Annotated in this window: 122 protein-coding genes and 9 tRNA genes (2 of these 131 only partly in view); 48 read left to right on the top strand and 83 right to left on the bottom strand. The window is 42.6% G+C overall.

Annotated features, from left to right (window positions below; translation table 11 throughout):
- Positions 1-272, top strand: partial view of a methylmalonyl Co-A mutase-associated GTPase MeaB gene (gene meaB / locus HMPREF1536_RS13840; RefSeq protein WP_028729628.1) — the 3' end only. It extends 826 nt beyond the left edge of the window; only the last 272 of its 1098 coding nucleotides appear in the window; its start codon lies beyond the left edge, outside the window; it ends in the stop codon at positions 270-272.
- A 73-nt stretch (positions 273-345) separates the two neighbouring features.
- Here the strand turns inward: meaB and pfkA are convergent, their stop codons facing one another.
- The 4 genes from pfkA to porQ all read right to left on the bottom strand — a co-directional run bounded on the left by pfkA (position 346) and on the right by porQ (position 4018).
- Positions 346-1326, bottom strand: a complete 981-nt coding sequence (gene pfkA, locus HMPREF1536_RS13835) for a 6-phosphofructokinase (RefSeq protein WP_028729629.1) — start codon at positions 1324-1326, stop codon at positions 346-348.
- A gap of 96 nt (positions 1327-1422) precedes the next feature.
- Entirely contained in the window at positions 1423-2295 is an 873-nt protein-coding gene (locus tag HMPREF1536_RS13830; RefSeq protein WP_028729630.1) for a 4-hydroxy-3-methylbut-2-enyl diphosphate reductase, read from the bottom strand.
- Between the two features lie 12 nt (positions 2296-2307).
- On the bottom strand, positions 2308-2997 hold the full coding sequence (gene cmk, locus HMPREF1536_RS13825; RefSeq protein WP_028729631.1) for a (d)CMP kinase: 690 nt from the start codon (positions 2995-2997) through the stop codon (positions 2308-2310).
- A 19-nt stretch (positions 2998-3016) separates the two neighbouring features.
- Positions 3017-4018 carry a type IX secretion system protein PorQ gene (gene porQ / locus HMPREF1536_RS13820; protein WP_028729632.1) on the bottom strand — a complete coding sequence of 334 codons (1002 nt, stop codon included), beginning with the start codon at positions 4016-4018 and terminating at the stop codon, positions 3017-3019.
- 220 nt (positions 4019-4238) lie between these two features.
- On the opposite strand from porQ, the gene HMPREF1536_RS13815 reads away from it, so the two are divergent.
- The 8 genes from HMPREF1536_RS13815 to HMPREF1536_RS13780 all read left to right on the top strand — a co-directional run bounded on the left by HMPREF1536_RS13815 (position 4239) and on the right by HMPREF1536_RS13780 (position 9409).
- Positions 4239-4928 carry an energy transducer TonB gene (locus HMPREF1536_RS13815; RefSeq protein WP_028729633.1) on the top strand — a complete coding sequence of 230 codons (690 nt, stop codon included), beginning with the start codon at positions 4239-4241 and terminating at the stop codon, positions 4926-4928.
- A 79-nt stretch (positions 4929-5007) separates the two neighbouring features.
- A complete protein-coding gene (locus tag HMPREF1536_RS13810; protein WP_028729634.1) occupies positions 5008-5982 on the top strand; it encodes a polyprenyl synthetase family protein in 975 nt (324 codons plus the stop codon).
- A 4-nt stretch (positions 5983-5986) separates the two neighbouring features.
- A complete protein-coding gene (locus HMPREF1536_RS13805) occupies positions 5987-6772 on the top strand; it encodes a TatD family hydrolase (RefSeq protein ID WP_028729635.1) in 786 nt (261 codons plus the stop codon).
- Positions 6773-6922: 150 nt separating this feature from the next.
- A tRNA-Ser gene (locus tag HMPREF1536_RS13800) sits at positions 6923-7010 on the top strand.
- Positions 7011-7091: 81 nt separating this feature from the next.
- On the top strand, positions 7092-7829 hold the full coding sequence (locus HMPREF1536_RS13795) for a MotA/TolQ/ExbB proton channel family protein (RefSeq protein WP_028729636.1): 738 nt from the start codon (positions 7092-7094) through the stop codon (positions 7827-7829).
- A gap of 9 nt (positions 7830-7838) precedes the next feature.
- Positions 7839-8312 carry a hypothetical protein gene (locus tag HMPREF1536_RS13790; RefSeq protein ID WP_028729637.1) on the top strand — a complete coding sequence of 158 codons (474 nt, stop codon included), beginning with the start codon at positions 7839-7841 and terminating at the stop codon, positions 8310-8312.
- Between the two features lie 36 nt (positions 8313-8348).
- On the top strand, positions 8349-8942 hold the full coding sequence (locus HMPREF1536_RS13785) for a biopolymer transporter ExbD (RefSeq protein ID WP_028729638.1): 594 nt from the start codon (positions 8349-8351) through the stop codon (positions 8940-8942).
- Positions 8942-9409 (top strand): ExbD/TolR family protein, encoded by a 468-nt coding sequence (locus HMPREF1536_RS13780; RefSeq protein WP_028729639.1) that lies wholly within the window; start codon positions 8942-8944, stop codon positions 9407-9409. The genes HMPREF1536_RS13785 and HMPREF1536_RS13780 overlap by 1 nt, the downstream gene beginning before the upstream one ends.
- A gap of 72 nt (positions 9410-9481) precedes the next feature.
- On the opposite strand, the gene HMPREF1536_RS13775 is transcribed toward HMPREF1536_RS13780, so the two are convergent.
- Positions 9482-10030: a GNAT family N-acetyltransferase gene (locus HMPREF1536_RS13775; protein WP_028729640.1), complete on the bottom strand. Its 549-nt coding sequence runs from the start codon at positions 10028-10030 to the stop codon at positions 9482-9484.
- 146 nt (positions 10031-10176) lie between these two features.
- Between HMPREF1536_RS13775 and HMPREF1536_RS13770 the strand changes: the two genes are divergently transcribed.
- On the top strand, positions 10177-10647 hold the full coding sequence (locus HMPREF1536_RS13770) for an Lrp/AsnC family transcriptional regulator (protein WP_007654892.1): 471 nt from the start codon (positions 10177-10179) through the stop codon (positions 10645-10647).
- An 80-nt stretch (positions 10648-10727) separates the two neighbouring features.
- Here HMPREF1536_RS13770 and asnS read toward each other — a convergent pair whose 3' ends face one another.
- From asnS to purB, 3 genes are all read right to left on the bottom strand, one after another.
- Positions 10728-12134, bottom strand: a complete 1407-nt coding sequence (asnS, locus tag HMPREF1536_RS13765; RefSeq protein ID WP_028729641.1) for an asparagine--tRNA ligase — start codon at positions 12132-12134, stop codon at positions 10728-10730.
- A gap of 67 nt (positions 12135-12201) precedes the next feature.
- Positions 12202-13728, bottom strand: a complete 1527-nt coding sequence (locus tag HMPREF1536_RS13760; RefSeq protein WP_028729642.1) for a pseudouridine synthase — start codon at positions 13726-13728, stop codon at positions 12202-12204.
- A gap of 61 nt (positions 13729-13789) precedes the next feature.
- Positions 13790-15133, bottom strand: a complete 1344-nt coding sequence (gene purB / locus HMPREF1536_RS13755) for an adenylosuccinate lyase (RefSeq protein ID WP_028729643.1) — start codon at positions 15131-15133, stop codon at positions 13790-13792.
- A 238-nt stretch (positions 15134-15371) separates the two neighbouring features.
- Between purB and HMPREF1536_RS13750 the strand changes: the two genes are divergently transcribed.
- From HMPREF1536_RS13750 to HMPREF1536_RS13740, 3 genes are all read left to right on the top strand, one after another.
- Positions 15372-15446: transfer RNA gene (locus tag HMPREF1536_RS13750), tRNA-Val, on the top strand.
- 27 nt (positions 15447-15473) lie between these two features.
- Positions 15474-15548, top strand: a tRNA-Val gene (locus HMPREF1536_RS13745).
- A gap of 28 nt (positions 15549-15576) precedes the next feature.
- A tRNA-Val gene (locus HMPREF1536_RS13740) sits at positions 15577-15651 on the top strand.
- 62 nt (positions 15652-15713) lie between these two features.
- Here HMPREF1536_RS13740 and HMPREF1536_RS13735 read toward each other — a convergent pair.
- Complete coding sequence (locus tag HMPREF1536_RS13735) at positions 15714-16151, bottom strand: DoxX family protein (protein WP_028729644.1); 438 nt, start codon at positions 16149-16151, stop codon at positions 15714-15716.
- 310 nt (positions 16152-16461) lie between these two features.
- On the opposite strand from HMPREF1536_RS13735, the gene HMPREF1536_RS28165 reads away from it, so the two are divergent.
- Entirely contained in the window at positions 16462-17778 is a 1317-nt protein-coding gene (locus tag HMPREF1536_RS28165; protein ID WP_028729645.1) for a tyrosine-type recombinase/integrase, read from the top strand.
- 134 nt (positions 17779-17912) lie between these two features.
- Here HMPREF1536_RS28165 and HMPREF1536_RS13725 read toward each other — a convergent pair whose 3' ends face one another.
- From HMPREF1536_RS13725 to HMPREF1536_RS28160, 25 genes are all read right to left on the bottom strand, one after another.
- Positions 17913-18362: a hypothetical protein gene (locus HMPREF1536_RS13725; protein ID WP_028729646.1), complete on the bottom strand. Its 450-nt coding sequence runs from the start codon at positions 18360-18362 to the stop codon at positions 17913-17915.
- Positions 18363-19529 carry a hypothetical protein gene (locus tag HMPREF1536_RS13720; RefSeq protein ID WP_028729647.1) on the bottom strand — a complete coding sequence of 389 codons (1167 nt, stop codon included), beginning with the start codon at positions 19527-19529 and terminating at the stop codon, positions 18363-18365.
- The gene (locus HMPREF1536_RS13715) at positions 19526-20338 is read right to left on the bottom strand and encodes a serine/threonine protein kinase (RefSeq protein ID WP_052349911.1); all 813 of its coding nucleotides are present in this window, start codon (positions 20336-20338) and stop codon (positions 19526-19528) included. The genes HMPREF1536_RS13720 and HMPREF1536_RS13715 overlap by 4 nt, the downstream gene beginning before the upstream one ends.
- A 236-nt stretch (positions 20339-20574) precedes the next feature.
- Positions 20575-20955, bottom strand: coding sequence for a hypothetical protein (locus HMPREF1536_RS13710; RefSeq protein ID WP_028729648.1), 381 nt, complete (start codon positions 20953-20955; stop codon positions 20575-20577).
- Positions 20956-21038: 83 nt separating this feature from the next.
- Positions 21039-21515, bottom strand: coding sequence for an N-acetylmuramoyl-L-alanine amidase (locus HMPREF1536_RS13705; protein ID WP_028729649.1), 477 nt, complete (start codon positions 21513-21515; stop codon positions 21039-21041).
- The gene (locus HMPREF1536_RS13700; RefSeq protein ID WP_044193321.1) at positions 21499-21924 is read right to left on the bottom strand and encodes a phage holin family protein; all 426 of its coding nucleotides are present in this window, start codon (positions 21922-21924) and stop codon (positions 21499-21501) included. The genes HMPREF1536_RS13705 and HMPREF1536_RS13700 overlap by 17 nt, the downstream gene beginning before the upstream one ends.
- A complete protein-coding gene (locus tag HMPREF1536_RS13695) occupies positions 21924-22478 on the bottom strand; it encodes a DUF6712 family protein (RefSeq protein WP_028729651.1) in 555 nt (184 codons plus the stop codon). Before HMPREF1536_RS13695 ends, HMPREF1536_RS13700 begins: the two co-directional genes overlap by 1 nt.
- Positions 22459-23628 carry a hypothetical protein gene (locus HMPREF1536_RS13690; protein WP_028729652.1) on the bottom strand — a complete coding sequence of 390 codons (1170 nt, stop codon included), beginning with the start codon at positions 23626-23628 and terminating at the stop codon, positions 22459-22461. Before HMPREF1536_RS13690 ends, HMPREF1536_RS13695 begins: the two co-directional genes overlap by 20 nt.
- A gap of 23 nt (positions 23629-23651) precedes the next feature.
- The gene (locus tag HMPREF1536_RS27665; protein ID WP_150115626.1) at positions 23652-24341 is read right to left on the bottom strand and encodes a hypothetical protein; all 690 of its coding nucleotides are present in this window, start codon (positions 24339-24341) and stop codon (positions 23652-23654) included.
- Between the two features lie 12 nt (positions 24342-24353).
- Positions 24354-24944 (bottom strand): hypothetical protein, encoded by a 591-nt coding sequence (locus HMPREF1536_RS13680; protein WP_028729654.1) that lies wholly within the window; start codon positions 24942-24944, stop codon positions 24354-24356.
- A 45-nt stretch (positions 24945-24989) separates the two neighbouring features.
- Positions 24990-26057, bottom strand: coding sequence for a hypothetical protein (locus HMPREF1536_RS13675; RefSeq protein WP_028729655.1), 1068 nt, complete (start codon positions 26055-26057; stop codon positions 24990-24992).
- Between the two features lie 11 nt (positions 26058-26068).
- Positions 26069-27220, bottom strand: coding sequence for a Clp protease ClpP (locus HMPREF1536_RS13670; protein WP_028729656.1), 1152 nt, complete (start codon positions 27218-27220; stop codon positions 26069-26071).
- A gap of 145 nt (positions 27221-27365) precedes the next feature.
- The gene (locus tag HMPREF1536_RS13665; RefSeq protein ID WP_028729657.1) at positions 27366-27593 is read right to left on the bottom strand and encodes a hypothetical protein; all 228 of its coding nucleotides are present in this window, start codon (positions 27591-27593) and stop codon (positions 27366-27368) included.
- Complete coding sequence (locus HMPREF1536_RS13660; RefSeq protein WP_028729658.1) at positions 27590-30349, bottom strand: hypothetical protein; 2760 nt, start codon at positions 30347-30349, stop codon at positions 27590-27592. The genes HMPREF1536_RS13665 and HMPREF1536_RS13660 overlap by 4 nt, the downstream gene beginning before the upstream one ends.
- Before the next feature lie 54 nt (positions 30350-30403).
- Positions 30404-31744, bottom strand: coding sequence for a glycine-rich domain-containing protein (locus HMPREF1536_RS13655; RefSeq protein ID WP_150115625.1), 1341 nt, complete (start codon positions 31742-31744; stop codon positions 30404-30406).
- On the bottom strand, positions 31744-34002 hold the full coding sequence (locus HMPREF1536_RS26660) for a hypothetical protein (protein WP_052349912.1): 2259 nt from the start codon (positions 34000-34002) through the stop codon (positions 31744-31746). The genes HMPREF1536_RS13655 and HMPREF1536_RS26660 overlap by 1 nt, the downstream gene beginning before the upstream one ends.
- 1 nt (position 34003) lies before the next feature.
- Entirely contained in the window at positions 34004-38758 is a 4755-nt protein-coding gene (locus HMPREF1536_RS26655) for a hypothetical protein (protein WP_028729660.1), read from the bottom strand.
- Entirely contained in the window at positions 38748-39398 is a 651-nt protein-coding gene (locus HMPREF1536_RS13640) for a hypothetical protein (RefSeq protein WP_028729661.1), read from the bottom strand. Before HMPREF1536_RS13640 ends, HMPREF1536_RS26655 begins: the two co-directional genes overlap by 11 nt.
- 1 nt (position 39399) lies before the next feature.
- Complete coding sequence (locus HMPREF1536_RS13635; RefSeq protein WP_028729662.1) at positions 39400-39852, bottom strand: hypothetical protein; 453 nt, start codon at positions 39850-39852, stop codon at positions 39400-39402.
- Entirely contained in the window at positions 39849-40277 is a 429-nt protein-coding gene (locus HMPREF1536_RS13630; RefSeq protein WP_028729663.1) for a hypothetical protein, read from the bottom strand. Before HMPREF1536_RS13630 ends, HMPREF1536_RS13635 begins: the two co-directional genes overlap by 4 nt.
- A complete protein-coding gene (locus tag HMPREF1536_RS13625; RefSeq protein WP_028729664.1) occupies positions 40274-40789 on the bottom strand; it encodes a hypothetical protein in 516 nt (171 codons plus the stop codon). The genes HMPREF1536_RS13630 and HMPREF1536_RS13625 overlap by 4 nt, the downstream gene beginning before the upstream one ends.
- Complete coding sequence (locus HMPREF1536_RS13620) at positions 40789-42087, bottom strand: phage terminase large subunit (RefSeq protein WP_044193324.1); 1299 nt, start codon at positions 42085-42087, stop codon at positions 40789-40791. The genes HMPREF1536_RS13625 and HMPREF1536_RS13620 overlap by 1 nt, the downstream gene beginning before the upstream one ends.
- Complete coding sequence (locus tag HMPREF1536_RS13615) at positions 42084-42653, bottom strand: hypothetical protein (RefSeq protein WP_028729665.1); 570 nt, start codon at positions 42651-42653, stop codon at positions 42084-42086. Before HMPREF1536_RS13615 ends, HMPREF1536_RS13620 begins: the two co-directional genes overlap by 4 nt.
- 17 nt (positions 42654-42670) lie before the next feature.
- A complete protein-coding gene (locus tag HMPREF1536_RS13610; protein WP_044193327.1) occupies positions 42671-43276 on the bottom strand; it encodes a Mom family adenine methylcarbamoylation protein in 606 nt (201 codons plus the stop codon).
- Positions 43273-43836: a ParB N-terminal domain-containing protein gene (locus HMPREF1536_RS28160; protein ID WP_225607934.1), complete on the bottom strand. Its 564-nt coding sequence runs from the start codon at positions 43834-43836 to the stop codon at positions 43273-43275. Before HMPREF1536_RS28160 ends, HMPREF1536_RS13610 begins: the two co-directional genes overlap by 4 nt.
- A gap of 183 nt (positions 43837-44019) precedes the next feature.
- On the opposite strand from HMPREF1536_RS28160, the gene HMPREF1536_RS13600 reads away from it, so the two are divergent.
- The 3 genes from HMPREF1536_RS13600 to HMPREF1536_RS13590 all read left to right on the top strand — a co-directional run bounded on the left by HMPREF1536_RS13600 (position 44020) and on the right by HMPREF1536_RS13590 (position 46093).
- Positions 44020-44571, top strand: coding sequence for a hypothetical protein (locus tag HMPREF1536_RS13600; protein ID WP_028729667.1), 552 nt, complete (start codon positions 44020-44022; stop codon positions 44569-44571).
- Positions 44572-44872: 301 nt separating this feature from the next.
- Positions 44873-45775 carry a hypothetical protein gene (locus HMPREF1536_RS26650; protein ID WP_052349913.1) on the top strand — a complete coding sequence of 301 codons (903 nt, stop codon included), beginning with the start codon at positions 44873-44875 and terminating at the stop codon, positions 45773-45775.
- 243 nt (positions 45776-46018) lie between these two features.
- Positions 46019-46093, top strand: a tRNA-Val gene (locus HMPREF1536_RS13590).
- 318 nt (positions 46094-46411) lie between these two features.
- On the opposite strand, the gene HMPREF1536_RS13585 is transcribed toward HMPREF1536_RS13590, so the two are convergent.
- The 18 genes from HMPREF1536_RS13585 to HMPREF1536_RS28355 form a co-directional block, all read right to left on the bottom strand.
- Positions 46412-46720, bottom strand: a complete 309-nt coding sequence (locus tag HMPREF1536_RS13585; RefSeq protein WP_081693410.1) for a DUF551 domain-containing protein — start codon at positions 46718-46720, stop codon at positions 46412-46414.
- Positions 46686-47042, bottom strand: coding sequence for a putative quorum-sensing-regulated virulence factor (locus tag HMPREF1536_RS13580; RefSeq protein WP_028729669.1), 357 nt, complete (start codon positions 47040-47042; stop codon positions 46686-46688). The genes HMPREF1536_RS13585 and HMPREF1536_RS13580 overlap by 35 nt, the downstream gene beginning before the upstream one ends.
- A 13-nt stretch (positions 47043-47055) precedes the next feature.
- A complete protein-coding gene (locus HMPREF1536_RS13575) occupies positions 47056-48381 on the bottom strand; it encodes a PcfJ domain-containing protein (protein WP_028729670.1) in 1326 nt (441 codons plus the stop codon).
- A 3-nt stretch (positions 48382-48384) separates the two neighbouring features.
- Positions 48385-48783: a PcfK-like family protein gene (locus tag HMPREF1536_RS27105; protein ID WP_028729671.1), complete on the bottom strand. Its 399-nt coding sequence runs from the start codon at positions 48781-48783 to the stop codon at positions 48385-48387.
- A gap of 22 nt (positions 48784-48805) precedes the next feature.
- Positions 48806-49453: a P-loop NTPase family protein gene (locus HMPREF1536_RS13565; protein ID WP_052349914.1), complete on the bottom strand. Its 648-nt coding sequence runs from the start codon at positions 49451-49453 to the stop codon at positions 48806-48808.
- Positions 49389-50099 (bottom strand): hypothetical protein, encoded by a 711-nt coding sequence (locus HMPREF1536_RS13560; RefSeq protein WP_052349915.1) that lies wholly within the window; start codon positions 50097-50099, stop codon positions 49389-49391. Before HMPREF1536_RS13560 ends, HMPREF1536_RS13565 begins: the two co-directional genes overlap by 65 nt.
- Entirely contained in the window at positions 50096-50449 is a 354-nt protein-coding gene (locus HMPREF1536_RS13555; protein ID WP_028729673.1) for a VRR-NUC domain-containing protein, read from the bottom strand. Before HMPREF1536_RS13555 ends, HMPREF1536_RS13560 begins: the two co-directional genes overlap by 4 nt.
- Positions 50446-52197, bottom strand: a complete 1752-nt coding sequence (locus tag HMPREF1536_RS13550) for a DEAD/DEAH box helicase (protein WP_081693411.1) — start codon at positions 52195-52197, stop codon at positions 50446-50448. The genes HMPREF1536_RS13555 and HMPREF1536_RS13550 overlap by 4 nt, the downstream gene beginning before the upstream one ends.
- Complete coding sequence (locus HMPREF1536_RS13545; protein WP_028729674.1) at positions 52191-52853, bottom strand: hypothetical protein; 663 nt, start codon at positions 52851-52853, stop codon at positions 52191-52193. The genes HMPREF1536_RS13550 and HMPREF1536_RS13545 overlap by 7 nt, the downstream gene beginning before the upstream one ends.
- Positions 52854-52857: 4 nt before the next feature.
- Positions 52858-53049, bottom strand: coding sequence for a hypothetical protein (locus HMPREF1536_RS13540; RefSeq protein ID WP_028729675.1), 192 nt, complete (start codon positions 53047-53049; stop codon positions 52858-52860).
- A 1-nt stretch (position 53050) separates the two neighbouring features.
- Positions 53051-53476 (bottom strand): NinB/YbcN family protein, encoded by a 426-nt coding sequence (locus HMPREF1536_RS13535; RefSeq protein ID WP_028729676.1) that lies wholly within the window; start codon positions 53474-53476, stop codon positions 53051-53053.
- Positions 53473-54192: an HNH endonuclease gene (locus tag HMPREF1536_RS13530; protein ID WP_150115624.1), complete on the bottom strand. Its 720-nt coding sequence runs from the start codon at positions 54190-54192 to the stop codon at positions 53473-53475. Before HMPREF1536_RS13530 ends, HMPREF1536_RS13535 begins: the two co-directional genes overlap by 4 nt.
- Before the next feature lie 49 nt (positions 54193-54241).
- Positions 54242-55192, bottom strand: coding sequence for an ATP-binding protein (locus tag HMPREF1536_RS13525; protein WP_028729678.1), 951 nt, complete (start codon positions 55190-55192; stop codon positions 54242-54244).
- Positions 55193-55386: 194 nt separating this feature from the next.
- Positions 55387-55689: a MerR family transcriptional regulator gene (locus HMPREF1536_RS13520; RefSeq protein WP_028729679.1), complete on the bottom strand. Its 303-nt coding sequence runs from the start codon at positions 55687-55689 to the stop codon at positions 55387-55389.
- Positions 55689-56027 carry a helix-turn-helix transcriptional regulator gene (locus tag HMPREF1536_RS13515; protein WP_028729680.1) on the bottom strand — a complete coding sequence of 113 codons (339 nt, stop codon included), beginning with the start codon at positions 56025-56027 and terminating at the stop codon, positions 55689-55691. Before HMPREF1536_RS13515 ends, HMPREF1536_RS13520 begins: the two co-directional genes overlap by 1 nt.
- Positions 56024-56278, bottom strand: coding sequence for a hypothetical protein (locus HMPREF1536_RS13510; RefSeq protein WP_028729681.1), 255 nt, complete (start codon positions 56276-56278; stop codon positions 56024-56026). The genes HMPREF1536_RS13515 and HMPREF1536_RS13510 overlap by 4 nt, the downstream gene beginning before the upstream one ends.
- A 372-nt stretch (positions 56279-56650) precedes the next feature.
- Positions 56651-56950, bottom strand: a complete 300-nt coding sequence (locus HMPREF1536_RS13505; RefSeq protein ID WP_028729682.1) for a hypothetical protein — start codon at positions 56948-56950, stop codon at positions 56651-56653.
- 13 nt (positions 56951-56963) lie between these two features.
- Entirely contained in the window at positions 56964-57098 is a 135-nt protein-coding gene (locus HMPREF1536_RS28355; protein WP_255419288.1) for a hypothetical protein, read from the bottom strand.
- 184 nt (positions 57099-57282) lie between these two features.
- Here HMPREF1536_RS28355 and HMPREF1536_RS13500 point away from each other — a divergent pair, with 184 nt between their 5' ends.
- The 5 genes from HMPREF1536_RS13500 (at position 57283) to HMPREF1536_RS13480 (ending at position 59610) form a co-directional block, all read left to right on the top strand.
- Complete coding sequence (locus tag HMPREF1536_RS13500) at positions 57283-58014, top strand: S24 family peptidase (protein ID WP_052349916.1); 732 nt, start codon at positions 57283-57285, stop codon at positions 58012-58014.
- Between the two features lie 67 nt (positions 58015-58081).
- Positions 58082-58489, top strand: a complete 408-nt coding sequence (locus HMPREF1536_RS13495) for a hypothetical protein (RefSeq protein WP_028729683.1) — start codon at positions 58082-58084, stop codon at positions 58487-58489.
- A gap of 4 nt (positions 58490-58493) precedes the next feature.
- On the top strand, positions 58494-58865 hold the full coding sequence (locus HMPREF1536_RS13490) for a hypothetical protein (protein WP_028729684.1): 372 nt from the start codon (positions 58494-58496) through the stop codon (positions 58863-58865).
- Positions 58866-58907: 42 nt separating this feature from the next.
- On the top strand, positions 58908-59171 hold the full coding sequence (locus HMPREF1536_RS13485) for a hypothetical protein (RefSeq protein WP_044193335.1): 264 nt from the start codon (positions 58908-58910) through the stop codon (positions 59169-59171).
- A complete protein-coding gene (locus HMPREF1536_RS13480) occupies positions 59164-59610 on the top strand; it encodes a hypothetical protein (protein WP_028729686.1) in 447 nt (148 codons plus the stop codon). The genes HMPREF1536_RS13485 and HMPREF1536_RS13480 overlap by 8 nt, the downstream gene beginning before the upstream one ends.
- Positions 59611-59722: 112 nt before the next feature.
- Here the strand turns inward: HMPREF1536_RS13480 and HMPREF1536_RS13475 are convergent.
- Positions 59723-59795 (bottom strand) — tRNA-Arg (locus HMPREF1536_RS13475).
- Between the two features lie 227 nt (positions 59796-60022).
- Here HMPREF1536_RS13475 and asnA point away from each other — a divergent pair.
- Together asnA and ung are read left to right on the top strand one after the other, a co-directional pair.
- Entirely contained in the window at positions 60023-61060 is a 1038-nt protein-coding gene (gene asnA, locus HMPREF1536_RS13470) for an aspartate--ammonia ligase (RefSeq protein ID WP_028729687.1), read from the top strand.
- Between the two features lie 9 nt (positions 61061-61069).
- Complete coding sequence (gene ung, locus HMPREF1536_RS13465; protein WP_028729688.1) at positions 61070-61732, top strand: uracil-DNA glycosylase; 663 nt, start codon at positions 61070-61072, stop codon at positions 61730-61732.
- 74 nt (positions 61733-61806) lie between these two features.
- On the opposite strand, the gene HMPREF1536_RS13460 is transcribed toward ung, so the two are convergent.
- The 3 genes from HMPREF1536_RS13460 to HMPREF1536_RS13450 all read right to left on the bottom strand — a co-directional run bounded on the left by HMPREF1536_RS13460 (position 61807) and on the right by HMPREF1536_RS13450 (position 65525).
- The gene (locus HMPREF1536_RS13460; protein ID WP_028729689.1) at positions 61807-64542 is read right to left on the bottom strand and encodes a putative LPS assembly protein LptD; all 2736 of its coding nucleotides are present in this window, start codon (positions 64540-64542) and stop codon (positions 61807-61809) included.
- A gap of 85 nt (positions 64543-64627) precedes the next feature.
- Positions 64628-65170: an HDIG domain-containing metalloprotein gene (locus HMPREF1536_RS13455; protein WP_028729690.1), complete on the bottom strand. Its 543-nt coding sequence runs from the start codon at positions 65168-65170 to the stop codon at positions 64628-64630.
- A 172-nt stretch (positions 65171-65342) separates the two neighbouring features.
- Positions 65343-65525, bottom strand: a complete 183-nt coding sequence (locus HMPREF1536_RS13450) for a hypothetical protein (RefSeq protein WP_044193338.1) — start codon at positions 65523-65525, stop codon at positions 65343-65345.
- A 156-nt stretch (positions 65526-65681) separates the two neighbouring features.
- On the opposite strand from HMPREF1536_RS13450, the gene HMPREF1536_RS13445 reads away from it, so the two are divergent.
- The 3 genes from HMPREF1536_RS13445 to HMPREF1536_RS26635 all read left to right on the top strand — a co-directional run bounded on the left by HMPREF1536_RS13445 (position 65682) and on the right by HMPREF1536_RS26635 (position 69254).
- The gene (locus HMPREF1536_RS13445; protein ID WP_028729691.1) at positions 65682-66881 is read left to right on the top strand and encodes an exo-beta-N-acetylmuramidase NamZ family protein; all 1200 of its coding nucleotides are present in this window, start codon (positions 65682-65684) and stop codon (positions 66879-66881) included.
- A gap of 110 nt (positions 66882-66991) precedes the next feature.
- A complete protein-coding gene (locus tag HMPREF1536_RS26640) occupies positions 66992-68017 on the top strand; it encodes a hypothetical protein (protein WP_052349917.1) in 1026 nt (341 codons plus the stop codon).
- A gap of 43 nt (positions 68018-68060) precedes the next feature.
- Positions 68061-69254 (top strand): sensor histidine kinase, encoded by a 1194-nt coding sequence (locus HMPREF1536_RS26635; protein WP_233426407.1) that lies wholly within the window; start codon positions 68061-68063, stop codon positions 69252-69254.
- Positions 69255-69308: 54 nt separating this feature from the next.
- On the opposite strand, the gene HMPREF1536_RS13435 is transcribed toward HMPREF1536_RS26635, so the two are convergent.
- Positions 69309-69752, bottom strand: coding sequence for an META domain-containing protein (locus HMPREF1536_RS13435; RefSeq protein ID WP_028729692.1), 444 nt, complete (start codon positions 69750-69752; stop codon positions 69309-69311).
- 6 nt (positions 69753-69758) lie between these two features.
- Positions 69759-70184 (bottom strand): META domain-containing protein, encoded by a 426-nt coding sequence (locus HMPREF1536_RS13430; RefSeq protein ID WP_028729693.1) that lies wholly within the window; start codon positions 70182-70184, stop codon positions 69759-69761.
- A 187-nt stretch (positions 70185-70371) separates the two neighbouring features.
- On the opposite strand from HMPREF1536_RS13430, the gene HMPREF1536_RS13425 reads away from it, so the two are divergent.
- Positions 70372-71646 carry a M23 family metallopeptidase gene (locus HMPREF1536_RS13425; RefSeq protein WP_028729694.1) on the top strand — a complete coding sequence of 425 codons (1275 nt, stop codon included), beginning with the start codon at positions 70372-70374 and terminating at the stop codon, positions 71644-71646.
- Between the two features lie 133 nt (positions 71647-71779).
- A complete protein-coding gene (locus HMPREF1536_RS13420) occupies positions 71780-72148 on the top strand; it encodes a YccF domain-containing protein (protein WP_028729695.1) in 369 nt (122 codons plus the stop codon).
- Here HMPREF1536_RS13420 and HMPREF1536_RS13415 read toward each other — a convergent pair.
- The 9 genes from HMPREF1536_RS13415 to ribD form a co-directional block, all read right to left on the bottom strand.
- Positions 72145-72813, bottom strand: a complete 669-nt coding sequence (locus tag HMPREF1536_RS13415; RefSeq protein WP_028729696.1) for a M15 family metallopeptidase — start codon at positions 72811-72813, stop codon at positions 72145-72147. The two genes, HMPREF1536_RS13420 and HMPREF1536_RS13415, sit on opposite strands and share 4 nt — an antisense overlap.
- A gap of 6 nt (positions 72814-72819) precedes the next feature.
- Positions 72820-73653: a glutamate racemase gene (gene murI / locus HMPREF1536_RS13410; RefSeq protein ID WP_028729697.1), complete on the bottom strand. Its 834-nt coding sequence runs from the start codon at positions 73651-73653 to the stop codon at positions 72820-72822.
- Positions 73654-73734: 81 nt separating this feature from the next.
- Positions 73735-74238: an OmpH/Skp family outer membrane protein gene (locus HMPREF1536_RS13405; RefSeq protein WP_028729698.1), complete on the bottom strand. Its 504-nt coding sequence runs from the start codon at positions 74236-74238 to the stop codon at positions 73735-73737.
- A gap of 69 nt (positions 74239-74307) precedes the next feature.
- A complete protein-coding gene (locus tag HMPREF1536_RS13400) occupies positions 74308-74823 on the bottom strand; it encodes an OmpH/Skp family outer membrane protein (RefSeq protein ID WP_028729699.1) in 516 nt (171 codons plus the stop codon).
- Between the two features lie 124 nt (positions 74824-74947).
- Positions 74948-77626 (bottom strand): outer membrane protein assembly factor BamA, encoded by a 2679-nt coding sequence (gene bamA / locus HMPREF1536_RS13395; RefSeq protein ID WP_028729700.1) that lies wholly within the window; start codon positions 77624-77626, stop codon positions 74948-74950.
- 14 nt (positions 77627-77640) lie between these two features.
- The gene (locus HMPREF1536_RS13390; RefSeq protein ID WP_028729701.1) at positions 77641-78384 is read right to left on the bottom strand and encodes an undecaprenyl pyrophosphate synthase; all 744 of its coding nucleotides are present in this window, start codon (positions 78382-78384) and stop codon (positions 77641-77643) included.
- 7 nt (positions 78385-78391) lie between these two features.
- Positions 78392-79111, bottom strand: coding sequence for a type IX secretion system protein PorG (gene porG, locus HMPREF1536_RS13385; protein ID WP_028729702.1), 720 nt, complete (start codon positions 79109-79111; stop codon positions 78392-78394).
- A 76-nt stretch (positions 79112-79187) separates the two neighbouring features.
- Positions 79188-80567 carry a BamI family beta-barrel-assembly machinery protein gene (locus tag HMPREF1536_RS13380; protein ID WP_220445723.1) on the bottom strand — a complete coding sequence of 460 codons (1380 nt, stop codon included), beginning with the start codon at positions 80565-80567 and terminating at the stop codon, positions 79188-79190.
- A 109-nt stretch (positions 80568-80676) separates the two neighbouring features.
- Positions 80677-81738 carry a bifunctional diaminohydroxyphosphoribosylaminopyrimidine deaminase/5-amino-6-(5-phosphoribosylamino)uracil reductase RibD gene (ribD, locus tag HMPREF1536_RS13375; RefSeq protein ID WP_028729704.1) on the bottom strand — a complete coding sequence of 354 codons (1062 nt, stop codon included), beginning with the start codon at positions 81736-81738 and terminating at the stop codon, positions 80677-80679.
- A gap of 54 nt (positions 81739-81792) precedes the next feature.
- On the opposite strand from ribD, the gene prmC reads away from it, so the two are divergent.
- Genes prmC through HMPREF1536_RS13345 form a run of 6 tightly spaced genes read left to right on the top strand, consistent with a single transcriptional unit; the run spans position 81793 to position 84903 of the window.
- Positions 81793-82653, top strand: a complete 861-nt coding sequence (gene prmC, locus HMPREF1536_RS13370) for a peptide chain release factor N(5)-glutamine methyltransferase (RefSeq protein WP_028729705.1) — start codon at positions 81793-81795, stop codon at positions 82651-82653.
- Entirely contained in the window at positions 82641-83132 is a 492-nt protein-coding gene (locus tag HMPREF1536_RS13365; protein WP_028729706.1) for a regulatory protein RecX, read from the top strand. Before prmC ends, HMPREF1536_RS13365 begins: the two co-directional genes overlap by 13 nt.
- Positions 83113-83799 (top strand): ComF family protein, encoded by a 687-nt coding sequence (locus tag HMPREF1536_RS13360; protein WP_028729707.1) that lies wholly within the window; start codon positions 83113-83115, stop codon positions 83797-83799. Before HMPREF1536_RS13365 ends, HMPREF1536_RS13360 begins: the two co-directional genes overlap by 20 nt.
- A 55-nt stretch (positions 83800-83854) precedes the next feature.
- Entirely contained in the window at positions 83855-84148 is a 294-nt protein-coding gene (locus tag HMPREF1536_RS13355) for a nucleotidyltransferase family protein (RefSeq protein WP_028729708.1), read from the top strand.
- Complete coding sequence (locus tag HMPREF1536_RS13350) at positions 84141-84518, top strand: HepT-like ribonuclease domain-containing protein (protein ID WP_028729709.1); 378 nt, start codon at positions 84141-84143, stop codon at positions 84516-84518. The genes HMPREF1536_RS13355 and HMPREF1536_RS13350 overlap by 8 nt, the downstream gene beginning before the upstream one ends.
- 4 nt (positions 84519-84522) lie before the next feature.
- A complete protein-coding gene (locus HMPREF1536_RS13345) occupies positions 84523-84903 on the top strand; it encodes a hypothetical protein (protein ID WP_028729710.1) in 381 nt (126 codons plus the stop codon).
- Here the strand turns inward: HMPREF1536_RS13345 and HMPREF1536_RS13340 are convergent.
- The 5 genes from HMPREF1536_RS13340 to HMPREF1536_RS13325 all read right to left on the bottom strand — a co-directional run bounded on the left by HMPREF1536_RS13340 (position 84893) and on the right by HMPREF1536_RS13325 (position 92495).
- Positions 84893-85429 carry a GNAT family N-acetyltransferase gene (locus HMPREF1536_RS13340; RefSeq protein ID WP_028729711.1) on the bottom strand — a complete coding sequence of 179 codons (537 nt, stop codon included), beginning with the start codon at positions 85427-85429 and terminating at the stop codon, positions 84893-84895. The genes HMPREF1536_RS13345 and HMPREF1536_RS13340 overlap by 11 nt on opposite strands.
- A 3-nt stretch (positions 85430-85432) precedes the next feature.
- Positions 85433-85591 carry a hypothetical protein gene (locus tag HMPREF1536_RS27890; protein ID WP_167331520.1) on the bottom strand — a complete coding sequence of 53 codons (159 nt, stop codon included), beginning with the start codon at positions 85589-85591 and terminating at the stop codon, positions 85433-85435.
- A gap of 290 nt (positions 85592-85881) precedes the next feature.
- Entirely contained in the window at positions 85882-89370 is a 3489-nt protein-coding gene (locus tag HMPREF1536_RS13335) for a DUF6383 domain-containing protein (protein ID WP_028729712.1), read from the bottom strand.
- Positions 89371-89874: 504 nt separating this feature from the next.
- The gene (locus HMPREF1536_RS13330; protein WP_028729713.1) at positions 89875-92232 is read right to left on the bottom strand and encodes a DUF3987 domain-containing protein; all 2358 of its coding nucleotides are present in this window, start codon (positions 92230-92232) and stop codon (positions 89875-89877) included.
- Positions 92233-92258: 26 nt separating this feature from the next.
- The gene (locus HMPREF1536_RS13325; protein ID WP_028729714.1) at positions 92259-92495 is read right to left on the bottom strand and encodes a DUF4248 domain-containing protein; all 237 of its coding nucleotides are present in this window, start codon (positions 92493-92495) and stop codon (positions 92259-92261) included.
- Positions 92496-92707: 212 nt separating this feature from the next.
- Between HMPREF1536_RS13325 and HMPREF1536_RS13320 the strand changes: the two genes are divergently transcribed.
- From HMPREF1536_RS13320 to HMPREF1536_RS28430, 12 genes are all read left to right on the top strand, one after another.
- A complete protein-coding gene (locus HMPREF1536_RS13320) occupies positions 92708-93151 on the top strand; it encodes an HU family DNA-binding protein (RefSeq protein ID WP_028729715.1) in 444 nt (147 codons plus the stop codon).
- Between the two features lie 82 nt (positions 93152-93233).
- The gene (locus HMPREF1536_RS27885) at positions 93234-93404 is read left to right on the top strand and encodes a hypothetical protein (protein WP_167331521.1); all 171 of its coding nucleotides are present in this window, start codon (positions 93234-93236) and stop codon (positions 93402-93404) included.
- 222 nt (positions 93405-93626) lie between these two features.
- On the top strand, positions 93627-94265 hold the full coding sequence (pyrE, locus tag HMPREF1536_RS13315) for an orotate phosphoribosyltransferase (protein WP_028729716.1): 639 nt from the start codon (positions 93627-93629) through the stop codon (positions 94263-94265).
- Between the two features lie 15 nt (positions 94266-94280).
- Positions 94281-94691 carry an SRPBCC family protein gene (locus HMPREF1536_RS13310; protein ID WP_028729717.1) on the top strand — a complete coding sequence of 137 codons (411 nt, stop codon included), beginning with the start codon at positions 94281-94283 and terminating at the stop codon, positions 94689-94691.
- Positions 94692-94700: 9 nt separating this feature from the next.
- Complete coding sequence (gene argH / locus HMPREF1536_RS13305; protein ID WP_028729718.1) at positions 94701-96038, top strand: argininosuccinate lyase; 1338 nt, start codon at positions 94701-94703, stop codon at positions 96036-96038.
- A gap of 4 nt (positions 96039-96042) precedes the next feature.
- A complete protein-coding gene (locus HMPREF1536_RS13300) occupies positions 96043-96498 on the top strand; it encodes a Rieske (2Fe-2S) protein (RefSeq protein WP_028729719.1) in 456 nt (151 codons plus the stop codon).
- Between the two features lie 89 nt (positions 96499-96587).
- Positions 96588-96660: transfer RNA gene (locus tag HMPREF1536_RS13295), tRNA-Gly, on the top strand.
- 21 nt (positions 96661-96681) lie between these two features.
- Positions 96682-96765: transfer RNA gene (locus HMPREF1536_RS13290), tRNA-Leu, on the top strand.
- Between the two features lie 37 nt (positions 96766-96802).
- Positions 96803-96875: transfer RNA gene (locus HMPREF1536_RS13285), tRNA-Gly, on the top strand.
- Between the two features lie 118 nt (positions 96876-96993).
- Positions 96994-97293 carry a nucleotidyltransferase family protein gene (locus HMPREF1536_RS13280; RefSeq protein ID WP_028729720.1) on the top strand — a complete coding sequence of 100 codons (300 nt, stop codon included), beginning with the start codon at positions 96994-96996 and terminating at the stop codon, positions 97291-97293.
- Complete coding sequence (locus HMPREF1536_RS28155) at positions 97286-97489, top strand: HepT-like ribonuclease domain-containing protein (RefSeq protein WP_233426406.1); 204 nt, start codon at positions 97286-97288, stop codon at positions 97487-97489. The genes HMPREF1536_RS13280 and HMPREF1536_RS28155 overlap by 8 nt, the downstream gene beginning before the upstream one ends.
- Entirely contained in the window at positions 97482-97631 is a 150-nt protein-coding gene (locus HMPREF1536_RS28430) for a HepT-like ribonuclease domain-containing protein (protein WP_262496397.1), read from the top strand. The genes HMPREF1536_RS28155 and HMPREF1536_RS28430 overlap by 8 nt, the downstream gene beginning before the upstream one ends.
- A 265-nt stretch (positions 97632-97896) precedes the next feature.
- On the opposite strand, the gene gltA is transcribed toward HMPREF1536_RS28430, so the two are convergent.
- From gltA to HMPREF1536_RS13220, 11 genes are all read right to left on the bottom strand, one after another.
- A complete protein-coding gene (gltA, locus tag HMPREF1536_RS13270; protein ID WP_028729721.1) occupies positions 97897-99369 on the bottom strand; it encodes an NADPH-dependent glutamate synthase in 1473 nt (490 codons plus the stop codon).
- Between the two features lie 13 nt (positions 99370-99382).
- On the bottom strand, positions 99383-100180 hold the full coding sequence (locus HMPREF1536_RS13265; protein ID WP_028729722.1) for a sulfide/dihydroorotate dehydrogenase-like FAD/NAD-binding protein: 798 nt from the start codon (positions 100178-100180) through the stop codon (positions 99383-99385).
- A gap of 95 nt (positions 100181-100275) precedes the next feature.
- Positions 100276-100656: a co-chaperone GroES gene (locus tag HMPREF1536_RS13260; RefSeq protein WP_028729723.1), complete on the bottom strand. Its 381-nt coding sequence runs from the start codon at positions 100654-100656 to the stop codon at positions 100276-100278.
- A gap of 94 nt (positions 100657-100750) precedes the next feature.
- Positions 100751-101329: a DUF4251 domain-containing protein gene (locus HMPREF1536_RS13255; protein ID WP_028729724.1), complete on the bottom strand. Its 579-nt coding sequence runs from the start codon at positions 101327-101329 to the stop codon at positions 100751-100753.
- A gap of 71 nt (positions 101330-101400) precedes the next feature.
- Positions 101401-102753 carry an MATE family efflux transporter gene (locus tag HMPREF1536_RS13250; protein WP_028729725.1) on the bottom strand — a complete coding sequence of 451 codons (1353 nt, stop codon included), beginning with the start codon at positions 102751-102753 and terminating at the stop codon, positions 101401-101403.
- Between the two features lie 193 nt (positions 102754-102946).
- Positions 102947-103969, bottom strand: a complete 1023-nt coding sequence (locus HMPREF1536_RS13245; RefSeq protein ID WP_028729726.1) for an ABC transporter ATP-binding protein — start codon at positions 103967-103969, stop codon at positions 102947-102949.
- Positions 103969-105003 (bottom strand): iron ABC transporter permease, encoded by a 1035-nt coding sequence (locus HMPREF1536_RS13240; protein WP_028729727.1) that lies wholly within the window; start codon positions 105001-105003, stop codon positions 103969-103971. The genes HMPREF1536_RS13245 and HMPREF1536_RS13240 overlap by 1 nt, the downstream gene beginning before the upstream one ends.
- A 26-nt stretch (positions 105004-105029) precedes the next feature.
- Positions 105030-107030: a fructose-bisphosphatase class III gene (locus HMPREF1536_RS13235; RefSeq protein WP_028729728.1), complete on the bottom strand. Its 2001-nt coding sequence runs from the start codon at positions 107028-107030 to the stop codon at positions 105030-105032.
- Positions 107031-107097: 67 nt separating this feature from the next.
- Positions 107098-108522, bottom strand: coding sequence for an MFS transporter (locus HMPREF1536_RS13230; RefSeq protein ID WP_028729729.1), 1425 nt, complete (start codon positions 108520-108522; stop codon positions 107098-107100).
- A 275-nt stretch (positions 108523-108797) separates the two neighbouring features.
- Positions 108798-111923 (bottom strand): DUF6383 domain-containing protein, encoded by a 3126-nt coding sequence (locus HMPREF1536_RS13225; RefSeq protein WP_147337507.1) that lies wholly within the window; start codon positions 111921-111923, stop codon positions 108798-108800.
- 651 nt (positions 111924-112574) lie between these two features.
- On the bottom strand, positions 112575-113015 hold the full coding sequence (locus HMPREF1536_RS13220; RefSeq protein ID WP_028729731.1) for a DUF6078 family protein: 441 nt from the start codon (positions 113013-113015) through the stop codon (positions 112575-112577).
- A gap of 115 nt (positions 113016-113130) precedes the next feature.
- Between HMPREF1536_RS13220 and HMPREF1536_RS13215 the strand changes: the two genes are divergently transcribed.
- Positions 113131-115343, top strand: the 5' portion of a protein-coding gene (locus HMPREF1536_RS13215; RefSeq protein ID WP_028729732.1) for a hybrid sensor histidine kinase/response regulator transcription factor. It continues 1813 nt past the right edge of the window; the window shows 2213 of its 4026 coding nt (coding positions 1-2213); it begins with the start codon at positions 113131-113133; its stop codon lies off the right edge, out of view.

The raw sequence follows: 115343 nt of genomic DNA, 5'->3' as shown, positions 1-115343 counted from the left end.
ATCTAAGGATCAAAGAGATCTGGGACATGGTCGGTGAATACATGGAGTTTACCAAAAAGAACGGTTATTTCAATTTCAAACGAAATGAACAAGCCAAGTACTGGATGTATGAAAGCATCAACGATACATTGCGTGAAACATTCTATCATAATCCGGCCGTAGAAGGTATGCTGGCACGGACAGAACAGCAGGTGCTGAACAACGAGATCAGCTCGTTCGTTGCGGCCAAACGGATGATGGATTTGTTCCTGGAAAATTTATCAAAGAAATAAGGTTTACCCTAAAACGAATAAACCCCGCCGGATCATTTCCTGCGGGGTTTATTTATGTCTGACAACCGGATGTTTAAATAGAAGACACGCGAAGTGTATTCAGTAAATCACGGTTGATCGGTTTATCATTCTTAATGGCTTTCGAGAACGGAACATATACGATCTGGTCGTTCTGTATACCCATCATGACATTACGCTGGTCGTCCAGCAATGCATCGATCGCGGCAACTCCCATACGGGTTGCCAGAATGCGATCCTGAGCCGTAGGCGATCCACCACGCTGCAAGTGTCCCAGAATAGAGACACGGACGTCGAACTGAGGATATTCGTTCTTTACACGTTCGGCAACTCCCATTGCGCCACCGGTCACTTCACTTTCAGCCACCAGAACGATACTACTGTTCTTCGACTTACGGAAACCGTTTTCGATCATTTCGGCCAATTGGTCTTTTTCCATAGATATCTCCGGAATAATAGCCGCTTCAGCTCCGGAAGCAATCGCACCGTTCAATGCCAGGAAACCGGCGTCGCGTCCCATCACCTCGATGAAGAACAGACGGTCGTGCGAAGTGGCTGTATCGCGGATCTTATCCACACACTCCATAATCGTGTTCAAAGCGGTATCGTATCCGATCGTTACATCCGTACCATACAAGTCGTTATCGATCGTTCCGGGAAGACCTACTATAGGATAATTAAACTCCTGTGCGAAAATACGAGCTCCGGTCAATGTACCGTCACCACCGATGGCGATCAGTGCATCGATTCCTTCTTCCATCAGCTTATCGTATGCCTGCTGACGGCCTTCGGGAGTTTTGAACTCCATACAACGAGCTGTTTTCAATATTGTTCCACCACGCTGGATGATGTTACTTACATTCTGAGTCCTGAACTCTTCAATTTCACCTGTAATCAATCCTCTGAAACCTCGGAAAATACCTTTAACCTTTATCCCGTTATAAATAGCGGAACGCGTCACTGCACGGATGGCAGCGTTCATTCCGGGAGCATCACCTCCGGACGTTAAAATGCCAATACATTTAATAGTAGACATAGCGTCTTTATTTTATATTATTCGCGGCAAAAATAGTAATTATTTGCCAACAACCTTTCATTTTCTCTTAAACTTAATGAAATCTTAATCATTCTATCAACGACCTGCATTGAGCTCCTGAATACGAACAGCCACCTCTTCCATCAACCATTTCGGAGTAGAGGTCGCTCCACAAACACCCACCCGGCGCACTCCGGCCGGAAGCGGTTCGGTGATCTCCTTCACTTCCGATATAAAGATGGTATTGGGATTTGCCTTGCGGCATTCTTCCAGCAACATTTTACCGTTCGAACTTTTTTTACCTGCCACGAAATAAATCCAGTCGTGGCTGGATGCAAACGCTTTGATATTGGGGAGACGATTGGCTACCTGACGGCAGATTGTATCATGATATTCAAAACGGGCATTTTCTGCCTTCCGTTGATATATCTCTTCCACGATCTTACGGAATCCGTCCAGCGACTTGGTAGTCTGGGAAAACAGACAAATGTCGCGACCAAAATCCAGGCGATCCAGGTCTTCTATCTTTTCCACCACAATTGCCGTACCTTCAGTCTGTCCCACCAGGCCGTTCACTTCGGCATGTCCTTTCTTTCCGTATATGACCAGCTGGGTATTGTTAATACGGCTTTCCTGATAGCTTTTATGTATTTTACGTTGTAATTGAAGAACTACCGGACAAGTGGCGTCGACTATTGTAATATCGTTCTGCCGGGCAACTTCGTAAGTTGAAGGAGGTTCGCCGTGGGCACGAAGCAAGACCTTTTTTCCCTTTAATGCTGAGAACTCACGATGGTCGATCGTTCGCAGGCCATGTGCCTGTAGCCGTTCAACCTCCAGGCTATTGTGCACGATATCACCTAAACAATACAAAATATCCGTATTGTTCAATTCACGTTCGGCACTTTCAATAGCTGTCACTACCCCGAAGCAGAAGCCGGAGCCTTTATCTATTTCTACTTCAATCATTGTAACTGTTACCTAATTAGAGATAGCTCTATTGTATTGAACAAGCAACCAGGCTTTTTGTTCAGCAATGGTCATGTTCGAGTTATCCAGCACCAGGGCATCATCCGCCTGTCGGAGAGGGCTTTCCTTACGTGTGGAATCTATATGATCGCGGGTCTTGACATTCTCCAGTACTTCTTCATAGGAAGCAGCTTCTCCCTTTGCTTTCAGCTCGTCCAAACGACGTTGTGCACGAACTTCCGGACTGGCGGTTACATAGATCTTCAGTTCGGCATCCGGAAAAACAACTGTTCCGATATCCCTGCCATCCATGATGATCCCTTTTTCTTTCCCCATTTCCTGCTGCATTGCCACCAGGGCACGGCGCACAAATCCTAATGTAGCCACAGGGCTTACCCAGCTTGCCACTTCCATTCCACGGATTTCTTTTTCTACCTTAACGCCGTTCAGATAAGTATCGGGACGTCCTGTCTCCGGATTAAAACGGAGCGAGATATGGATATCACCCATCGCCGCCTGCAATTTTTCCTCATCGATCTGATCTCCTTTGAACAGGTTATGCTGAATACAATATAATGTTACCGCGCGATACATGGCTCCCGTATCTATATAAGTATAGCCAATTTCTTTTGCTAAGTCTTTTGCCATAGTGCTCTTTCCCGTAGAAGAAACACCATCTATTGCAATTACTATCTTTTTCATTCTTGTCTTAATTATATTTTCAAGGTTTAAAATCGGCCAGCGTAGTTGAAACACTAACCATCATCGACATCGCCGAAGGATGGTATTTGGCGAAAGAGACACCAACATCAAACATTTTGATCTTTACACCTGCACCGGCAGAGAAACCGGACAGTCCGCTACCTCCTCCCTGCAGTTTCATATCCATCTTGGTTTTCGGGTTAAAGCCTACGCCGATCCAGAAATTTTCACTGGGTATATAATCTACACCAAATACAAAATGCTTAAACAAGGCCTGAGCGAAATTATCTCCCTTATAGTCGGGATCAGTCTTGTCGATATAATCGAATTTCCAACGGTTCAGATGCATGGCTGTAACAGACAAACGGAAAGGCGCATGATTCATCTTCTTTGAAATTCCCATCTGGATGTCCCAAGGCATCTTCTGACGATCATCGTTATAAGGCTTCAACTGGGCTCCGATATTTTTGAATACAAAACCAAACGAAAATTCCTTTTCCGAATTGTAATAGCTCAAACCGGCATCTACCGCAAGCCCTACTGAAGTATAAATATCATAATTGGAATAAAGGAACTTCATAGAGACACCACCACGCCAGCGCTCCGACAGGTCATAAGAGAAAAAACCGTTCACTGCAATATCGTTCGCAGTAAAATCTGCTGTCGGCTGATTATTCTCATCCATCCCTATAAATTTACCATTATGGAAATAATTAACCCCGACACCCCAGGCTCCGCGTTCACGGAATGCTTTTGTGAAAAGGGCACTTCCCACATTCACATCTGCTATATAATTCATATAGTTCAGGTTTATCATACCGTCCATTTCACCACCCAGTAAAGCCGGATTATGAAAAATAAGGGAAGGGTCTCTTTCTATCAGGGACACGGTATGTCCCCCAAGAGCATTAGCCCTGGCTGATGAAGGATAATTCAAAAACGTAAACACCTGCTCTCCGGTTTGTGCCGCGACAGACTGCAAAAAGAACGAAAGGAACAGTACAGATAATATATTTCTCATATTTTTCAACAAAATGCGTACAAAGATATTAATACGGTTATAACATATACCATAAACAGAAACGGAAAAAACAGGAAAAAGGTATATAATCGCTGTTATTTTTCTTCCGGTTCAAAAAAAAATGAAAATACAGAAGTATTTTTCCCTGTTTTCTATTGATATATAAAATAATTTGTATTTTTGCGTACTGGAAAACACATATTTAAACATTATAAAGAGTATGGAAATTAAGAAATCACCGAAAGCGGACTTAGAAGGGGGCAAAACACTCGGTATCCTGATGGGTATGGTTGTTGGTCTGGCCGTTCTATTCGTTGGGTTCGAATGGGGAACCCGTGATATCCAGATCGTCCAAACAGAAGGCGTAGCAGATATCATCGCTGAAGAAGAAATTGAAATTACAAGACCGGAGGACACACCTCCTCCACCTCCTCCACCACCAGCACCTGCTGCAGTAGAACAACTGAACATTGTGGAAGATGATGTCGAACTGGATCAAGTGGATCTTATCTCATCTGAGGACGACCAGAGCTCAGCACAGGTTGAAGCTTACGTTGCACCCGCAGTTGTAGAAGAAGAAGAAGAATCCGCTCAACAGATCTTCACCGTTGTAGAAACAATGCCGGAATTCCCGGGTGGACAAGGAGAATTATTGAAATACCTTGCAAAATCAATCAAGTATCCGGTTATTGCACAGGAAAATGGTATTCAAGGTCGTGTAACTTGTTCGTTCGTTGTAAACCGTGACGGTTCTATCGTTGACGCAGAAGTTATCCGTGGTGTAGACCCATCTTTGGATAAAGAAGCCTTGCGTGTGATCAACAGTATGCCGAAATGGTCTCCTGGTAAGCAGAGAGGTAAACCCGTACGTGTAAAATATACAGTACCTGTAACCTTCAGATTACAATAATAATTTTTAAACATATTAAAAAGGCTGCTGTAAACTTGCAGCCTTTTTTATTTTGTCTTATCCATAATTCAATATCTATATGTTATCTTTCAACAAGATCCTGCAAAAAATAGAAAACGAAATCTCTCAACTCAGTTTCGAATATCCTCCTAAAAGCTTATATGACCCGATCGAATATATCCTGTCATTGGGGGGGAAAAGGATCCGTCCGGCATTAGCATTAATGGCCTGCAACTTATATAAGGAAAATGTAGACAATGTGATCAATCCGGCATTGGGAATAGAAGTATTCCATAACTTCACCCTGTTGCATGATGATTTGATGGATAAAGCGGATAAAAGAAGAAACAAACCGACAGTTCATAAAGTATGGAACGACAACACAGCGATTCTTTCGGGAGACGCAATGTTAATTGCCGCTTATCAACTGATCGGAAAAACAAAACCGGAACACCTGAAAGAAGTGTTCGACCTGTTCACTGCCACAGCTCTCGAGATCTGTGGAGGTCAGCAATATGATATGGAATTTGAATCACGGGCTGACGTGACCGAACCGGAATATATGGAAATGATCCGGTTAAAAACAGCTGTTCTGCTTGCTTGCAGCTTAAAAACAGGAGCCATCATCGGAGGGGCTTCTAAAGAAGATGCGATCCATCTTTATGAATTCGGAATAAACATCGGCCTGGCTTTCCAGTTACAGGATGATCTGCTGGACGTTTATGGAGACACTGCCACATTCGGTAAAAATATCGGTGGAGACATTATCTGCAACAAAAAGACATTTATGCTGATACATGCCTTTGAACTGGCCTCTGCCGGGCAAAAAGCAATTTTAAACAACTGGATCAGCAAAGATACATTTGTACCTGCTGAAAAAATCGAAGCTGTCACTACTATATATAATGAATTGCTTCTGAAAGATATTGTCACTGCTAAAATGCAGAAATACTACGACAAGGCTATGGAACATCTGGCAGAATTAAATGTACCGGCTGAGAAATTAACGATATTAAAAGAAGTTACTAATCATTTAATGTATCGCCAGTCTTAATCGTATGAAGTTAATTGATACGCATAATCATCTGTACCTGGAGGAATTCGACCCGGAGCAAGAAGCACTGGTTGACGCTGCCCTGAAGTCAGGTATCGACACACTGCTTCTGCCGAATGTAGACCTCACAACAATAGACCGGATGCATAATTTATGCGACCGATTCCCCGGTTTCGCCTATCCTATGATGGGATTACACCCGACAAGTGTGGACGAACACTATGCCGAAGCCCTGAAAAAGACAGAATCATATCTCGGTAAACGGCCTTATTGTGCTATCGGAGAAATAGGGATCGACCTGTATTGGGACAAGACATACCTGAAAGAGCAGAAAATTGTATTCGAAGAACAGTTGAAATGGAGTATTGACCTGGATCTCCCAGTCGCAATCCATACAAGAGACGCTTATCCGGAAGTACTGGAAAGCATCCACAAAGTCGGAGCCGATAAACTAACAGGAGTTTTCCATAGTTTTACCGGTACAATTACAGATCTGGAAGAGATTAAGAAATTGAAAAAATTCAAATTGGGTATTAACGGGGTAATCACCTTTAAAAACTCAAAACTGTCGGACACAATTTTATCTACCGACATTAACAGCATAGTACTCGAAACAGACGCTCCATACCTAGCTCCCGTCCCTTACAGAGGGAAAAGAAATGAGCCTATATATATATGGAAAACGGCAGAAAAGGTAGCGGACACATACGGCCTGACACTGGACGAAACAGTAGAAATAACAAGAAAAAACGCGCTGGATTTATTTAAAATTACTAATAAACATGCATAGTTTGACTTTTTCAGCCGATAGACAAAATTTATTCTGTCAGATATTGTGTATATGTCAAGCAAAAACTTTAGATTTGTGCACTGAAACGTTTGGATATGCGATTTTTTTCGTATTTTGCGCTCGTTTTAGAGGAGGCAGGGGCTGAAAATTGGAGAGATGCTCGAGTGGTTGAAGAGGCACGCCTGGAAAGCGTGTAAACCCCTAAAGGGTTTCGCGGGTTCGAATCCCGCTCTCTCCGCTTTAAATACCATGAGGATATTATTAACAACAAAAATAAAAACAAATAAGAGAATTATTAATCTTAAAAATTAAACACACAATGAAAAAGTATTTTGCAAAAACATTCTTGGGTATTTGCGCCCTTGGAACTTCTACCGTAGCATTCGCTCAGGAAGCTACAGAACAAGTTGTTGAAGGTGGCATGTATCAGGCTTTAAAAACAAAGTTTATTGAAGGTGGCGCCGACTTCATGAGTTTGGTTGCTATCGCTTTGATTTTCGGTTTGGCTTTTTGCCTTGAAAGAATTATTTATCTTAATTTGGCTGAAACTAACGCTAACAAGTTATTGAAAGGTATCGAAGATGCACTTGATAAAGGCGATGTTGAAGGTGCAAAAGCTATTGCTCGCGACACAAGAGGCCCTATCGCTTCTATCGCTTATCAGGGATTAATGAGAATTGATCAGGGTATCGACGTTGTTGAAAAATCAATCGTATCTTACGGTGGTGTACAGGGTGGTCTTTTGGAAAAGAACATGTCTTGGATCACATTGTTTATCGCTATGGCTCCGTCATTAGGATTCTTGGGTACTGTAGTAGGTATGGTTATGGCGTTCGATAAAATCGAACAGGTTGGTGATATCAGCCCGACGGTTGTAGCAGGTGGTATGAAAGTGGCCTTGATCACAACAGTAGGTGGTTTGGTTGTTGCATTGATCCTTCAGGTATTCTATAACTATTTATTAAGTAAGTTGGAAGCTATCTTGAACCAGATGGAAGACGCTTCAATCACATTGCTTGATATGGTTATCAAATACAACCTTAAATTCAAAAAATAATTTAGAATTATGGCAGTTACTAAAATAAGAAAAATATCTAGTTGGACATTGCTACTGATATCTATTATCAGCCTTGTTATACTGGGTATGTTCTACGCGGGAGGAGTTGTAGACGCTTCTGCCGAAATGAAGGAGCCTATATATACAGGTTTATTGATCAATTGGACATCTGTTCTATTCTTTGTTACAGCAATTAGTACAGTATTGTTTGCTCTTTGGCAATTCATTACACTATTGCAGACAAGCCCGAAATCAGCATTAGCTTCACTTGTTGTTGTTGTGCTTTTTGCAGCTGTATTGTTCATCACTTACTCAATGGGAGACGCAACTCCTTTGAAGGGTTTGAATGCTGATTCTCAGGAATACAACGTACCTCTTTGGCTTAAAGTAACAGACATGTGGATTTATTCTACTGTTGTTTTGATGGCTTTAATCATCATTGCTGTTGTTGCAGGATCTGTAAAAAGAATGCTTAATAGATAATATAGTAATAACGAATCCGATAAAACAAAAAGCTATATGGCAAAAAAGAAAAGAAAAGTGCCCGCAATGAATGCGACCTCTTCGGCCGATATTGCTTTCATGTTGCTTATCTTCTTCCTTATTACTACTTCAATGGATACAGATAAAGGTTTGGCAAGACGTTTACCGCCTCCTGTACCCAAAGACCAGAAGAAAAACGAAGAAATGGATATCAAAAAGAGAAATATCATGGTCGTGCTGATCAACAGCAACAACCAGATTCTCTGTAATAACGAATTCATTGATATTAAGCAACTGAAAGACAAGGTTAGAGAATTCATTGAGAATCCTTATAACGACGAGCATAAACCGGAAAAAGTAGAAGTAGACGTACCGTTCTTTGGAAAACAAATGGTAACGAAAAATCACGTTATCTCTTTGCAGAACGACCGTGGTACTGAATACCAAGCTTACATCGACGTTCAGAACGAATTGGCAAGAGCCTATAATGAACTGAGAGACGATGTTTCAAGAAAGAAATTCGGTAAAGCTTTCGCTGACCTGGATGAAGAACAACAAAAGGCTGTGCAGATGATTTATCCTCAGAAGATATCAGAAGCAGAACCTAAAAATTATGGAGACAAAAAGTAATGGGAAAATTTAGCAAAGCGGGCGGAAGAGAAATGCCCGAATTAAATACGTCATCATTACCTGACTTGGTATTTGCCTTCTTGTTCTTTATCATGATGGTAACATCTATGCGTGAAGTAACTTTGAAAGTAGTATTCCAGGCTCCTCAGGCTACAGAGCTTCAGAAGTTGGAAAAGAAATCATTGGTAACATTCATCTATGTAGGTAAACCGACTCAGGAATTGAGAGCTAAAATGGGTTCTGAAACCCGTCTACAGCTGAACGATCAAATCGCAGACGTAGATGAAATCCAGGACTACATCGCTCAGGAAAAGTCAAGTATGAAAGAAGAAGACCAGCCGTTTATGACTGTATCTATCAAGGCGGATAAAGAAACCAAGATGGGTGTTATTACAGACGTAAAACAAGCGCTTCGTGAAGCATACGCATTGAAGATTAGTTACTCAGCAAGACAACATGTTGATTAATCAATTCAATAATAAACAAAAAAGGCAGGACTTTAAGTTCTGCCTTTTTTATTGGAGTAAACCGACCTTGATCTACTTAACACCATATACATACCGGTGAATACAAGATTTCACCTCTTCAAAAGCATCTTGTAAATCAATATTACCATAAGTCATCAGACGCATTTCCAGAAACTCCTCTCCCTGGCGGTAAGGCGGCTGATAGTAGACATGATTATCCAGGACATACCCCAGCCGCTCATAGAAGCCGATTCTGCGCTTACTCATCTCCTCCGCAGGTATTTCCACCTCCAGCACAACCGGAAGATCACATAAGGCCATAAACTGCTTCATTGCCTCTGCCCCTATTCCTCCGTTGCGAGCAGACTCGTCAATGGCAAAATGTTCAACATAAACAAAAGAGTCAAATTGCCACGCAGTAATAAAGCCTGCATAAACCTCATTCCTGAATAATGTGTATACAATAAAACGAGACTCCGCCTTCACCAGCTCTCTTACCAAAGAGAACGCTCGTCGTTCGGCCTCCGGAAAGGAGTCATTATATGTCTTTTCTACTTTATCCAATAAAGGATCGGAAAAATCTTTCACCGGCCTGCATTCGATTACCGTACTTAAACTCATACTCTTATAATATTGATTGATTAATAAAAGAAAACTTACGAAATAAAATAATTGGGCGAATTATATCGCCTAATCATTATAGTTTGACTATATTTGTATCTAATTGTAATTTACATAAAAAACAGAAATACAAATATACAGAAATTATGGCACACCATCAACTTGATGAATTAGATGAAAAAATATTGAAACTGATCATAGGAAATGCCCGAATGCCTTTCCTTGAAGTTGCCAGAGAGTGTAACGTATCAGGAGCAGCCATACACCAGAGAATTCAGAAACTTACTAATCTGGGTGTCATCAAAGGTTCTGAGTTTATTGTTGACAACACAAAAGTCGGATATGAGACTTGCGCTTATATGGGATTATTCCTGAAATCACCGGGACAATTCCCCTCCGTAACAGAAGCATTAAAAAAGATCCCCGAAGTAGTGGAATGCCATTACACCACAGGACAATATGACCTGTTCATCAAAATATACGCTAAGAACAACCAGCATTTGTTAAATATCATACACAATAAACTTCAACCTTTGGGATTGGCCCGAACAGAATCGCTGATATCTTTCAAAGAGGCTTTTAAAAGACAGATCCCTATCGATCTGGATGACGAATAGATAATAAAAAAGGGCTTTTCAAATTGAAAAGCCCTTTTTTATTAGGAAAAACTCCCGACATGAAAGCCGGGAAGTTCTATTTAAAATTCTGCATTGTTCGGAGTTCTCGGGAAAGGTATTACGTCACGAATGTTTGTCATACCTGTTACGAACAGCAACAGACGCTCAAATCCCAGACCAAAGCCCGAGTGAGGCGCTGTACCGAAACGACGGGTATCCATATACCACCAGATATCCTTTTCAGGCACACCCATTTCAGAGGCACGTCTGGCCAACTTTTCATAATCCTCTTCACGCTGAGATCCACCGATGATCTCCCCGATCTTCGGGAACAGTACATCCATAGCACGAACAGTCTTTCCATCCTCATTCTGCTTCATATAGAAAGATTTGATCTCTTTCGGATAATCGGTCAAGATTACAGGACATTTGAAATGTTCTTCCACCAGATAACGTTCGTGTTCTGAAGCAAGGTCGGCCCCCCAGAATATCGGGAATTCGAACTTGTGTCCTTTTGCCACTGCCTCTTCGAGGATCTTAACACCTTCGGTATAAGGCAGACGGATAAAGTTATGTTTCAGGACGAATTGCAGACGCTCGATCAGCTCTTTATCAAACATATTGTTCAGGAACTGGATATCATCCATACAGTTATCCAGAGCCCACTGTATACAATATTTGATAAAGTCTTCAGCCAACTGCATATTCTCTGCAATTTCATTGAAGGCAACTTCCGGTTCGATCATCCAGAACTCGGCCAGATGGCGTGGTGTATTGGAGTTTTCAGCACGAAATGTCGGCCCGAATGTATAAATAGCTCCCAAAGACATGGCTGCCAATTCACCCTCCAACTGACCAGATACTGTCAGGCTGGCCTGCTTTCCGAAGAAATCGTCTTCGTAGACGATAGAGCCGTTTTCATCCTTCTTCAAGTCATACAGATTCATTGTAGTTACCTGGAACATCTGTCCGGCACCTTCACAGTCTGAAGCAGTAATGATCGGAGTATGGAAATAGAAGAACCCTCTCTCATGAAAGAACTTGTGGATAGCGATCGCCATATTATGACGGATACGGAACACAGCACCAAATGTATTGGTACGCGGACGTAAATGAGCTATCTCACGCAGGAATTCCAATGAGTGTCCTTTCTTCTGCAACGGATAAGTAGCAGGATCGGCCGTACCGTAAATCTGAATTTCAGTAGCCTGGATCTCTACATTCTGTCCCTGTCCCTGAGATTTTACCAGTTCGCCGTTCACACTGATACAGGCACCGGTAGTGATGGGTTTCAGATATTCTTCACCCAGTTTTTCCACATCCACAACGATCTGAACATTATTTATTGTAGAGCCGTCATTCAGCGCAATAAAGCTGACCTGTTTACTACCACGACGGGTACGTACCCATCCTTTCACGTTAACGGTTGTACCGTAAGCTTCACTTTTCAGTACATCTACAATTTTTGTTCTAGTAATTGTTTCCATGTTTATATGTTTATTCTTAGATAATCAAAACAAGATAGCCGGTATTGACTACCGGCTAATCTTACTATTATTCAAAAGCCCCCATTCGGAGTGCGTTCACCTCACGTTCGTTCAGGTAACGCCATTTACCTCTTCCCAGGTTTCTTTTTGTAAGTCCGGCAAAGTATACACGATCCAGTTTCGTCACATGATATCCCAGTGATTCGAAGATACGACGTACGATACGGTTGCGGCCCGAGTGGATTTCGATACCCACCTGGCTCTTGTCGTCTTCGCTGGCATAGCTGATTGCATCTGCATGGATTTCGCCGTCTTCCAGCTCCAGTCCGTTAGCAATCTTTTCCATGTCTTCGATAGAGACATTCTTATCCAACCATACGTGGTAGATCTTCTTTTTCTTGAATGACGGGTGAGTCAGCTTGGAAGCCAGGTCACCATCATTAGTAAGAAGCAATACACCGGTTGTGTTACGGTCCAGGCGGCCTACCGGATAGATACGTTCCTGACAAGCATTCTTCACCAGATCCATAACGGTAAGACGTTCCTGAGGATCGTCGGATGTAGTTACGCAGTTTTTCGGTTTATTCAATACGATATATACCTTGCTTTCGATCTGCACTGTTTTTTCGTTGAATTCCACTTTGTCCTGACGAGTAATCTTAGTACCCAGTTCGGTAACTACCACATCATTTACTTTTACATTACCTGCTGTGATAAATTCATCAGCCTCACGACGTGAACAAACACCTGCATTAGACAAGAACTTGTTCAGACGGATCGGTTCGTTAGGGTCAGCCAGTACTTCTTTATACTTCAACTGTTTCTGGAAGTTGTACTTGGCATTCGGGTTGTAATCGTTAGTACGGCGCTGCTGGCCACCCGGACGTCTGTTTCCATATCCGCTGTTGTTGCCATATCCACCGCCACGGTTATTACCGTACGAAGGTCTGCCGCCACCACCGCGATTGTCGCGAGAGTCGTAAGAATTGACACGAGTGTCGCCTACTCTCGGTCTTCTTTTCTTCATGCCGTCGCCTGCAGCATCCCCTTCCGGAGAAGCAGAATAGGCTCTGCCCGGTCTTTCGTCATAGTTAGGACGAGAAGGACGGTTGAAACCACCGCCATAAGAACGATCGTTGTTTCCATAAGAAGAGCGATCATTGTTTCCGTAAGAAGGACGATTGTTGCCATAAGAAGGGCGATTGTATCCGCCCTCACGGTTAGAACTATAGCCTCCTTCACGATTCGAATTATAACCTCCTTCACGGTTATTGCTATAACCACCACGATTATTGTCGCGATTGTTGTAAGAAGGTCTGCTGTTATAACCACCACCTTCACGGTTGTCATACGTACGAGGACGACTCGGACGGTCTCCGTAAGATGAGCGGTTATCCCCATAAGAATTATAACCGCCGCGGTCATCCCGGCTTGGGCGGTTATATGGTCTCCGTTCATAGTTGTTTCCCTCAGGTCTGTTGTAACCTTGATTGTAAGGTTTTCTTTCACCTTCCTGATCTGTGTTTTCCCGTCTGATACTTGGTATCACCTTTCTAGGACGCGGTTGAGATTCATCTCTTTCTTCTGTGCTCATTGTTGTAAATTAATAATAATTAATTAATTGGTAACCTCACGGCTACACTTTCTTTCTCACACTAAATACCTGTATAATTATGCGGCGTAATCGCCTTTAATTCAGCTTTTACTGCATCACTAACCTGCAGCGTTTCAATAAAGTCACTGATTGATTTTTCAGTGATTCCTTCATTCGTACGGGTTAAGGCCTTCAGGGCTTCGTAAGGTTTCGGATATCCTTCGCGACGTAATATCGTTTGAATACCTTCCGCTACCACCGCCCAGCAATGATCTAAATCCCGATATAAAGCGTTCTCATTTAATAACAGTTTACCCAGCCCTTTTGTTAAGCTTTTGAATGCGATTTCGATGTGAGCCAAAGGCACACCAACGTTGCGCAACACGGTAGAGTCTGTTAGATCGCGCTGTAAACGGGAGATAGGCAACTTCGTAGCCAGATGTTCCAGGATCGCATTTGCCATGCCCAGGTTACCTTCTGCATTTTCAAAATCGATCGGGTTTACCTTATGAGGCATTGCAGATGAACCGACTTCACCGGCTTTGATCTTCTGTTTGAAGTATTCCATCGAAATATACTGCCAGAAGTCGCGGTTCAGGTCGATCAATATCGTGTTCACCCGTTTCAAACCATCGAAAATAGCAGCCAGATTATCATAATTTGAAATCTGCGTTGTCCATTCCTCACGGCTCAGACCCAGCACTTCGTTCACAAAGTTATTACCGAAAGCTCTCCAGTCGTAGGCCGGATAAGCTACGTGATGTGCATTGAAGTTGCCGGTTGCACCCCCAAACTTGGCAGATACAGGAATTGATTTCAGCAAAGCCACCTGCTGTTCCAGACGATAAACGAACACCATTATTTCTTTTCCCAAACGAGTAGGAGAAGCCGGTTGCCCGTGTGTCTTAGCCAGCATAGAAACATTGCTCCAGTCTTCGGCATATTTTTTCAGCATGTCGATCACTTCCTGGATGCCCGGATAATACACTTCATTCAAGGCATCTTTGATAGACAAAGGCACAGAAGTATTATTAATATCCTGTGATGTCAACCCGAAATGGATAAATTCTTTGTATTCCTGCAAAGCCAGCAGATCAAATTTTTCTTTGATAAAATACTCAACAGCTTTTACGTCATGGTTGGTTACGCTCTCGATCTCCTTGATACGATTTGCATCTTCTACTGAAAACTCCTGGTAAATTTTACGCAATGCTTCCTTGTTTTCCACTGTAGCCAGGCTATTCAATTGTGGAAGAAACTCAGCAAGAGTAATAAAATACTCTATCTCTACCTGCACTCTATACTTGATAAGTGCATACTCCGAGAAGTAAGCCGCCAGGTTTTCGGCTTTATTTCTATATCGTCCATCCACGGGCGATATGGCAGTTAGTGTCGAAAATATCATATTCATTTAGTTTATACACCGATAACCCTGAGTGTACGGGCGATATGCCAGCCATATCGATTACTTCATGTACATTAATAATATAGAATTGCAAAGTTACTATATTTCTTCATACTAAATGGCAGTAATGAATTTTTTTTCAACTTTTTTGCCGAAATGTTTGGAGGTAATAAAAAAAGCCGTATCTTTGCAGCGCTTTAGAGAGATAAGGCGTACAAAATTTACTGAAGTAATGAAAGGGCGTTTAGCTCAGCTGGTTCAGAGCATCTGCCTTACAAGCAGAGGGTCGGCGGTTCGAATCCGTCAACGCCCACCTTTCATACCAAATTGATTTCAACTTGGGCGTTTAGCTCAGCTGGTTCAGAGCATCTGCCTTACAAGCAGAGGGTCGGCGGTTCGAATCCGTCAACGCCCACTCATTCATACCAAATTGATTTCAATTCGGGCGTTTAGCTCAGCTGGTTCAGAGCATCTGCCTTACAAGCAGAGGGTCGGCGGTTCGAATCCGTCAACGCCCACTAAATAAAAAGTCCGTTAGTCGAAAGATTAACGGACTTTTCTTTTATATCACATTTATACATCACCTTCTTTTCGACAGAGGCACAGAGATAAACCTGTCTATCGAGAATTTACCCGGCCCGGTTATATACATTAATATAAATACGACCAAATAAATAAAGGCAAGCTCTTTTACCGCAAAAGCATCATTACCGTGAATAACGAAAAATGCCATACACATGGTAAAGATCATCGGGATCATAGCCAGGCGGTACAAGGCACCAAAGATAAATCCTATCGAACAAGCCAGTTCCCCAAAGATAGCAAGCCCCAGTGAAACCTGGCTACCAACTCCCAGCGGATCAGGGAATACAGCCGACATTTCCGAATAGTTAGTCCATTTCTGGATACCATGAGTTAATAACAATCCTCCGAAAAGGATACGTAACGCCAATAACAACAGTGAAATAGTTGTTCCGTCCGGCTTAGACGGGAATAAAAATCTGTATATCGCCAACATATTATCTAGTTTTTACATAAGATTAATAACTATATATAAAACAAAGGAAGTAAAGAAATGTTCATTGCTTCCACTCCTTGTAACCTAATAGCTTTCTAACTACAAATGATACACTATAAAATACAAAAAGCGACACCCTGTTAAAGATGTCGCTTTTGTTTACTGCCGTTTAATGTGACCCGGGAGGGATTAAAGCATTTGTTTATCATTAAATTAAACACATGCATTATCACTTTTTTCAGGCATTACTATTTTTTGACTATATTCGCATTCACAACATTTACACAAATCGTTCCAAAATTCGTTCCAAATGGCAAATAAGATAAATCCGTTCCTTGTTGACAAAAGTAAAGAAACAACATCTATACAGTTTATCATTAGAAAAAATGGAGAAAGATATCGTTACACTCCAGGTATATCTATTCGGACCGAACACTGGATCGATAGCCAACGCTGGTGTCGTGAAGGCAAAAAGTATCCTGATGGCTTTCTAAAAAACGAACAGATAAAAAAATATATCAATATCATAGATTCAGTATTTATCGAATTTGACAAGGAATTGATTACTCCAACCCAGCAATCATTCAAAAAGGCCGTTGATAGCAAAATTGCACAAATAAATGAGGGAGCCGGAGGTGTAGTAAAAGATGACTCTCTTTTAACTAATTATATATCGAACTATATCCAGACATGCGATAAAACGACTGGTACATATAGGAACTATCAAAATTTACTCAATCATCTTGTCGCATACGAACAAGAAACAGGTTACAAACTTCGTTTCTCTAACATAAACATGGACTTCTATAATGGGTTCCGTACACATATGCTCACAAAGACATATACCATAAAGAACCAACAACGTCATTATTCCAAAAACTATATAGGAGGACTGTTCAAGATGATAACCAAATTCATGAATGAATCTGCCGGAGAACTACATAACAACACAGCTTATATAGATAAAAGGTTCAAAAAAGAAAAGGAGGAAACTGATTCGATATACCTTACAAAGAAAGAGGTCCAAAAGATTTTCGATCTAAATATTACTGCTGAGATGGTTCAAACTTTCTTTAAAAATGTTCGACCATCCGGTATCACCCGAAAAGTAAAAGCGTTGAACGATGCCCGCCTTATATTTCTTGTTGGTTGCTATACCGGTCTCCGGATATCAGACTATTCACGCATTGAGGACTTCAACATAGATAAAGAACTCATCAAAATACGTACTCAGAAAACAAATAAAATTGTTTCTATACCAATACATAAAAACTTCCGGACCCTATTGAATAAAACAAATGTCATGAGTATTAAAATGTCGGATCAAAGATTGAATGACCATATAAAAGAACTTGGCTTAATTGCCGGTATAACAGATGAAGTGAAAATTTCTAAAACTGAAGGTGGAGTTATCAATACATATACATATAATAAGAACGAATGTATATCTACACATACGGCACGTAGATCATTTGCTACTAACTTATACTTTTCCGGAGCAGACATCTTTGTTATAAAGGATTTATTAGGACATTCTAAAATTGAGACTACAATCAAATACTTAAAAGTGTCTATTGAAGAAAATGCCAGACGGATAGCAGATAATTCCTTTTTTAAAGGAGAATAAAGAAAAAAGGCCTCCAACCCGTGGAAGCCCTTCCGTCTTAAAGACTTTGATTGATTAATTTTGATATTTCCGAATGTTTTAGACCTATATTCTTTAAAGAATTGGCTAAAATTTTATCACCAGTCAATAAAATATCACAAAATAGAATCGATAGTCCGAATAGCTTTTTTCCTAGAAGCTCTAACTTTCTGTACAACCTTCCGACGCATATCTTCATTATAAGGCTTTTGAGTCATAGGCCTATACAAAATAGTAAACTGACTATCGGTAAAAGAGACTAATCCTATGTTATACTGACGAAACATGTTAATATTTTCCAAAGCATTATGAACTGTCTTTTCTGGTAGAACGACATAAGTTCTATCAGAAAAACTTCGATATCTAAAAGCCTGAATAATTGCACATTTCCAATTTGCTAATTTCAATTCAAAAGACACAATACTAATATTATTATTATCTTTTGAAAAACAGACATAATCAGGTATACCAAAAAGCCCCTTAAATTCTTTAAAATAAGTCTTACCAAAATTCTCCCTTAAATAAGACTCAAAATCCTTTGACATTAAAGCTTCTGACCTATACATTTACAATCCCTTTCTAAAAGCTCTTAACACATTAAACCATATTGGTAGATGTGAATCATCACTATCACCATCTAACAAAATATCTCTTTTTATAATCACATAATTATTTAGAGCATTTTCTATTTGTTTTAATAAACAATCTATTCGACTCATTTGTTCATCAGGTAATTTTTTTATCTGATGAACAAAGACTTCAAAGTAATGTTTATATAATTCTGATTTGGCAAAATGCCATTTATATTCTTTTCCTGTTAAGTTAAACATTAATGGCTTATAAACAGAATCATCAAAGTAGTCAATATAATCAGGTATTAAAGACTTCATTGATTGAATATAGTTATATTCCATCCACTGTAATAAATGTGTACTATACAAACGAGGATTAGGACTTCTTTTAGAACCTTCAGATACAACAAAACGAGAAATTTTAAAAGATCGCAAATTCTCATAAGACCCAATCGTTATTGAATCTGGCATAGCTGCACTATAAAGTAAACCTTCTGTATTACAATACCCTACATGCACTTCCATATCATTCATTTTTAATATTTTAATAAAGGTAAGCACATTTAACAGATAATCAAAATCTTTTATTTGTTTACTAGAAAAAGAATTTTCAAAAATAATATAAACTCCACATATACCAGATATACCTGTTATCCAATTTAAAAGTCTATTTCTTTTTTCTGTATCAACTATAAATATCTGTTTAACAATAATAGATAATAAAAATGGCTTTTGAATATTTTTTTCTCTTTTATAATCAAGAAATGGAACAATAAAATTCCGCATAGACAATTCATAAAACCTTGATGGTATTTCATCATAATAACGACTAGGTATGACCACATATTCAAATTCATTATCAACCTGAAAATCGGTACAACTTTCAGCCAATTTTTCAGGCATTGTATCCAAATCCACCGTAGAAAAATCAGCTTTTATATTTGTTGGAAAAAAAGGATAAGTTATATTAGATGCCTTCTCCTTATTCAACAAATAAAGCTGTGGATCTAAAAAAGAATGTTGCTTTATTAAGACCGGTAAACCGGATAGTTTTTTAGCATCCATATTAATTGGTGAAAAGATCAAACCATCACCTATACCTAAATTATAACTGTCAATATTCCAATTGTCCCTAAATCCTAATTGATGATATACTTTCATACTAACGACGTTTCAATAAATTGTTTAAATAACAAATAATTACGAAATCTATTATAAGGCTGTGTCTGAAGAAGACGACGACAAAGAGCACTTATATTAGGATTCTCAGCTTTTGAAGGAGTTGATAAAACATACTTATTTGCAAGAATATTTTCAACAATAGACATAGTTCCTTCATTTAATTGAGGAGAAAAAGGATGTTCCCCTAAGTACATTTCAAGAATCATAATACCCAATGCAAAAAAATCTGTTCGCTGATCTATTATATTCTTTTCATTATTCAGTTGTTCTGGGGACGCATACCCAAGAGAACAAGGTCCATACATTTGTAAAGTGTTTGTTAAAGACTCTTTTTCCAAAAAACGAGCAATACCAAAATCTATAATACAAGGTTTTCCATTTGGACGAATAATAATATTCTCGGGCTTTAAATCTCGATGAACAATATTTTTATCCCAAACGATCGATAAGCCATCTATCAAATTAATAATTAGCGTTTTAATAGAAGACCAATCATTATAATTTTTCATTACATTTCTCAATGGTTCTCCTTCAATATACTCTTCAATAATAGTAAACTTATTATCCGCTATGTCAAAATTTGAACCATAATTTTTAGGGAAAAATTCAGAATCCAATTGACTAAGCAAATTTATTTCACGTCCAATTCTCTCCCAAGAAGACATACTAGCTATTTGAGCTTCTTTGATTAAAACCACAGAATGATCTTTCCTATTTTGAGCTAAATAGACTACTTTCTGCCCTCCTTTAGCCAACAATCTTAATATTTCGAATGCATCTTTATCCATAGGTGACTGTATTAGTTATGCAAAACTATACAAAATATACAAACAAATAATCCATTAAGCTTTATATTTTTCATTTTCTAAAACTAAAATTCATGACATTAAACATATGCCATCTAAATCATAGACTATCAACACCTTAATTCTAAGTAAAAAATTTCCTTCAAAAAAACCACCTTATCTATCTCAGACTAGGTGATCTCCATTACTAACTAAACTATATACTATGAGAAAAAATACTATTTAAAATTCTTAGCTATCCACAAGCCCATGCAACCGAATAGAATAACAATCAGCCCAAATACCCAGCTAGGTAAAACAGACTTCCGATCAATCAACACATCATCTGTAACGAATTCTTTTATACTTTCATCTTTTACCTGGATAGATGTATCAGTTTCCTGCCTATCACAATTCTCTTCTGTTGTCACCGATCGTTTTTGTTCGGAAAGGATATCCATCTGGGTAGTCTTTACAATATATTGATTCCCGATACTGTCCGGCTTGGATAACTCTGTTATAGTTATGATACCGGTTCCTTTATACTCCAGTAACTCCGTAATTGTCCGCTGAACAGATTCCGTGACATGGGAACTATCCTTTTGGCTGCTGATAGCCATACTAACCGTTTCCGATCTGTAACTCTGCTTTTTAGAACCGCACCCGGATAAAAAAAACAGACACCAAAGTATTATCCCCCATTTCATGGTTTCACATTCACATAGGGAAGGAACGAAGTAAATTCACTCTGTACGTCAAAGCAGGGACAAACCTTTAACCATTCAAAAGGTTCAATCACACCATTACCATTAAGATCAGGTGAATAATCTCGATGTCCCTTTACTTCTATAACGTTCGGATACTTCCGGCACAATTCATTCACCAATTCACTGATGGCAGCCTTTTGCGCTTCGGTACGGGTATCTTTGGGATTTCCGGAACCATCTAGCCCACCGACATAACAAATGCCTATACTGTTCGCATTGTGCCCAGAAACGTGCGCCCCGGCTTTTTCTACTGGTCGCCCTTTATGAACTGATCCATCAGCATAAACTACGTAATGATAGCCGATACCGTTCCATCCGCGTGCCCGATGCATTTTATCAATATCCACAACTGTTAGGGGTTGTCCCTCCCGCGATGCAGTACAATGTATTATGATTTTATTTATCTGTCTCATTTTTATCACCTTCTATTTCTATTATATCCATTTTCTTTCCAAAGAAATTCAAGAACTTCACCTTTACATGCTTTCCACGTGCCGCAAAGTAGTTGACATATATACTTTCTAACTCAACACCGTATATAACAAGTAGGATTATAAGCGGTAGCAAGTCGATCCCAAATGGTTGCCCGAAAGCCTGGCCGAACGAATAAGCCATTACAACCCAAATGATATAACTTGTAATCTTATCCATTGTACGCCGGACAGCCCGTGATCGTTTGATCGGGTCTTTCCGGTATCGTGATGCAGCAATACCGAACTTCAGATCACCCAGCGTCAGCACTAAAGCCAGGAAGAAAAGCCATTTCGCCCAAGCGAAAAATTCAATCAGTCCAAAAAGGAATTTATCTGTATAGTTCTCCATCAGTCCCCTATTTTAGAAATTACAGGACCACGAACCGGAGTAATGCTTCCTTTTCTCCATTTAGGGAACTTATCTGAATTATGCTTGATATACCGGAGACAATCATTCATCAGTTCCTCGGCCACAGAAAAAGCATCCTTATATTCTTCCTGCTTTTCTTTTAACTCTGCATGTGAGCTATATTCAACCTGATTCTGCATCAATCCCACCCGTGACAGGTTCCTGTCTCCATGTTTAACCAAACGAGCATAAACAAAGTATTTCAGTGCTTTTTCAAGACCTGAAAATATAAATTCATCATTTCCATTTTTATAGATACCACCATGAAGCAAATTATCATAGGCATCGTTAGCTGGTTCTCCTTCAGATCGATTGACATACCGGAGCAAATCAATGAAAAGGTTATCACCTAAAGCATTTTTGATATCCTGCTGCTGGGATTCATCAATGTAGACAAGTGTTTTTTCAACATCTACATGCGTCGACATGGGGCGAACGGTAGTCTTTACACTATCTACGTCCGTTAATTGCTTATTAAACAGATTGGACTTCATAACTTAAAGGAATTAATGAATAGTCGTTTGTTTGATTAACCGGATATGCAAAATGTGAGAACACAGACCGGAAACTTTGTTCCATCAGGACACGCTCGTCGATCGTCATAGCATTATAAAAGTTAAAGGCATCATTAATAATGTCGTTTGAAAACCCCAGTGCACCGGAACGAATACGGTAAAATACCTCCTGATTGAACGCTGCATGTATTTCCTCCGCTACAGCATCCTTTGTTACAGTAAAGTCTTTATCGAAGTTCTTGGTTGGGAACTCGACAAATTGAGGAACATCGTCTCCATCTTCACGCCCTACACCTAAAATTTTACATGCTTCGGAATCACCTTGAAAATCTTTAAATTTCGCTGCATCAAAACCATTCTGATATTCTGTCCCTTCAACCCAATTTCCATCTTTATCTTCTACCATGACTTTCTGTCCTTTGGGATAAACGAACATACCCATCGGCAAAAAATTACTTCGGACATTACGATAACGAACATTTGCCAAACCTTCATCGGTGCTTATATCAGTAATGGCACTGTCGTAAATGGTAGATGGATAGACCATGAACCCATCTTTTGACACATATAACGTCTGACCTTTATAAGCTTCGATACCTCCAGCTTCCACAATTTGAGATAGTACAACGTCTGGATTGGGATTAAACACATCTGTATAGGCAATGGTACTTTTACTGGGTTTCTTGATCTTTTTCCTACCTTTCGAACAGATCCAATCTGGGTGTATGGCGATTTCGGCTATATATCCAGCATCGTCTTCAATGCCCAGTCGGCAGTCTTCAAAAGGAATATGCTCAACGCTAGTGATCTCACATAGAAGATTGTAATTTATGTGCAAAGCAAATCCACCAAATTTTGCCAAATCATCAGAACAGAGCCTTAGCAAAGTATCACATGTCTGGCCTTTCATATTGACAATAGACTTGTAAAATAAGGAATCTTTGAAACCTGCACCTCTAATAAATTTTGCATACCGGCCAACACAACTTTTTGCATTGCTGGAAGCACCCAACAGTTGCAATATCATCTGAGGATAGTTATTCCCCTTTCCATAACTTTGTATATCCAGGTTGGTTACATCTGCTACAGGAATACGTATTTTCGGTATTTTTACTTCATCAATTGTCATATTTCACAAGTCTATTGTATCAATTAATCTACTTCCGTCTGATCCTGATTTTTTCCGTTCTCCAATGCACCATCTTTACCCGGATCATCTGTTTTCTTCTCACTTTCTGCCTTCAATTGTTCAGATGCCTCTTTCAGTAAAGAATCAATATACTTTTTCGTTACTTTCACATCACCAACCTTATCAAAGGTCACAAAATGCTCCTTTACAGCTCTTTTTGTCATACCTTCAATAAGCATTCTTTTCATATCGGCGATAGCATCCAATTCGGCAGGAGTTAATTCAACAGGAATATGTTCTTTCCCTGACAACTTTTCCAAATATTCTGCAACATCATCCTTCCATCCATCAGGCAGACGTTCAAAATACTTACTGTTTTTTTCATCCAAAGACAAAAATTCGATCGCTAACTCATCCGTACAATTCTGGTACACGATCATACGACTGGAACCAAAGCCAAGAGGCATACACACACCTCTGGCAATCTGATATCTTTTTTCTTTCATACGTTCCTCAAATAATATTCGATTAGTTTTATAAAAGTTGACGAGTTCCATCAACGCATCAAAATAGCAGTTCCTACAAGTGTAGGATATTTTGCGACATAGAGCTTTAGAAGCCAAAGAAACGAGCGTATCCCGTTCTTGCGGTGTTTCTTTCCGAAGACGAAAACGCTCGATCACTTCATTTGTCAATAGTTCATCCACTCTCATACCTATACAGTATTAAGCTGCTGCAATCAAACTATCAAACAAAGCCTTTGTCGTTTCATAATCAGTTTTATGCAGGAACAAACCTGATTTCGGGGCCCGTTCTTCTGTCAACACAGCTTTCCAACCTCCTTCAGTTTCCTCACTGTATTTGTCATTCTCCAATGTCGTTGCAGTCATACCCTGATAAAAACCGGAAACCTGGAATGCAGCATCTTTCGTTGTACCTTTATGTTTATTTTCATAAACGACAACAAACGTCCCATTTGCCAAACCATCAATAATGCTTTCGCTAGTCTCCGGTCCGTTGTCAAGGATCACAATTGCAAACTCATTATTGAATGTATTTACATAGGTTCCAACATTCAGACTTGTTTTAGTCCCGGTAAAGGGTGTTTTGCCCGGCACGAAACATTTATATCCTTTCTTTCCTGTCTTCAAAACAAGAGCCTCAAGAACATTGCTTTTTCCTGTAGCAAACACGCTTTTTGCAAAATCAATATCTGAACGATTAATGATTACTGCATTAGCTTCCAAACCACGAGTAACTGGTGTATCACAGTTGATATCAATATCTTTTTTAATTAAACTTTCGCAATCTGCCATATCTATGAGTATTTGATGGGGTACAGAATACCATACCCCGGATTATTAATAAGCAGCATGAATCAGTTCGTCCTCTTTGATAAGAGTACCGATCTTACCCGTTGAATAGATATAGTTCATACGTTCTTTACGTTCGAACCACACATCAAGTTCTGAAATAGCAGAACTACCCGGATAGCCCATGAGCAACTGACTGGGTGAAGTATATACAGCACGATGCGGTAAATTCAACTTTGTATCATTATCCTGATATTTTTTTGTGAATCGGTCAAACAAAGAGATAGAATAAACTTTCACACCATCCCACTCAGAGACTTTTAGACCATCAAACAGAACCTGCCACGGCATAATCGTATTATAGGTTTGTTTTGCATCCCAGGCTAAAGCATCAGCCAAAGATTTCGTACAGAAAATAGCCGATCCGTCCATTGCCTCAATGCGTCCATCTGCATCCATTCGGATTTTTTCAAACAAAGATGTTGCAACACCTTTTGTCAATAATCCTGATTTCTGGGTTGCATAAGATGCAGTGTCATTCGCTGAGATTGCTGTATATTGATTAGAGTTCCCGGCTGCAATAGCAAAAATACGTTTCCAAAAACCGTCGGCCATCGTAAACAAAGTTGGATCGACACCTGATGTCAACACACCTCCATCAGCATTATTTTTCGCGTCTTTATCACCATACCAGGCAATACGCCACATCATTTTCCGCATAGCATCTTCCAGTTTGGGTAATACAATATAATCCATGTACTCCGTAGATGTCAGATCACCGATTTCAGTACCTGTTTTCAAACAATATTCAGCGATAGTTCCTTCCAAATCCTCATAACAGAGATTAAGAGGTATTTGCCAATCACCAAGTTCCCATTGTTTTTCAGCAGCTGGGATACCTACAGATTTATAGGTGGGATTACATCCTGAACCTTCATTACCTACATCTTCCATTTCACCAATGAAACCAAGGCGTTGGCCATGTACCACTCCCCCCATAGAGGTGAGAACCTGTTCCAGAATCTCATCCTGGAATACAGTCATGTTTAACAAATCACGCAGACTCTTTATAGCATGATTTGTAGGAGTTAATTTCGTAAAATCTAACTTAGGCATATAAACAATTTTTATTTGTTAAACTTCTTTTTATGGGCTTCGCGTTTTTCAGCAAGCTTTTTATCGATCAAAGATACCGGATCACCATTTCCACCCTGAGCACCTTGATTCCCCTGGAAACCTCGCGCATCAGGAACATAGCTACTTGCAATTTTCTTCAAGCCTTCCAAACCTCCCATAGTTTTGACCTTATTCAAAATTACAAGTTCGTCCTGGCTTTTAGCCTGAGCACGCAAAGACGTTAGTTCAGCTTCCAATTCCGCTATTCGCGCATTGGCAGCATCCAATTCGTCATTATTATTTTTCTCTTCCGGATCGCGGATTTCTGTTATTACTCCACCTTCTACGACGATTGTACTTCCATCCGGCATAAGATGTTCTCCGTCCGGGGATGCTGTATCACCGACCTGTGGTTCCCCTTCTTCACGTTCTACTGTTAAAGTACTTCCGTCTGCCGTTGACAGATCAAGACTGACAATCGGAGCTTTAACGACTCCTAATGCTACTCCTAGCATTTGAAAAGCCTGTGCTACTGTTACTTTTTTTTCTTGATTCATATTATTTGTTTTTGAGTGATTCCATTTCTTTGGTTGCTTTTCCTTTGCGGATATAGGAGGCTTCACCTCGGATATAAAGCCTAATTCCTTTGCTTTATCCATATCAACAAATTTATCCTCCGCCATAAGGGCACGCAGTACATCTTCCTCGGAGCCGGTACGATCAACGTATAGATTCACGATCTTTGTCGTTTCGACCTCTAAGTCCTCCGCCATACGTCGTAAATCTTCTGCATCATAAGCATCAGCCAAAGTGTAAGGCGGTATATAAGGATTATGTATCAATAGTGTAGCATTCTGATAGGCATAACGTCGTTCTTTAGGAGCAGCCAACAAAAGGACAGAAGCCATAGATGCACATTTACCTTCAATAATGGCTGTTATTTCTTTACCCGTTGAACGTAACTTATCATAAATGGTCCACCCCTCCATACAATTACCACCACGACAATTCAATCGTAACTCTATATTGTTATCGTCTTCCGGAATACTTTCAATGAAAGCATCGACGGAATCAAAGGAAGTTCCGTCCACTCCGATCCAAAACAAGTTCATTTGCCTTGTCTCTTCATCTACTATATCGCTGTGAATCTTTAATACCGCCATATTTAAATATCTTTTTGTACAAATTTATATCATATTGTACATTAAGAGAGAAGATAAAATGAAAAAGCACTGCACATATTTTGCAGTAATAAAAAAAGGCCATACCGATAAAACGATACTGCCTATGAAATAAAGAATACAGAGTTCAAACAGAGCGTTCCATCTTAGAAATGACCTGATACACTTTTCGTTCACTCATACTATACTGATCGGAAAGGAAAGAAACAATATAAGCCTTTTTCAATCCATCCCTTTTTAGCCGGGCATACTCATTATAAAGATCGACATGTAAAAAATCAGATGTATTCAAACCTGCAGAATAGAGTTTTTCTAATAACTCCTTATTAAAGGCTAATATTTCATGAACTTTCATATAGTAGAATTATTTTGGATCATTTTTACTCGGTTCTGAGCTTCTGTAAACTCAACTACACTAACCACGGGAACCGGCATTTCCTTTAATGCTTCAACAAAGACAGCTTTCAGTTCGGCAGTATCGAACCCGCCACTGGAACCCGACGGGAATATCGGAACATTAGAGAATGGAACACCACCGCCGGCGACATTAACTGCACTGGCAATAGAACGCAGTAAGGGGTTAGACATTGAGTGTTTATTTATAATACCTTCCCCTCCTTCAGCTTCGATCAGAACCCCACCTGAAGCATGCGAAGGACCTGTGATTTCACCACCATCAGCAAATTTCGGATTCTTTTCTTTGTTTACCAACTGTTTTGCTTTTGCGATATTTGCCATAACAGATGCAATAGTTGTAGCAATAGCAGCAATATTACCAGGGAAAGGTACAGACTGAGCAGCAGCAACCCCTTTCGAGATAGCTTCTGCCGTACTCAGACCAATATTAAACAATGCTACAGTTTTTGCAAAAGCGGCCAACGCTTCATTATCTTCTGCAAAACTATCCAACATGGACGAAAAAGCATCCGTGATCGTCGTTACAGCTGCCATCTGGACCAGAACAGCTTCATTCTCTGCATTAATACGCGCTTTTATAGCATTCTGTATATTTTTTTCACCCTGTAACTTTGCATTCTCATAAGCTGCATCCGATTCATACAAAGCAGCTTTGGTAGCAGCATCCATATTTACAAATAAATCATAGTCAGCTTGGGCCTGCTGCACTTTTAAGTCATATTCTTGCAATGTCCCCTCTTTGACCTGCAAAATCTTATTTTCCCATTCCAAGCGGATATATTCAGATTGCTTATCGAACTGTTCTTTCCGGAATGCTTCGTTTTCATCTGCTATCAATTTGTTGTAAGCTGCATTTATATCGGCTTCCGATTGTCGGAGTTCTTCAGCCTGTTGCAAATTAGCGGCAAGTTCAGCCTGGCGATTCTGCTCGATCAGGGAAAGCCGGAGATTATGTTCCCGTGATGTTCCTTCTTTGACAGAGTCAAGTTGTAACTGGATACGTTCAGTTTCTTTTTTTATCTGAGCCTGAATAGAATCATCAGATAGTTTCTTTAAATCTGCATCACGCTTCTGTTCGGCCAGAATTATAGAATCATTCAACGCTTTCTTTGCTGCATCAGTTAAATTCTTTTCAGTACTGAGCTTGCGTTTCAAATCTTCGATCTGTCGATCATACTGAACATTTACCGTTTGTCTCTGTTTTTCTATCCCTTCCTTTACCAAAGATAAAGCAGCATCTTCAGCCTGACGAATTAATTCAAGTTCCTTGGCCTGCTGATCCTTTTTTATCTCCAGGGCCTTTTGTGAACTCTCCTTCCTAATGGAATTTGTCTTATTTTGAAGTTCAATCTGTTTCGTATAACTATCACGTTGTTTGTCTACCACATTTTGAAACAAATCTGAAAACTCTCTCAAATCAGATATTGTACTCTCGGAAAGACCAAGTTTAGATATAGCATCATCGGCTTTCATAGACCCACTAGAAACAGCTTCTAACATATCCCGAACTTCCTGAGTGACTTCTTTCTGACCTAACAAATTAGCCAACTTCTTTTCCCCGAGTTCGATCTGTTGCTTCATATCGGCTTGTTCTATTTCACTAGCCTGTTTTGCTGCTGCAATACGTTCTTTGGTCGATTTTGTTGTATCATCGGAAATCATTTTTAGCCGTTCAATCTCTTTCCGCCCAGCTGCACGCTGCATATTCAACATTACTTCCTGCTTTTCCAGCTGCTGACTGATATCGTTCAACTCATAAGCTAGTTTTATTTCACGCTGTAATTCATCACCAATCCCGGCAAAGGTCGCTTTCATATCTTTAGCTGCCCCTTTAAAGTCACCAGAGAATACTTTAACCAATGCACCTCCAAATTTAGCAACCCGATCAATTATAACATTAATAGCTGCTCCCAATCCGGCCATGACATTACTCAGTAACTCAGTTCCCTTCTGTGTTTTTGTCAAATAAGCGACAAGAGAACCCAGCGCGACAACGATCGCACCGATACCGGTACTGATAAGGGCAATCTTCAAAATTTTCAGTCCCGTAGAAAGCAGATTTGAAGATATGGCAGCCGCTTTTTGGGCTCCGGACATTTGAGTTGTAGCAGCAGAGTTCAATTTGTAATCAGCGGTAAGAGTTTTGATTTCTAACTGAACTTTTTTGTACAAAGCAAGGAATGGAGACATTACTTCGCGAAGAGTACCCTGAATCTTAGAGAATATCCCAGTTTGATTAACAGCCGAATTTATAGCTTCTTCGTATCCTCCTACTGAACGACGATAATCACCCAACTTTTGTTCAGACGTTTTAATTTCCTCGTTGAGAGACTTTATTTTCTTCTGCAAATCACGTCCTTTCGCTGATTCTCTTTCGATTTGACTAAGATTTACATATACCTTATTCAGCCGGGAAAGTTCAGCACGCATAGATTGCAAACTACCTTCCTGGTCCTCTATTGATTTATTATTGTTCCTGATCTCTTGATTCAACAGTACATTATGTTTCCTCAGATTCTTTATTTCATCTTCATACTGTTTATAGGCTTCCTTTCCTTCCAGTGTCGTTTTATTCAACAGGGCTTGTTCTTCCCGAAGTTCCGCAATATCCTGCTTATTCTCCTTGAGCCGTTTCGATGCTGCATCATTTTTAATAACTACTTCTAATATTACTTGTTCTTTATTATCCGCCATACCTCTAATTTTTTATATTTGATACTCCTACTAATTAGATCCTATAATTAGACTTTATTCAAAGGATTTTACATAATATCGGATTATTATTATACCCTGATACCCTCTTCCGGGACGAGAAAACTGCCCGCTAGAGACTCCCATGCCACCGCCACCGGATCCATAGAATGTACCATTTCCGGCATTGCCCTTAATACTGCCACCACCTCCGCCGGTTTTATTTCCTGAATATTCATATAATGTACCATTGCTATATTCAACATAACCACCGGTTGCCGCATATCTTACAGTACCAGTCAAATCCGGGTCTATATGAGATAAGTCTCCAAAAGGACAAAGTGTGCCATCTTTAGTGTAAGGACGTCCACCATTACTTTCTTTTCCCGCTTCTCCTCCTGCTACAGTATATTCTCCAAATGTTGTTGGGTTTCCTTTTTCACCACCATACGATAAAGCAGTCCAATCCCCAACTGATAATTCAAATATTTGATTTTTTGTGAAAGAAATATCTTCTACATATAATACTTCTCCACCTCCGCCACCACTGACCCAGTCTCCATTAGTGTTTACAGAGTTTGAACCGTCACCACCACCTCCGCCACCTACTATAAAGATGTCTATTTTTTTTGTATTGTCAGGCACAGTCCAACAGGTCCGAGATATATCAGTGATTATCTCAAATTTTTCAACAAGGGGTATTTCACTTTCTTTTATCATACGGGTAACTTTCAATATAACAACTCCCTGATAACCATTTCCTCCTTTTCTTATTGCGTTACTAAATGTCCTGTATATAGTTCCACCCCCTCCGGCAGAACCGTAAAAAGAAGCATTATCAGCAGCAGTAGAGCGATTGGCTCCTTTTCCTGCGCCAGTATTCCCTCCTACATTAGCCGTAGTAGTAGTACTCCCATCTCCTCCATTTGCTCCAAATAAATCAGTAGATATGATAGATTCCGATTCTATATCTCCAAATGGACAAGCTGTTCCATCACTCCCGATTGATGGCAATGAATTTGTTCCGGCAATTCCACCATTACCACCCAATGCAATGAGCGTTCCAAAAGATGTATCACCTCCTTTGTTTCCCGCATTATTGGCTGTTGTTGCTGCACTCCCACCTTGTCCGATCACAACATTTATTTCTTCTCCTTTAATGAATGGCATGTTTTCCTGATATACAACTGCACCACCTTCCCCAGCATATCCAGCTGTATAGGAACCATAAGATGTGGATGCTACTGGCAGACCACCTCCACCACCAGCACCAACCAGAAAGACATCGAGTTTTACCGTATTGGCAGGTACTATGTAAATTCCTGATGATTTGATTACCACCAACTGGGCGACCTCTATCATTCCAGAAGCAAAAAGCATTGATCTTCTTCTGTTCATTATTCTACGTATTCATTATAAATAAAAGGTTCAGACGCACGAACAGTATATTTCCAGTCCGCCCATAATATGCTAAGTTCGCACGCTTCTTTACCTGCCAGTTCTGGCAATTCTGATACAATAAGCAGTTTTGAACCTTCTGAACCAGCATTGGCATTTAACTTGATGGTAAAAGTTATTTTAGTGGTTGAACTACTTGTGTTTCTAATTAGCAAAGTAGTAACCGAGTTATGAAGTGGATAAAATCCTGCTGGAACAATTAGCAAATTTTTGCTAATACTCATATCAAACACCACATAACCACCAGTAAAAGGTATATTCTCACCAGAAGTAATGACCGTCTTAGCGTATGTACATGCTGCCCTTACAGTAGCATCCTGCCAACCTTCACCTGCTACACCTCTCAAATCCAATAAATAATGATATATATTGTCAGAATTTGTAACACCTTCGGATATGACAAAAGATAACAAATAATGAACCACCTCCCCATCATATCTTTGCATGATGGAAGTACATCGGGAATAACCTTTCTTGTATGAATGATACGGACCTTCGGATCGGGAATATATAGGTATATTTTCTTGATATGCCCTTTCCATATCCTCTATTGTGTTACCGTTTATAAATGAACCCCAATCCAATTCACTAGTGGTTCGTACTCTATTTATTTGAGTAACATCACCTATTTCGATATATTCACTATTTGAGTTTCCCCATTCAGCTACACCTGGAGCAGTGTTTGTTAAAACCTGTCCCACTGCCCCACCTGCCGGAATAAAATTAAAACCTTCTCCGGTGGGAAGAACATATTTGTTTGCTCCTTCTTCAACACTTTCTAGCTTTGTCCCTTCTGCATCTGTTATAAGACGTTTGCCTGTCTCTCTCAGGACATAACGTTCATTGGCTTCATTCTTTGTATAGTAATCAGACAAATCGACAGAAGTAGAACCTATCAATTCAAATTTACTTGAAGTTTCATCCCAGATATATTCATTGTGAACGTCGTTTCCCGATCCTGTTTTTGGAACTAAATAGATCGTACCTTTAACTCCTGTATCCGGCAGTACCGGGACTGCTTTTATATCGAATTGAACGATACCGGCTATCTGTTCATTTGTGTAAGTCTTGGCTGTAGCCAGGCTGTTTGCAATTTCCGTTCTAAGTTCGGTATCATCATATGCTTCAGGGGCGACATACTCGACAAACGCACCAGATGTACTACCGTCCGATTCCGGGACAAACAAATACTTTTTACCTGTTACAAGCCCGGTGCCATCGGCAGACACATTACCCGATCCGATTCCGGGTTTACCTATCTGGCCTCTGGGAATACTAAAGTTCAGGATATACTTGGGATTTCCTTCAGGAGTTATACCGTTCTCAACAACTTCTACAGAGGCCGGTTCTGTCGGTTCCAATGTTGTCGTCGTTCCCTGTTCAAATATTGCCGGTTGTCCGTCTTTTCCGGCAGGTAATGTAAGATTCAGGATATACTTCGGGTTACCGGATTCATCTGTACCATCAGCGATGAAACTGCCTGAAGGAGTATCTCCGGATTTGGCATTGACTGATTTAAGAACCGGGGTTTTACCGGGACTACCTGTATCTCCTTTCGGGATAGACAAAGAAATTACGTATATTGGGCTACCGTCCGTATCGTACTCTTTGAAGCTTATTTCAGCCGAGGCCGACTGGCCCGGTTCCAGTGTTGATACACTCCCGGCTTCGAACTTCGGAGTTTTTCCCTTTTCTCCGGTTTTACCTGCAGGTAACACAAGGTTTAGTTTATACCTGGGATTACCGGATCCGTCCTCTCCATCAGCAGTCAAGGTAGCAGAGGCCTTTTCGCCATCTAAGACATTACCTATACCGAAAATTGCTGTTTTACCGGCCTTACCAGCCGATCCACGCGGAAGGGTTAGGTTTAGCTTGTATTTAGGCGATCCCTCCGGTGTCTGCCCGTCTGGTATGACCTCAGATGAAGCTCCGGTTCCTTCCTCTCCAGTGATCGTCGTACCACTGTTTAGTACCGGAGTTTCTCCCCGGGCTTTCTCTCCTGTGCTAACACCATTAACAACCCAGTATCCATTTTCATTGATTGAAGGGGCCGCATCATTGGCCACCTGCTTTTTGAAGTTCCCGACAGTTATACCGGCATCCGTACCACCTAAATCGGTCTTTGTTCCCAACAGATAATCATTGTCCGATAAACTGGGAAACTTTGTGAAATCTTTTATATCCTTTATTCCTGCCATATTACTTATAATTTAACGCTATCCATTTTATGTATATTGAACCTTGAACACTTATTGCTCTAACCGCTATAAACTGTAGACAAACTCCATTTACACACAATACCACTGGATCATCTCTGTCTGTGGCAACTACGCTCTGTGACTGGCAACCACCTATTCCATACCCGTTTTGAGTAGTAATATAAAGCCATGAAGCTGATTTTGTATAAGGAGGAAATGTTGATTCACAAATCGTCACGATTTTCCCTTCATATAATATATCTGACGGCAATTGTATAAAAACTTGATAGCTGGTTGCATAATTCCCCGAAAAAAGCTTTATGTTTAAATCTCCAATAAGTCTATATGTTGGATAGATTGTTCCAGAGACTCTTACGGCGTCTGTTTCTGATAATTCTTTAAATGCAACTTGTAAATATCCACCAAACACACCCTTCTCCAAAAAAACAGAACCATCCTCATAAAGTCTAGTAGGGGCACTATCCCGATTTGCGTACGAGGCTCCCAACGCTATACGGGGATGAGTATCGGCATTGCCGTCAATAACCACATTCCTATTTTGACTCTGGATTGTCAGGTCAGAGAACCACCAACCTGCAATATTTGCCTCTTCGATCAATGCCAGTCCCGTCGCTATACTTTCAAATTGACCTTGAAATCTTTCCCAATATGCAGACCCGGCACTCGGATATTTATTACTGAATGAACCGGCAGATGTTTTAGCCATCCAAAATACTTTAGTTCCCGGAGTATCTTCAGTATAAACCGCATCAACATGTTGTTCCGTTCCGGTATAGATTTTTGAAGCATCATATTTTTTTCTGAATGTCAATGAAGGACCGGCTCCTCCATCTTGACCGTCTGTTCCCGATATTCTTACAGGAGCAGACCAAGGCCCCTTTTTAAAACCACTGCTAAAAAATACAGCCTTACTCATCCAGAGCGGAAGGGTACCAGAAGGAGGATCCCGTGCCCAACCAGAAGGAGGCAATTTATCCTCCTCTGGAGTAACCGGTTGCGTCTCTGACCTTCTATAAACTCCATATGTGGAATAACCATCTATACCAGGATCACCATCTTTTCCATCTTCCGCCCATTTTGCGTATATACTAGGATTAGAAAAGTTGCTCCATCGACCATCTTTTTTTACTCTTTGAGACACCCATAATACTTTATACTCTGCGGTAACGCTAAGAGGGGCAGAATACCATTCCATAGGGACATGACCATCTTCCTGGCTATTAGTTATCGCTGGTGGCGCATAATTCTTTGAAAGGGCATAGATGTATTCGGTACTAGTACCATCTTTACCCCATCTGGACCATAGGAATACTTCGGAGAATGATCCCCAAACACCATTCGCTTTTTCACGCTTACAACTCCACTCAAACTGATTCGTTATGTCTGGCCCTACCGGATCATCCGTCCAACCGACAGGAACAAAATCCGCAACATTTTCAGAAACCTTCGGCCGTGCCGGTTTTGCGTCCTCCGTAACAGTACGCTGAAATATCCACTCCACATCTGTACCGTCCATACCATCAATCACACGGACAATAGTAAATTCCTGTTCATAGACAGCAAGTCCCTCACAATTAATCTCCAGTTTTATTTCTGCCTTTTCTTCCGTTACACCATGAACTACTAAAAGACCATCAGTGACCGTATATGTGCATCCTGTACCCACTGAAGTAACCAGATATTTACCTTCTCCAAGAATAGTACTGTACCGTAATGGAGTCGCACCTTTCGACACCTGGATTTTGGTTGATATACGAAAGTTTTGTGCTACAACCTGAGCCGTTCCTGTCACAACATGTTTATCACCGGTAACGATATCGACCTGTTCTGTCAATCCATCTTTCGTATTATATACTGCACTATAAGTTGATAAGGTTACAGAATATGCATCCTGTCCCTTCAAATTGTTATCCAGGCCGGGAACGTTCCAAACGTTTCCTCCGAAATAAACATTGTTCAAATAGATTGATCCTTCGGCTAGGGACTCTCCATTTATGATAAGGTCGGAAAGATCACCCCATTGCGACGAAATATGTTTCCCTGGATTAATCTCCCACGTGCTGACATTACGAAGATATCGCTGATAAATCCTTGTTGAATAAGCGGAATTCTGCCGGTTCTTATCAGTAGGATGACCGTACACGGCAAACTTCATAGCCATGCTGGGATGAATCGTTGTACCGGGTTTCAGTTCATATCTGAAATGAGCATTATCTATGATCTCTACCGGAGTAAAATAAGCAGTCGAGAAACCAACCATTGTCTTAAATCCGGCACTGTCGGTTCCTTCCGTTGTCTCATTTCCGGTCAGGTTATGAAATATGCCACGACAAAAATCATTCACATGTAATCCGGCAAGTTCGCCCTCTTCCAGCTTCAATTTCACGATCTTATTCTCTGTATCGACAGACTCGATCAAACCGAAAGCTATGGCATTCCAAAGTTCACCCGAAACAACGTCGATACGGTTAAACCGTAGTTCAGGTACTTCCAAGAACTCCCATAGTTGAAGGCTACGCATTTCGCCTTCCCCTTTTTCATTTATCTTGGCACCGGAGCCATGAAAGCCGCCTACATAATTGCCAAAGGTAGCGCCTCCTTTAAAGGCGATCGGAAACTCAGTTGAATCCGGCTTGTCTTTACGAAGGAATATTCCTTCACTGTCACTCTGAATATTATCCTTGATAGTTTTTAAAGCAACTCTTTTAGCATCCCCCTCTCCTGTATCCAATGGCAAATACATATCATTTGTCACCGTCCCGGTTTCGTCCAATTCACGAATCAGCTTTCCATCAGTAGATGTTGCAACAGCCAAAGACATTGCCGTATAAAGAGCGACCGTAGTAGGTGAAAATTTCAACGGTGTTGTCGGATTTACCAATATGGCGTTTCTCAAAGAGGTTTCACCTTCCCCCGTTACATCTACCCCATCAATGAGAGCCAGTTCTAAATCAGCTTTACCAACCTCTGTATAGTTATTTACCGATAGCAACATGTAATAATTACCATCTGCATACAATGGTTTACAAAAAGACAGGTTCGGGAAAAAGGTCGGATCAAGTTTTGCCTTTCGATATGAAATTCTCGGTTTATTTGCGTAAACACCTAAATACCCCGTCCAATATCTACGGACCAGGTTGTCATATTTCAAAGGTTCAAAAGTAAATGAACGGAAAGTGACAGTTTTCATATCTGCATCTATCCATTTCCCCCAAACTTCCAGCGCAACGGTCCCATTCTCCAACAATAACCGGCACTTTGACGTTTTATTCAAAGTATATTCTGCTTTCCCTTCTTCAACCTTATAAGTATATAGAGGAATGTTTTTGTCAGTAGCAGCATAAGGAGACTGATATACCGTATTCTCCTGCTTATCGTACGTGTCTGCTGTAAACGTATATGCCCCGAACGATTTATCAACCAAATCATCTTCTGCATATTTCAGCATATTCTTTTTAGTCAATCCATAGGAATATTCCAGCTTATCATCTTTTTTATCGATAAGCATTTTTGAAATATTAATCGCTCCGGATTTATTCAGGATTACATCATCTACATTATAAAATGACAAAACACTTCCCTGCTGTTCAACCATCAAGCCAAACACCCCCATGACAGACTTTATAAAGTCCATCGTCGATATATCCGGAAGATTCTCCCGGATAGGATAATCCAATAAGAATGCCGTCTGGGAATAATCCTTTTCATTCTCCGGAGCAAAAGAGAGAGTCAAATCTATTTCAAAATTCCCAGTCTTAAAAGGATCGTAAATACCAAAACAAATATCACCTGCACCAATGTTTCTATACTCATCAATATCTTTTGATGCACTTTCAAATATATCGAACATAGGAGGCTCACCTTCCTTAAACTCAACAGAAGGAGTGAATATACCGAACTTCCACCCAGTTGCAGCATTATTCGCTTTTACTGTACCTTTTATCCGATATCGTCCACCTAATGGAATTTTAATAAAGGTTACAGGCAATGTGCGATATATAAGGTCATGCAGTTTCTGATGATAAGGAGCATTTTGGTAACTCAAATCAGGTAGAATATCATAACGTTCCCTACCGGAGATCAGATCAGATGTTGTTGTCCCCTTGAGACGGAAAGCCAGATTCTTTGCAACGTCCTCACTCCCATTTGTTGTAGGTAACATCAACCACATTTTTTCGATCACAGATCGATAGGCGTTATTCATAACAAACGACTGCCCAACAATCATATCGAATAATGTAGACACTTTAACTGCTGGCCGTAAATGTTCGGGATGCTGTCTTTGCATTCCGTCTAACTTTGGAACCCATTTTACAAAGTCCGTTTCGGTCACACTATAGTCCCAGGGAATCAAACCACTATCCGGAAAAATATCTTTTAGCTTGTAATCATTGAGACTTGTCAACCGTTTATTCCCTCCGAATTTGATCAGAACTTCAATTGTTTTACTGGCAGATTTAACGACTGCAACACCATCATCAAACAGAGTGATACCATCCCTGATTACTTTTGCTGTGTGTTCTACATGTGGGTAGTCACTTTCTACATTCACCTCCGTTGAGAAACCAAACGTCTGAATGTTATGTGCTGTTTTAGGAAGCTGGATAGTATAAGAATAACCAGACAATATTGTTGACATATCAGCCGGCTTACTCACAGCACGATTCAATACGACACCCGATCCACCTTCCGGTAAATCAACCTCTACATTATCAATGAATAGTTTATCTTTCATTCGGTAACACTATTGTTATATCAAAATCCTGCAATGCGGCTTTTGTTCGTTTATACTCTTTTGCTTCAACCTCTACATTCAACCACCCATCAAGTACAGAGGCCTGTACAATAGCACTTTCCTGAATGGCCGTAAAGTCTTCAAATGTTTCCCTGTCCACCAAAGCTGTGAACAGAGTTATTTTATTAACCTGACTGAATGATAATTTATAAGTCAATCCTCCGATACCAGCTGTCTGAATATTCTCTAATTTCCGGCTGTCCTGATGAATACAGAATTCGTATGAATCTAACTCACCGCTACGGCTAATCCAGCGTAATGTGATATGTGCCCCATCTCCGGAGAAATTGACAACCTTATTGCTTCCATAGACAACTTCAAAGATTCCGGAAGCGAGAGATACACCGGATTGCACCACGGACCAGGCAACATTCTTTCGGACTATCCCACTAGATAATATGTCAAGAGTGAACAAGGACTTCAGCAGTCCTGACGCATCAAACACCGCTGTATTTGCTATTGCAGACACTTTTGTCTTCACCCCTTCAATAGTGATATCATACTCCCCTACTCCTTCCATTATGAAAAGAACCGGATCAAAAACATACTGCGTATCCGTTGGTGCGTTTACTGTTGCCATATTATTTATTCAATTTTATAGATTCAAACTCCAATCTCATCAAGAAGCCGACACGATCCTTTATACGTTCAATTGTTTCCGGAACCTCTGTTGTATATACGTCTGCATCTGATCCCATACGGTAAAGTTGTGTTCCTTCCCTAGCTATTTTGCGAGAAACTAAATAAGCAAAAGAATTGCGCTCAGACTGGCTATCGAAAGATATACCTTTATCTATTACCCACTGCTTTATGATCTGATAAAATCCTGCCGGAACCTTACCCGGCTTACGTCCAGTCTCTAATGTTTCAAAGGCCATACGCCCGAACAATATCCCGCGATTCTCTGAAACATCTGTATGCATGGAGCCAGAAGTACGACCAGAAGCTCTACGACCGGTACTGTCAATATTGGATATTATTCGTTTCCGAAGATCCTCCAATTCTTCAAATATTATGTTCTGTACTTCTTTCATAGATTACGTTCACATATTCCGGTTACTTCTTTTAATGTCACATCAAAGACAATGCCTGATGTCACTGCATTAAGTTTATTATATGCAACCTGGTACTTCATCACTCCACCCAAAAGTTCAAAGTATCCCGTTTCGTTCAACTTCACAATAAATCTCATGGCTAATGATTTCATCCGATCTACAACACTGTCATTGTCCTGGCCATTACCATTCAACTCTACTTTATCTAAGAAAGCCAGCATCCCGTTCTGGTTGTCACGGATATTTCCATTTTTAAAGTCCAGTTCCCCGGAAGCAGGAAGAACATACACGACGGCCGGAAGTGGTGTCCTGTCAATCTCCACATTAGCCAGGGTCCAATCCTCAAAAACGAACGGTACTCCTAGTGATTCAGCAACCTGTTTCAATTTATCCTGTACTGTCATTTCTGTTTACTTATTATTTGGTTCAACCTCCTTTGATACATTCCGTTGTCATAGTCGATCTTCATCATTGCATATATCCGTCTCTCCGGCAAATCGAATACTGCTTCATGAGAAATAGACAGACGTTGAGCAATCCGATCGACAACGCCAAAAACACCGTGATCGATCCCATAAAATCCAGCTTTTACTTCTTCCGCCGTCGGATTATATTTGAATGTTTTTTCGTCACGGACTGTCATACGTTCCAGTTCCTGATAAACAGACAGACCATAGTTGTAGACAGAGATAAAAGGCTTACTCATCACCTCCTTCTCATCTAGTCCTAACAATACTTTTTGAGGAATAAACAGAAGGTCATACCTTGTATTCATGGAGGATAAGTCAATACGTTGACCGTATGTCAGTTCTGGTATTTTCACCGGAATAAATACAGTCTCCAACTGATCCCAAAAGTCAATACCTTTTAGCATCAGAATCACATCTTCAATAGTAGTCTTACTCGTTATCTTCATTACCAGTTATATGTTGAGTTACCCGTACGCGGGGCAACAAGTCTATACATTCCCATTATCAGCATATCTAAATAGTCCGGAGACCGCTTTATTATACCCTTCATTGCTTCCTTGCTGATGATATCCTTTTTCCGGGTATCCTTATCTACATTTGCCGCGATCAACAGCTGTAGTTCTTCAGCAATGTGTTCCGCCTGATCCGGTCGGCAAATGATCTGCAACTGCCGTTTGTTTATCATTTCGGCCAACTTGTATGCACATTCGGCTTTCAGGTTCGCATATTTATTATTGAATGCAGATGCACCATTCTTAAATTCTTTGATCCCGTTTAGATAGCTCTCCAGATAACTTCCTAAACCATCACTGTCTGCAACTGTCTGGGACCTGCCGACACCACGCGTAACCATGAGCTTTCGCAAATCTGTTTCAATCTCCCGACCAGATGATTTGTCTTTATCAATCTCGATTGAAACCCGTAAGCCTTCCCAGTAACCCGCGACAAAGTGATCTCGTCCTTTCATTGCCAGGTCGGCACTTATAGCCTTCCCGCCGATCAATGCACCGGTATTGGTAAAGCAATCCATCACTGCATCGTAATCAACTAGAGAGTTCGGATCACCGTCATACTCCCAGTTACCCAGATAAAGACGTTGATACGTTACTTTGTCCTCTGTCTGACGAAGGGTATCAACATAGTCCTCTGTTACAAACGGGTTATCTTGTACTAATGCCGGTATGAATGCATACGGTGCTTTGATCTTACCGTCTTTCCAAGGCTTATAAAAAGTCTTGTATAACCAGTTCTTTTTCGGGTTACAGGTTATCAGTATTTTCGACGGGATATTATAGACATCATTCAGGTGTCGACCTGTACGAGTTTTCAACACTTCAAAAGCCAGACCGTTGATCTCTCCGGCTTCCTCTATCCATCCCCCGGTAAACTCTTTCGATCCTAACCGTTCATACATTGGGTCTTTATATGGATAATAAGTCAAATCCAGATAAACGATCTCCGAACCGTTATCGAACTTGATTCCGTCGTTTGTGACACGGTAACCGGTAAACCCGTGATATTTTGCAACTTTACTAAACGTTACCGATACTGAAGCCTGTGAGTCCTTTAGATTGTTACGACCAACAAACCAGCGTGTACCAGGCAAATGAAAGGCACATTGCATCAACCATTCACACCCTAACCAAGATTTTCCACCACCTCCCGCACCGCCGTACAGGATGAATTTATGTTCACTATCCGCTAGATAGTTGTAGGCAAGCCGCTGTTTTAAATTTACCTTCATTCATCAGCTTGCTTTATTAGCTGTTCTACGTTCGGTGTTACCGGCAGGAAATTGAAACCGGTAAACTGTATCTTATTACCGCCCGTTGTCACATCAACTTTTTGAGTTCCGTTTATTCCAAGAAGTTTACAACGCATTTCAATACATCGTTCGATACCGGCCAGATAACGCGGATCGCCCATGTTGATAATTTCCTCTCCCAGAACACGGGTAGAAGATTTCTTTTTACCTTTTGCCGGATCACCCTCACAATCATCTTTCTTCTCAACAGACTTCTTTTTCTGGTCCGTCTTTGATTTCTCCCAGGCTTCCCAATACTCGCGTTCCAGCTTGTTGATTTTCCCGAGTTCTATTGTCAATTGATTATTAACAAAATCCTTCCGGGCCTCCTCAGACTCTTTCAGTATCTCCTTAACATCATTGAATACTGTTACATGGGAAATCGTACGGCCAGTAATGGCAGATACAGACTCCGCAATCTCACGGAATGTATACGCTTTAAAGTAAAGAGGGGCAATCAACTGTTTGTCCTGCTCTTTTTCTCTTGCTTTTCTTGTTGCTGCCATTTGTTAAACCTATATTGTTAAACTATTACTCTTTTGGGATAAGGCTTAGATATAGCCCTTATAGATTTGATCATCCTTCGATCAATCGGATAAACATATTTGATCTTCGTTTCACCTTTGATCACTTCTGCATGTGGATCAACATTCTTCTTCAACCATTCTAATGTCGATGTTCCATATTTGGATACAACTGATCTCCGGTGAATCAATTTACCATTCAACATAACACCACGTTCCGAAGAAAACTCACCTAAGTAATACCAGTTTGTTGCTTGATAGATCACGCCGATATGTCCCTGATTCCGATCTGCATAACTGACAATCAACTTGATTAGCGGTGCATCCTGCCTAATTGTTTTCAATGACATAGACAAAGCTTTGGACGTGCATTCCTGTTTTCCGTTCAATGCCACACGGACCAACTCCATGACTTGCCCCTGGACCAGATTAAAGCTCGATGCAATATGTTGATTGGCTCCATTAGAAAATAATATCACTCCACACCACTCATCCGAATCATTGAAGACAGAATAACCAAGTCGAGACTGTGGTACAGCTTTTGCATAATGATATTTCAAACATGCAAATTTAATAGCCTGGTATGAAGCCTTTTCCAGTCTCATAATTCACCACCTCCCACAACATAGGTTATACCTTCAAACTTTTCTATAAGTACCTTCAATCCTACTTCAAATCGCTCAAACTGTTTCACACTTTGAAATGATATCTTCACGAATGGAAGAGCAACTTTTCTTTCTGCAGTCAGTTCATCCGGAATATCTTCATCCTGATTTTCCATATCGATAGTCACTGATGACAAATCAATCTCCCAACGATCCAATTCATCTACGCCAAAATCTTTTACAACAGCATCAAAATCAAAAAATGACGTATCAGATGTGTGGTTGTCCGCTAAAGCTAATGCCTTACGCCGGGCATCTTCTGTCGATAAGTCTTTACGTTTGATCGCAATAAGTTCCGTACCATCACTTTCAATAACACGGACTTTTAAGCCTAACTCCTGGGCCTGCTCATATACGCCATTGCCGGCAATGATACAATCATCATTGTCAAAAAGGATAGAACGACCGGCACCACATTCTTCAAGGCTTTTCCGGATCAGACGTTTGTTCTTTTCATCATGGATACGATAGTTATTTGGATCAATCTTTATATTACTCATACATACAGATTTATATAAAGACAAATATAATAAAAATATCATATTGAATACATAATACACAATATGATGTTTAATATAATAAAAAATATTCATATCTTTCGTGATATGAAACTATATGGTAATATAAAATAATTTATAATTCTTATATTTGCAATCATAGAATTTAATAAAATTATATTATACATGATTGTGAACCTTTATCGGTTGAAACGAAATATAAACAAAGCTCTCGAAGATGAAATCCATCGTTTAGGAGTCCCGTATAAAAGAAAAATAATATATTCAAATGGTCGCTGGATTGATCTTGTTGTTCCGATCTTTAGTGGATATACAATAAATATAGGTTATACGGTTGAAAAATTATGGGATAAGGTACGCTCTTCCACAAAACCTAATTGTAGTCAAAAAACTATTGATAAAAAAGCATATGATTTAGCTATTGATATAAGTTTTTATAAGTTGAGAGAGGAATATCTAAATTCACCCGATAAAATAAAAAGTCAGTTATTAACCTACCAATGGACTGATTCTCAAATACAAAAATTAGAGGGTCCCCCTCGTTGTGAAGGTGTAGAACGAATAACAGCTCATCATTTACCCGAAACTAACATAAATGACAATACGATTAATATGCAATTCGTTTTTTCTACATATCATAAGGCTGGACATTCTGGAGGTTCTCAATGTTGGAATATAAAAAACCTAGAAATATGTGGCACACTTGAAATATCTTAAAAGAAAGTAGATAGTTCATAGGCTTCATTTTAACCTAATGGCTCAGTTCTTGTCATTCAATTTCAATCTATGCTCCTTTTATTGTCCACAACCCAATACTTTAATTTTTCATAATTAGCCATTCGACAAATGTAATTTTAGACAATTTTTCATTCTCTCTATATTTTATCATTATCTATCACTACAATTCATGATAAATATTACATTTCAAATATATTTTTATAAAAGTTCTATTGGTTCTTGTACTTTTATAATTCATTATATTAGTATATTTGTGCCTAAACTAAAAAAACAAACTACCATGATTGTTAACTGGGATGAAGCATATAGCCGATTATATGAAATAATCAATGCAGAAGGAGATTCTTCTAAACCATATTATTATTCAGGTCCTAAATTCATGAATATTTTACGTGAATGCGACTATACTGTTCCTATAGATTATACACAGTATATAAATACAAGAAAAGAAAGAGGACTATCTACCACAAGGATAATATACTACAAAGATCTACTTGATTCGCTTTCTGAAGAAAATAGAGAAAAAGCATATTTATCATTCATAGCCCAATTAACCCCATACAATTTAGAAAAATTAGATGGATTAAAAAAGATGTTCATAAAACAAGGCGATCAAACAATACAAAAAATAGAAGTACCTGACCCTCAATTAGGAGAAGAATGTTATAATGATATTCTTTTGACTATAGATAAAGCTCTAAAAAATCTTGAACAAATGGAAAGAATATATTCTAAGATGGGAGAAGAAGAAATCAGAGATTATCTAATACCGTATCTTGCAACAAGATATAAAGATACTACAGCAACTCGTGAGTCTTTTAATAAATCAGGTAAGACTGACATACTTTTAAAACATACAGATAATTCCAATTTATTTGTAGCTGAGTGTAAAATATGGAAAGGGGCTCAAGGTCTTCATGATGCTATATACCAGCTATTTGATTCATATTTAACATGGAGAGATAGTAAAGTAGCATTATTATTCTTTGTTCATAATGTTAATTTATCCGCTGTCATAAAAACAATAAAATCAGAAGTTCCCAAACACCCTTACTATGATTGCTACATTAAAGATAGTAATGAAACATCATTTTCGTATATATTTCATTTTCCAACTGATACTGATAGAAAAATTCAACTTGAGATTATGGTTTTTCATTTTCCATTAAAAAAAGAAGATTGATATTCAGAATACTATGCCAATAGGACTTCTTGGGTAGATAGTCCTATTGGCTAATTTTGACTATTGTTCCTTCAATTAACAAACAAATTCAAACAGCTCTAAATAAGAGATTTAAAATTACCCAAACAGACAATGGTATAATTTGTAGGAATAATTACCTTGATCAGGTAAGCTTGATCAGAAAAAATTTACTAACATCTTCATGATTCGCTTATTCATAACTTTTCTTATATTTGCCAAACTGAACCGTTAGCTCAGCTGGTTTAGAGCGCTGCCTTGACAGGGCAGAGGTCGCCGGTTCGAATCCGGCACGGTTCACTTTTTAAATATTATATAAGTCACCAACATTATATACTACATGAAGTATTTTTGTAAAGAAGATAATTCAACCAAAGGATTAGAACATTACTCTGCTGACATTCAAAAAATTAAACGAGAACACAACGCTGATCGGAACTCAAAACAGTCACAAAAGTTCTCTTATATTAACATAGCTATTGCAATAGTAACACTTATTGTTTCCGTGATAGCATTAATCCTTCAATAAATACATTTATGTTCTTTTTAATGTCGACTCAATACTTAATTTTCAATTTTTCCGCGTTTGTTCGCCTTGCAAATAAGGTGAGCAAAAGTTCAATTCTCTTCTAATTCCGGTATCGGCATCCAATGCGTTACTACTCCAAAAACCTTATAGGCATTTTCTCCGTAAATTACAAACCCGATATTATTGTCGCAATAATAAGCTGTAGATTTGCTTCCATATTGGCTCCTTACCAAGACGATATTTTGATCACATGGTAACCCTTCCTTAACGCTTATCCAGGGAGACTGTTTGGTACCATCTATAAAACCCTTCGCATATACCTGTCGAAGATACACTTCGATTACGGCTGGTTGGTTTATTCGGTTAGCCAATTGGCTTGCTATATCTTTTAGTTTCATCTTTTTTATCTCCTAATTGCCTGATTTCTTCTTTTAAAGCATCCATGTTATCTTCAATGTACGCCTGGACTTCCGCATTACATTTCTCATTGTTGTATAGCCACATCAAGTATGTAGCCGGAACATTTGCCATTTTCTCACCCTTATATTTTCCCCAAGGCATAAGGGAGTTATCTTCAAGTCTCATATTTATTTCTATTGCTAGTATATACAATTTTAAACCGTCTTCTCTATCGAATGTGCAAATCAAATGAGTTTTGTTATTCAATCTTTTTTGAATATAGCTGTCAATATTTCTACCAAAAACAGGAACATATTTCATAACAACTTAATATTTACGCCGTCAACCTTCGACGGATCAGGTTCATATTCTTTTTCACAAGTTCAAGTATCTGATTATGATACTTTGTATTATTATTTCCATGCCCATAACATTGATTGACCGTCATAGTCGTTAAATTTATTTCGATTGTCTCAATGTGTTTATCTCCAATTCGAGCGGAAAGAACAAGGGAATTAGTCTTTTTATAATACTCATTTGTAAATACACAGTGATTCAAAGCATCCCCTTCTTCTTTAAACTCTTCAACACTACGTAGTACACGTACCACTACAACCCCATCATTGAATTGAACATCAAAGAATTTACCTTTCTGTTCTTGATATTTGAGATTGTCTTCCTTCATCTTTTCAAAAAGTCGTTTCCGTCGTTGTTCTGCATAAATAGCTTTTTCACGATCAAAGGTAGCACGTTCTTTAGCCAATTCGCGATTCCGCTTATTCATATACTCATCATGAGCATTTCTTAAATTAACAGGACAGACATAGTGAGCATTGCGTAAATCCTTTTTGTAGTAACTGAGTAACATCAAATAATCAAGCCACATTTTTGCATCTTTCACCGAATAATGGTTACGCATACATATCTTGATCGATGGCCAGTATCTTTTTATTTCATCATCATATCCTGCACACATTCTACAGAGCAAATCAAACTGACAGGCTTTAAGTAATGTTTCAGCTTGGTTATTTGTACTGATTAGATGAAAGAAGTTAAAAGGATAATAGCCGTACATCTTTCCTTTGAATCCATATTTTCTCCAAACAGAAAGATATTTTCGAACAGGATAACATGCATCGCATCCAACATTGTAGGCATGTTTATCTCTTCCCCTTAATTCCATCTCACTTTCAAAACACCACGCATCACTATAATATTGATGGGTATTAGTAAGTTTTGCAAATGTTTCAAATCTACCATCAGGCAGGAGCCATCGCTGAACAACTTCCGCAATTTTATATTGTGCCTCACAGCCAAATTTGAATTCCTTCTTAATCATAAAATAACGGAATACTTGAAATCCCTGGCATGTTGTTATAATAGAGAAATACTCTGCTTGAAAATCATTCTTTCTCGTACTTGTTTCGATCTTCAACTTACTTCCACAATTGGGACAAAGATCAATTTCTCCATCTTCAAATTTCATTGTATCAGGAAAAACTTCACTACAATGAGTACAAGTAATAATACCTTTTTTCAATCGAAGACCAATACGATCAACGACATTTTCAATAGCCCATTGACGATGTTTCTCAGTAAATTTCGGTAATTGTGCGCTCAGTTTAACTACCAGCTTTTGTAATTTTGTTTTTGGCTTCATGGCTTAATCAAATAAAGATAATTGTAATTTGCTTTCTTCTCTCTTACCTCTCCCCCGCTTAACAGTGGAAAAAACAGGCCGTTCATATTGTATCGACAACTGTTCCACAGTTTGAACCTCAGGAACCTGTTTGCAACTTACAACCCGGCTTTTAACTGAATTACCTATTCTAGCATTCACTTTGATATTTTCCTCTTCGTAATAGTGTATAGCTAAGCCGAACACTTCATTATCAGTCATTACCACCTCATTACCGCGCTTCCGCGCTTCACCTAAAATATACCGGCAACATTCATCAATGCTCTTCTTGGGATTAGTAAACTTCGGAGCGAATAATGTGTCCTCTGCTGCCCGCTGTTTCAAATAATCAGCGATTACTTCATTAAAGCTTTTTGTTCTCATAGGATATTATTTTTTAGTTTAGTTATCTTCTACTTTCTCCGTTCAACTCAATCAGGTTGAACATTTCACCACGTCGATCACGGATATAATCACCGTATTTACGTTCTACATCATTCGGATAAAGGTTTGTTGTGACATAAGTTCTCAATCCGTACTGTTGCCAATAGCTGTACCGAATGTGAAATATATGCTGCATCACATTCAACTCATTCCCGAAATATTTTGCCGGGATCGGTTCACGGCCGAACTCGTCGAAACACATATCAACCGGCCCCAATGAAGACCATCCGGCATTATCCAAATACCGGCTCAAATCTCCGTGCATTGCATATTCTGTCGTAATCCGGCTACACACATACACTCGGAACCCCCTTTGTAAAGTTTGCATGAACCTGCTGAAAATATACATCAGCGTAGATTTCCCGGTACCGACCGGACCGGCTAACCACAAACCTTTTTGGATATCGAGCGATCCCGATTGTTTCAGGAAATACAGAAACAGGGAATACACGATCGCTCTGTTTCGCTCGTCGATTACAAATGTGCCTTTGGAATAGTGATCTGCTACCCGAAGAAACAATTTCTTATAGGCCGTTAGGTCAATCTTATTTTCCGGCGTATCCGTTACCGGACGCTGGATTGTTTGTCTTACTTCCTGTACTCCTTGCATCTCGTTTAATTTTTTCGTCTAAAATCCATTTGTTTGCTAAACTATCCCAGTCAGTAACCTGTACGCCGGTTCCTTTACGCCAGCCCTGGGAATTGTAGTGAGAGAAAAATAACCGTCCCTGGTTCTCCCAATCTGGCAATAAGCTGCCAGAAAAGAATTTTAATACATCGTCCAGTACTGGAGGAATAAATTCTTTCTTTGCCCTACTGGATTTCTTTTTCGGCTTTTCTTCCGGAAAAGGCAAATTGTTTTCATGGGGGATTATAGGGGGGATATTATTACTTGTTTTATTTAGTTTATTTATAGGGGTCTGATTAGGTATCAGGTTAGGTGTTAAGTTAGGTGTCAGGTTAGGTATTAAGTTAGGTGTCAAAATTTGATACCTAGTTTTATCTTTTTGACCTTTTCCACCAGGAAAAAACTTTATCATTCCAATCTGAGATAACCGGTTCCTGGCTGTTTTCATTGTATTCAATGACACTCCCACATTTGCAGATGTTCTATCATCCGAATGCGTCCAGTTATCCGCCCAGCCTAAACGATTTGCTGTTTTTACCAAGTAAAAATACAGTCTCGTTTCACAGCAGGAGAATTGCCATTGCTCATCCAATTCCCAAAACCGATTTATTAATTCAATATAATTCATCGCTCAATACCTAAATAGTTCTTGACCTCTTTCATAAACTCATTCAATGACCGGCAGACAACGTATTTATTGCCTGCCGCCTCCGCTACCCTCTGCCAGTCCTTCTGCGAATCCTGCTGCGTACCTTTCTTATACTTCATCTCTATGCAAAGGCTACCGTGACCACCTTTTGGAAAAAGTAAAATAAGATCAGCAACACCAGCCCGGACACCCTGCCTTTTGAGATTGGCCGCTTCTATCTTGTTACGTCGGCCACCGTTCGGAACAGCGAAAAGAAGCAGTTTCAATTTTGGAAATTGTAGATTGAACCACTCTATACATGAAGATTGCAGACCTGCCTCACCTTTCATATTGCATTGCTGAATAGTGCACCATCCAGACGACGATCGAACGGGGACGTGCTTGTTTCACTTTTCTTGATCCCTGATTTAGCAGACATTTTCAAAATCATTGCATCGACAGTTTTCTCCGGTACCTGATCATCTGTCCCGGTTACATCGTTTGCTATGTCTTTCTTTGTCTGAATAATATCCCATATCGATTCATCAATTGTATTTTTTCCAAGGAAGTAATAACAATTCACACTATTCTTTTGACCGATACGGTGCGCTCTATCTTCCGCCTGCTCGCAGTCGGCAAACGTCCACGGGAACTCAACAAAGGCAACACGGCTACTAGCTGTCAATGTAAGACCTACCCCTGCCGATTTATAATTACAGATGATAAGGTTACATTTCGGATCATTCTGAAACCGATCAACGGCATCCTGTCGTTCCTGGCTGGTATTGTCTCCAACGATGGTAACTGCATTAGGGAATACTTTCTTTATCTCCTGTACAACCTCTTTAAGAAAGGCAAAAACAATCAACTTTTCACCGGAATCAATTATGTCCTGGATAAACTCTACGGCTGCCGATATTTTTCCTCTAGCTGCAATTTGTCGGAGTTTCTGCATTTGTACCATCACTTTACCACGTTCGGCCCGTCGTAACTTTTCATCATCAGCATTTTCATAAGCAGCCAGATAACTAAGCAGATCATGTTCTGCATCCTGATATTCTTTTCTGTTTGTGATATCCACATTCACGACCTGACGCATCTTATCCGGCAGCTGATCCAAAACCTTTGCTTTCTCCCTCCGGAAGAAACCGGTATTCCATAATCGCCAGTTTAGCATCTCCAAATTACTTGCCTGCCGTGGCCCCTGCATAAAGTTTGCTTCAAAACTCTTATATCCTCCAAAATCATCCAAACGATTCATAATCTTTAATTGCTGGATCAGGTCACCCGGACCATTGATCGAAGGTGTTCCAGTGAGCAGGAAACGATATTCCTTTCCCTGGCATAACTTGTAACAAATCTTTGATTGCTGTGTCTTACTTGACTTACATCGGTGGCTTTCATCAATGATCACACACTTAAACAAACTGGCTACCGGCTTTAGCTTAATCGACCGGGTTACACCACCGGCAAAGTCTTCAACAAAAAACTTTTTCAATGATTCATAATTCGTAATGAATACATCACAGCATCCCATTTCGTAATACCGGTGCCAGTTGTTTTTATTCCGATCATCAAGGATAATTGCATCTTTGCCAGTGAATTTCTTCCATTCCCGTTGCCAGTTGATCTTTAGGCTGGCAGGACAGATCACCAATACCGGCCACGTCTTTGCAATAAAAGAAGTACCGATAGCCTGCAATGTCTTTCCTAAACCTGGTTGATCCCCAAAGAAACACCGCTTTTTCTGTAAAGCGTAGGCAATGCCTTGTTTCTGATATGGGAAAGGTTCTATCTTTAACCCATGTGGTGAAATTAATTCCGGCATCGGAGGAAGCGTATAATGAACGTCCGGTCTTGAAGCCTGAGCTCCTTTTTGTACGCTTTTCTCATAGCCATATTTTACAGCCCAGTTAGCGAATATGTCGACATAGGCCTTTTGAGTATACTTTCCAGGTGGATAAAAACTTTTAGGTATCACCCACATATTTAGTTTGCTGTCAAACTTCCGTCCAGGAATACGTTTAACAACATCAACCATTAGCGGATGATACTTAAATTGCAGGAAATAATTCTTTTCGTCTTCTTGGATTAACATGCTGCAGCAGTTGCAAGAGGTTCACTTTTCGGTTTACGTCCTCGCTTCGGTTTCTCAACTGTGATCGGAGTAACCACTCCGGTATCCGTATCTACCATTTTTCCAGCATCAAACGGAGCGTCCGGCACTGCTTCAAAGTCTAGCGTCGTTTGAGTGATAGCAAATTTTTGATTGAACAAATATTCTTTTACTTCATAAATCACTGCCTGTACAGCCAGGTTCAATTCATTAATATAAGGATATTCAAATTCACTATCCGATGATTCCAACGCCTGAGCTGGAGAACTGAAATCAACTGAACCACCAATTTGAAGATACCGTTCACCCATCAAAATGACCGTATCGGTACTACTATCATTCTTTCCCATTTTGATACCGTAAACATCAGCATTCTTAAAATCATCGTCGTCACCGATCAGATTATCCATTCCAACAATCGCAGCTCGCTCACTTACTTTATCGGATTCTTTCATTTCTGTGAGAAGAATAAAATGAGGAATCAGTTTCTTGAAAGCATTTGTACAATCAATATGTGCCGGTATCTCAGACTTAACAACGATATCCTTGTCACCCTCCGGACGGAACTCCGTATAAGTTACTGTCAACTGACGACCATTCAAAACGGCCTTTTTAATTTTAGGTTCTCTTTCTTCCATACTATCAACGAATTAATGTGTTATACTTTTCCGGACATGTGGTCATTACTATTGCAGAACCAATCACTAACCGGGTTAATTTTTTCGCTTTCAACAACCTTTTTTCAGTGGCTTTTACTGATTTTACTAAAGTCTGTTTAGCGGTTTCACTCTCATGTTCATGGGCGAGATTCCCAATCTTAACCTGTTTTTCCATCTTAATACCTTATGTGTTCATACCTGTTTGTAAATGAGTTGAAATATTGATCGTCCGAAGACGGTAACCTTATACCGAATTCGCTAGCGGCATCTGCCTGTACTTTGTTGAGAAATACAGTCATTTCAGCCGTATTAAGTTTCGATGTAGTCCGGACGACAATTTCCTCTTTACCATTAATGAATACATTTCGCCAAAGGAACTTTTTACAGTAATATTCATATACATCTTGTTTCAGTGTACCTGTTTCATCTTCTATACAAGTAAGCCACATCCACATGAGGGCATTTTGGTCAACAGTGCGTTTCTTGACTTTCTTCTTTATTTCAAGCGTATATTCACCGTTGGCAACAAGATTAAAGAGAAGCTCGATCGGCTGACCTTGCCACTTGATTACTCCTTGTTCCTTGACAAATCGTGTTTTCATATTTCAGCAAAAATCTTTTTATCAGTGATTAGATCCCGGTTCACTTCCAAAAATTCAATAAACCTTTCACAATGCCGGGCTAATAGCCCCTGGCTTTGCTGATGATCGTATTTATAAAGTTCTGGGTATTGTACTCCGGTAATGAGAGGAGTCCGGCTTGTGCCTCCTTTCAGATGATAAGCAGTGTACTCAAAAGAATCAATATCTTTAACAAGACCGGAAGAGATAAGGCAATAAGGATACACATGTCGTTGCCAACCTTCTGAGTACTTTCCAAACTCATACCGGGAAGTTGTCTTAATATCGTACACCCTATTACGGTTCAGTTCATCAATGTATCCGTACAACTCAACGGTTCCGTATTTTGTAGGGAGAACAGCTTTTACAAATAACTGGCTAACAGACCCATGAAAATATTCTGCTGCCTTACAGCAGAAACGATAAGAAAAATAAAATGTTCTGTTGTTGTATGTCGCTGTAACTACATCAGCATTGATATCCTCTATGATCTGAGTTCTTACCGGTTTTCTATGGATAAAGTAATCAACAATATCATTGAATGCTGTACCCTTATCTGCGGCTTCTGAATCGAACGGAACCCGGTTAATACTGTCGAGTAGAGACTGTTTCATTTCAGTCTCTATCTCTTCATACGTCTTTTTATAATCTCCTGTCTCCTGATCTTGATTGAAAAAATGCTCAAACTCACGATCCACATGCAGATACTTTTCAAACTGATCTAAAAGAGACGGGTAGAATTTATACTTAAGCTGTTGCTGCGGCATCGGCTGATTCATATTTCTTTGTTAATTTGTTCAACTTTAATCCCAGGCTATTACATTTATCCCGGATCATCAGACCGGCTTTCAGTTTGCTATCCCAAATATGTTGTAGCTTTCCCATGTTTTCAGTGACACCATTGGCGGTATCAGCATCAACAATCAACTCTACATTTTCCTTTACCACATCAATCAAAGCCTCATAATCATTACTGATATCTGCCTGCTTTTTCAAATAAGCCTGATAGCTATCGAATATACTTGATAAGAAAATGTTTTGTCCGGTAACATTGCCAGAAGCATCAATAATGATTGGTATCTTCTGCATGGGCGGGAGATTACATGTGTTCTTTGCATAGAATTTCTCTGTAGGTGACCAGCTAATCGTGCGTTCACTTCCAATCGCTTGCATGTAACCAACCAAATCGAGTTCTTTAATCAGGTCCCCCGCAGATGATCCACCAATCTCCGGACGGACAATCCGGTTCTCTCCATCTTTCTCCTCCCGTTCATGGGCGACAAAAATCAAATTCTTTCCCATCATTGAACACTGAGAAAGAAAATTGATAAACATTGTCTTACGAACTCCATAGCCTTTTAAAGAAAGGGAGCCATCACGCTGGCCCATCTTCGGATCGTTTTTAATAATATAGACAGACATAAAATCCAACATCTTCCCGGCAGTATCAATAACGATTGTTTTAAATGGAGATAAATCTTCCTGCAATGCCTCAATCACCATGTCCCAATTTTTCACCTGTAACGTCGGACACTGAAAAGCGCCATTCACACGCTTTACACCTCCATCAAAATCCAATAATACCGGAGAAGGAGTAGACAAACCTAATGTTGACTTACCAAGACCTGGCTGTCCGTAGATCAGCGCTTTGATTGTTGTAGAAACTTCCAGTTCGGAAGGTTGTTTGAATAAACTCATAGCTTGAAAATTAATTTGTTAGTAATATTATTTAGTATTCTCTTTTTCCTTCAATTGTTTTTCCGTCACGACGACCGATACTCCAAATACACACGCCCAGAAAAAGACATTTCCAGGTTCCCATTTATCTGCGTTACACACAAGAAATAAGCATCCGAAAGACAGGAAAAAGAATAAGAATGATAATAGTAGTTTCATATAGTATTCCTCCTTAGTTGTTTTTGCAGTAGTTTAAAATCCATCTTCAATACATCAGACAACCGAAATAAATAATGTTCATCACGGCTGTTTCGTTCTTCTGGTGTTATCAATCCCCGTTGGATATACCGGAATACTGTCTGATAACTTATACCGTGAATTTTTGCGACCCATGAAGCAGGTATCAAAACACTATAATAGCGCTCATATACTTCTGCTTTTGCCTTTTCTGACAGCAATCCAGATACTACAGTCTCTAAATCACTTTGCGTCATTTGAATTATTTGATTTATTTGCATCACGCAGCCATATAAAATTCAACTTCATTCCTTCTCACCCTCCTAACTCGGCATGTTAACTGTTCTGTTCCACTCAATGTTGAAAGAAAAAGGATTAGTAAACATGAAGCCATTAATTGCCGGGCATCCTTTAGGTTAAATTCAACTCCGTATATCAACCGGAAGAATTCTTTTATCAATCCAATCTGGGTAGTTACACCCAGTTTAGCCATTGCCGATTTAATTTGATTTTTTTCGGTATGTTCCGATACACAGCGCTTATCGGCAGCAATCTTTACAACCTCATGTTCGGCCAGGTAAAGTACTGCATCAGTTTCCGAAGCGGTAAGCGGAATCATATCTGTGCAAGTTTTCTTTTAAGTTCCTCCGCCATCTTTTTGCGTTGAACAACTTTTGGTTTTAGATATGCGACAGCCTCACACAATACTTTGTATTCGGCATCATACCATTTCTCTTCATCAGGGCCTTTCTCATGTTTCATCATAGTATTAAATGTCTGGTGTGATACACCAGCTAGTTCACATATGGCCTTTTTATCTCCGTACTGTTTGTTTATACGGATAAATTCAATTGCTTCTTGTGTAGTCATAATTAATTTTATTATTGATTTGTGTGGTCAACCGGGAGTCGAACCCGGTAACAAGCCTGGCAGAAAAATGAATATATTGTCAAATAATTTTGTTTACTCCGCTACACTTGTGACCGCCTGCTCTAAGTTGGTGTTCTCTCCTTCATATCGCAGACTCATTTAGTGGGTTATTTACTCGTAACCAGCGTGCCTTCATGCCTTAACGGTTACATATCATATCTCGTAGTACGTCAAAGATCGTTTTCAATGTGGACGGTGCCGGTATCGAACCAGCCTCTTTACATCGTGCGCACTCTGTAATGTTTCATCCCAGATTACTGACCGCCCGTGTGCCGGGATTCTCACCCGGCTGAACCTTATTTTAGTCAATCATTAGCCAGCTTCACAGCGGTTTTCTACTTTGGCAAATTTGTTTCCTATCAATGTATATCCAATACCAAAAATTTCATCGACAACAAATGCATACAATCCAGCAAACTTCTTCGTGTTTATTGCCAATGTTTCAGTTGAATAGAATTTGTCTGAATAGACAACCTCATAATCCCGATCGGCACGTTGTACATGGACTGAAAAATATTTCTGGTTGGTGAATATTGCTATTGTGATTTCCGTTCCGAAACATTCACATTGTACCACTTGTACCATCTTTAAAATATCTCTTAATTCATTCATGGCTACCTCCTTCCTACACCCAGAAATCAATAATGTACTGAACAGCCTCTACTTTGCTATCAACGTTATACTCTCTGCATGCTTCTTCTTCTGTCATGCTTACTAAAGTTTCAATTTCCGCTTTCATTAGTTCAATCTTGTTACTCATATCGTTTACTTTTTTATCAAATTGACTATATCAGGTTATTTACTTTTCTTATATTTGCTATTTACTTTGTATTGTGATTATTGTTTGTTGTTAATCACATTGCAAATGTAAAACATGTTTGATTTAAAACAAAGAAATAATCAAACATTTTAGATCACAACTCATATGCTATAAAACATATTATATGGATAATATTGAATTACCAGCTATTAATCAACGCATTAAAGAAATAATAGACGATCAAACAAAAGGAAATGTCACTGCATTTTCTCTAGCTTTGGGGTATACAAGTGCACAAAAAGTTAATAGATTATTCAAAATTGATTCAAGAACTGGAAAATATCCTGTTCCATCTTCAACCATAATATCAGACATATCTAACAAGTTTGATATAAATACAAACTGGATTGTTTCAGGGATAGGGGAAAAACATATTACTTCTAAACAAAATGAAGCCATACAAATAATTAATGGAGGTATCATGATGGTTCCGCTCGTCAACCAATATGCACAAGCTGGCTATATGATGGGTTGGGCTGACGTAGCCTACATTGAAACACTTCCTAAAATCCCGTGGATTGTTGACAAAGAATATAAAGGTAAGTACATCAGCTTTGAAGTCAGAGGAGACAGCATGGACGACGGTATGAAGCACAGCTATGAACAAGGGGATATTTTGCTTTGCCGGGAAATAGGCTGTGATTACTGGAAAAGCAAATTACATATCAACGCATGGGATGCATTCGTCATCGTACATAAGACAGATGGTATTGTACTCAAACAAATAGTTGACCATGATGTTGAAAAAGGAATAATTACCTGTCATTCCTTCAATCCGATTTATCCAGACTTTACGGTGGACCTCAGAGATATAGCGCAACTATTCAATGTGGTCAAACAACAAAAGAATAAGTAAAACAATATGAGAAAAAACATGGCATAGAAGTGCCTAAATAAAAATCACTAATTAAACATTTCACAAAATGAAGAAAACATTTTTACTATTACTGACCATTATTGCATTATCTAGCTGTGTCACTAGAAGCTATTATGTTGAAACAGGAAGTATTGATTATAGTCAATACACAAAAGAAGGATTTTTTATGACAGAAGCTTCATCCGTATCATTCAACTATGAGCCAGTAGCATCTGTATATACTATTATATATAGTGGAGAGGACAAAGAGTGGGCAAAAAAACACAAGTCGAAAGAAAATCCATTTCCATCCAATCGCAGAAGGGCAACATACACAGATGGTATAGATGCCATATATAAAGATGCTGTCAGCAAAGGTGCAAACGGCATTATTGGTCTTAAATATCATGCAATATACGACGGTATATACCTTGATTATATCTATGTGGAAGGCATGGCTATTAAAAAGAAGTGATGTGATGATTAAAATACTAAATACATTACTGTTATTGTTCCTTTTTGCAGGATGCGAAAAAAAGGAGTCCATAGAAGTTGAAAAAACGATCGATATCATGACTCTAACTCCAGAACAAAGGTTAGAAAAAGCACAAAATGTAATAATCGAATATTCCAAGAATTATTATCCAATTTATTACAATCCTTTAAGTTGGAGCGAGTTGATAGAAAGTAAAACCCCTAACAACGGTACTACTTATTGGGATATAACGCATGAATACGTTGTTAAGAAAAAAGAAGACAATACTAAATACCTAATAAAAAGAAAATATTCACTAGACAAGTCAATAACAAAAGTTGCAGGATTTACTCATCAAGGTGAATATATACTATAAGTAGATGCAATGCTTTATATCTCCTATATAAAAACTAAGAATATGTTAGCGAACGAGAAGATTACAGAAAACAGGATTATAACCGACCGGTTCCTGGCTATCATGTACCAGCTGATCGGACTAAGGAAAATAAAAACAAAAAAACAATTTGCGGAGTCCGTCGGCCTCGCATCCTCTAACATATACCGTATGGAGATTGAAAACACAATGAATGTACCCTTGTATGCTATTCGCATGGCATACGAGCGGTACAATATAAATCTTGAATATATATTTACCGGAAAAGGAAAAATGTTTAATGAATAACCGCTCTATTGCCATCTGTTACAGTCAATATACACGTTCAGAGGACAAAGAACATCACTGCTGGGTCAATAACCGTTGTCCGGGTTGGGGATGCCGTAAACTTAATGCAATCGGTCCACAAAATTCATGTCCGGCTAGTGCTTTTAAATTTTGGTACTCATTTGGTAAGTTTACAAACAAAAAAATGAAGTTCTGGAAAGTCGATAAGGAAGAACTACTCAAACAACTAGAAAGGGAAATAGAACGTTTTGATATTATCGAATGCCCTGTATTCAATATTGATAAAGCTAAAGCAATGATAGCATCATTCCCGGATACAATACATATCGACGGGGACAAATATGTTTTACTGGAAGATTCCAAAACAGGAAAAATATTAGGTATTTCACATTGGGATGATCCAGACGATTATTTAAACATGGATGATTACGAAATATAAATCAGCATTCCTATTTTCATTAAAAAACACATTTTGTTCCAAAATACGTTCCAACAGAAAACAAAAAAGTCCTACAAACCTTTAGTTTATAAGACTTCTTATTTTTCAGTTGTGACCCGGGAGGGATTCAAACCCTCGACCTTCAGAACCGGAATCTGACGCTCTATTCACTAAGCTACCAGGCCAAAGACGGTGCAAAAGTAAATATAATATCGCAGGAAAGCAAATGTAGGGGCTAAGAGTTTTCGCTTTCTTTCTTTTTCTGTTGCACAACATATGTTTTGATATTTTGCAACTCTCTTAGCCATATATCCTGCCATTTTGCAAATAAAAGAGACATCTACATTGCTATTTTGCCATTAATCATTATCTTTGCCACGCATAATTTACAAACACAAAGCACAACAAGTATATGAGCTATTTAATTAAACCTGCAGGATATAAAGCTTTGCTTAACCTATCCCAAACAGAAATGGGGATCAAGAAAATCAAAGATTTTTTCCAGCAAAACTTATCTTCCGAACTACGGCTGCGCCGTGTTACGGCACCTTTGTTCGTACTTAAAGGGATGGGTATCAATGATGACCTGAACGGTACCGAACGCGCCGTAACATTCCCTATCAAGGATTTGAACGACTCCAAAGCCGAAATCGTACATTCACTGGCCAAATGGAAACGTCTTACGCTGGCCGATTATAATATAGAAGAAGGTTACGGTATTTACACCGATATGAACGCGATCCGTTCGGACGAAGAACTCGGCAACCTCCATTCGCTCTATGTCGACCAATGGGACTGGGAACGGGTTATGAGCCCCAGCGAACGCAATATTGAATACCTGAAAGAGATCGTACGCCGTATCTATGCCGCTATGGTGCGCACGGAATATCTGGTTTACGAAATGTTCCCCAATATCAGGCCGACACTTCCCCAGCAGATTCATTTCATACACTCCGAGGATTTGTTACAAAAATATCCTACCTTTACACCGAAAGAACGGGAAGACGCCATTTGCAAGGAATACGGAGCTGTATTCATTATCGGTATCGGATGCAAGTTGAGCAACGGGGAGAAACACGACGGACGTGCTCCAGACTACGACGATTGGTCGACTGTGGCAGAAAACGGTCAAACCGGACTAAACGGCGACCTACTTGTCTGGGATGAAGTGCTGAACCGCTCGCTGGAACTATCTTCTATGGGTATCCGTGTAGACAGGGAAGCGATGGAACGTCAGCTTGCGATCTGCAATGCCGAAGAAAAGAGAGAACTATACTTCCACAAACGCCTGCTGAGCGGCGAACTGCCTCAAAGTATCGGTGGTGGTATCGGACAAAGCCGACTGTGTATGTTCTATCTGCGTAAAGCTCATATCGGAGAGATCCAGGCAAGTATCTGGCCGGAAGAAATGCGTCAGGAAGCCCGTGCTGCTGGTATGCACTTGATATAATATAAAACTATGGATGTAAAGATTGAAGAAAGCTGGAAAGAACGGTTAGCTCCTGAATTTGAGAAAAGTTATTTTAACGAGCTGATCAACTTTGTCAAACAGGAATATAGCCAGGGAGCCGTATATCCTCCCGGCCCTTATATCTTTAATGCTTTCGAGCATTGCCCGTTCGACAAGGTCAGAGTGGTTATATTGGGACAAGATCCTTACCATGAATCGGGACAGGCGCATGGACTTTGTTTCTCTGTACAGGATGGAACGCCTTTCCCCCCTTCTCTCCTCAATATATTCAAGGAGATAGAAAGCGATCTGGGAAAGCCGATGCCTACCAGTGGTAACCTGTTGCGCTGGGCTGACCAAGGAGTGTTACTACTAAACGCTACGCTGACTGTGCGTGCCCACCAGGCCGGTTCACATCAGAACAGGGGATGGGAGACATTTACAGATGCCGTTATCCACAAACTGGCGGAAGAACGCAGCCATATCGTTTATATCCTTTGGGGATCGTATGCACAGCGTAAAGGGGCGTTTATCGACGCTTCGCGTAATATGATTTTAAAGTCGGCACACCCTTCTCCCCTTTCCGCTTACCGCGGGTTCTTCGGGAATAAGCATTTCAGCAAGGCGAACGATTACCTGATTGCTACCGGCCAGACACCGATTGAATGGTAAAAGGCTAACAGAATATAAAAGAAAAGGCGATGAATAGTTTTCATCGCCTTTTCTTTTATATCTAGGTTATATGATTAATACCAGGTTTGTCCTTCACGCACATTACTGCTCTGGTTATATTTCAGGTCTTTCAGCAGGGAAGAACTTACCGCGATCGAGAAAGTGTACGATTTATACGGCCCTACCGGCACGAAGCTCGCCGACATCTGGAAACAGTGCAGGTTACGTGTCACATTACATGTCATGTACGAGATCTTTTTATTGTCAAAGTCGTAAGTAGCATTGAAGTTGAAACTCCAGTTCTTGGTCGGCTGGATGTTTCCGTTAAAGCTCAAGGCATGCGTTAATGCATATTTATATTCCAATTTGTTCGGATCGAAATCTCCATAACGCAACTGCATGCTATAATTGAATGACAAACTCCAAGGAATCTTACTGATCAGATAGCCGTCCGCGTCATATTCACCGGTATCTTTCTTCTTTCCACGTAAACGGCCGCCTTCTTTCTCTTCCGGCACGGTGGCGTCATTCGGGTTCTCGGCGGTCAGGTCTTCCAGTTCGCCGTCGCCAATATTCTCTTCCGGTATGTTGCTATCCGTTTCTCCTCCGAACCATTTCCTGAAGGTATCGTTGTTGAAGGTATAGGAAAAGCTTGTTCCGGTAGAACGTAAACGCCCGATACCTTTACCTGCTTTCCAACGTGGAACATCGACCCTGATAGGATTTCCTTTGCTGTCAGCCTGATAGGTGTATGTATCGAACTGCCCATTCAGGTTCAAGGTATAATTCTTTGAGAACTTCAGACGCAGACCGACAGAAAGGTCGCTCCATTTGAATGAGTCGGCTGCCATATTATAACTCATACCCAACGACAGCTTATCGATCAGACTAATCTTACGGATACCGGTACTGTCCTTATCCGATTTGATCTTCATTTCAACGTTGTTATCCAAAGAGAAGTTCAAACTTCCCTGCTTTCCGCCGGGAATAGAGCCGTTATGTGCGAAAGGAGAATATACATAATCGACCTGTTCGCCATTAGCATCGATATACTGATAATGATCATAGAAACCATGAATGCTACTTCCAAAGTCAGGAGCTGCACTGATACTGATAGATGGCTCCATACGGTGACGGATTGCCTGCACCTTGTCTCCCAGGAAAGGAAGCGGCTTATACATACCGTATAAAGTAGTTGATGCAGAAACAGAGGCATTATAGTTGTAGATACGATAAAAACCGTAGGTAGTATCACGGTCTACCAGTCTATTCAGTTGCGGGTCGAACTGTTTCGTTATCTTGCTTGTATACCAGCTTTCCTTATAATTGAATGAAGGGGAGATGTTGATATACTTGAATGCAGTAAAAGTAGCACTGACCGGAATACTATGTTCCATCGAGTTCTTCCAGTCCTTGATCAGATTCGACTTGAACAATAAGTTTTCCTTTGTAGTAATACTATTTTTGAAATATCCCGAATAGCTCATCGAGATCTTTTCGTACCAACGCTCTTTTCCGATCGGATTCTTACGCTTGAACGGATAGATACGGCTCAATGTAATCGTCAGGTTAGGAAAAGTGACTGCGACAGAAGAGTCGCTCGACCGCTGGTTGACGTTCATTGTAGCTGAAAGCGACAATGGGGCATTCGGGAAACGCTGCGTAATATTGACACTCGAACCTTTCGTATTCGAGATAGCGTCGGAGTTATTGGGATTCAGGAAACCATTTGCCTTATTACGGTCGAAACTACTGGTCGAGAAGTTCACGCTAGCAGAGAATGTACGGTACGGATTCGCCTTGGGATCCTGCGAATGTGTCCAATTCAACCGGAAGTCTTTATTCAGACTATAATCGGGAAGTCCCTTGTCACCAAACTTCGTGACCTGATAAGCGGCATTAAAATTACCGGAGAACCGGTATCTTTTTCTATAGGAAGATTGCGCCTGAAGTCCCCACGACCCTTTCGTATATATTTCCCCTGTTACAGCCAGGTCGACATAATCGCTTAAAGCGAAATAATATCCACCATCACGTAAACCGAACCCCCGATTGGAGTCGTCGGTATAAGTCGGCATGATCACACCGGAAGAATAAGTGCTCGAGAACGGGAAGAAACAGAAAGGCAACCCGATAGGGTAAAGCGGCACATCTTCGATAACCATATAGACCGGCCCGGTAACGATATTCTTTTTAGGCCGAACCTTCGCTTTGGTCATCTGAATATAAAAGTGGGGATGGTCGTGCTCATCGCAGGTCGTATATTTACCGCCTACCATGTTCATTACATCGTCTTCCATCTTCTTCGTGCGGCCGGCTGTTACATAACCTTCCCCCTGCTGGGTGATCACATCCGTAATATATCCTTTCCGGGTAGTAAAGTTATAGCGCATCGTCTTCGATTCATACTCCTGGTCGCCGTCCTTAAACAAAGGGTAACCGAACTCCTCACCGATAGAGTCGAGACCGAATTTGGCGAATACCAGACTACTGTCCATATTCATCTCGATCACTTCAGCCTGCAATCCGATTTGCTGGTATTTTACATCACCTTCACCGTACAGATAAGCCCAGTTACCGGCAGTCATGACAATAGAGTCCTTTGCTTGATAAGCAACAGGCGCGTCGAGACCGGTCTGTTTTTTAGGAATGGAATCAGAAGCCAGTGCCGTACTGTCAGTTGCGACCGGAACTATCGTATCCCCCACAACAGCCAACACAGTATCCGTCGGGGCAACCAGCTCCTGCGAATACATCATCAAAGCCCCGGCGAGGAAATATAATAGGATAATTAAACCTCTGTATTTCATTAATTAAGTTGACAAGTGCCGGTTGAGCCTCAACCGATCCGTTACAGCTTGCAAATGTATAACAAATTAATGAGCCCTTCAGCTTTTATTCCCCTAAAAAGAGTTTACACCAGTTATCAAAACGTATTACAGTCTCCTCGCCATACTTTACAAGACCCTGTTTTACCTTCTCGACCGGCTTCTCTTTGTCTAATTTCGTCTTACTGTAAAATTTGTCGGCAAAGCAAATCAATTGCTCTTCCAACGAAACCGGCACCATTATCCGGTGGGGCAACGGAAGATGCCTTTGTTCTATCATCTCCAAGGTGATACCGGTTCCTGTATGCCGTTCGCAAACCAGGGCATGACGCGGGAAACCTTCTTGCCGCATCAGGTCGGCACCCAAATAGCCGTGACAAATGTATTCTGCGGAACCGTGGCAATCTATCTCCGGTGCATTGCACAGGAATATACCGATATCGTGAAGCATAGCCGCTTCCTCTATAAACGGAAGATCGAGCTCCATTTCCGGATGCAGGCGGGCAAGGCTCAAGGCTTTGCCTGTCACGCTGCGGCTATGTGTTACTAAAATATGCCAGGCATCCGACTCCGCCGGATAATATTTTGAAATAATATCAATAGGGTTCATTTTTATTTATGTTTTGCATTCAGACCGCAAAGATATATAATTTACTCTTTGACATCCCCAAATATTTCCCCGGAGATCAGTGTTTGCTTCTCCCTGACATAATTTTGTTTCATGCTAGTGAAACAGTTGTTCCATCAGGGTGAAACAGTTGTTTCACTAGCATGAAACAAAATCATCCCCGGCAGCCCAGACTATCTTCGTCCGGATTTATTTCACGTACAGCTTCTTTTACTTCCTTTTTTGTTATTTCCCCTTTGGTAGCCACCTGCTGCACCGGATAACGTTCTTCCTTGTGATCCAACACTAAAGCTTCTGTCTTCGCTTTTTCCTTTATTCTTGGTAATTTCGTTGCCATATGATTCTTTATTTATGTTTATGCCATTTCAACACTGCCAAGAAGCGGATGGTTCATGCGAAACATGTTAAATATAAACACTTTTAATTCTTTCCATAGCTTTAATGATGCGAACATTTGCTACTTTTGCATCCAAGATACATTAGGAAACAGATTATGAAAACAGTTTTCAGACTTACACTTTGGCTACTTGGCATGATACTTTTGCCCGAAATTCAGGCTATTACACCGCAGGCTCCCTTGGTACTCGGAGCTGAAAGAATGGACGTAGTGACCCGCCTGTTGCAGGACAAACAAGTCGGACTGGTCGTTAACCAAACTTCTATCCTCGAGAAACAGCAGAAACATTTACTGGATGCTTTGTTGGAGAAAGGAATCCAGGTAAAAAAGGTTTTTGCCCCGGAACATGGCTTCAGAGGTACGGCAGATGCCGGAGCCGATATAAAAGACAGTCGCGACCTGAAAACGGGTATTCCTATTGTTTCTATCTACGGAAAGAATAAAAAGCCGACAGCCGAGCAATTGCAGGGACTGGATGTGGTCGTATTCGACATACAGGATGTGGGGGTACGTTTCTATACCTATATAAGTACCATGCATTACGTAATGGAAGCATGTGCCGAAAATGGTGTAGAGTTCATCGTGCTCGACCGTCCGAACCCGAATGATTTTGTAGATGGCCCGATCCGTAAAAAAGGCTTTGAATCATTTGTAGGTGTAGATCCTCTGCCTATCCTGCACGGACTGACAGTCGGCGAACTGGCCTGGATGATCAATAGCGAAGGGTGGCTGAAAAGTTCGCCCGACAGTTGCAAACTGCATATTGTCAAAATGGAGAACTGGCGGCATGGCGATCCTTACTGGTTGCCGGTCAAACCCTCTCCCAACCTGCCTAACGACCAGTCGATCCGCCTGTATCCCTCGTTATGTTTCTTTGAAGCAACGAATGTCAGTATCGGACGGGGAACTTATTATCCGTTTCAGGTAATCGGCTTCCCGGACAGGAAATATGGGGATTTCTCTTTCACACCGGTATCACTTCCCGGATTCGATACGAATCCTTTGCAAAAGGATAAAGAGTGTTATGGAGTAGATCTTCGGGAATATCCTTTCGAGGGTGGGTTGAGTTTGCGCTTCTTCCTGGATTTTTACGAGAAAGCCGGGAAAGACCAGGCCTTCTTCTTCTCCCGTCCCCAATGGTTCGACTTACTGGCCGGAACAAAAGAACTCAGATACCAGATTGTGAGGGGTTTAACGGAAGAAGAGATACGGGAAAGCTGGAAGCCGGAACTGGATACTTACAAGCAAATGAGAAAGAAATATTTATTATATCCGGATTATCCCGTAAAAAAATAACTATTTCTTAAGAACCGTTGATTTTGTTAGCCTTTTAATTATCTTTGCGTGCGATTATCGAAATAAGCAAATTAACAGAAAAGGGTATAATAAATTAATAGGAGTATTCCTTGAAAAACTTTCTACAGATATTATTTTTCCTGCTTTTACTCATTCCAGAGGCAAAATCCGGGGTATTTAAGACGCATACGAATGAGCCTGTATACAAGATACTGGTAATCCATTCTTATACGGAAGAACTTGTCACGTACTCCAAGTTCAGCAACCTGATCGGAGAAAAGCTGGAAGACCAAGATATCCGGACTGACATCCATACCTTTTACCTGGATAGCGAACGCTATAACGAAGCGGAAGAAAATGCCAGGATGTACCACTACCTTGACTCGATCCAAGACTGGAATCCAGATATCATACTCGTCAACGACGATCAGGCCACCTATACCCTGATGGCTTGTAACCACTCGTTGGGAAAAACCAAGCCTGTCGTCTACTCGGGCGTAAACTTTCCTAATCAGCTTTTGCTGGAACAACACCCGAACTTCACCGGCTTCTGGGATAAGCCGGATTACATAACGACTATCGAACTGATAGAAAAATTATACGGTTCCTCCAATATACTTTTCTTTAAGCATCTACGCTTCATGGGGCGCGAGTCATTCAGAACTATCCAGGAAGAAGTGAAAGGCACGGGCAGAACCATACGGATCGGCCTATACCATCAAAAGAAAAATGAATATCCGGAAGATATTTGTCCGGGGGAGCCGGGAAAGTCTATCCTGTACACTACTGAAACGGCTTATCTTTCGGCAAAAGGATTGCTGGCTATTTTCGAGAGCAAGCCATACACTGCCTGCTTGCAGATCATTCTTGACTTTGATGTGTTAACCATCGGACGTCTGGCCAATGTTCCGAATTTTACGGTGATCAATAACGGATTTAATGATGGGAAAGGAATTACAGGCGGCTATTTCACCACACTGGAAATACAAGCAGAAATTGTAGCGGAAAGAGCTGCCTCCATAATAAAAGGAAGTAAGCCTTCTGATTTTTCTCTGGAAGAAAGCCCGAAAGTATATGCCTTTGACTGGAATGAGATGCAGCGTTTCAATATAGAAAAGAAAGATCTTCCGGCATAGTATCATCTATAATATGCCCCTTTTCGAACGTTATCATAAAACAATGATGATAGGTGGCATTCTGTTTTTAGTCCTGGTAATCTATATCATCACCCAGTTATTATATTTGTACAGGAGTGAATACAAGCGCAAACGACAGGTACAGATAAACCTGATACAAGAAAGGCGCTTCCTCCAGCTCGCAATGGAAGGCGGAAATACGTATGCCTGGCGACTGGAAAACGGGGTATTCATTTTTGAGAATGACTTCTTTACAGCCAATCAGATCAAGCCTCGGAAAATGTCGCTCGACGAACTGTTATCCATGACCCATCCGGACGACCAGGAGCATTTGAACAAGCATATCCAGGATATCAACTCCAACATCTGGGAAGATACGACCATCCAATGCAGGTTCAATTTCAGCGGGAAAAAATATAGCTGGTGGGAGTTACGCTACAACCGGGGAGAAGATAAAAAAGAGCCAGACCAAACAGTGTTCGGTCTTTGCCTGAACATACAGTCTTTCAAGGAAAAAGAACAGAAACTCATCATTCTTCAGGAAAAAGCGGAAGAGGCCAATAAGATGAAATCGGCTTTCCTGGCCAATATGAGCCACGAAATACGGACACCTCTGAATGCCATCGTCGGTTTCTCCAACCTCCTGCAGGAAGAAAAAGACCTGGGAGAAGAAGAGAAAGAGTTATTCAAAGATACGATCAATAAGAACAGTAACCTGTTGTTGAAGCTGATTAACGATATTCTGGAGCTGTCGCGCATCGAGTCCGGCCGCATGAGTTTTACTTTCGAGACTCTTAAACTGAATGATTTAGTGGAAGAGCTTTATCAGACACATCATCTGCTGATCCCTCCCCATATCCAATTTATTAAAGATATTCCTGAAGTGTCCATCGATGTGCACGTAGACCGTTTCCGCTTTACACAGGTTATCACAAACTTTATAAACAATGCCGTCAAGTTCACCAAGAACGGATATATCAAGCTGGGATATACATATAATGAAGACGAAAAGCAGGTTTACATTTATGTGGAAGATACAGGTATCGGTATGTCGGAAGATGCACTCGAGAAAGTATTCGAACGTTTCTACAAACAGAATGAATTTGCACAGGGCACCGGTCTCGGACTCTCTATCTGCAAGACCATCGCCGAACAGTTGAAAGGGGACATCCTGGTCAGTTCGAAAGAAGGCAAAGGTAGCCGCTTTACATTGAAGATTCCCGGCAACCGGATATAAAGAAGAAAAGCGATCCCATTACAGAACCGCCTCCCCAACGTTTTTCAACATTACTTATTTCTTTTGAATAACCATCAACTTTCCATTGTCGGTGCCATAGAGAGCAATCGTATTCACCGGTTTCACATTTCCTTCAGCCTGGAAACGTACCACCTTATTCAATGCTTCCAGAAACTCCTGTTCAGCTTGCATATCAGGACAAGCCATACGGGTGGTTGCAACCTGCGGGAACTTGATTATGTTTTTCTGGGCATCCGTATACTCTATATTGCCATTCATCCGGTTACAGCCGGCGTTACCTGACAGGTGCTTACGGGCAACATCTATTACAATCAACTGTTTACTGTCTGCCGGATCCAGTTTCTTTCCGTTCAGTTCAACCACACTCCATTCACCGTCCAGGTCAGAGAACGATGCTACCACCGCTTTCTGCGACTTACAGGAGGCAAATACGGCAATACCTACCACAGCCAGACAGAGAAATAAATACTTCTTCATCTCCGATTAGTTTTTAGACAGAACCAATAATGTATTACCGTCTTTATCTACCAGCAACATTTCGCTTTCAGAGCTACCGGCTTTTACGGCATTCACGTCACCCATTGCCTTCATGATGGCATCTTCTGTTGCCATATCCGGACAGGCCATCATAGTAGCTGCTCCCGGCGCAATTGTGATGGAAGACACATTATTGTCATCCAATGTAACGGTAGTATTGAACATGTTGCAGCCTGCATTTCCGTGCAGTTTCTTCTGTGCCATATCAAACTCCATATACGGTAGTCCTTCTTTCAGGATCTTTTCACCTTTCACTTCTATTACATTCCATTTGCCTTCCAGTTTCTTAGCGTCTACTTTTGCTTCGGAGCAAGAAATCATCATCCCAAGTACCATCGGGAGCATCATTACATAAAAAATTACTCTTTTCATAAATCTATACTATTTGTTATATCACTTACAGGAATAAGACGTCAAATCCGTCCAAATTGTTCCGCAAAAGTACGCTATTTAGTTAACATTAACAAACCGGTACAAAGCAGGCAAACATACCCTATAATTCTTTTCCATATTTTCTGTAAGTTTGTAGCCTGACGGATAAACACTAAATGAGGATATAATGAAGAGATTCAGCATTGCACCTATTTTGATCTTATTATTCATATTAGGTCTCTCCTGTAAAAGCACCCCCGAACAAACCGAAGAAGAAGTCGACAGCGAATGGATCGACAGCCAGCAACGCGCTTATCAATATGGTGTCTGTATCGACACACTGGATGTAAAAGACTATAAGATGAAGAACGGGGATAATCCGGCATCTATCTTTTCAGGCCTTGGTTTCTCAGCTTTGATGGCCGACAGCATCAGCCGTTCATCGACCGAAGTTCTCGATCCGACCAAGCTACAGGCCGGTATGCATTATTACACATTCACCATGCAGGACAGTACGGCACAGATCCGTTATATCGCTTTTGCCAAGTCGCGTACGGATTATGCGGTGATCGATCTTACGGGCGATGCGATCCGTGCCTACGAATTTAATAAACCGATCACGTTGAAAAGGCATTATGTAGAAGGGACATTGAATTCTTCCCTTTGGAATGTCCTCCAGTCGAACGGGGTCAATCCCCTACTGGCTATCAATATTGCCGACGTGTTTGCCTGGCAGATAGACTTCTATGATGTAAAAGAAGGTGACTCGTTCCGCGTTTTGTATGATATTGCTTATATCGACGATACGACAGCGTTGAATATAAACGGCATCCAGGGAGCGGTTTTCAACCATCAGGGAAAAGAGTTCATTGCCATTCCTTTCACCCAGGATAGCGTATTCGAATATTTCGATCAGGACGGGAATAGTCTGCGTAAGGCTTTCCTGAAAGCACCGCTGGATATATTCCGTATCACTTCGCGTTTCACCAATGCCCGCTTCCACCCGATACTGAAACGTTACCGTGCGCATCATGGGGTAGATTATGCCGCTCCTGTCGGTACGCCTGTCAAAAGCATCGGTGCCGGGACTGTGGTTGCCAAAGGGTATCAGAGCGGAGGTGGAAATTTCCTGAAAGTAAAACATAATTCGGTCTATACGACCACTTACATGCACCTTAGTAAGTTCGCTAAAGGCATACAGGTGGGCAGTCATGTACAGCAGGGAGAAGTGATTGCCTATGTCGGTTCTACCGGGTTATCGACAGGCCCTCACCTGGACTTCCGCGTACATAAAAACGGTCAGCCGATCAATCCGCTGAATATGGAAGCTCCCCCTTCGCTCCCGGTCAAGCCGGAACTGCGCGACAGCTTCGCCATTGTAAAGCAACAGGTCTTTGCAGAACTGGATAGTATGCAAAAAATGAAAACAGCAGTACCCGATACACTTCCGGCGACGGAGTAAAACGTACAGCAAGGGAGGTTTCAAATGGGTGCCTACCCGTCGATGAAGCAGTGCCTACCGGTTTCTGCTCCGATAACTATTGCTTTTAACCGGAATAATGTTACATTTGTGAACAAGATAAAATCGTTTGCGTATGAAATTTTTAGGTAATATCATTTGGTTAATTTTCGGAGGACTGGTTACCAGTATCGAGTATTTGATCTCGAGCCTGTTGCTGATGGTTACCATCATCGGCATACCGTTCGGGCTACAGACAATGAAACTGGCTTTGCTGGCTTTATGGCCTTTCGGCAGTAAAGTGACGGATAACGGCAATTCAGGTGGTTGCCTTTCTATCTTGATGAATATACTTTGGATTATATTGGGAGGTTTCTGGATCTGCCTGACTCATCTGGGATTCGGTCTGTTATTGTGCATCACGATTATCGGCATCCCCTGGGGCAGACAGCATTTCAAGATGGCAGCACTGGCACTGACACCGTTCGGTAAAAATATCAGTTAATCCAGCACAGGATAACTTTGCCGGGCTTCGGCCCGGCTACAAGCATTAAAGTGCCACCATTCGTAAGGGATCGTACGAAAGCCAGCACTCTTCATTATCCGGCGAAGCAAACGCCGGTTGTCGAATTCTTTTCGGGTGATCTTCCCGGAAGCCAGCAGAGCTTCCTCATTATTGGTATGGGCTTCTTCTCCAAAGAAATCGAAAGGGGTACCCATTGGCAGCGGTTCTCCTGCCGGATCAAGGATAGTCACATCCACTGCCATTCCGTAATTATGTAAGCCTCCCCCATTCGACGGGTTACTCACATAATTCACTTTATCAGTTCCACGTACCAAACTCCACATCTTCCGTTGTACCGACATCGGACGGGCGGCATCGTAGACTACCAGCGTCAGGTCGGGGTGTTCTTTCTTCAGCAATCGCTGGGCTGTAACTAATTTTTGAGCGGCATCGGGATGCAACCAGGCACGGGTTATCCCGGTATAAACCGTCTCCCCCATAAAGTTATCAGGAGTGGCATACACCAGATGTACACGGATCGTTGAGTCCAACACGGAGATATCGACCAATCCTCTGTCATGCAACCAGGTATCTAGTTCTTCCGCATTACTTCGCAAGTTACAAAGCAACAGCAACAATAGAAAGATATACCGGGTTTGTCTCATGATTTCTTAATCAATAGAGATTTGTTCCACTTCTATCGGATCATTCAAAAAGACAGAGGCGGCCTCTGAGAACTTCCCAGCAGACTCGGTAGTTAGGAAGCGGCATTTACCCTGATGGGTTAACCGGCTGTCCATTTCAGGATGCCTGTTCAGATAGTCTTTCAGGCTCTCTGCGACGTATTCTCCCTGAGCAAAGACGGTGATGCCGGATGGCAGGTATTGTTTGATCTTATCGATCAGCAACGGGTAATGGGTACATCCCAGTACCAATGTGTCAATCTCCGGATCGAGGGAAAGGATATGATCCAGATGTTTCTTCACAAAATAGTCGGCACCGGGAGAATTGAACTCGTTATTCTCTACCAAAGGAACCCACATCGGACAGGCCTCACCTGTAACTGTAATATGGGGAAACATCTTCTCTATCTCAAGGGAATAGGATTGTGAAGAGATCGTACCTGAAGTACCCAAAATACCGATATGTTTCGTCAAACTGATCCTGTCCATCATTTCAACCGTCGGACGTATGACTCCCAGCACACGACGGGACGGATCCAGCTCCGGCAGATCGCATTGCTGAATAGTACGCAAGGCTTTCGCCGAAGCCGTATTACAGGCCAGAATAACCAGTTGGCAACCTTCGGAGAACAACTTCATCACAGCCTGCCGGGTAAACCGGTATACTACCTCAAACGAGCGCGGCCCATAAGGAGTCCGGGCATTGTCGCCGAGGTAAATATAATCGTAGTCAGGCATTGCCTCACGGATCTTATTAAATACGGTAAGTCCTCCATAGCCGGAATCAAAGATCCCGATCGGACCCGGTTGTTGTGAAAACATATTCTTCCTTATTTTTATAATACAACAAAGGATGCCCTCCATAGAAAGGCATCCTTTGTTGTATCTGTACGTTAGATTTTATTACTTCAAACCTAATTTAGCTTTTACAAGCGGAGTTGCATCGATTGCAGCGTTACCAGTGTAAAGAACCATACCCGGATTAGAATCGAGAATATAAGCATATCCTTTTTCATCCCCTACAGCCTTGATTGCATTTCTTACTTTCTCCTGGATCGGTGCGAACAACTCCTGTTGTTTCTTATCCATATCCTGACGAGCTACCTGAGTAAAGTTAGTAACACGCTGTTCGATATCTGAAAGTTCCTGCATTCTTCTCAGTTTGATATTTTCAGTTAATGAGTCCTGCTGAGCGATATAGTCTGCGTATTTCTTTTGGTACTCATCTTCCATGGTCTTCATTTCGCCCATGTACTTATCGTTCATCTGTTTCAAAGTTTCCTGCATAGCAGTTACTTCAGGCATTAAAGGAATAAGCTCGTTTGTATTAACAATTGCCACTTTCATGTCCTGAGCAAAAACTCCTAACGGGAGGATCATCAACAATAAAATAATCAGTTTCTTCATTTTCTATAAAATATTACTTGTTATTAATCAATTATATTTTGTGTGCATAAAGCGCACAAATGTAAGCATTTATTTTGAATATCCTAACTTTAACAGCACTTCATTGCTGATATCTATCTTTGGAGAAGCAAAAATAATGCTCATAGCCGAAGCCCGGTCAACAACAAGCTGATATCCCTTGTCTTCCGATATTTCCTTCACTGCATTATATATTTCATCCTGTATAGGCTTCATCAAGCTTTCACGCTTTTTAAATAATTCGCCTTCCGGTCCGAAATAGGTGCGTTTCAGGTCTTGCGCTTCCTGTTCCTTCTTTACGATTTCTTCCTCACGTTTTGTCTTCATTTCAGCAGACAGGAATACTAAGTCGCTCTGATAGGTCTTATACATATTCTGCGCTTCCTGCTGGATTGCTTCCACCTCATTCTGCCATTTCTTCGATACCTGGCTCAATTGTTCGTTTGTCATCTCATAAGCCGGAATATTCTTCAGGATATATTCCATATCTATCAAAGCAAACTTTTGCGCCATACCGGCAAAAGAGCAAAGGAGCATCATACAACTCAAAACAATAATCTTCTTCATACACTTTCTTTTTATAGTTTCACTCTCTGACTACAAATATAGCGGAGGGTTTACTTTGTTCCAATGAATTATGGTTAATGCTTAACGCAGAATTGTTAATTTTCAATTAATCCCCCATTTATCATTAGAACTCCTGTCCGATGATGAAGTGGAAGTTGCTACCACCTGCACTACGAGAGCCGTCAACCTTGTCGAAACCATACGCCCAGTCGATACCCATCAAACCGATCATCGGAAGGAAGATACGAACACCGACACCGGCAGAACGTTTCAAGTCGAAAGGATTAAAGCTCTTCAAATCTTTCCATGCGTTACCTGCTTCAACAAATACAAGACCGTAAATAGTAGAAGACGGTTCCAACAGGAACGGGTAACGTAATTCCATTGCCAGACGAGAGTAAGCATAACCATAAGAGTTGTAGCCACCGTTACCGGCGATACTACCGTTTTCGTAACCTCTCAAACCGATTGTTTCAGTAGCATAGGTACTTGAATATCCACTCATACCGTCACCACCCATATAGAAGGTTTCAAACGGAGAACGTTTATGCTTGTTGTAAGATCCCAGGAAGCCGTATTCTACACGTGTCATCAACACCGGTGTACGCTTAACTGCGGCAGGTGCCAACGGAGAGAATAATTTAGCTTTGAATTTCCACTTGTGATATTCAATAAACTTGAACTTGTTCGGGTCGTTATCATCCATGTTGGCATAATCCTTTCCATCCCACAAAGAATAAGGAGGAGTAGCACTTACCGACAGAGAGAACTGTGAACCGCGACGAGTGTACAACGGGTTATCGATAGAGTTACGCTGTAACATCAATTCAAGGTTTATGTTATGGCAAGTACCGTTCTGTACCAGGAAGTATGCCCAGTCATGCATGATATACATCTGATAGTTCAATGTAGCCATGAACTGGAAGTAGTCATCCGGCCAGTTCAGACGTTTACCGTAACCGGCAGAAAGTCCTAACATCATGATAGACTTATCCGGGTCGTATGCCAATTCGTAGTTGTTATTATAGTAGTTGTTATAACCACCGTAGCCACCATACATACCACCATAACCATAACCATAACCGTAACCAGGATAATAACCGCCGTAATTCGACATGCTGTTATTATAGTAGTTACTACTGATATCCGTTTGTTTAGAGAAGTAAGCACTTACAGAGAGTGTATTCGGACGTCTTCCACCGAACCACGGATCCATGAAAGAAATACTGTAAGCCTGATAGTAACGTCCGTTGGTCTGTCCGCTCAATGTTAGTGTCTGGCCTTCACCCTGCGGGATGATACCTTTATATGTTTTCGGGTTCAGGAAGTTCTTCATGGAGAAGTTTGTAAACTTCAAACTTAACTTACCGATCACACCGGTCTGTCCCCAACCGGCAGAGAATTCGATCTGGTCGTTTGCCTTTGATGTCAGGTTATACTGGATATCCACTGTTCCGTTCTCCGGGTCGGGCAGCGGTTTCGGATCCATGTTTTCCGGGTCGAAATGTCCCATCTGGGCAATTTCACGAACGGAACGCATCAGGTCTTCACGGCTGAACAACATACCCGGTTTGGTACGAAGTTCACGACGTACGATATCTTCATACAAACGGTCGTTACCATTAATGATTACACGGTTGATGGTAGCCTGCGGGCCTTCCTGGATACGCACTTCCAAAGAGATGGAGTCATTGTCCACATCCACTTCCACCGGGTCGGCACTAAAGAAGATGTAACCGTTGTTATAATATACGTTAGACACGGCATCTTCATCTGTCGACAGACGCTCAGTCAATTTCTTCTGGTTGTAAACTTCACCCGGCTTCATACCCAGAATAGCTTCCAGATAATCTGAAGCATACTGTGTGTTACCCACGAAGCGAATATCTTTCAGATAATATTTGTCTCCTTCTTCCAGCTTCAGGAAGATGTCCACCTTCTTTTCATTAAAGTTGACAACACTATCGGAAAGCAGTACGGCATCACGATAACCATGCTCATTATACTTGGCTATAATGTTTGCTTTATCTTTTTCATATTCTTCGGTAGTGAATTTCTTTGTACTGAAAGCCTCCAAGATACTGGTCTTCCAGTCGTTCGGAATACTGAACTTTTCGTTCGTCTTCTTCATCGCCTTCTTCAGGTCTCTGGCAGACAATGCTTCATTACCTTCGAAATAGATACGGTGGATCTTAGTCTTTTCATTCTTGTCGATATTGATATCTACGATCACCTCGCCTTCATGGGCCAGGTCGTCGCGTTGAACGATATCCACATCCACGTTCTTAAATCCTTTGCCGTCAAAGAACTTCTGAATAACGATCTTCGCACGGTCCATCAGGTTCGGAGTTACCTGGAAACCCTTCTTTAAGCCCAGTTTGGCTTCAAGGTCTTCCCTTTCTCCTTTCTTGATACCATGATAATTGACTTCCGATATACGGGGACGTTGCTTCAGCTGAATTTCCAGCCAGATCTCGTCACCTTCAATCTTGGTTGCCAGGATTTTTACATCCGAAAACAATCCGTGCTTCCAAAAACGCTTTACCGCTGTTGTAATCTCATCCCCGGGGATAGTGACCATGTCACCTACCGATAGTCCCGAAAAACCGATTAACACGAAATCATCATAATTCTTAATACCCGTTACCTTAATATCGGCAATCTTATACCGTTTCGGCGATAACGAATAATTAATGACCGGCACTTCTGCCGGTGCTTCAACCTGGGTAGTGTCACTTTCCTGGGCAAATGCTCCGCAGGCAAAGCCAAGGAAAATAAAAAACAGCACTATTCTTTTGTACATATAACAGCTATTGTTTATAAGATTAATTGCTCACTTGTCTTACCGAAACGACGTTCGCGTTGCTGGTAATACAATATAGCTTCATACAACTCTTCTTCTCTGAATGCCGGCCAATACACATCGGTAAAGAAGAATTCGGCATAAGACGCCTGCCACAGCAGGAAGTTACTGATGCGTTTTTCTCCTCCGGTACGGATCAACAGATCCGGATCGGGAATGCCTTTGGTCGTCAGGTGGTCCGAGACAACTGCCTCGGTTATATCGTTGGGGTTTATTTTCTTTTCCTGTACTTGAACAGCGAGCTGTCTGACAGCTTCCGTTATCTCCCAGCGGGAAGAATAACTGAGAGCCAACACGAGAGTGGTACCTGTATTGGCAGATGTTTGTTTTATACAATCCAGCAAAGTGGCATGTGCATCTTCGGGCAAACGATCCAGATTACCGATAGCCATCAGACGAACATTATTCTTCATCAGATCCGGCGTTTCACGATGGATGGCCGATACAAGCAGGCTCATCAGCGCCTTCACTTCAGCTTCCGGACGGTTCCAGTTTTCTGTTGAAAAGGTGTACACTGTAAGGTACTTCAGTCCAATAGCCGTTGCCGCCTCCACTACTTTACGTACGGAAACAACGCCCTCCTGGTGTCCATAGCTCCGGTCTTTCCCCTGCGCTTTGGCCCAACGTCCGTTTCCATCCATAATAATCGCCACATGTTGCGGCAAGCGATTTTTGTCTATTTCCTCTATCAATGACATAGTGTTTTCAGTATCTAAACGTACTGTTGCTGTTTATACTATTACATGGTCTGTTACGCGGGCCAAAGTCCCAGGTAACAGAAAGCAGTAAAAATGAATACCAATCTTTGTTCTTCAAAAAACTGCCACCGGTCTGATAAGGATTATCCAGCATTGCATTGCTATCGTCCGTCACATCGAAATTATCTCCGAATAACTTACGGAACGAGAACTCGCAACCCAGGTTGATCCTGTTCTTAACCTTATATTTCACTCCTACCCCTAACGGGATATTCGGCCCGAAAAACATCTCATTCCCTGTACCCACTGTGACACCCAGTCCCAAGAATACATACGGAGTAAAACGCTTCGCTCCTGCATAAGCAAATTTATCACTGTACGGCATGAAGTTAAACTCCATCTGCCCGCCCAGCTCTATCAGGCTACGGCTGAACGATGCTTGTGCATTGTCCGGAAAAACATTTTCCAGTCCTTCCGTGCTACCCGACACCTGTCCCCACATCAGATTACCTTTAAAAGCCCATCTGAAGTTGGGATTATAGCGGAATACTGCTCCCACAGCGGGATTCATCCCTTTAAAGAAAGCGTTCTTGTTGGCATCCCCCATATAGAAGGCGCCCCCTGCCATTCCGCCTATTTCATATTTATATTCCTGTGCGTGAAGACCGGTAAATGAGCCGGCCAGCAGTATCAGTATAAGAACCCGTTGAAAAAAAGTTGAAGTCATAAGCTATGCTGTTATATTACTACACCTCTTTTCTAACGCTAAATTCCTTCTAAAATTATACTGCCCTCCACGAACTTTATTGCTTGTCGAAACCCAGTCGGTTGATACGACCACGCCAGATCTGATCCAGCTCGTTCGCATTAGTATTCTCTTTACCGCCGAAAATCAACATATATTTCTCTTTATCCACCTGAACAGAAGCAAAGCCTCTGGCTTTATAATCCACCGGCATAACAGTCAGCGTATCCGACAATGTCCACGATACACCACCGTCTATGGAGAAATAAATATCTTTATGTGCTTTATTGACTTCATCAATACCGCCGACCATACAGAATTTATCATCATAAGCTGAAAGCATAACGCCCTCTCTCTTATCAAAATAGTCAGACTCCATATCAGTCAGGAGCACCCAGGAAGTAGCGGTCATCGTACTCCAGGCTGAATTCAATAACTTACCATCTTTATCTTTTCCGGCAACAACCGTAAGGCTCTCACGGAACATATTCTGGCTTGACAGAGAACCGAAACCGCTAACAGGGAAACCTGCCGGAACAGCCTCGCCTGTCGTCCATTCCATATCTTTATCCATAGCTGCATAGTTCAGCGTACCGTTATTATCGATGATGGTAGCCAAAGCCGAAGACTGATTTAAACCTCCCTCTCTTACAGCACCCAACACCGTTTTCACAGACCAAGGCTGATCGACCAGCGTCCACTTCTGTCCGTCTACTGACTGATAAAGCGCACCCTTCGTAGTCGGTACATATAAGGCATTATTATACTCGGTCATCTGCGACAAACGAACTTCACCGGCAGGCAATCCTTCCAGCGGGAGAGTTGTCCAGCTTCTTACGTTCGATACGGAAGAGCTCTGCAATGAATAACCTTTGCTTGCATCAGCCGCTTGTACGTACATATAATAGTACTCGTCATTTTCTTCTCCCCATGTGATCACTTTCTGTTCCTTCACAGGGAAACCGAATACGTTATTGGCATACAGATCCCACGACATAGAGTCGGGCACGACCTGATGCACATTCACCTGGGCTATATACGTTTTCTTTGTAATCCCGTCCCAGGCAGTTGTTACCATTTTAACGGGTTTTGAGAAATCCAGGGAGTCTTTAGTATCCCAATAGAAAGTAGAGTCAGGCAATGCATCCTGAGTAACTTCGACTGAAATATAATTATTTGCTAATGAAATTGTACAAACGACTTTTTCAATAACAGTTCCAAAAGGCAGAGAGTCCGGATTAAAAATACGTCCGTTTATCTGATCAATCACAAACTTCACTGTATCCAACTGTCCACCAAGAATTGAATCATGATCCACTTTAAACGAAGTTATCTGACAATCCTTTGGCATCTCATACTCATTATCATCCGATCCCAGACAGGAAGACAATAACAATGCAATACATCCCGCTACAAATAGTACTATTCTATTTTTCATCCAAAAATAAGTTTGTTGCATATAAAGCCACAAAAGTAGAAACATTTTTTGCTTTATTCCCAATATCGGCTAATATTTATAATATTTTAGTTCCGTTAAACTACTTCGCTCACTGATTTTTCCGCGAAAAAACGGATATTACATGATCCTGACGTTTAATCACCTCCGTTAAGGATAAAGAGGGGGCCAGATTTATATCCGGCGCTTTCACTCCCGTTCCCAAATAAACCGGAGCCGTTTCGACAAACATCTGATCCCAGAGATCTTCCTGCAGAAAATGCCCAAGAAGATTGGCGCCACCTTCTACCATCAGAGAATTCAATTTACGGATATATAATTCGTGTAACACCTGCGGCAAGACAGGCTGAGAAAAGTCAATCGTTATATATTCCACCTGCTGACGGCTGACTGCCTTTTCAGCAGTAAAGACCAACGTCTTCACCGCCCCATCCAGCAAATGGTAGCCGGATGGTATGCGCAATATCCTGTCGAGTACCACCCTTACAGGCGACTTACCCACCCAATGACGCACCGTCAGCGAAGGGTTGTCCAACAAAGCCGTTTGTGTCCCTACCATAATAGCCGCCACATTGGCACGCATCCGGTGTACCCGGCGTAACGTCTCGGACGACGACAGGACAACTGCCGGCGACGAACTGTCCGTCCGCACCTTGTCCATGAAACCATCGGCACTCTGCGCCCATTTCAGATAGACGCAAGGACGTCCCAGTTGCTGAAAAGTCATAAAATCGCGGTTCAGCTCCCAGGCTTCCCGTTCCATCACCCCGGTCACGACCTCCACACCTGCTTCACGGAGCATCCTCACCCCTCTTCCCGATACTTCCGGGAACGGGTCGAGACAGCCCACCACCACACGCGGGATCTGCTTCCTTATGATCAGTTCCGCACAGGGCGGTGTCTTCCCATAATGCGAACAGGGCTCCAGGCTAACGTATATCGTCGCCTCTTTCAACAAAGACTCATCCTTCACCGAAGCGATAGCATTCACTTCGGCATGTGCTTCGCCGCACCTCCTGTGATACCCTTCACCGATAATTTTACCACGGTGCACGACCACGGCCCCGACCATCGGATTAGGCGCCACATTTCCTGCTCCTCCCCGGGCCAGTGAAATACAACGAGCCATATATTTATTCTCAACCTCGACCATTTTCTTTGCTTATAAATGGTTTTTACATTACTTTTGCACTAAAATTAAATTATCATGACTGAGACCGTCGCTTATATACAAAACACGCTGAAAGACTATTATCCGCTAAGTGAAATCAAAGCATTCACCCGCTTGATAATGGAACGTGTATGCGATATTCAGCCACATCAATTCTTACTCTGCAAAGATAAAGAATTATCCGAGAAGGAAAAATCGCAGATTCATAATATCGTAGAGCGGCTTACAAAATACGAGCCGATCCAATACATTTTTGGGAAAACCGATTTCTACGGATTTGAATTTGAGGTGAACCCTTCGGTGCTGATCCCGCGTCCGGAAACGGAAGAATTAGTCGAATTGATCGTCCGCGATTATCCCAAAAGGAAAGAACTGGAAATACTCGATGTAGGAACCGGTAGCGGCTGTATTGCCATTACCCTGAAAAAACTGTTGAACAAATCGCAGGTCTACGCGCTCGATGTTTCGGAAGAAGCTCTGAAAACAGCCAAACGGAATGCCATACGCAACAGGGCTCCGATCACTTTCTTCCAGAAAGACATCCTGACCCCGTCGGAAACGGCCGACTCCATTGAAGAGGAGTTCGACATCATCGTCAGCAACCCTCCTTACATCATGGAGAAGGAGAAAGCGGATATGGAAGCGAATGTACTCGATTATGAGCCTTCGCTGGCTTTATTCGTTCCCGACGACAATCCGTTGCTATACTATCACCGCATCACCTTGTTTGCCGAGCAAAAGCTGAAAAAGAAAGGATACCTTTACTTCGAGATCAACTCGCAGATGGGAGAACAGGTTGTCAGTATGCTGCGTATGATGGAGTTTAAGAGCATCGAACTGATACAAGACCTGTCCGGCAAGGATCGTTTTGTTAAAACACAGACATGGAACCGGTAACCGAGGGTGAAATGCTGCGCCGTGCCGCCGCTTATTGTTCTACAGCCGAACGTTGCATACAGGACGTACAGAAGAAGATCAAAGCGGCCGGGCTCACCCGGGAGGAGGGCGAGCGGATCATTGCCCGCCTGCTTCAGGAGAAGTTTATCGACGAAAGCCGTTTTGCCCGTTACTTCGTGAACGACAAATTGCGTTTCAACAAATGGGGACGCATCAAGATCGCTTACGAGCTGCACAACAAAAATATCCCTGCCTCCATCCGGTCGGAAGCATTGGAAGGGATCGACGAAAAAGAATACGAAGAGATCCTCCTCTCTCTGCTGAAGGCAAAGAAGAAGTCTGTCAAAGGCAAAGACGAAAGGGATGTCTACACCAAACTCCTCCGCTTTGCCGCCGGCCGTGGTTTCGAGAGCCGTGAAGCAATACGTTGCCTGAAACAATTACTCAAAGGGAACGATTATGAGGAAGACTTTGAATAACTTGCTGGATCTTTTCTTTCCCAAGCTATGCCTGTTATGTAACGACCCGCTTATGGGAGGTGAAAATCATTTCTGCCTCAAATGCCTGTGCAACCTGCCACACACCGGGTTCGATTACCTGAAGGAGAACCCGGCCACTCATTTATTCACCGGCAAAGTGATGATCAGCCATGCGGCAGCTTTCCTACATTACGAACGGGGCGGACATGTGCAACAGCTTATCCACGAATTGAAGTATAACGACAATAAGGAGATCGGTTTCCGTTTGGGACGTATGGCCGGACTGGATTACCGGCAGGCCATCCTCTCCGACCTTCCCGACCTGATCCTCCCTGTCCCCCTCCACCCCCGAAAGAAAAAGAAACGCGGCTACAACCAATCGGAATGGATCGCCCGGGGAATAAACAGCGTACTGAAACTCCCTATTGACACCTCCAGCCTGTGCCGCATCAAACAAAACGAAACTCAGACAAAGAAACCGGTATACGACCGCTGGCTGAACGTGCAGGAAATCTTCACCGTCGCCAATCCCCAAGCCCTCGAAGGCAAACACATCCTGCTGATAGACGATGTCATCACAACAGGCTCCACCCTCGGTGCCTGCGCCGAAGCGCTATTGACTGTTCCGGGGGTTCGGGTAAGTGTGCTGGCGGTTGCGATAGCATAAAAATTGCAGATATAAAGAATTATACATAACTTTGTTTCAACTAAATACAAACGAAATGAAATCAACAGCTGAATACATAAGCATCTTACGGGATTACATGACAAAGAATGCTGCAAAATACAGCATTACGCGTATGGGGATATTTGGTTCTGTAGCCCGGGGGGAACAGACGGAAGACAGCGATATTGATGTTTATCTGGAAACATCAACTCCCAGCATGTTTGCTTTAGTTCATATAAAAGAAGATTTGCAAGCGTTATTTGGTTGCAATGTAGATATAGTTCGCCTTCGTGAACGCATGGACACTTTACTGAAAAACAGGATAGAGAAGGAGGGTATTTATGTATGACACTGAAATAATCCGTTCTTCTTTATTAAAGGTTGAAATAGCAATCGACAGAATCCTGGAAAGATCGGAGACAATCCACTCTTCTGATGATTTCCTATCCACGCCTACCGGTGTAGAAAGAATGGAAAGTATTTGCATGCTGCTTATTGCCATTGGTGAAAGTATTAAACGAGTTGACAAAGCGACAGATAAACAGCTTTTATCTCAATACCCTGAAATAGATTGGAAAGGCGTTATGGGTATGAGAGATATTATAGCACATCACTATTTCGACATTGATGCAGATGTAGTTTTTGATGTAATGAAAAACAATTTGCCAGCAGTAAAGGAAACGATTGATAAAATGATAACCAAACTATTTAATATATAAAGACATGGACATATTTGATTTATTCTTTAGAACAGGGCCTGCCATTAAAGTGATTTTCAAGCTGGGGTTTATGCCCGGGGAGAATGAATTCTATGAATTGACTTGTCAGCAGTACCAAGATTACTTTGAGACGTTCGGACATACGGATGAAAAAGTCTTTATCTTACTTCCTGAAGATAAAGATAAATATAAAGAATTCGCTGCCGGAGATACTTTTTGTATGACGGAGTCGGAAAAGGATAGCCTGAAGGATGGAATAGCCGTCATCGAAAAATACTGTCAGGAGAGCGGCAAGCAATTCAACAGCGTGCATGAAAAACTATCCTATGTCGCTTCACGGCTACCTGATGCATTCAGCAAAGGGACACCGTTTGCTACTCATTAACGAATCGTTTTAAATCATAAAACATTAAACGAGTTTCGTCATTTTTATCCTTGTCTGTAATAAAATCAAAACCAGACTTCTGATAAAAGGCGATAGCATCTTTATAAGCATCTACCGTTATAAAACGGCAGCCTGTCCGGTTTCCATGCGTAAATAAGTACTTGACAAAACGTATTATTTCTTTTCCTAACCCTTGTAGTGCATATTCGAGGGATACAGCCAACCGGCCTATCTTTACAGCAGGATAATGTTTTCTTCTTTTGGAGTTAGGGATACGTCTACTCAACTTATTCCATATTGAGTTCTGCTCCGGATCCGATGATATTTTATCATTCAATAGACTGAAATAAGCAACAGTCTTATTGGCAGATAAATCTTCCAGCAAATAGGTTACAGCCATTAGATCTACCAGATATTTCCGAGCATCCTCCAACAAAAAACCGTTTAAGTCCTCATCTTTGCACTTAAACGGTTTTATTTCCGTATCTACCTTTAGCGGTATAAAATTAAAATCTTCAAAGGCCATCTTTTACAAAGTAAATGAAGCAATGGCCTTGAATTTTTCGAAAGCTTTTTTAGCAGCTTCCTTTTCCTCTTTAGACTCTGGTTTTATATTGGCAATCTTTTCAGAAAAACGTTTAGCATCTTTCCCTGTCAAAACCGGAGTTTCTTTAATCGGTTTAGCCATAGCATATATAATTATTGTACAAAGATAAGGCTTTTTATTCAAAGTATGACCTGCATTCCTTTATTTTAGAGAATTAGCATAAATAATATATATACGAAAGCCCGGCAGATAAACTCTGCCGGGCTTTGTTTTTGTCTGTTTTTGCTCTTCACAGAGGTTGAACAGAAGAACTTTATTTCATTACTTTAGTATTAATAATTACCGTTTGTTCGCCTGTCGCAGGGTAATTGGAGTCCGATAACACCGCACGGTAATAAATTTAGAATTATTTGATTATAAATAATTACTTCTTATTTTACGATTGCCTTTACAGCGGCTTCACCTTCTACGGCTACGATTACTACACCTGAAGGAGTAGCGATTTCAGCCTTGTCAGAAGAAAGTACTGCGTTAGCTACAGTCTGACCAAGTACGTTACTGATAGTAACTTTCTTGCCCTGTGCACCGGCGATGATCACTTTACCTTCTGTTGTTGTTACTTTTACAGAAGAAGTAGTGATATCTTCGTTTGCTACAGGATTACCCTTGAAGTTTTCTTCCATGTTGAATGTTTCACCATTCAGATAGCTGTTAGTCACAACAATTGTACCGTTGATCCAACGCAGGTAACCTTCATCGTTTGCTGATTCGTCAAATGCTTCTTTCGATGTAGCTGAATATTCTTTGTACCGAGTCTGGATCTTAAATGAACCTTCTTGGTTATTTACATAACGGAAGGCAAACTTAGCCACATTGAATGCAGAAGAGTCCATAGCCAACTTAACAGCTTCGCCACCCTTGCGAGTAAGATACAGTGTGTCACCAACGTGAATACCTTCTACGAATGACAACTTAGCCTTATAGTCCTGACCTGCCTCTACCATATTTACATACGGGTTGTTGTGCAGGTGTTTCTGTTTGTAAGCAAATGCAGTATCAACCAAGTTGATCAGGAAGCGACCCTTAACAAGCGGAGTCTTGATAGCGTGAGGACAAACACCATGTTCCTTAATCCATTCTGGATCGTTGTGTTCCGCATCGTCCGGACAGTATGTATTAAGCGTCTTATCAACATTTACCGCCAACAGATACTGGTAGCAAGTGTTTGCAACACCGTCGGCATCAACACGATTCACATAAGCTGTATCGACAAACAATGCAGGGTTTGCACCGGTTACACTGTTGTTTACATTCAAGAAGCTCAAAGTATCTTTATCCACAATTGACTTAGCGTCACGTTTTTCGAACAATACTTCTGTAGGATATTCATCACGATAGATTCTTACTGTGTCACCCCATTCTTTTACAACCTTGCGGTATTCAGGAGCACCAAGTTCTGTTACCACCATGATAGAGTTATCGCTCACTTCATACAGGCCTCTTTGTTTCAAAGCACCCCACTGAACGCTGTTAGCTACGTCGATTTTCTTATTACCTAATGCTGTTGCAGCTTTAGAAGGTTTACCTGAACCTAATGTCCAGTCACGGTTCGGCAAAGTAACAATGCTATAACCATTCGGTTTAGCTTTCAATGCAAAACGGAAACCAGTTCTGGTATCAGCTTCTTCATTACATGCATAGTAGTTCAGATTGTTTCCTGACAAGAACTTCACATATTCAAGATTTGCTCTGTTCTGAATTTCGTAAGGAAGTACAGCCAATACAGACTTAAGTTGTTTTTTAGGATCTGTAACCTTATTACCCTTTGCATCTTCAGTATAGAATGTAGTTGTGATGAATACGGTATCAACTTCATTGATTTCTTCACCAGCTTTGTTTACTTTCTGATCCAAACGCAGATTCCAGATACCAGCTGCATCTTCGTCAGCAACAACACCCAGCTGATGAGTACCGTTAGTCTGATGATTTTCTGCCCAGTAACCTACTGCATTTTGTGTTTCATTGTGATACTGTCCGATATGGAACTTCTGATTTCTCAATTCGTTCGGAGTAGCAGTTCTAAAGCCGTCGAATTTTGTAATATCGTCGTTAGCAAACAATTTCACTTCAACGGTATCGTTAACCATACCAACAGGAGCTGTTACAGTTTCAAACTTGTAAACATTGTCCTTGCCAGTCTGACGGAAGCTAACATTTGTCAGCGTCTTACCACTTTCACGGTTTGTCAAAGTAAATGTTTTATCAGAATTTACATCAGTAATAGCCCACTGTACTTCCGGAGTATTGCTTAGAACAGAGTTCTTGTTTACATAATCAGCTGTTGCTGTTCCGTCAGCATCGTAATCTACTGTTGACAGGATACCGTTCTTCTTGTAGATAACGCTTGTAGGATCTACCTTTTCTTCCGCTTTATCTGTCAAGAAAGAGATACTCATGAACTTACCTAACAAGTCTTTGTAGTCAACCATATTGGAAGCAGTCAGCGTGATATACGGATATGTTGCAGACTCTTCCGGAGCTATTCTCGTTCTCAAATAAGCTACATCTTCGCTCAGGTTATCTTCAAGGATGATAGTTCTTGCATCATCTAAGCTTGCATTTTTACCAACTTTGATTGTAGAAACAACATCTGTTGATTTAGTGCTTGTACTTGCAGAGAATTCGAACCAAGAATAGTACTTACCGTCTGTATCGTCAGCCAGTTCATCTGCTGTAACCGTTTTAAATACATTCTTATTTTCATCCTTCTTATCATTAACAACTAATACGATATAGTTATCTCCTGATTTGATTTGGAACTTAGTGGCTAGACCTGTAGTGATCTTATTTCCATTCGCATCAACAGCTATCAATGAGCCTGCAAATGCTTCAGCACCTACAATTTCCTTATCGCTATCTTTAGCTACTTTGAAAGTCAGGTCGAAAACATTGCCAGTACGGTTATTCAAAGCGGCAGCAGTAATAGGGAAATCTAATGCTTTGTAGAAACCAAAAGCGATAGGAGCATCAGCAGCACCTTTAGCAGTAAAATCAGCATCAACAGTTGCAGATCCTAAATAGAGACCTACACCACCGTTATACTCAGCATTGGAATTAAATGATTTTGTTTTACCGATGTTAGCGAACTTACCATCAAACGCCTTGTTTTCGAAAGAGTATTCACCGCTTGCGCTTCTTACCGGCTTCCAAAGATATTGGTCGATGTTTGCAGCGGTTATACCAGCAGATCCATTAGCACTTACAGTTGTTGCATCTTCAGTACTAAAATACAATAATTTACCATTCGTTGCTGCAACGAAATAGTAATTATCATCAGCAACCTTTGTTACTTTTGTTAAAGTAGAACCATTTGCCTGAATGTTTTCGTCTGCGGTGTATTGGCCGAAAGCAAGTGCTGTACCATTAATTGTTGCAGTAGTTACACCAGAAGCTACCAGCGTAAGTTCTTTGTCTTTTTCTGTTTTACCAGTATTTGTAACATCCTTAGCTACAACAAATTTACCGTTTTTAATTACAAACGGAACAGCGTAAGTTTTAGCAGCTTCTACACTAAATTGATTTGCAGTAGTAGAAGCTATTAAATATTTACCTCCAGCCTTCAAATAAAACCAATCTGTAACATCAACGCCTGCAAAATCAGCTGCGGGTACAGCTTCCAGTGTCCATTCACTTCCATAGCTTTCAACTGCCGCAGCAGTAGCCGCAGCAGACGTTCCATCGGCAACTTTTAATAAAGTAGCTACCTTTCCATTGTCTCCATCACCCTCAGTGACATCAGAACCGATCAAATAAGAACCATTCACCTTCGGCGCAGTGATTTCAATCACTCTAGCGTCCAGCGTCGTCCAAGCACCGGCTGCCAGAAGGACAGCCACTAACGTAGAAAACTTTTTGTTCATAATCAATAAATTTAATATTAATAATAGTGTTATAAATAACCTCTACAGCCTGCTCTCGGCAGGGTTGCTAGTGTTAATGACTAGCTAAAACGATCCTTTTAATTAGTCATTTCTTGGAAGGCATTTTGATTTGATAACAAAAAGCAGTATTTTCGTACTCGCTTTGCTATTCTCTTGATAAGAAAGAAGATAGTAGAAGAAAAAAAATTGGAAGAAATGATTGGTAATTCAAAATGATGAAGTACCTTTGTGACGAGAAAAAACGATCCTTTTTTTTAGTCAGTCTTTTTCCGACCTCTCACCTTGCTATTCATATCCTAGAGTTGTATTCCCAATAAATGTTAAACAAGCTCAGCTTTTGGATGGATACCTATCCGTTTTGCCATCGATGCCTAGCCATTTTCTATGGGTAACTACCCGTTGTCCGACCGATGCCTACCCATTTCTGAGCGGGTCGTTGGCGGATGAAAAAAGATTGCAGAGTATCAAAAGTATCAAAAGTCTCTACCCCATATCTGAAATAGCAATACTTTTTCCGAGATCTGTTTTCTGATAGTAACCACTTGCATATGAAATCAATAACTTATGGTTCTTTGCATTTTTCAGCATCCGAAAAACACTTGCACGACTGATACCTCGGACAACCGACTCTTCCAGGATCTCCGCCGTAGAGAACTTGTCGGGCATGGCGGCAAACAGGTCGAGCTGGGCTGTCGGCATCTTAAAATGAAGTTCGCTATTGCTATGCTTCATCGTGGTACTAACCAGTTGCGAATGACGCAGGCAACAGGTACCGATATGGAAAGCCATTTCAAAATCGTCGTCGCCAACCTTCATCTTAGGTACATCGAGCTCCGCTTCCCCTTTGCGCAAAGCCGTCAGTACCATACAGATACGGAAGATAATCATGCGATGGCGCAGTACCACCGAAGCGATGTCTTCATTACCGAACACGCGTACATTATAATATTCACGTTCGAAATAGCGATCCAGCTTCTTACGCTGGCGGTCGGTGAAGCTGATAAACGTAGACGACTTCTCCAGGAACTGGGCTATTTTGAGCACGCGCGTTCCCAATTCGTCGAAGTAGAAAGCATTTTCCAGCTTGTCGTCCGAAGAGGTGAGCGGGTGATAACTCGACATTCCTGTAATGCGGTAGATCAGGAAGCGGCTGTAGAGCCCCTTTTCGGTGGAAGGGATCAGCTGAAGCAGCATACCCGGTGTACCGGAGGCAAGCACGCCCAGCTTCGGATGCAGAATGAAAGACGAACCGTTGTGCTTGGATGAGTTGGCCACGATCTCGTGGTGGAACGCCTCATTAAGCACACTACCATAACCGCCGAAATCCTGCGCGAGCGTGTTGTTGATCGACTCGAGTTCGTTTTCGAACAACAGGGAAGCATAAGGGTCGTTGGCTTCCAGTTGTTCATTCATACGCGCCGTAGAGGTGTAGCCGCTGATATGAAGCTGCTGCTGAATAACCGGCTGCGGTTCTTCGAGAGGGGTGCCCGGCGCCGGTTTGCTTTTTCCCTGGCGTTGCTTCATCTTGTCGAGCTCGTAGGCTTCTTTCTCTTTCTTGTATTCAGCTACTTTCCTGAACGAATTGTCGTAGACAGCACGCTGCCAAGGCACCACCAGTTTATGCGCCCGGCTGATACATCCTTTGCCGCTTCCGGAAGGGCCGATCACCAGGGTATAAAAAGGAGGATAGCAAATATCGTCGGCATTCATACCTCTCACTCCCGGCAGGGCGGTACTTAACACGGTGAGCGACGAGAGCAACAAAACATCGAATTCGGTATCATCCACCGCACCCTTCAAAGCGTCCGCGAGTACTGTCGGAAGAGCAGCTAAAAGGGCCTTTTCGAAGTGAGGCAAACCGGCATCCTCGTCATCAATATCAGGGCCTAAAGGCGAGCCGTCCGACAAGTCGGCATTTTCGGAAGTCCCCGTGATACTTTTGATACTTTTGAGACTCCCGGCTGTTGCTGCGGCTGCCGGCGGACACCAGTTTTTGCTGCCATGCGCTGTGCGGTAGCGGCGGTAGATGTCGCCCACGGTCGTGAGGATTTCTTTTTCACCGAAGCCCGGAGCGGTATAGCGGTAGAGGCATTCGGCCGTCACTTCGGCCTGGCTGAAACCGGCACTGTTGAGCGCCGAAGCGAGTCGTACCACGTAGCTGTGGCGGTAGCCGTCGGTGAAGGGGTTGTTCATTTCAAACTTATCGATGTAGTTCGACAGCGAGCGCGGTTCGGAGGGCGAGAAAACATCCGTCTGATCGGGAGCCACAGGGATGTTTACCACTTCGGCCACTTCCTTATAAAAGGCCGTCGGGTCGTAACTAACGAAACAACCGCGGTTGGGGTCTTTGCCCGAAGGGTCTACCTTCACGCCCGGCAGGTCGGCTTCAAGCAGTCGGCTGACCACTGCAAAGGCCTGTTCGTGGTGTTCCATATCGCTGTCTACCAGCACGAAGAGTTTAAGCCCGGTGCCCGAAGGGCTGATATGGCCGGCTTTCACATATGCCAATGCTTTGGCCCGGCAGAGCAGTTCCGCAGGTGATCCGGGCACATGGTCGAGGTCGCCCGTTACGCAGCGGGAGTAACCTACCAGATGCTCGCGTTTGCGGCCGCCTTCCATGCGGCCACCCGCCACCAGCAAGGGCAGGTTCTTTTTGCAGGCATTCGCTTCTTCCTGCCGGCCGGAGGCTACCAGGGCGCGGACGTTTTCTACCGGTTGTTTGTACTTACCGTTCACCACATCGGCGAAATAGTTTCCGAGTGTGGCCGGTGTGTAAGAAAGGGTGTCGAATGCTGTTCTGAACAGGGTACATTCAACGTCTTGATTAATTTGATTTCTCATACTAAATTATAATGAGGTTTATACTGTCAGGGTTCCCCCAGATGTTCGATCAGTACGCCTACTTGCTTCGGCGTGTAGAGTTTCTGGAACTTCATCCACCCGGCGGCTTCGAGCTTGGCTTTCAGTCCGCGCGAGGTGCGTATCCATTCCCACATTCGTTTATAGGCAATCACCGGTGTATGGCCGGGAAAATAAAGTTGGGCAAATTCCGTTACCCCATACGCTCTCCCCCAGGGAGACAGTTGCGTTTTTTTGTCTTCCATATTTTTTTGATATTTAATTATTTATTACACCACAATGTAGGAATTAAATGAATACGTTGTTAGCTTTTCAACGGATATTTATCGAAAAAATAATACATACTGATTATCCTGCACCTTTCCGCAATATCCTTTCAGTAGTAAAGCATACATTATCTTTGTAATGTAATCAGAAATAAAGATTTTAATACACTAACCCTTAAACATTTAAAGTTATGTCAGTAAAGTACAAGCTGGTCTTGAAAAAAGACCTTACGAAAGGTGCGGCAGAAGGAGCGAAACGTCATTATGCATCTGCCCCGGTAAGCGGAACGATGAATTTTAATTCGATCTGCGATGTGATAGCCGACCGCTCGACGGCGAGCGACGGTGATGTGGCGCTGGTGGTGCGCGGACTGCTGCGGGCAACGGAGGAGGCGTTGCTGCGTAATGAGGTGGTCGAACTGGATACGCTGGGGCGTCTCCGCCTGTCGATCGGCAGTTCGGGCTCGGTGCTCGAAAAGGATTTCCAGGCGGGCATGATCCGCAAACCGAAAATCATCTTTACCCCCGGCGCCCGGTTGCGTGCCATGCTCGATAAAGTCAGCTTCGAGCGTATCGGCAAAGAGCCGGAACAACCGGATGCCGGCGGCGAGGACGACCGACCCGTTATCGAGTAGTTATTAGGTGCAGCCTGGCATGCAACGACAAGACTGTCCGGGCGATTATCGAATTATCCACCCTATAAATAATAATTATCCTATGGCAAAAATTAAAAAAATCCTCGAGTTCATTCTCGCTTTGCTTAATTTTCTGTTTCACTTTAAACCCACTCCGGATGAAGAAACAATTGCTCCTGTTGAAAACTATCCCCGCCCTGCTTCGCCGCCTGGCCAGGAAAGGGCTGAACCTCTATTTGAAACTATCCCTTAGGATACGTCTCAGATTCTGACGAAAGCCAGCTCCGTACGGGTAGTTCACGGACTGCCCCGCAAACAGCCTGCCCCCTCTTTCCAAGCCTGCTCTGGAAGAAAGGGTGGGCTCTTTGTTTTAAATAACATCTTTTCAGGCATTCATTTTTTTCGGTATCTACAAGGTTATATCATTCCGATTGCCTACTTTTGCACTTTGATATAAATATATATGTAGGATTGTATGAAAACACTGGAAAGATTAGTTGCAGAGAAATTATTAAAAATTAAAGCCGTTAAGTTACAACCGGCCAATCCGTTCACATGGGCTTCCGGCTGGAAGTCGCCGATTTACTGTGATAACAGAAAGACGCTTTCTTACCCGGCTGTTCGTAGCTTCATTAAACTGGAACTGGCACGTGTTATCAGCGAGAAATACGAAAACGCAGACGCCATCGCAGGAGTTGCCACAGGAGCTATCGCACAGGGTGCATTGGTTGCCGACCTGTTGGGATTGCCTTTTGTTTACATCCGCGCAACGCCGAAGGATCACGGACTGGAAAACCTTATCGAAGGTGAATTGAAACCGGGTTCTAAAGTAGTAATCATCGAAGACCTGGTATCTACCGGCGGCAGCAGCTTGAAAGCTGTTCAGGCTGTACGTAACTTCGGTTGCGACGTGGTAGGTATGGTTGCCATCTTCACACACGGCTTCCCTGTTGCCACACAGCAGTTCAAGGATGCCAAGGTTACATTGACTACGCTGAGCAATTACGATGCCGTTATCGAAGAGGCTGTACGCACAGACTATATCGACGAATCGGAAATCGCTACCCTGCAGGAATGGCGTAAAGACCCCGCAAACTGGAATCCCGAAGCTTAATCAGACAATAGCAGGATGACAGAATTTGTTAGTGAGATCAAAACGATCCCCTATAACGAGGATCGTGTCTATGCAATGCTGTCCGACCTTTCCAACCTGGAACGGGTAAAGGACCGCATTCCGCAGGACAAGATAAAAGACTTTGAGTTCGACAGCGACTCCTGTGGTTTCGCTGTCGATCCCGTAGGTAAGATACGCTTCGAGATCGTTGAGCGCGAACCGAATAAAACGATCAAATTTACTACAACCAATTCGCCCGTTCCCCTCTTCCTCTGGATCCAACTGAAACAGATGGAGGAAAACGACACGCGGCTGAAGATGACGATCCGCGCCGATCTGAACCCGTTTATCAAACCGATGGTATCAAAACCATTGCAGGACGCTCTCGACAAGATATCGACTGTGATTGCCGGCCTGCCTTATTAACTCCGCATTATGGCTCAGAAACTTTGGGAAAAAAATGTACAGGTAGACAAGGAAGTCGAAACCTTTACCGTAGGCAAAGACCGCGAAATGGATCTTTACCTCGCTAAGTACGACGTCCTTGGCTCGATGGCTCATATCACGATGCTTGAAAGCATCGGGTTGCTCACGAAAGAGGAACTGACAGCGCTGCTGGCAGAACTGAAAAACATCTATGCCGTTGCCGACAGCGGTGAGTTCGTGATCGAAGAGGGCGTGGAAGACGTCCATTCGCAGGTGGAGCTGATGCTGACACGCCGTCTGGGTGATGTGGGCAAGAAGATACACAGCGGACGTTCGCGCAACGACCAGGTGCTGCTCGACCTGAAACTCTACACACGTGCACAGATACAGGAGCTGGTGGAACTGACGAACGGCCTGTTCGAGGTACTGATCAGCCAGAGCAACCGCTATCAGGAGGTGTTGATGCCGGGATATACCCATTTGCAGGTGGCGATGCCTTCGTCGTTCGGCCTTTGGTTCGGTGCGTATGCCGAGAGCCTGGCTGACGATTTGCAGATGATGCAGGCGGCCTACAAGGTGTGCAACCGCAATCCGCTGGGTTCGGCTGCCGGATACGGCTCGTCTTTCCCGCTGAACCGCAGCATGACTACCGACCTGTTGGGCTTCGACTCGATGGATTATAATGTAGTGTATGCGCAGATGGGACGTGGCAAGATGGAGCGCACGGTGGCTTTTGCAATGGCGGGTATTGCCGCTTCGCTTTCGAAGCTGGCGTTCGATGCTTGTATGTTCAATAGCCAAAACTTCGGTTTCATCAAGTTGCCGGATCAGTTTACGACGGGTTCCAGCATCATGCCGCATAAGAAGAATCCGGATGTGTTCGAACTGACGCGTGCGAAATGTAATAAGATACAGGGATTGCCGCAGCAGATCACGTTGATATGCAACAACCTGCCTTCGGGTTATTTCCGCGACCTGCAGATCATCAAAGAGGTGTTCCTGCCTGCTTTCGACGAGCTGAAGGATTGTCTCCGCATGGTTACGCATATGATGCGGGAGGTGAAGGTGAACGATCATATCCTGGATGACGATAAGTATGCCTTGCTGTTCAGTGTAGAGGAGGTGAACCGCCTCGTGCTGGAAGGTGTTCCTTTCCGCGACGCTTATAAACGGGTCGGTCTGGAGATCGAAGCGGGTAATTTCACGCCGAATAAGGCTGTGAACCATACACATGAGGGTAGTATCGGTAATCTGTGCAATGACAGTATTTCCGCCCTGATGCAAAATATTATCGATGGTTTCTCGTTTAATAAGGTAAACGAAGCTGAAAAGAAACTGTTAGTATAATAGGATGAAAAGGATATTTTTTTGTTTGGTGGTGCTGCTGGTGATGTCGTGCAATAAGGTGAATGTGTCAAACGTGCCTTATGCACCGGTGTACCTGGAATTGGACTTGCAGTTCAAAGACAAAGACCTGGTGGGTTCTCTCCACTTTAAAGAGATCACAAGCGAAGTAGGTCAGAACTACGGTACACGGCTCGGTTTTTCGGGCGTGTTGGTCGTAAACGGCTTCAGCGCCACTACGGGAGGTACACAATATTATGCTTATGATTTGTGTTGCCCCCACGAAGGGAAAAAGGATATCAGGGTAAAAGCAGATAATACAGGGTGGGCACAGTGTCCGGAATGCGGAACGAAGTACGAAATAGCCTACGGGTCTGGTACTCCGTCAGATGGCCCGTCGGAATTTGCACTTACGAAGTTTAATGTCACCCAGCGAGGGAGTGAATTATTAATCCAGTATTAAAAAAATCAGCCCTTGCGGTAAACTTTTTTCTCCAATTATTTGCAGATATAAAAAAGTTATCTACCTTTGCACACGCAAACGCAAAGAACGCGAAAGTAGCTCAGTTGGTAGAGCATAACCTTGCCAAGGTTAGGGTCGCGGGTTCGAGTCCCGTCTTTCGCTCATCTCTTAAGAGAAAGGGATGCTCGAATGGTGGAATGGTAGACACGAAGGACTTAAAATCCTTTGGCCATTGCGGCTGTGCGGGTTCAAGTCCCGCTTCGAGTACAAAGGATGTATTTTTCGGGTTCATCCCTTTCGATTTGCGAAAGTAGCTCAGTTGGTAGAGCATAACCTTGCCAAGGTTAGGGTCGCGGGTTCGAGTCCCGTCTTTCGCTCGCTTCCAAAAGGCCTCGGTATTGCTTGCAATATCGGGGCTTTTTATTTTATACAACTTCCCTCTGTTGTCCGTTTAAAGAATAATATATACCTTTGTTATAACTAAAGACAAAGGATATGAACTTCTTCAGCAATTACTTACCCGGAATTATTGCTTTATGCAAGAAGCATAAAGTAAAAAGAATGTTTGCTTTCGGTTCTGTACTGACAAATCGCTTTACCGACAAGAGCGACATCGATTTATTGGTAGACTTTGAAGGCGTCACACCGGAAGATTACGCAGACAATTACTTTGATTTAAAAGATGCATTATCCAATATCTTCCGCAGGGATGTAGATTTACTCGAAGATAAAGCTATACGAAATCCTATTTTACGAAGAAACATTGACTCGTCAAAGCAATTAATATATGGATGAGTATATTGAAAAACATCTGTACGATGTGCTTCTTTCTATTAATGAAGTGGAAAGTTATTTTCCTGAAGGGCCTAAACTATTCGAGGAATTCAGGAAAGAGATTATTCTCCAAAGAGCCGTTGAGAGAAACGTTGAAATAATGGGAGAAGCAATCAATCGAATCCGTCAAAATAGATCCAACTTTTATATTGCCTAACGCCAGAGCAATCGTCAATACAAGGAACAAAGTAATACACGGTTACGACAGTGTCACTACCGAATTTCTCTGGGGGCTCATTATAAGACATATCCCGGCTTTAAAGAAAGATGTTTTAGACTTACTTAACCACCCTAAATAAACAAATAGGGCTGCAACACACCTGTCGCAGCCCCTTCATAGACACACCAATATTTATAACTATTGTATAAATATCTTCTTTACCTCTCTTTTATGTCTGGTTCCGTTTGATACGGTAAACGCAAATATAAGAATAAATTTATCATTACAACCTTTTTTTGCAAGGAAGCATTGAAAAATCAGAAATAGCATAGATTTCATCCTGTTCCGGCAATAAAAAAGCCCGACCTCAATGGCCGGGCTTCTCGCTTTATCTTAATTTCAGATCATTTTCCCTGCAGGCTGGCATCCATAGCGGCAGCCGCTTTACGGCCATCACCCATCGCCAGGATCACGGTGGCACCACCACGCACGATGTCGCCTCCGGCATATACATCCGGTAAAGCCGAACGCATCGTATCCTGGTCGACTACGATCGTGCCCCATTTGCTCACTTCCAGGCCGCTGAAGGCACGCGGGATAAGCGGGTTGGGAGAAACACCGACGCTGACGATTACTTCGTCTACGTCGATCGTATCGATGGCTCCTTCGATGGCGACGGGACGGCGACGTCCGGAAGCATCCGGTTCGCCCAGTTCCATCTTCTGCAAACGCATCTGTTTTACACGGCCTCTTTCGTCACCGATGTATTCGACCGGGTTGTGCAGGTTCAGGAATTCCACGCCTTCTTCCTTAGCATGTTTCACCTCCTCGATACGGGCAGGCATTTCCTCTTCGCTCCGGCGGTAGACGATCATGGCACGTTCGGCGCCCAGGCGGCGGGCGGTACGTACGGAGTCCATCGCGGTATTACCTCCACCGATCACGGCCACCTTCTTGCCTTGCAGCACAGGGGTATCGCTTTCGGGGTTGGCAGCGTCCATCAGGTTGACACGTGTCAGGTATTCGTTGGACGACATCACGCCGATCAGGTTTTCACCCGGTATGTTCATGAAGTTGGGCAGGCCGGCACCGCTGGCGGCAAAGAAGCCTTTGAAGCCCTCTTCGTGCAGGTCGTCGTAACTGATCGTCTTGCCGACGATGCAGTTGGATATGAACTTCACGCCCATCTTGCGAAGGCCTTCGATCTCCACATCCACGATCTTGTTAGGCAGGCGGAATTCAGGGATTCCGTATTTCAATACGCCGCCGATCTCGTGGAGCGCTTCGAATACAGTCACATCGTATCCGCGCTTCGCCATATCTCCGGCAAAGGAAAGGCCGGCAGGGCCCGATCCGATCACGGCAATCTTGATACCGTTCTTCTCAGCGATTTCGGGGACGGATATCTGTCCGCTTTCACGCTCGTAGTCGGCTGCGAAACGTTCGAGGTAACCGATAGCTACCGGTTCCTTTTTCATCTTCAGATGGATGCATTTGCTTTCGCATTGTTTCTCCTGCGGACAAACACGGCCGCAAACGGCAGGCAACGCGCTGGTTTCCTTCAGCACTTTGGCTGCTTCGAGGAACTCGCCGCGTTCGATGTTCTTGATAAATGTCGGGATGTTGATGCTCACCGGGCAACCTTCCATACAAGTAGGGTTCGGGCAGTCGAGGCAACGTTGCGCCTCCTGCATGGCCTGTTCCTTCGTCAGCCCCAGGTTCACCTCTTCCAGGCGGGTGTGGCTGCGGTATTCCGGATCGAGCTCGTTCATCTCTACACGGGGGATATCCGTGCGTTCTTTATTCTTCTTGCTTTTGCGCAGTGCTTCCCTCCAGGGCTCGGCACGGCGGGCAGCGATCAATTCTTCTGTTGTCATTGTATCTCGGTGGTTACTTCTTTTCAATATCTTTATAAGCACTCAGACGCATCAGCATCTCGTCGAAATCAACCTGGTGGGCGTCGAATTCGGGGCCGTCCACACAGACGAACTTCGTCTTTCCGCCCACCGTGATACGGCAGGCACCGCACATACCGGTACCGTCTACCATGATCGTATTGAGGGAAGCGACAGTAGGTATCTCATATTTCTTTGTAAGGGCTGAAACGAATTTCATCATCACAGCCGGGCCGATGGTTACACACAGGTCTACCTTCTCACGGTTGATCACGCTTTCGACACCGTTCGTCACCAGTCCTTTCGTGCCGTATGAACCGTCGTCGGTCATCACGATCACTTCGTCGGAGTTGGCCTTCATCTGGTCTTCGAGGATCACCAGGTCTTTCGTACGGGCAGCCAGTACGACGATCACGCGGTTGCCGGCCTTATGGAATGCTTCAACGATAGGCAGCAGCGGAGCTACACCTACGCCACCTCCGGCACAGACCACCGTACCTACCTTCTCGATATGGGTAGCTTGTCCCAGGGGGCCTACCAGGTCGGTGATATAATCGCCTGCGTTCAAATCGCAGATCTTCTTGGACGAACCTCCCACGGCCTGGATCACCAGGGTGATGGTTCCTTTCTGAGTGTCTGCTCCTGCAATGGTTAAGGGGATACGTTCGCCTTTCTCTCCCACTTTCACGATCACAAAGTGACCGGCCTTGCGTGAGCGGGCAATCAGAGGAGCCTCAACTTCCAGCTTCACTACGTTGGCAGAGAAATGTTCTTTACTTACAATTTTATTCATTCTAATCGCTACTGTTGATAGTTTGTCTTGTTGATTTGCTTGCAAAAATACATCAAAAATGTGAATAGATTAGTATTTTGCCAAAGAAAAAGGCTTTATTCGAACAATCCTTCGTCGCGCATCAGCATTAAAATGGCAGAATGCGGCACGATCAGGAACTTCTCGTCGTTAAAGTTAATCTCATAGGCGGCATTTTGCAGAAAGACAGCGAGATCGCCTTCGTGCGCCTGCAGGGGCAGGTAATGCACCTCTCCTTCCTTCTTCTCCCACACTTCATGCTCTTCGCTCTGGGAGGGCAGCGGGAAGCCGGGGCCTACCTTGATGATATAACCGCTTTGTATCTTCTCCTGCTGCACCGTAGGCGGGAGATACAGACCGGACTTGGTCTGGCTCTGCGGGTTCTTGGGTTTGATAAGCACTTTATCGCCTATCATAATGAATTTGTCTATGTCCTTCTGGTCTATCGATAATTGCATAATCGTTATGTTTTATTAGTTGTGATGCAAAGATATAAAAAAAGAGACGTCGCAAAGCAACGTCTCCCTTTCGTTCAGAGTATATCAATTATGTTTAAATGGAGCGTCCCTTAAACACGTTGGACTGTTCCGTCGGATAGAGTGAACCGGTGAACGAGATACGGTTGCTGTTGAAGTTCGGGCTTACAGTAGCCGTACATTTGTTGCTGCCCTTCACCATCCGGAAGGTTACGTTGGCCGATACGGCAACGCCCTGTACCATCATACTGAAAGTGACATTACCTTTCTTATCGGTCTTCATCTCTACGTTTGAGGCGTTACCATCGACAGTGATACCCCCTATTCCGTTAGGGCCTGCATAAGCTCCGTTGAATGCCAACTGGATCGTTGCCCGGTTGCCTTTCATCGATACGAAGTTAGTGCTGGGAGTTACATAAACGAAACGTCCGCGTTTAAATTCCACACGGTCTGCTTCGAGCACAAAGTCTTTTGCGTTAAGAGCCTGTACGGCCAGGTCGAACATAGCCATGTTCTCGGCTTCTTCCGCTGCTTTCTTTGCTTCTTTCTCGGCCTTTTTTGCTGCTTTTTCAGCTGCTTTATCCTGTTGTGCCATCATCGTTCCCGTACCGAGGCCAAATAACAGGACAGCTAGCAATAATAAAACTCTTTTCATACTTCTATTCTTTATAATTAATACGTAGCGAACCACTTTTCATATAATAGACAAATAACTCGCCTGGAAGTTCAATTTAACGTTTCACTTTTTATGTTTTTAACATGGTACCACAGGAAAGCCCAGGCAGTTACGGCTGCGATGAAGTCCGAAAAAGGAGACGCGTACCATACGCCGTCCAATCCCCAGAACTCAGGGAACACGAGCAGAGCCGGAATCAGGAACAGGCATTGCCTGCTCAGGCTAAGGAACATCGCTTTCCAGGCAATACCGATGCTCTGGAAAAACTGGCTGATGGATATCTGCGAACCGACAACGACGAACACCATCAAACTGATCCGCAGGCCGTTGGCCGTCACCTCGATCAACTCCGGATCGCTGGTGAACGCACGGGCTATCAACCGCGGAAACAGGACGCTCGCCAGACAGCCCAGCCCCATGATAATTGTCGCAGTGATGATGACCAGCCGCAAGGTGTCCTGCACGCGCTTATGCTGTCCGGCACCGTAATTGAACCCGACAATAGGCTGCATCCCTTGCGCGATACCAATAATAAGCATCACCAGCAACATGCCGACACTGGTAATGATGCCGTTGGCTCCCAACGCCAGGTCGCCCCCGTGCACCTTCAAGGCATAGTTCTGGATAACGACGACCAGGCTACCCGCCAGCTGCATGGCAAAAGGCGAGATACCGATGGTGAGGATGTTCCACACCACATGCCCCTCCAGTTTGAACGTCCCTTTATGGAAACGTACGATACTGTCTTTCTGGATGAAATGGTTCATAACGAACAGGGCGCTCAGCAGCATCGAGATAATGGTCGCGATGGCCGCTCCCCGGATGCCCATGTCGAGCCAAAAGATAAAGATCGGGTCGAGAATGACATTCACCACCGCCCCGATCAGCATGGTAAACATGGCTTTCTTCGGATAACCGGAAGCGCGCATAACCGCGTTGAAGCCGAAGCTGAGCGAAGTCAGGATCGTTCCGGGCACAACGATATTCAGGTAGTCGCGGGCATAAGGGATGGTCTGTTCACTTCCCCCGAAAGCCAGCAGCAGGTCGTCCATCCAGATCATACAAGGGACGACGGTGACCAGGGTGATAATAAATGTCAGCGTAAAAGCATTCCCCAGCACCTTCTCCGCCATCTCGTTCGCCTTCCTTCCCAAATGGATGGAGACACGGGTGGCGGCTCCCGCACCAATCAGCATACCGAAAGCCTGCAGGAAAAGCAGGATGGGAAACGTCAGCGTAAGGCCGGCCATCGCCAGCGCACCGACTCCCTGACCGATAAATACACGGTCGACAATGTTATACAACGCATTCACCATCGTCCCGACTACAGACGGGATAGCATATTGTAACAACAGACGGGATATCTTCTCTTTCTCCAACCGTCCGATTATTTCATTTGCCATAATTCATCTATACTTACTGTTATTCTATTGTTTCGTTCCTTATGCGGGTGTGTCAAAACGACCTTACCCCCTTATCATATCCCCGAGAGAGAGATAGTGCCATACCCTGATATGACAGTTTACCATATCCCGGTGTGGTAATATACCATATCCAGATGTGGTTGCTCACCATATCCCGGCGTGGCATCTTACCTCATCCGGGTGAGGCAACCCCCTCCCTTACCGCAGCGACTAGTGCCGCCACATCGGGAAGCTCCTCCTCCTCACCGCCAGGCCATGTAAGGTGCAGGCTGCCGGAGACAAGGCAGTTTATATTCAATTGCCCCGGCTTTACAGGCGAGGGGCGGTAACCGTTCCGTATCAGGGCATTACCCACCCAATAGGAGACAAGGAAGTCGCCTTCCACTCCAACAGGGGTGATCGGGGCTTCGGTATTCAGCTTGCCGGTCGACGGGTCGAAGACGATACCTTCTTTTCCGAAGAAAGATTCGAAGGCACCGCTCAGGATCAGGTCTTCGGGCGTACCGCAAGCCATCGGGCGGCCTTTTTCCTGGAGCCAGAGACAGTCGCCCATCTGGATAGCCAGGTCGAGGTCGTGGGTCGACAACAGGATGGCTTTCTGCTGCTCCATAGCCAGGCGATGCAGCAAGACCATCGTTTCGATACGGCTCGTTACATCGAGGAAGGCCGTAGGTTCGTCCAGCAGGATGATGGGGCATTGCTGCGCAAGGGCTTTGGCGATCATGGCTTTCTGCCGTTCGCCGTCGCTCAGTTCGGATACGTAGTTTTGTGCTTTGTGGGCGATGCCGGCTGCTGCAAGCGATTGCTCGATGATCTCCCTGTCGGCTGCCTTCAGTTGTCCGAAGAAGCCTGTGTAAGGGTGGCGTCCCAGCGAAACAAGTTCGTAGACGGTGATGCCGCCCGCGTTCGTCTTTTCCGTCAATACAACACCTACCGTAAGGGAAAAGTTGCTTTGCGAGTATGACGACAGGGGTTTTCCCATCAGGGAGATATCGCCGTCCAACGGGGGCTGGAAACCGCAGAGGGTACGCAGCAGGGTCGATTTGCCGGCTCCGTTCAGTCCCAGCAGGCAGGTCACTTCACCGGGGAAGAGCCTGAGGCTGAGGTCGTCATGGATCACCTTACGCTTGCCGCCTTTCAAGGGATAGCCAATACTGAGGCGATTGGTTTCTATTACAGGTGTCTGTCTGTTCATCAGTCGAAGTATTGGATATTCTTACGGTTCACGATCACATAGATGATAACCGGGGCTCCGAGCATCGGCGTCACGGCATTGAGCGGGAGGATGTTGTTGGTTCCGGGCATCACCATCAATATATTACAGAGCAGGGCGATGCAGGAACCGGCCAGCATCGTGACGGGAACCAGCATCTTATGGTTCGAGGAGCCCAACATCAGGCGGGCGATATGCGGAACGGCCAGTCCGATGAAGGAGATCGGGCCGCAGAAAGCAGTCGTCGTTGCGGTAAGCAGTCCGGTGCAGAACAGGATCAGGATGCGGGTGCGTTTGATCCGGATTCCGAGGTTGGCGGCATACATTTCCCCCAGCAGCAGGGCGTTGAGGGGTTTTATCAGCAGGATGGCCAACAGCAGTCCGGCGAGGGTGAAGATGAGGAAATAAGGCAGCTGCATCAGGGAGACACCTGAGAAGTTGCCGAGTCCCCACATCACAAAGGCATGGACTTTGTCGGTCGAGGCGTAATAGTTGAGTACCGATATCAGGGAGGAGGCGAGATAGCCGATCATGATACCGATAATAAGCAGCATGACGTTGCTTTTCACCTTGGCCGAGAACCAGATGATCAGTCCCAGTATGCAGGCTGCCCCGGCAAAGGCGGCGAAGATAACAGCGAGATAGCCGCTGATAGGCAACTCGGTGACCATGCTCAGCGTACCGCCGAAATAGAGCATGATGGCAGCCACTCCCAGGTTGGCTCCGTCGCTGATTCCCAGGATGGAAGGGCCTGCCAACGGGTTACGGAACAGGGTTTGCAACAGCAATCCGCTGGTTGCCAGCGAAGCACCGGCCAGCAGAGCCGTAACGGCCTGCGGGAAGCGGCTTTGCAGGATGATATTCTGCCAGGCGGGACGACCGACGTCTTTCCCCATCAGAATATCGATAACGCTCTCCAAAGGAATGGATACGGCACCGTATACCAGCCCACCCAGAAATAAGAGAACCATCAGGGCGGTTAGCAGTAAGGGAGACCAGGTTATTCGTTTTTGCATATAATTAATTCACGCCATATTATTGCCTAATATTCATTCCGTTCTTTTTCCTTGATAAAGCCGTTGCGGTAGGCATACAACAGCTTTTCCAGATCATGGATCTGGCGTTGCAGGTCGGTGCCTTTGTCGGTATCCTTTACCATCTGACGGTGGGAACTCAGTTCCACTACGATCGTGGTGGAACGGATATCACGCCCCTCTTTGATGGCCTGGTCGGTCGACAGGAACGGCTCATGCTGCACCAGCTGGAAACCGCGGGAGTGATACACCAACGTATAACCGGCAATCCCCGTTTCGGCATGGTAAGGCCGCGAGAAACCACCGTCGATCACCAACAGCTTGCCATTGGCTTTGATGGGGTTTTCGCCTTCGATGGAACGGACAGGGACGTGCCCGTTGATGATATGGCGGTGCATACCCGTTACGCCGAACTCATCCAATAACATATCGCATACCTTCTCTTCTTCGCGGAGGGTATAATAAGCGCCTTTCTCTTCCTTCTGTACCGCCTTATCGTCGATAAAAGCTCGCTCGAAGGTGGCCATCTTGCTCTTATCGAACAAGGGAGAGTCTTTTCCTCCCCAGAGATACCAGATATAATCCATCGCAAAATCCTTTTCGGGAGAGTCCTCCGAGTCGAAATAGGCGGTGCGGATCAACTGGTCTACTTTATCGAGCAGGCTTTTACCTTTGTATTCCTGCCCTTCTATACGGATGCTTTTCAGCGTCCCGTCGGCATTCATCGGGACAGAGGCATGAAACAGCAGGTTGGAATTGCATACCTGGTACATGCTGCCGTGACGGAAGAGACAACGCATATGTTTCTTCAGCTTCTCGCTGTACTCGAAAGAATGCTGGATGCGGCGGATCAGGTCTTCCTCCTCGATCGACAGGGCATACGGATCTTTCGGGTTGATGGTCGGCCAGTTCTTATCTTTCAGCTCGAACTCTTTTCCATCCAAAGTGATGGTTCCGCGTTTCAGGTCGATATGGTGGAGCAGCAGGCGGTCGTCCATCTCGAACTCGGGACGGCGGCGGATGATCTCGCCTTCGAGCTTGAACTGGATAATCGTTATCGCCTTATGCATCTGCGAGATCAGGCGGATCGTCTTTTCATCAAACGTGGAGTCGGACGCATTCGTCTTCGGCATGAACAGGTCGCAGGGATCATCGCCGTACACATCCATTGCGAACGTGGCCAGCGGAAGGAGGTTGATGCCGTAGCCGTCTTCCAGCGTCGCCAAATTACCGAAACGCAGGCACATACGGATCACATTGGCAATACTTCCCAGGTTACCGGAAGCCGCTCCCATCCACAGCACATCGTGGTTGCCCCACTGGATATCGAAATGGTGGTAATCGCAAAGGGTATCCATGATGATATGGGCACCCGGGCCACGATCGTAGATGTCGCCTATCACGTGCAATATATCGATCGTCAGCCGTTGTATCAGGTTACACATGGCGATGATGAAGTCATTGGCACGGCCGGTCGAGATGATCGTGCGGATGATCTGGTCTACATAGGCTGACTTGTTCGGCTCGACGGACGATTCATGCAGCAACTCCTGAATAATATAGGAAAACTCTTTCGGCAAGGCCTTGCGGACTTTCGAGCGTGTATATTTCGACGATACATTCCGGCAGACGCGCACCAGCTGGTTCAACGTGATCAGATACCAGTCGTCCAGGTCGGGCTCCTTGCACCTGACCAGTTCGAGTTTCTGTTCCGGGTAATAGATCAGCGTACACAACTCTTTCTTCTCGAAGTCGCGCAACGTGTTACTGAATATCTCATTCACTTTCCGTTTGATCGCACCGGATGCATTCTTCAGCACATGGTTGAAAGCCTGGTATTCCCCGTGGATATCGGACAGGAAATGCTCCGTCCCCTTCGGCAGGTTCAGGATGGCCTCCAGATTGATAATTTCGGTACTCGCATCGGCTACAGTAGGAAAACTACGCGCCAGCAATTGCAGATAACGCAGGTCACCAAGCACGTATTCAGGTGTTATATCTTTCGTCATAAAATGTATACTGTCTTTTTCCGTGCAAATATAAGCAAATACAAGGAGACAATCCTTCTCAAAAGTATTATTTACGGGAGGTCACCCGGTCATATACGAACAAAAGGAGGGCAGTTCCCATGCCAATACCGAATATGACCATCCATAAGCGGGAAGGATCGTAGAGTTTCCAAAGAAGGTTCGTCAATGCCTGGGGCGTCAGATCGACTTGCCGGGCGACTTCGGCGAAATAGGCGTTATTGGAGAGTCCTTGGGGTATCTGCAGCCCTTTCTCCGCCACGAATTGCTGGACGATCATCACCTTATCCGACATCTGCTGATACACGACACCGGAAATGATCCCGGCCATCACATTCCCCAGAAACACGGGGATAAAGGAGTATCCCATGTAAAGCGCTTTCTTATCCACAGGGGCAATACGTCCGATATACTCGGTGATCTTCGGCGATCCGGCCATTTCCCCCAACGAGAAGATCAGGATAGCCACCATCGTAAACAATACATTCTGCGAAACAATGGTCAGCGACATACCGATCGAGCAGACCAGGAAACCGGACATCATGGAGCGCAACGGTTTCATCTTCATCACGATACTTGAAACGACCAACTGAAAAGTGATGATGTAGAGTGCATCGATATTCGTCACGAACTCCGCATCCATCACACCGGGCGCCTCGCTGTAATTCTCGCTGAAAAAAGGCATATAGGCATGGAAGAAGTTATACAGCACACTGGTGTCCACCCATTGCGAGATAAAGACCGGCAACGTAAAGAACAACTGGTGATACATCGCCCAGAAGCCGGCCACAATCACCAGAAAGAGGATGAACTTAACGTCTTTCAATATATATCCCATATTGGTGAAGATGATGCGGAAGGTTTTCAGCAAAGGGTCTGTATTCTTTTCCGCGTCTTCCCGTCCCGGCTCCTTGTAGAAGAACAGCAGGATGAAGTTGAGCGCGATAATCCCCGCCGAGACATAAAAGATAAGGTGGGACGATCCTTTGAACAACAGGGTGACCATCGGCCCGAAGAAAGCCCCGATATTGACCATCATATAGAAAATACCGAACCCGATCGAAGCCGTCTCGTCCGTTGTCGTCTTTGAGATCGTTGCCGAGATAACGGGTTTAAACAGGGCTGCTCCCACCGCCAGATAGAGATACATAAGGAAAACTCCGGTAAAGGTAGTGAACATCGGAAGGAGAATGAAAGCGGATGTATAGATCAGAAAGGCCAGAAACAATACTTTCTTATATCCGTAGCGGTCGGCGATGGCTCCCGTCAGCACCGGCAGGAAATAGAGGATGCCTGTCCCCACTCCCATCAGAAGCCCTTTCTGGCTTTGCGAGAATTCGAGTCCCCCGACATCCGACGAGCCGGTCAGGTAGTTGGCAAACAGCATAAAGAAACCGTACCACGCCCAACGCTCAAACAATTCAATTACATTGGCCACCCAGAATGTGCGTGGGAAGCTGCTAAAGACGCTCATAATAATATTTGTTTTCTGATTAAGTGTTGTAAAGATACGATAAATACAAATACGAGGGAAATTTAGCAAGCCTTAAATAGCAAGCCCCGGAAGACGAATCTACCGGGGCTTGTTTTTTGTCTGTTTTCACTCTTCACAGAGGTTGAACAGAAGAACTTTATTTCATTACTTTAGTATTAATATCTACCGCTTGTTCGCCCTTCACGGGGTAATTGGCTCATGACGGAACCGCGCGGTAAACAATTTAGAATTATTTGATTATAAATAATTGCGTCTTATTTTACGATTGCTTTTACAGCAGCTTCACCTTCTACGGCTACGATTACTACACCTGAAGGAGTAGAGATTTCAGCTTTGTCAGAAGAAAGAACTGCGTTAGCAATAGTCTGGCCAAGTACGTTACTGATAGTAACTTTCTTGCCTTGTGCACCGGCGATAATCACTTTACCTTCTGTTGTTGTTACTTTTACAGAAGAAGTAGTGATATCTTCGTTTGCTACAGGATTACCCTTGAAGTTTTCTTCCATGTTGAATACTTCACCGTTAGTATAGCTGTTTGTTACAACAACTGTACCGTTTACCCAACGCAGGTAACCTTCGTTATTTGCAGATGCATCGAATGCGTCTTTGTCTGCAGCACTATATTCTTTGTACTGAGTCTGGATCTTGAATGAACCAGCTTCGTTATCTACGTAACGGAAAGCGAACTTAGCAACATTGAATGCTGGATCAGTCATACCTAATTTAACAACTTCACCACCCTTGCGAGTAATATACAATGTATCGTTTGTATGGATACCTTCTACGAATGACAACTTAGCCTTGTTTTCGTCTGCTTCAACCATATTGATATATGGGTTGTTGTGCAGGTGATCAGCTTTGTAAGCAAAAGCAGTGTCAATCAGGTTGATCAGGAAGCGACCTTTTACTACAGCCGGATTTTCTTTTGCGTCAGCGCAAGGGCCACCATGTTCTTCTCTCCAAGCATCTGTATTATGTTCAGGATTGTAAGGACAGTAAACTGAATTTTCTTTATCTACGTTTACAGCCAACAGATACTGGTAGCAAGTGTTAGCAACACCATTTACTGTACGGTTTACATAAGCTGTATCAACGAACAGAGCAGGATTAGCACCAGTTACACTGTTATTTACATTCAGGAAGCTCAAAGTTTTGCCATCTACAACAGATTTAGCATCTGCTTTTTCGAACAATACTTCTGTAGGATATTCTTCACGGTAAATTCTTACTGTGTCACCCCATGCAGCAACTACCTTACGGTATTCCGGAGCATCGATAGGCTCAACAACCATCAGAGAGTTGGCATCATCTGAATAAGTTTCAACATTTTCCCATGTACCTTTGTTTGCACTGTTCTTCAAGTATACTTTCATGTCACCATTGATAGCAGTAACAGGTTGTACTTTACCATCTGTATAAGTATTTGTTACAGCCAAGGTTACATAGTTATATGTATTACCCGGTCTTTTCTTCAATGCGAAGATTTTAGCATTGCGAGCAACATTCTTATTATCTTTGTCACAGATGTAATATTCCTGATTTGTTTCATTGTTCAGAATTACATATTCACGGTTACCTCTGTTCTGGAATACATACGGAAGAACTGCCAATGTGTCCGGAGTAGTTGTTGTAACACCTGTTGTTGCGTTATAAGAGACCAAGTTACTGATAACTAATACAGAGTCGATCTGTTTGTTATAATCAGCAGCATCCTTCTTAACTAATTGTACATTCCATTGAGTAGCTTCCTCCTGGTTTACTGTTGCACCGATCTGGTGTGTGCCGTGATTTTCTGCCCAATAAGCAGGAACGTCACCGTCTGCATTGCGACGAGACTGACCCAGATAAAACGCAGAGTTGATCAAAGCGTTGTCTGCATATACTTGGTAACCGTCTGTTTTTGAAACTGAAGCTACTGGAGTGATCTTGATCTGTTCACCAGCTATAAGACCTGAATTAGTTGCAGTTACTGCACCTACTTCATAAACACCAGCACTTACTTCACGTAAAGATGCAATTTTAACCTGCACTGCAGCCGTTGTATTTTCACGGTTTGTCAAAACCAACTCTCCACCAACAATGCTTGGAGCCCACATAGTAGAAGGATCTTCTGCAACAACATCAGCAGCCTTTACGAAATCAGCAACATTTGCAGCTGTATTAAATCTCAGACCTAAAATGCCATTAACCTTGTAAGCAGCAGCAGCTTCTGTTTCACCTACAGCTTTCTTTACAAAGCTAACTTTGTAGAACTGGCCTGTCAGGAACTTATGGAAGTCAACTGCGTTTGTTGCACCTAAAGCTGTACTAGCCCAGTTAGCAGCAGCACCATTCAAAACATCAAGAGCTGTTAATACGTTAGTTCCGTTTGATACATTAACATATAAACGTTTGCCATTATCAACAGTTACTTCTACTGTTTTTGCTCCGTTATCAGCTACGTTGATTTTGAATTTAGCTGTAGTTCCAGCCTGGATAGCAGCTGCGTCAGTTGCGCTAACTAACTTAAAGCCTCCTTTAATAGCATTTGAGCTATTCAACGCTGCATCAAAAACAATGTATTTGCCATCTTTGTTTTTCAAAAAGAATTCAGTTGTTGCCCCTGCTGCCGGTATAAATGCAGAAGAACCACCATCCCATTCCATTGCAGTCAACTTGTTAGCGAACAATTCCGCGCCTTTAAGAGTTGAAGTACCGAAAGTCACTGATAAGTTAAAGCCATCATTCAAGTCTTTATTCAGATCCTCACCTTTAGCAGCAGCTGTATAAGCTGTTTCTACTGATGCGAAAATAGCAGCACTATTTACATCCGCGGCATCTGCTGTGATAGTTCCATCAGCTATAATTTTGATAAACTTACCATTCTTAGCAGCATCAGAAGATATAGCTTTCAATCCAAAGAAGGAAGTAACTGTACCGTCTGTCTTTGCCAATGGAACGATATCAAAATTCTGAACGCCATCCAACGACAGAACAGTTCCATTAGCACCTACTAATTGATCCCCATTCAGCGTAAAATAGAAAGGAGCCATAGTAGCAGGAGTAGTTGCAGTAGCATAATCTGCTTCTGCACCAATCAAAGCAGCAGATGATACAAAATAATTTTGAGCAGCATTCGCTGTAGTCAAAGCACCTGTTTCCAAAAGTACCTGCAAACGAGCGTTGTTAGTAAAACCTTTCAAAACATTTACTGCTGTATGACCAGCAGCAGCAACAAGGCCAGCATCACTGGTCACTTTTTCTGCACCTGTGTTAGGTACAAGCGCACGAGTTTCTACTCCGTTAGGAGCTGTAAACATTGGAGCCGCTGTACCTGCGAATGCTGAAAAAGCTGATGCAAATAACAAGCTAGCTACAAGTGTAGAAAACTTTTTGTTCATAATCAATAAATTTAATATTAATAATAGTGTTATAAAAACCTGTTCACAGCCTATTCCCGATAGGCCAGCTAGTAGTAATGACTAGCTAAAACGTTCCTTTTTTCTAGTCATTTTTTATGGGGCGCTTTGATTTCATACCGGAAAGAGAGAATTTCGTACTTAATTCGCTATCGTGTTGATAAGAAAGAATATAGAAAAGGAAAAAATCTTGGGGAAGCTATTGCCAGTTCAAAAGAATGTAGTAATTTTGATGACTAGAAAAAAGGAACGATTTTTCTAGTCAGTCGTTTTTCCCACCCTAAGTATTATAAATCAATAGATATATAGTCATTTTGACGACCTGCCCCGAAAGGTAGGAATATAGTGCCTTATATATAATGTACACACGCGTACATTATATTATTAGTTACCTGGACGAAAAAAAGCAAGGTTTTTGCAGAAACAATTGTTAATAGAGCTAAAATGGGCTATATTTACCCTTGTTAAGGACTTTCCGAAGGCGCTTCTGCTTCATCTTCCACATCATTTTATTAGCATATATTGTGTTACTGCAATGGCATATATTGTGTCACCGCAGTATCACAATATATGAGAATGGCGGCATCTCCCAGGGAAATGCCGCCAAGTCAATAACAATCTGTAAATCAATACCTATCCGAGATCGTAATACTCCTGGTACTCGTCATATCGAGGTTCGGTAGAAATGCCGTGGGCAAGAAAGAGTTTTTTGATACAGGCCTGCTCTTTCGGTCTGATCAGGCGTCGCTTCTGCTTACAACGGTAATAGGTGCTGCGTCCCAGGTGGGCTATGATCTGCGATTTGATTGCTTCCGCTTTTCGCAATGGTAGGTCATCGTACAGCCAGGTGATACCTTTGGCAAACTTTTGGGGTTCATCCAGTACAAAGAACGGGCACTCTTTATCACCGAGCGCATCAAGGTAACCCGGGTTAAGAATGTATATTCCTCCACGATCCTTCGGGACATGGAGAGCCATCTGGCGGCGTAAACATTTGTCACCATGCGGACATTGCTCGCGGAAGCAATTGGCAAAAGAAGCAGGAAAATCGTTATAGTTGAAATCTGGTTTCATAATGCGTATAAGTTTATTGGTTGCTTATAGGACAAAGATACCTATTTATATGAGCTTCTACACTAAATATTTCCGGAATTTATCATTATCTTCGCCATCAAATAGTGTAAAAGCCATGAGAAAACTAATCATCCTTTTCGTCTTCCTGAACACCCTGTCTTACGCTTTCCCTATCTACTTTAAGCATATCGGGACAAAAGAGGGGCTCTCGCAACTATCGGTCATGTCTATTTATCAGGACGAACTGGGACGGATGTGGTTCGGGACGGAAGAAGGGCTGAGTGTTTTCGACGGCGTTCATGTGACCGCATACAAGCCGACTCTGGCGAATGAGAACGGGAATGAATTTCCGGTTGGAAACAGTATCGATTTTATCACCGGAGATAACCGGGGGAATATTTATTTCAATTCGGACAACTCGCTGGTATGCTACAATCTTCATTCCCAGGAGTTCTCCTGCTTGAAGAAGTCGAAGGTCAACGCAGTGGCTTTCGGCGACGGGCAACTTTGGGTAGGCGTCGGCGACTCTATCTTTACCCGGGAGAATGACACCGGAGAACTGCAATTCCGTTTCAAGCTCGAATACACCTATCAACATGCCACCTGCATCACGGTAGACAGCCAGAAACGGTGCTGGATCGGGACGAACAGCGGATTATATATGCAGGAAGGAGATACACTTCCCACCTGCATCATTCCGAATGAAGATATCTACGCCCTGTTTGAAGACTCTCACGCAAACCTTTGGATCTCGGCGCGTATGAACGGGCTTTACAAAAGAGAACCGTCCGGCAGTTTCAAACGTTACCGCTATGATCCACAGAAACCGGATAATATTTCCAATAACCAGGTGAGAGGGATCGTTGAAGATAATTTCGGGAACCTGTGGATCGGAACGTTCACCGGGCTCAACAAATATAATCCGCATGACGACAGTTTCCAGGTCTACACCCGCGACCTTCTGCCCGGCAGCCTGGCGCATTCGTCCGTATTCCCCGTTTATAAAGATCATCAGGGAAGTATCTGGCTGGGGACTTACTATGGGGGCGTGCATTACTTCAACCCGGAAATGGACTTGTTTACCGTCTACACGGCCGACAGTTCAAGAAAGGATTGTCTCAGTTTCCCTTTTGTCGGGCATATGACGGAAGACAAAGACGGAAACGTCTGGATTTGCACCGAAGGGGGCGGTCTCAACCTCTTCGACAGGAAAACAAAAACCTTCACCTATTTCATGGCCGATCCCAACAAGAATTCCATCGCCCATAATAACCTGAAAGATATTGCTTACAGCGAAAAGCGGAATAAGCTTTACATCGGGACGCATACCGGGGGATTATCCATCTTCGACCTTTCCCAAAAGCGGTTCCGCAATCCTTATTTCGAAGACCCGTCGTATGCGGTAAAGGCGGGCGACCGGATCAACCAGATGCGTATCTGGAAAGACAAGTACCTGGTATTCATGACCCAATGGGGCAATGCGATGATGGATCTCGACACCGAGCAGATACGCCCGATATTCAGCAGCGGAAAGTCTTATGGAAATCATTGTTTCCTGATAGACTCGCAGGATTATATCTGGATCACTACCGGATACACTCTTTACAGAATCAAAATGAACAACGAGCAAGACCTGCGCGTGTACCGTTGTGGTGAGGACGGGCTCGGCAAACAACCGATATCTTCTATTTTTGAAGACAAGGAAGGACGTATATTCCTCGGGACACAAGGGTCGGGTTTATACAAATTCGAGGAAAAGAATAATACGTTCAAAGGGTATACGACCGACAACAGCCTGATACTAAGCGATTATTGCTATGACATAAAAGAGTCGACGCAAGGTTACCTGATCATTTCCGGAGACAAAGGGCTCTCTTTCTTCGATCCTGTGCAGGAGCAGTTTAAGGTGGTGGAGCTGGGAACGGCTCTTCCTGTGTCGGGTATCAATAAAGGGTGCGGCCTGCTGGTTTGCAGGAACGGCGAGATATTCGTAGGCGGCATAGACGGAGTCAGCACATTCTTCGAGCAGGATTTGTTTCGCCCGGCCAAAGATTACCGGCTATACTTCTCCGATCTGTATATCAACAACGAGATAGTACGGCCGGGCGACCGGACACATATATTGTCCGAGGCCTTGTCCTACACCCCTGAAATAGACCTGAACCACAACCAGAACAACCTGATCGTGACTTTCAACTCGAACAACTATATCAACACATTGAAAGAGACGGCCTACGAATATATGCTGGAAGGGTTCGACGACAAATGGATCGGCAATAGCGATAACAGCATCCAATACACCAACCTCAACCCCGGAAAATATACGCT

The organism is Parabacteroides gordonii MS-1 = DSM 23371 (genome assembly GCF_000969825.1).
In the GTDB taxonomy this organism is placed as follows: domain Bacteria; phylum Bacteroidota; class Bacteroidia; order Bacteroidales; family Tannerellaceae; genus Parabacteroides; species Parabacteroides gordonii.
Note: the sequence above shows the minus strand (reverse complement) of the source record. Positions and strands in the feature narration are given on the sequence as shown.

Excerpts from the sequence above, each read along its gene's own strand:
- HMPREF1536_RS13520 (WP_028729679.1), bottom strand. The coding sequence starts at position 55,689 with ATGCAAATAAATCAAATAATTCAAATGACGCAAAGTGATTTAGAGACT.
- cmk (WP_028729631.1), bottom strand. The coding sequence starts at position 2,997 with ATGAAAAAGATAGTAATTGCAATAGATGGTGTTTCTTCTACGGGAAAG.
- HMPREF1536_RS13405 (WP_028729698.1), bottom strand. The coding sequence starts at position 74,238 with ATGAAGAAACTGATTATTTTATTGTTGATGATCCTCCCGTTAGGAGTT.
- HMPREF1536_RS13780 (WP_028729639.1), top strand. The coding sequence starts at position 8,942 with ATGGGAAAATTTAGCAAAGCGGGCGGAAGAGAAATGCCCGAATTAAAT.
- HMPREF1536_RS26660 (WP_052349912.1), bottom strand. The coding sequence starts at position 34,002 with ATGGCAGGAATAAAGGATATAAAAGATTTCACAAAGTTTCCCAGTTTA.
- HMPREF1536_RS13565 (WP_052349914.1), bottom strand. The coding sequence starts at position 49,453 with ATGCAAGGAGTACAGGAAGTAAGACAAACAATCCAGCGTCCGGTAACG.
- HMPREF1536_RS13415 (WP_028729696.1), bottom strand. The coding sequence starts at position 72,813 with ATGAGACAAACCCGGTATATCTTTCTATTGTTGCTGTTGCTTTGTAAC.
- HMPREF1536_RS13690 (WP_028729652.1), bottom strand. The coding sequence starts at position 23,628 with ATGACAATTGATGAAGTAAAAATACCGAAAATACGTATTCCTGTAGCA.
- HMPREF1536_RS13785 (WP_028729638.1), top strand. The coding sequence starts at position 8,349 with ATGGCAAAAAAGAAAAGAAAAGTGCCCGCAATGAATGCGACCTCTTCG.
- HMPREF1536_RS13705 (WP_028729649.1), bottom strand. The coding sequence starts at position 21,515 with ATGAGACAGATAAATAAAATCATAATACATTGTACTGCATCGCGGGAG.
- HMPREF1536_RS13660 (WP_028729658.1), bottom strand. The coding sequence starts at position 30,349 with ATGGCGGATAATAAAGAACAAGTAATATTAGAAGTAGTTATTAAAAAT.
- HMPREF1536_RS13610 (WP_044193327.1), bottom strand. The coding sequence starts at position 43,276 with ATGAGACTGGAAAAGGCTTCATACCAGGCTATTAAATTTGCATGTTTG.
- murI (WP_028729697.1), bottom strand. The coding sequence starts at position 73,653 with ATGTTTTCACAACAACCGGGTCCGATCGGGATCTTTGATTCCGGCTAT.
- HMPREF1536_RS13330 (WP_028729713.1), bottom strand. The coding sequence starts at position 92,232 with ATGAGAAATCAAATTAATCAAGACGTTGAATGTACCCTGTTCAGAACA.
- HMPREF1536_RS13420 (WP_028729695.1), top strand. The coding sequence starts at position 71,780 with ATGAAATTTTTAGGTAATATCATTTGGTTAATTTTCGGAGGACTGGTT.
- HMPREF1536_RS13360 (WP_028729707.1), top strand. The coding sequence starts at position 83,113 with ATGAGGAAGACTTTGAATAACTTGCTGGATCTTTTCTTTCCCAAGCTA.
- HMPREF1536_RS13810 (WP_028729634.1), top strand. The coding sequence starts at position 5,008 with ATGTTATCTTTCAACAAGATCCTGCAAAAAATAGAAAACGAAATCTCT.
- HMPREF1536_RS13265 (WP_028729722.1), bottom strand. The coding sequence starts at position 100,180 with ATGAATAAAATTGTAAGTAAAGAACATTTCTCTGCCAACGTAGTGAAG.
- HMPREF1536_RS13350 (WP_028729709.1), top strand. The coding sequence starts at position 84,141 with ATGTATGACACTGAAATAATCCGTTCTTCTTTATTAAAGGTTGAAATA.
- HMPREF1536_RS13425 (WP_028729694.1), top strand. The coding sequence starts at position 70,372 with ATGAAGAGATTCAGCATTGCACCTATTTTGATCTTATTATTCATATTA.
- HMPREF1536_RS27885 (WP_167331521.1), top strand. The coding sequence starts at position 93,234 with ATGGCAAAAATTAAAAAAATCCTCGAGTTCATTCTCGCTTTGCTTAAT.
- HMPREF1536_RS13580 (WP_028729669.1), bottom strand. The coding sequence starts at position 47,042 with ATGAAATATGTTCCTGTTTTTGGTAGAAATATTGACAGCTATATTCAA.
- HMPREF1536_RS13575 (WP_028729670.1), bottom strand. The coding sequence starts at position 48,381 with ATGAAGCCAAAAACAAAATTACAAAAGCTGGTAGTTAAACTGAGCGCA.
- porG (WP_028729702.1), bottom strand. The coding sequence starts at position 79,111 with ATGACTTCAACTTTTTTTCAACGGGTTCTTATACTGATACTGCTGGCC.
- HMPREF1536_RS13220 (WP_028729731.1), bottom strand. The coding sequence starts at position 113,015 with ATGAAACCAGATTTCAACTATAACGATTTTCCTGCTTCTTTTGCCAAT.
- HMPREF1536_RS13225 (WP_147337507.1), bottom strand. The coding sequence starts at position 111,923 with ATGAACAAAAAGTTTTCTACACTTGTAGCTAGCTTGTTATTTGCATCA.
- HMPREF1536_RS26650 (WP_052349913.1), top strand. The coding sequence starts at position 44,873 with ATGATTGTTAACTGGGATGAAGCATATAGCCGATTATATGAAATAATC.
- pyrE (WP_028729716.1), top strand. The coding sequence starts at position 93,627 with ATGAAAACACTGGAAAGATTAGTTGCAGAGAAATTATTAAAAATTAAA.
- HMPREF1536_RS13445 (WP_028729691.1), top strand. The coding sequence starts at position 65,682 with ATGAAAACAGTTTTCAGACTTACACTTTGGCTACTTGGCATGATACTT.
- HMPREF1536_RS13235 (WP_028729728.1), bottom strand. The coding sequence starts at position 107,030 with ATGACGAAAGATATAACACCTGAATACGTGCTTGGTGACCTGCGTTAT.
- HMPREF1536_RS27890 (WP_167331520.1), bottom strand. The coding sequence starts at position 85,591 with ATGGCTAAACCGATTAAAGAAACTCCGGTTTTGACAGGGAAAGATGCT.
- HMPREF1536_RS13670 (WP_028729656.1), bottom strand. The coding sequence starts at position 27,220 with ATGGCGGTATTAAAGATTCACAGCGATATAGTAGATGAAGAGACAAGG.
- HMPREF1536_RS13805 (WP_028729635.1), top strand. The coding sequence starts at position 5,987 with ATGAAGTTAATTGATACGCATAATCATCTGTACCTGGAGGAATTCGAC.
- gltA (WP_028729721.1), bottom strand. The coding sequence starts at position 99,369 with ATGACAACAGAAGAATTGATCGCTGCCCGCCGTGCCGAGCCCTGGAGG.
- HMPREF1536_RS13480 (WP_028729686.1), top strand. The coding sequence starts at position 59,164 with ATGAATAACCGCTCTATTGCCATCTGTTACAGTCAATATACACGTTCA.
- HMPREF1536_RS13490 (WP_028729684.1), top strand. The coding sequence starts at position 58,494 with ATGATTAAAATACTAAATACATTACTGTTATTGTTCCTTTTTGCAGGA.
- HMPREF1536_RS13725 (WP_028729646.1), bottom strand. The coding sequence starts at position 18,362 with ATGTATAGGTCAGAAGCTTTAATGTCAAAGGATTTTGAGTCTTATTTA.
- HMPREF1536_RS13500 (WP_052349916.1), top strand. The coding sequence starts at position 57,283 with ATGGATAATATTGAATTACCAGCTATTAATCAACGCATTAAAGAAATA.
- HMPREF1536_RS13325 (WP_028729714.1), bottom strand. The coding sequence starts at position 92,495 with ATGGAAGACAAAAAAACGCAACTGTCTCCCTGGGGGAGAGCGTATGGG.
- argH (WP_028729718.1), top strand. The coding sequence starts at position 94,701 with ATGGCTCAGAAACTTTGGGAAAAAAATGTACAGGTAGACAAGGAAGTC.
- HMPREF1536_RS13635 (WP_028729662.1), bottom strand. The coding sequence starts at position 39,852 with ATGAAAGAAGTACAGAACATAATATTTGAAGAATTGGAGGATCTTCGG.
- porQ (WP_028729632.1), bottom strand. The coding sequence starts at position 4,018 with ATGAGAAATATATTATCTGTACTGTTCCTTTCGTTCTTTTTGCAGTCT.
- HMPREF1536_RS13535 (WP_028729676.1), bottom strand. The coding sequence starts at position 53,476 with ATGAAAACACGATTTGTCAAGGAACAAGGAGTAATCAAGTGGCAAGGT.
- HMPREF1536_RS13340 (WP_028729711.1), bottom strand. The coding sequence starts at position 85,429 with ATGGCCTTTGAAGATTTTAATTTTATACCGCTAAAGGTAGATACGGAA.
- HMPREF1536_RS13400 (WP_028729699.1), bottom strand. The coding sequence starts at position 74,823 with ATGAAGAAGATTATTGTTTTGAGTTGTATGATGCTCCTTTGCTCTTTT.
- HMPREF1536_RS13560 (WP_052349915.1), bottom strand. The coding sequence starts at position 50,099 with ATGAATTATATTGAATTAATAAATCGGTTTTGGGAATTGGATGAGCAA.
- HMPREF1536_RS13615 (WP_028729665.1), bottom strand. The coding sequence starts at position 42,653 with ATGGCAGCAACAAGAAAAGCAAGAGAAAAAGAGCAGGACAAACAGTTG.
- HMPREF1536_RS13830 (WP_028729630.1), bottom strand. The coding sequence starts at position 2,295 with ATGATTGAAGTAGAAATAGATAAAGGCTCCGGCTTCTGCTTCGGGGTA.
- HMPREF1536_RS13550 (WP_081693411.1), bottom strand. The coding sequence starts at position 52,197 with ATGTTAATCCAAGAAGACGAAAAGAATTATTTCCTGCAATTTAAGTAT.
- HMPREF1536_RS13435 (WP_028729692.1), bottom strand. The coding sequence starts at position 69,752 with ATGAAGAAGTATTTATTTCTCTGTCTGGCTGTGGTAGGTATTGCCGTA.
- HMPREF1536_RS13540 (WP_028729675.1), bottom strand. The coding sequence starts at position 53,049 with ATGGAAAAACAGGTTAAGATTGGGAATCTCGCCCATGAACATGAGAGT.
- HMPREF1536_RS13515 (WP_028729680.1), bottom strand. The coding sequence starts at position 56,027 with ATGATTCCGCTTACCGCTTCGGAAACTGATGCAGTACTTTACCTGGCC.
- HMPREF1536_RS13775 (WP_028729640.1), bottom strand. The coding sequence starts at position 10,030 with ATGAGTTTAAGTACGGTAATCGAATGCAGGCCGGTGAAAGATTTTTCC.
- HMPREF1536_RS13495 (WP_028729683.1), top strand. The coding sequence starts at position 58,082 with ATGAAGAAAACATTTTTACTATTACTGACCATTATTGCATTATCTAGC.
- HMPREF1536_RS13455 (WP_028729690.1), bottom strand. The coding sequence starts at position 65,170 with ATGAACCCTATTGATATTATTTCAAAATATTATCCGGCGGAGTCGGAT.
- HMPREF1536_RS13525 (WP_028729678.1), bottom strand. The coding sequence starts at position 55,192 with ATGAGTTTATTCAAACAACCTTCCGAACTGGAAGTTTCTACAACAATC.
- HMPREF1536_RS13320 (WP_028729715.1), top strand. The coding sequence starts at position 92,708 with ATGTCAGTAAAGTACAAGCTGGTCTTGAAAAAAGACCTTACGAAAGGT.
- HMPREF1536_RS13510 (WP_028729681.1), bottom strand. The coding sequence starts at position 56,278 with ATGACTACACAAGAAGCAATTGAATTTATCCGTATAAACAAACAGTAC.
- purB (WP_028729643.1), bottom strand. The coding sequence starts at position 15,133 with ATGATATTTTCGACACTAACTGCCATATCGCCCGTGGATGGACGATAT.
- HMPREF1536_RS13230 (WP_028729729.1), bottom strand. The coding sequence starts at position 108,522 with ATGAGCGTCTTTAGCAGCTTCCCACGCACATTCTGGGTGGCCAATGTA.
- ung (WP_028729688.1), top strand. The coding sequence starts at position 61,070 with ATGGATGTAAAGATTGAAGAAAGCTGGAAAGAACGGTTAGCTCCTGAA.
- HMPREF1536_RS13240 (WP_028729727.1), bottom strand. The coding sequence starts at position 105,003 with ATGCAAAAACGAATAACCTGGTCTCCCTTACTGCTAACCGCCCTGATG.
- ribD (WP_028729704.1), bottom strand. The coding sequence starts at position 81,738 with ATGGTCGAGGTTGAGAATAAATATATGGCTCGTTGTATTTCACTGGCC.
- HMPREF1536_RS13700 (WP_044193321.1), bottom strand. The coding sequence starts at position 21,924 with ATGGAGAACTATACAGATAAATTCCTTTTTGGACTGATTGAATTTTTC.
- HMPREF1536_RS13310 (WP_028729717.1), top strand. The coding sequence starts at position 94,281 with ATGACAGAATTTGTTAGTGAGATCAAAACGATCCCCTATAACGAGGAT.
- HMPREF1536_RS13640 (WP_028729661.1), bottom strand. The coding sequence starts at position 39,398 with ATGGCAACAGTAAACGCACCAACGGATACGCAGTATGTTTTTGATCCG.
- HMPREF1536_RS13255 (WP_028729724.1), bottom strand. The coding sequence starts at position 101,329 with ATGAAAAGAGTTTTATTATTGCTAGCTGTCCTGTTATTTGGCCTCGGT.
- HMPREF1536_RS27105 (WP_028729671.1), bottom strand. The coding sequence starts at position 48,783 with ATGAGAACAAAAAGCTTTAATGAAGTAATCGCTGATTATTTGAAACAG.
- pfkA (WP_028729629.1), bottom strand. The coding sequence starts at position 1,326 with ATGTCTACTATTAAATGTATTGGCATTTTAACGTCCGGAGGTGATGCT.
- HMPREF1536_RS13760 (WP_028729642.1), bottom strand. The coding sequence starts at position 13,728 with ATGAGCACAGAAGAAAGAGATGAATCTCAACCGCGTCCTAGAAAGGTG.
- asnA (WP_028729687.1), top strand. The coding sequence starts at position 60,023 with ATGAGCTATTTAATTAAACCTGCAGGATATAAAGCTTTGCTTAACCTA.
- HMPREF1536_RS27665 (WP_150115626.1), bottom strand. The coding sequence starts at position 24,341 with ATGAGAGTGGATGAACTATTGACAAATGAAGTGATCGAGCGTTTTCGT.
- HMPREF1536_RS13245 (WP_028729726.1), bottom strand. The coding sequence starts at position 103,969 with ATGAACAGACAGACACCTGTAATAGAAACCAATCGCCTCAGTATTGGC.
- HMPREF1536_RS13720 (WP_028729647.1), bottom strand. The coding sequence starts at position 19,529 with ATGAAAGTATATCATCAATTAGGATTTAGGGACAATTGGAATATTGAC.
- HMPREF1536_RS13630 (WP_028729663.1), bottom strand. The coding sequence starts at position 40,277 with ATGACAGTACAGGATAAATTGAAACAGGTTGCTGAATCACTAGGAGTA.
- HMPREF1536_RS13335 (WP_028729712.1), bottom strand. The coding sequence starts at position 89,370 with ATGAACAAAAAGTTTTCTACGTTAGTGGCTGTCCTTCTGGCAGCCGGT.
- HMPREF1536_RS13345 (WP_028729710.1), top strand. The coding sequence starts at position 84,523 with ATGGACATATTTGATTTATTCTTTAGAACAGGGCCTGCCATTAAAGTG.
- HMPREF1536_RS13655 (WP_150115625.1), bottom strand. The coding sequence starts at position 31,744 with ATGAACAGAAGAAGATCAATGCTTTTTGCTTCTGGAATGATAGAGGTC.
- HMPREF1536_RS13555 (WP_028729673.1), bottom strand. The coding sequence starts at position 50,449 with ATGAAAGGTGAGGCAGGTCTGCAATCTTCATGTATAGAGTGGTTCAAT.
- HMPREF1536_RS13675 (WP_028729655.1), bottom strand. The coding sequence starts at position 26,057 with ATGCCTAAGTTAGATTTTACGAAATTAACTCCTACAAATCATGCTATA.
- HMPREF1536_RS13545 (WP_028729674.1), bottom strand. The coding sequence starts at position 52,853 with ATGGAAGAAAGAGAACCTAAAATTAAAAAGGCCGTTTTGAATGGTCGT.
- HMPREF1536_RS13485 (WP_044193335.1), top strand. The coding sequence starts at position 58,908 with ATGTTAGCGAACGAGAAGATTACAGAAAACAGGATTATAACCGACCGG.
- HMPREF1536_RS13355 (WP_028729708.1), top strand. The coding sequence starts at position 83,855 with ATGAAATCAACAGCTGAATACATAAGCATCTTACGGGATTACATGACA.
- HMPREF1536_RS28160 (WP_225607934.1), bottom strand. The coding sequence starts at position 43,836 with ATGAGTAATATAAAGATTGATCCAAATAACTATCGTATCCATGATGAA.
- HMPREF1536_RS13710 (WP_028729648.1), bottom strand. The coding sequence starts at position 20,955 with ATGGCTATCAGCAGCCAAAAGGATAGTTCCCATGTCACGGAATCTGTT.
- HMPREF1536_RS13380 (WP_220445723.1), bottom strand. The coding sequence starts at position 80,567 with ATGAAAAATAGAATAGTACTATTTGTAGCGGGATGTATTGCATTGTTA.
- bamA (WP_028729700.1), bottom strand. The coding sequence starts at position 77,626 with ATGTACAAAAGAATAGTGCTGTTTTTTATTTTCCTTGGCTTTGCCTGC.
- HMPREF1536_RS13505 (WP_028729682.1), bottom strand. The coding sequence starts at position 56,950 with ATGAATGAATTAAGAGATATTTTAAAGATGGTACAAGTGGTACAATGT.
- HMPREF1536_RS13665 (WP_028729657.1), bottom strand. The coding sequence starts at position 27,593 with ATGAAAGTTCATGAAATATTAGCCTTTAATAAGGAGTTATTAGAAAAA.
- HMPREF1536_RS13625 (WP_028729664.1), bottom strand. The coding sequence starts at position 40,789 with ATGAAGATAACGAGTAAGACTACTATTGAAGATGTGATTCTGATGCTA.
- HMPREF1536_RS28155 (WP_233426406.1), top strand. The coding sequence starts at position 97,286 with ATGGATGAGTATATTGAAAAACATCTGTACGATGTGCTTCTTTCTATT.
- HMPREF1536_RS13280 (WP_028729720.1), top strand. The coding sequence starts at position 96,994 with ATGAACTTCTTCAGCAATTACTTACCCGGAATTATTGCTTTATGCAAG.
- HMPREF1536_RS26655 (WP_028729660.1), bottom strand. The coding sequence starts at position 38,758 with ATGAAAGATAAACTATTCATTGATAATGTAGAGGTTGATTTACCGGAA.
- HMPREF1536_RS13250 (WP_028729725.1), bottom strand. The coding sequence starts at position 102,753 with ATGGCAAATGAAATAATCGGACGGTTGGAGAAAGAGAAGATATCCCGT.
- HMPREF1536_RS13585 (WP_081693410.1), bottom strand. The coding sequence starts at position 46,720 with ATGAAACTAAAAGATATAGCAAGCCAATTGGCTAACCGAATAAACCAA.
- prmC (WP_028729705.1), top strand. The coding sequence starts at position 81,793 with ATGACTGAGACCGTCGCTTATATACAAAACACGCTGAAAGACTATTAT.
- HMPREF1536_RS13390 (WP_028729701.1), bottom strand. The coding sequence starts at position 78,384 with ATGTCATTGATAGAGGAAATAGACAAAAATCGCTTGCCGCAACATGTG.
- HMPREF1536_RS26635 (WP_233426407.1), top strand. The coding sequence starts at position 68,061 with ATGATGATAGGTGGCATTCTGTTTTTAGTCCTGGTAATCTATATCATC.
- HMPREF1536_RS13790 (WP_028729637.1), top strand. The coding sequence starts at position 7,839 with ATGGCAGTTACTAAAATAAGAAAAATATCTAGTTGGACATTGCTACTG.
- HMPREF1536_RS13260 (WP_028729723.1), bottom strand. The coding sequence starts at position 100,656 with ATGCAATTATCGATAGACCAGAAGGACATAGACAAATTCATTATGATA.
- HMPREF1536_RS13680 (WP_028729654.1), bottom strand. The coding sequence starts at position 24,944 with ATGGCAGATTGCGAAAGTTTAATTAAAAAAGATATTGATATCAACTGT.
- HMPREF1536_RS28355 (WP_255419288.1), bottom strand. The coding sequence starts at position 57,098 with ATGAGTAACAAGATTGAACTAATGAAAGCGGAAATTGAAACTTTAGTA.
- HMPREF1536_RS13430 (WP_028729693.1), bottom strand. The coding sequence starts at position 70,184 with ATGAAAAGAGTAATTTTTTATGTAATGATGCTCCCGATGGTACTTGGG.
- HMPREF1536_RS13620 (WP_044193324.1), bottom strand. The coding sequence starts at position 42,087 with ATGAAGGTAAATTTAAAACAGCGGCTTGCCTACAACTATCTAGCGGAT.
- HMPREF1536_RS13300 (WP_028729719.1), top strand. The coding sequence starts at position 96,043 with ATGAAAAGGATATTTTTTTGTTTGGTGGTGCTGCTGGTGATGTCGTGC.
- HMPREF1536_RS13450 (WP_044193338.1), bottom strand. The coding sequence starts at position 65,525 with ATGGCAACGAAATTACCAAGAATAAAGGAAAAAGCGAAGACAGAAGCT.
- HMPREF1536_RS13460 (WP_028729689.1), bottom strand. The coding sequence starts at position 64,542 with ATGAAATACAGAGGTTTAATTATCCTATTATATTTCCTCGCCGGGGCT.
- HMPREF1536_RS28165 (WP_028729645.1), top strand. The coding sequence starts at position 16,462 with ATGGCAAATAAGATAAATCCGTTCCTTGTTGACAAAAGTAAAGAAACA.
- asnS (WP_028729641.1), bottom strand. The coding sequence starts at position 12,134 with ATGGAAACAATTACTAGAACAAAAATTGTAGATGTACTGAAAAGTGAA.
- HMPREF1536_RS13600 (WP_028729667.1), top strand. The coding sequence starts at position 44,020 with ATGATTGTGAACCTTTATCGGTTGAAACGAAATATAAACAAAGCTCTC.
- HMPREF1536_RS13735 (WP_028729644.1), bottom strand. The coding sequence starts at position 16,151 with ATGTTGGCGATATACAGATTTTTATTCCCGTCTAAGCCGGACGGAACA.
- HMPREF1536_RS13770 (WP_007654892.1), top strand. The coding sequence starts at position 10,177 with ATGGCACACCATCAACTTGATGAATTAGATGAAAAAATATTGAAACTG.
- HMPREF1536_RS13365 (WP_028729706.1), top strand. The coding sequence starts at position 82,641 with ATGGAACCGGTAACCGAGGGTGAAATGCTGCGCCGTGCCGCCGCTTAT.
- HMPREF1536_RS13795 (WP_028729636.1), top strand. The coding sequence starts at position 7,092 with ATGAAAAAGTATTTTGCAAAAACATTCTTGGGTATTTGCGCCCTTGGA.
- HMPREF1536_RS13695 (WP_028729651.1), bottom strand. The coding sequence starts at position 22,478 with ATGAAGTCCAATCTGTTTAATAAGCAATTAACGGACGTAGATAGTGTA.
- HMPREF1536_RS13715 (WP_052349911.1), bottom strand. The coding sequence starts at position 20,338 with ATGGATAAAGATGCATTCGAAATATTAAGATTGTTGGCTAAAGGAGGG.
- HMPREF1536_RS13815 (WP_028729633.1), top strand. The coding sequence starts at position 4,239 with ATGGAAATTAAGAAATCACCGAAAGCGGACTTAGAAGGGGGCAAAACA.